At 39.9% G+C, this 115,343-nt stretch carries 87 protein-coding genes and 1 riboswitch (1 of these 88 only partly in view); of the genes, 15 read left to right on the top strand and 72 right to left on the bottom strand.

What is annotated here, in order from left to right; genetic code table 11:
* Positions 1-129 precede the first annotated feature (129 nt).
* Complete coding sequence (locus I7804_RS08250) at positions 130-1,668, top strand: GH39 family glycosyl hydrolase (protein ID WP_248405898.1); 1,539 nt, start codon at positions 130-132, stop codon at positions 1,666-1,668.
* A 140-nt stretch (positions 1,669-1,808) separates the two neighbouring features.
* On the opposite strand, the gene I7804_RS08245 is transcribed toward I7804_RS08250, so the two are convergent.
* The 4 genes from I7804_RS08245 to I7804_RS08230 all read right to left on the bottom strand — a co-directional run bounded on the left by I7804_RS08245 (position 1,809) and on the right by I7804_RS08230 (position 6,608).
* Positions 1,809-2,483 carry a hypothetical protein gene (locus I7804_RS08245; protein WP_248405897.1) on the bottom strand — a complete coding sequence of 225 codons (675 nt, stop codon included), beginning with the start codon at positions 2,481-2,483 and terminating at the stop codon, positions 1,809-1,811.
* A gap of 200 nt (positions 2,484-2,683) precedes the next feature.
* Entirely contained in the window at positions 2,684-3,208 is a 525-nt protein-coding gene (locus tag I7804_RS08240) for a DUF3592 domain-containing protein (protein ID WP_248405896.1), read from the bottom strand.
* Positions 3,209-3,508: 300 nt separating this feature from the next.
* Positions 3,509-4,993, bottom strand: coding sequence for a family 43 glycosylhydrolase (locus I7804_RS08235; RefSeq protein ID WP_248405895.1), 1,485 nt, complete (start codon positions 4,991-4,993; stop codon positions 3,509-3,511).
* Positions 4,994-5,405: 412 nt separating this feature from the next.
* Positions 5,406-6,608 carry a hypothetical protein gene (locus I7804_RS08230; RefSeq protein ID WP_248405894.1) on the bottom strand — a complete coding sequence of 401 codons (1,203 nt, stop codon included), beginning with the start codon at positions 6,606-6,608 and terminating at the stop codon, positions 5,406-5,408.
* A gap of 356 nt (positions 6,609-6,964) precedes the next feature.
* Here I7804_RS08230 and I7804_RS08225 point away from each other — a divergent pair, with 356 nt between their 5' ends.
* Positions 6,965-8,095 carry an alpha/beta hydrolase gene (locus I7804_RS08225; protein WP_248405893.1) on the top strand — a complete coding sequence of 377 codons (1,131 nt, stop codon included), beginning with the start codon at positions 6,965-6,967 and terminating at the stop codon, positions 8,093-8,095.
* Between the two features lie 324 nt (positions 8,096-8,419).
* Here I7804_RS08225 and yfcE read toward each other — a convergent pair whose 3' ends face one another.
* On the bottom strand, positions 8,420-8,983 hold the full coding sequence (gene yfcE / locus I7804_RS08220; RefSeq protein ID WP_027218442.1) for a phosphodiesterase: 564 nt from the start codon (positions 8,981-8,983) through the stop codon (positions 8,420-8,422).
* A gap of 316 nt (positions 8,984-9,299) precedes the next feature.
* Between yfcE and I7804_RS08215 the strand changes: the two genes are divergently transcribed.
* On the top strand, positions 9,300-13,940 hold the full coding sequence (locus I7804_RS08215; RefSeq protein WP_248405892.1) for a pectinesterase family protein: 4,641 nt from the start codon (positions 9,300-9,302) through the stop codon (positions 13,938-13,940).
* Positions 13,941-14,239: 299 nt separating this feature from the next.
* On the opposite strand, the gene I7804_RS08210 is transcribed toward I7804_RS08215, so the two are convergent.
* The 3 genes from I7804_RS08210 to I7804_RS08200 form a co-directional block, all read right to left on the bottom strand.
* Positions 14,240-15,868: an IS1182 family transposase gene (locus tag I7804_RS08210; RefSeq protein WP_248405891.1), complete on the bottom strand. Its 1,629-nt coding sequence runs from the start codon at positions 15,866-15,868 to the stop codon at positions 14,240-14,242.
* Positions 15,869-16,169: 301 nt separating this feature from the next.
* A complete protein-coding gene (locus I7804_RS08205; RefSeq protein WP_248405890.1) occupies positions 16,170-17,252 on the bottom strand; it encodes an alpha/beta hydrolase in 1,083 nt (360 codons plus the stop codon).
* 128 nt (positions 17,253-17,380) lie between these two features.
* Positions 17,381-17,866: a hypothetical protein gene (locus I7804_RS08200; protein WP_146204752.1), complete on the bottom strand. Its 486-nt coding sequence runs from the start codon at positions 17,864-17,866 to the stop codon at positions 17,381-17,383.
* A 549-nt stretch (positions 17,867-18,415) separates the two neighbouring features.
* On the opposite strand from I7804_RS08200, the gene I7804_RS08195 reads away from it, so the two are divergent.
* Both I7804_RS08195 and I7804_RS08190 read left to right on the top strand, forming a co-directional pair.
* Complete coding sequence (locus I7804_RS08195; protein WP_022755323.1) at positions 18,416-19,600, top strand: acetyl-CoA C-acetyltransferase; 1,185 nt, start codon at positions 18,416-18,418, stop codon at positions 19,598-19,600.
* 480 nt (positions 19,601-20,080) lie between these two features.
* Entirely contained in the window at positions 20,081-20,962 is an 882-nt protein-coding gene (locus tag I7804_RS08190) for a substrate-binding periplasmic protein (protein WP_022755325.1), read from the top strand.
* A gap of 122 nt (positions 20,963-21,084) precedes the next feature.
* Here I7804_RS08190 and I7804_RS08185 read toward each other — a convergent pair whose 3' ends face one another.
* The 5 genes from I7804_RS08185 to I7804_RS08165 all read right to left on the bottom strand — a co-directional run bounded on the left by I7804_RS08185 (position 21,085) and on the right by I7804_RS08165 (position 27,603).
* A complete protein-coding gene (locus I7804_RS08185) occupies positions 21,085-22,137 on the bottom strand; it encodes a M42 family metallopeptidase (RefSeq protein ID WP_248405889.1) in 1,053 nt (350 codons plus the stop codon).
* Positions 22,138-22,329: 192 nt separating this feature from the next.
* On the bottom strand, positions 22,330-22,824 hold the full coding sequence (locus I7804_RS08180; RefSeq protein WP_022757945.1) for a pyridoxamine 5'-phosphate oxidase family protein: 495 nt from the start codon (positions 22,822-22,824) through the stop codon (positions 22,330-22,332).
* Positions 22,825-22,918: 94 nt separating this feature from the next.
* A complete protein-coding gene (locus I7804_RS08175) occupies positions 22,919-24,766 on the bottom strand; it encodes an AAA family ATPase (protein ID WP_248405888.1) in 1,848 nt (615 codons plus the stop codon).
* Positions 24,767-24,938: 172 nt separating this feature from the next.
* Positions 24,939-25,835, bottom strand: a complete 897-nt coding sequence (locus I7804_RS08170; RefSeq protein ID WP_248405887.1) for an alpha/beta hydrolase — start codon at positions 25,833-25,835, stop codon at positions 24,939-24,941.
* A 397-nt stretch (positions 25,836-26,232) separates the two neighbouring features.
* On the bottom strand, positions 26,233-27,603 hold the full coding sequence (locus I7804_RS08165) for an MFS transporter (protein WP_092043577.1): 1,371 nt from the start codon (positions 27,601-27,603) through the stop codon (positions 26,233-26,235).
* Positions 27,604-27,995: 392 nt separating this feature from the next.
* On the opposite strand from I7804_RS08165, the gene I7804_RS08160 reads away from it, so the two are divergent.
* Positions 27,996-28,895: an AraC family transcriptional regulator gene (locus tag I7804_RS08160; protein ID WP_248405886.1), complete on the top strand. Its 900-nt coding sequence runs from the start codon at positions 27,996-27,998 to the stop codon at positions 28,893-28,895.
* Between the two features lie 12 nt (positions 28,896-28,907).
* Here the strand turns inward: I7804_RS08160 and I7804_RS08155 are convergent, their stop codons facing one another.
* The 18 genes from I7804_RS08155 to I7804_RS08070 form a co-directional block, all read right to left on the bottom strand.
* Complete coding sequence (locus I7804_RS08155) at positions 28,908-29,336, bottom strand: metal-sensing transcriptional repressor (RefSeq protein ID WP_248405885.1); 429 nt, start codon at positions 29,334-29,336, stop codon at positions 28,908-28,910.
* 433 nt (positions 29,337-29,769) lie between these two features.
* Positions 29,770-30,153, bottom strand: coding sequence for a DUF4342 domain-containing protein (locus I7804_RS08150; protein ID WP_027205119.1), 384 nt, complete (start codon positions 30,151-30,153; stop codon positions 29,770-29,772).
* Between the two features lie 4 nt (positions 30,154-30,157).
* Positions 30,158-30,394 carry a hypothetical protein gene (locus tag I7804_RS08145; protein WP_248405884.1) on the bottom strand — a complete coding sequence of 79 codons (237 nt, stop codon included), beginning with the start codon at positions 30,392-30,394 and terminating at the stop codon, positions 30,158-30,160.
* A 19-nt stretch (positions 30,395-30,413) separates the two neighbouring features.
* Positions 30,414-31,514, bottom strand: coding sequence for an ABC transporter substrate-binding protein (locus I7804_RS08140; protein ID WP_248405883.1), 1,101 nt, complete (start codon positions 31,512-31,514; stop codon positions 30,414-30,416).
* Between the two features lie 370 nt (positions 31,515-31,884).
* Positions 31,885-32,925: an ABC transporter permease subunit gene (locus I7804_RS08135; RefSeq protein WP_027205117.1), complete on the bottom strand. Its 1,041-nt coding sequence runs from the start codon at positions 32,923-32,925 to the stop codon at positions 31,885-31,887.
* Complete coding sequence (locus tag I7804_RS08130; RefSeq protein WP_110073983.1) at positions 32,922-34,016, bottom strand: ABC transporter permease; 1,095 nt, start codon at positions 34,014-34,016, stop codon at positions 32,922-32,924. The genes I7804_RS08135 and I7804_RS08130 overlap by 4 nt, the downstream gene beginning before the upstream one ends.
* Positions 34,009-35,526, bottom strand: coding sequence for a sugar ABC transporter ATP-binding protein (locus I7804_RS08125; protein ID WP_022757431.1), 1,518 nt, complete (start codon positions 35,524-35,526; stop codon positions 34,009-34,011). The genes I7804_RS08130 and I7804_RS08125 overlap by 8 nt, the downstream gene beginning before the upstream one ends.
* Positions 35,527-35,670: 144 nt before the next feature.
* Complete coding sequence (locus tag I7804_RS08120; RefSeq protein WP_248405882.1) at positions 35,671-36,810, bottom strand: ABC transporter substrate-binding protein; 1,140 nt, start codon at positions 36,808-36,810, stop codon at positions 35,671-35,673.
* A gap of 268 nt (positions 36,811-37,078) precedes the next feature.
* Positions 37,079-38,431, bottom strand: a complete 1,353-nt coding sequence (locus I7804_RS08115) for a sensor histidine kinase (RefSeq protein WP_022757429.1) — start codon at positions 38,429-38,431, stop codon at positions 37,079-37,081.
* A 27-nt stretch (positions 38,432-38,458) separates the two neighbouring features.
* Positions 38,459-40,093, bottom strand: coding sequence for a response regulator transcription factor (locus I7804_RS08110; RefSeq protein ID WP_027205552.1), 1,635 nt, complete (start codon positions 40,091-40,093; stop codon positions 38,459-38,461).
* A gap of 357 nt (positions 40,094-40,450) precedes the next feature.
* The gene (locus I7804_RS08105) at positions 40,451-40,996 is read right to left on the bottom strand and encodes a tetratricopeptide repeat protein (RefSeq protein ID WP_248405881.1); all 546 of its coding nucleotides are present in this window, start codon (positions 40,994-40,996) and stop codon (positions 40,451-40,453) included.
* Positions 40,997-41,150: 154 nt separating this feature from the next.
* Positions 41,151-42,839 (bottom strand): recombinase family protein, encoded by a 1,689-nt coding sequence (locus I7804_RS08100; protein ID WP_420314863.1) that lies wholly within the window; start codon positions 42,837-42,839, stop codon positions 41,151-41,153.
* A gap of 45 nt (positions 42,840-42,884) precedes the next feature.
* Complete coding sequence (locus tag I7804_RS08095) at positions 42,885-43,040, bottom strand: hypothetical protein (protein ID WP_248405879.1); 156 nt, start codon at positions 43,038-43,040, stop codon at positions 42,885-42,887.
* 129 nt (positions 43,041-43,169) lie between these two features.
* Complete coding sequence (locus I7804_RS08090; protein WP_331477875.1) at positions 43,170-44,120, bottom strand: ORF6N domain-containing protein; 951 nt, start codon at positions 44,118-44,120, stop codon at positions 43,170-43,172.
* 123 nt (positions 44,121-44,243) lie between these two features.
* A complete protein-coding gene (locus I7804_RS08085) occupies positions 44,244-45,491 on the bottom strand; it encodes a MobA/MobL family protein (protein ID WP_248405878.1) in 1,248 nt (415 codons plus the stop codon).
* A gap of 11 nt (positions 45,492-45,502) precedes the next feature.
* Positions 45,503-45,694 carry a hypothetical protein gene (locus tag I7804_RS08080; protein ID WP_248405877.1) on the bottom strand — a complete coding sequence of 64 codons (192 nt, stop codon included), beginning with the start codon at positions 45,692-45,694 and terminating at the stop codon, positions 45,503-45,505.
* Positions 45,695-45,818: 124 nt separating this feature from the next.
* The gene (locus I7804_RS08075; protein ID WP_248405876.1) at positions 45,819-47,417 is read right to left on the bottom strand and encodes an SHOCT domain-containing protein; all 1,599 of its coding nucleotides are present in this window, start codon (positions 47,415-47,417) and stop codon (positions 45,819-45,821) included.
* A 117-nt stretch (positions 47,418-47,534) separates the two neighbouring features.
* Positions 47,535-48,431: a DUF2971 domain-containing protein gene (locus I7804_RS08070; RefSeq protein ID WP_248405875.1), complete on the bottom strand. Its 897-nt coding sequence runs from the start codon at positions 48,429-48,431 to the stop codon at positions 47,535-47,537.
* Between the two features lie 961 nt (positions 48,432-49,392).
* Between I7804_RS08070 and I7804_RS08065 the strand changes: the two genes are divergently transcribed.
* Positions 49,393-50,949 carry an ABC-F family ATP-binding cassette domain-containing protein gene (locus tag I7804_RS08065; RefSeq protein ID WP_248405874.1) on the top strand — a complete coding sequence of 519 codons (1,557 nt, stop codon included), beginning with the start codon at positions 49,393-49,395 and terminating at the stop codon, positions 50,947-50,949.
* 57 nt (positions 50,950-51,006) lie between these two features.
* Here the strand turns inward: I7804_RS08065 and I7804_RS08060 are convergent, their stop codons facing one another.
* The 5 genes from I7804_RS08060 to I7804_RS08040 form a co-directional block, all read right to left on the bottom strand.
* Positions 51,007-51,405, bottom strand: a complete 399-nt coding sequence (locus tag I7804_RS08060) for a hypothetical protein (RefSeq protein ID WP_027215341.1) — start codon at positions 51,403-51,405, stop codon at positions 51,007-51,009.
* Positions 51,406-52,161: 756 nt separating this feature from the next.
* Positions 52,162-52,965 carry an ABC transporter ATP-binding protein gene (locus I7804_RS08055; RefSeq protein WP_022757419.1) on the bottom strand — a complete coding sequence of 268 codons (804 nt, stop codon included), beginning with the start codon at positions 52,963-52,965 and terminating at the stop codon, positions 52,162-52,164.
* On the bottom strand, positions 52,965-53,939 hold the full coding sequence (locus I7804_RS08050; RefSeq protein ID WP_248405873.1) for a FecCD family ABC transporter permease: 975 nt from the start codon (positions 53,937-53,939) through the stop codon (positions 52,965-52,967). The genes I7804_RS08055 and I7804_RS08050 overlap by 1 nt, the downstream gene beginning before the upstream one ends.
* Positions 53,940-53,998: 59 nt before the next feature.
* The gene (locus tag I7804_RS08045; protein ID WP_248405872.1) at positions 53,999-55,015 is read right to left on the bottom strand and encodes a FecCD family ABC transporter permease; all 1,017 of its coding nucleotides are present in this window, start codon (positions 55,013-55,015) and stop codon (positions 53,999-54,001) included.
* Positions 54,990-56,066, bottom strand: a complete 1,077-nt coding sequence (locus I7804_RS08040) for an ABC transporter substrate-binding protein (RefSeq protein WP_248405871.1) — start codon at positions 56,064-56,066, stop codon at positions 54,990-54,992. Before I7804_RS08040 ends, I7804_RS08045 begins: the two co-directional genes overlap by 26 nt.
* 354 nt (positions 56,067-56,420) lie before the next feature.
* Here I7804_RS08040 and I7804_RS08035 point away from each other — a divergent pair, with 354 nt between their 5' ends.
* Positions 56,421-57,206, top strand: coding sequence for an SDR family NAD(P)-dependent oxidoreductase (locus tag I7804_RS08035; protein ID WP_248405869.1), 786 nt, complete (start codon positions 56,421-56,423; stop codon positions 57,204-57,206).
* Between the two features lie 305 nt (positions 57,207-57,511).
* Here the strand turns inward: I7804_RS08035 and I7804_RS08030 are convergent, their stop codons facing one another.
* Complete coding sequence (locus tag I7804_RS08030) at positions 57,512-58,786, bottom strand: hypothetical protein (RefSeq protein ID WP_248405867.1); 1,275 nt, start codon at positions 58,784-58,786, stop codon at positions 57,512-57,514.
* Between the two features lie 395 nt (positions 58,787-59,181).
* On the opposite strand from I7804_RS08030, the gene I7804_RS08025 reads away from it, so the two are divergent.
* Complete coding sequence (locus I7804_RS08025; RefSeq protein ID WP_248405865.1) at positions 59,182-60,954, top strand: glycoside hydrolase family 13 protein; 1,773 nt, start codon at positions 59,182-59,184, stop codon at positions 60,952-60,954.
* A 150-nt stretch (positions 60,955-61,104) separates the two neighbouring features.
* Here the strand turns inward: I7804_RS08025 and I7804_RS08020 are convergent, their stop codons facing one another.
* Complete coding sequence (locus I7804_RS08020) at positions 61,105-62,064, bottom strand: FKBP-type peptidyl-prolyl cis-trans isomerase (protein WP_022756137.1); 960 nt, start codon at positions 62,062-62,064, stop codon at positions 61,105-61,107.
* Between the two features lie 496 nt (positions 62,065-62,560).
* Here I7804_RS08020 and I7804_RS08015 point away from each other — a divergent pair, with 496 nt between their 5' ends.
* A complete protein-coding gene (locus I7804_RS08015) occupies positions 62,561-63,811 on the top strand; it encodes a GGDEF domain-containing protein (protein ID WP_248405863.1) in 1,251 nt (416 codons plus the stop codon).
* On the opposite strand, the gene I7804_RS08010 is transcribed toward I7804_RS08015, so the two are convergent.
* A complete protein-coding gene (locus I7804_RS08010; protein WP_248405861.1) occupies positions 63,801-65,288 on the bottom strand; it encodes a Na+/H+ antiporter NhaC family protein in 1,488 nt (495 codons plus the stop codon). The two genes, I7804_RS08015 and I7804_RS08010, sit on opposite strands and share 11 nt — an antisense overlap.
* Before the next feature lie 262 nt (positions 65,289-65,550).
* On the opposite strand from I7804_RS08010, the gene I7804_RS08005 reads away from it, so the two are divergent.
* Both I7804_RS08005 and I7804_RS08000 read left to right on the top strand, forming a co-directional pair.
* A complete protein-coding gene (locus I7804_RS08005) occupies positions 65,551-65,958 on the top strand; it encodes a pyridoxamine 5'-phosphate oxidase family protein (protein WP_331477874.1) in 408 nt (135 codons plus the stop codon).
* The gene (locus tag I7804_RS08000; protein WP_110073995.1) at positions 65,958-66,740 is read left to right on the top strand and encodes a ZIP family metal transporter; all 783 of its coding nucleotides are present in this window, start codon (positions 65,958-65,960) and stop codon (positions 66,738-66,740) included. Before I7804_RS08005 ends, I7804_RS08000 begins: the two co-directional genes overlap by 1 nt.
* A 125-nt stretch (positions 66,741-66,865) precedes the next feature.
* On the opposite strand, the gene I7804_RS07995 is transcribed toward I7804_RS08000, so the two are convergent.
* From I7804_RS07995 to I7804_RS07960, 8 genes are all read right to left on the bottom strand, one after another.
* The gene (locus tag I7804_RS07995) at positions 66,866-69,586 is read right to left on the bottom strand and encodes a beta-mannosidase (protein ID WP_248405858.1); all 2,721 of its coding nucleotides are present in this window, start codon (positions 69,584-69,586) and stop codon (positions 66,866-66,868) included.
* A gap of 217 nt (positions 69,587-69,803) precedes the next feature.
* The gene (locus I7804_RS07990) at positions 69,804-70,871 is read right to left on the bottom strand and encodes a GGDEF domain-containing protein (RefSeq protein WP_248405856.1); all 1,068 of its coding nucleotides are present in this window, start codon (positions 70,869-70,871) and stop codon (positions 69,804-69,806) included.
* Between the two features lie 244 nt (positions 70,872-71,115).
* The gene (locus tag I7804_RS07985) at positions 71,116-72,663 is read right to left on the bottom strand and encodes a bifunctional metallophosphatase/5'-nucleotidase (protein WP_248405854.1); all 1,548 of its coding nucleotides are present in this window, start codon (positions 72,661-72,663) and stop codon (positions 71,116-71,118) included.
* A gap of 100 nt (positions 72,664-72,763) precedes the next feature.
* Positions 72,764-74,107, bottom strand: a complete 1,344-nt coding sequence (locus I7804_RS07980) for an MBL fold metallo-hydrolase (RefSeq protein WP_027204257.1) — start codon at positions 74,105-74,107, stop codon at positions 72,764-72,766.
* Between the two features lie 154 nt (positions 74,108-74,261).
* Positions 74,262-75,596, bottom strand: a complete 1,335-nt coding sequence (locus I7804_RS07975; RefSeq protein ID WP_022755751.1) for an ABC transporter substrate-binding protein — start codon at positions 75,594-75,596, stop codon at positions 74,262-74,264.
* A 162-nt stretch (positions 75,597-75,758) separates the two neighbouring features.
* Positions 75,759-76,622: a carbohydrate ABC transporter permease gene (locus I7804_RS07970; protein WP_022755752.1), complete on the bottom strand. Its 864-nt coding sequence runs from the start codon at positions 76,620-76,622 to the stop codon at positions 75,759-75,761.
* 13 nt (positions 76,623-76,635) lie between these two features.
* On the bottom strand, positions 76,636-77,508 hold the full coding sequence (locus tag I7804_RS07965) for a carbohydrate ABC transporter permease (protein WP_248405852.1): 873 nt from the start codon (positions 77,506-77,508) through the stop codon (positions 76,636-76,638).
* Between the two features lie 148 nt (positions 77,509-77,656).
* The gene (locus I7804_RS07960; protein WP_022755754.1) at positions 77,657-78,700 is read right to left on the bottom strand and encodes an ABC transporter ATP-binding protein; all 1,044 of its coding nucleotides are present in this window, start codon (positions 78,698-78,700) and stop codon (positions 77,657-77,659) included.
* A gap of 523 nt (positions 78,701-79,223) precedes the next feature.
* On the opposite strand from I7804_RS07960, the gene I7804_RS07955 reads away from it, so the two are divergent.
* Positions 79,224-79,913, top strand: a complete 690-nt coding sequence (locus I7804_RS07955; protein ID WP_248405842.1) for a putative ABC transporter permease — start codon at positions 79,224-79,226, stop codon at positions 79,911-79,913.
* Positions 79,914-80,145: 232 nt separating this feature from the next.
* On the opposite strand, the gene I7804_RS07950 is transcribed toward I7804_RS07955, so the two are convergent.
* The 25 genes from I7804_RS07950 to I7804_RS07830 form a co-directional block, all read right to left on the bottom strand.
* Positions 80,146-82,668, bottom strand: coding sequence for a glycoside hydrolase family 3 protein (locus tag I7804_RS07950; protein ID WP_248405840.1), 2,523 nt, complete (start codon positions 82,666-82,668; stop codon positions 80,146-80,148).
* Between the two features lie 262 nt (positions 82,669-82,930).
* The gene (locus I7804_RS07945) at positions 82,931-84,664 is read right to left on the bottom strand and encodes an HD domain-containing phosphohydrolase (protein WP_248405838.1); all 1,734 of its coding nucleotides are present in this window, start codon (positions 84,662-84,664) and stop codon (positions 82,931-82,933) included.
* Positions 84,665-86,449 (bottom strand): histidine kinase dimerization/phospho-acceptor domain-containing protein, encoded by a 1,785-nt coding sequence (locus I7804_RS07940; RefSeq protein ID WP_248405837.1) that lies wholly within the window; start codon positions 86,447-86,449, stop codon positions 84,665-84,667.
* A 334-nt stretch (positions 86,450-86,783) separates the two neighbouring features.
* On the bottom strand, positions 86,784-88,166 hold the full coding sequence (locus tag I7804_RS07935) for a TrpB-like pyridoxal phosphate-dependent enzyme (RefSeq protein WP_022755132.1): 1,383 nt from the start codon (positions 88,164-88,166) through the stop codon (positions 86,784-86,786).
* Between the two features lie 88 nt (positions 88,167-88,254).
* Positions 88,255-88,602, bottom strand: a complete 348-nt coding sequence (locus tag I7804_RS07930) for a DUF5071 domain-containing protein (RefSeq protein ID WP_248405836.1) — start codon at positions 88,600-88,602, stop codon at positions 88,255-88,257.
* 51 nt (positions 88,603-88,653) lie between these two features.
* Positions 88,654-89,481: a 2-amino-4-hydroxy-6-hydroxymethyldihydropteridine diphosphokinase gene (gene folK / locus I7804_RS07925; protein ID WP_248405835.1), complete on the bottom strand. Its 828-nt coding sequence runs from the start codon at positions 89,479-89,481 to the stop codon at positions 88,654-88,656.
* Complete coding sequence (folP, locus tag I7804_RS07920) at positions 89,462-90,316, bottom strand: dihydropteroate synthase (protein ID WP_248405834.1); 855 nt, start codon at positions 90,314-90,316, stop codon at positions 89,462-89,464. The genes folK and folP overlap by 20 nt, the downstream gene beginning before the upstream one ends.
* A gap of 69 nt (positions 90,317-90,385) precedes the next feature.
* A complete protein-coding gene (locus tag I7804_RS07915) occupies positions 90,386-91,048 on the bottom strand; it encodes an HD domain-containing protein (protein WP_248405833.1) in 663 nt (220 codons plus the stop codon).
* A gap of 67 nt (positions 91,049-91,115) precedes the next feature.
* Complete coding sequence (folE, locus tag I7804_RS07910; RefSeq protein ID WP_022755127.1) at positions 91,116-91,670, bottom strand: GTP cyclohydrolase I FolE; 555 nt, start codon at positions 91,668-91,670, stop codon at positions 91,116-91,118.
* Between the two features lie 126 nt (positions 91,671-91,796).
* Entirely contained in the window at positions 91,797-93,086 is a 1,290-nt protein-coding gene (locus I7804_RS07905; RefSeq protein WP_248405832.1) for a bifunctional folylpolyglutamate synthase/dihydrofolate synthase, read from the bottom strand.
* Between the two features lie 67 nt (positions 93,087-93,153).
* Positions 93,154-93,252, bottom strand: a riboswitch (THF riboswitch).
* Positions 93,253-93,431: 179 nt separating this feature from the next.
* Entirely contained in the window at positions 93,432-94,391 is a 960-nt protein-coding gene (locus I7804_RS07900; protein WP_248405831.1) for a hypothetical protein, read from the bottom strand.
* Between the two features lie 67 nt (positions 94,392-94,458).
* Positions 94,459-94,965 carry an HD domain-containing protein gene (locus tag I7804_RS07895; RefSeq protein ID WP_248405830.1) on the bottom strand — a complete coding sequence of 169 codons (507 nt, stop codon included), beginning with the start codon at positions 94,963-94,965 and terminating at the stop codon, positions 94,459-94,461.
* Positions 94,966-95,241: 276 nt separating this feature from the next.
* A complete protein-coding gene (locus I7804_RS07890; RefSeq protein ID WP_248405828.1) occupies positions 95,242-96,504 on the bottom strand; it encodes an ABC transporter permease in 1,263 nt (420 codons plus the stop codon).
* A 44-nt stretch (positions 96,505-96,548) separates the two neighbouring features.
* Positions 96,549-97,280 carry an ABC transporter ATP-binding protein gene (locus tag I7804_RS07885; protein WP_248405827.1) on the bottom strand — a complete coding sequence of 244 codons (732 nt, stop codon included), beginning with the start codon at positions 97,278-97,280 and terminating at the stop codon, positions 96,549-96,551.
* Positions 97,280-99,835 carry an HlyD family efflux transporter periplasmic adaptor subunit gene (locus tag I7804_RS07880; RefSeq protein ID WP_248405826.1) on the bottom strand — a complete coding sequence of 852 codons (2,556 nt, stop codon included), beginning with the start codon at positions 99,833-99,835 and terminating at the stop codon, positions 97,280-97,282. The genes I7804_RS07885 and I7804_RS07880 overlap by 1 nt, the downstream gene beginning before the upstream one ends.
* A gap of 91 nt (positions 99,836-99,926) precedes the next feature.
* Positions 99,927-101,600 carry an HD-GYP domain-containing protein gene (locus I7804_RS07875; RefSeq protein WP_248405825.1) on the bottom strand — a complete coding sequence of 558 codons (1,674 nt, stop codon included), beginning with the start codon at positions 101,598-101,600 and terminating at the stop codon, positions 99,927-99,929.
* Positions 101,601-102,046: 446 nt separating this feature from the next.
* Entirely contained in the window at positions 102,047-104,164 is a 2,118-nt protein-coding gene (locus I7804_RS07870; protein ID WP_248405824.1) for an HD-GYP domain-containing protein, read from the bottom strand.
* Positions 104,165-104,407: 243 nt separating this feature from the next.
* Positions 104,408-106,006: a hypothetical protein gene (locus tag I7804_RS07865; RefSeq protein WP_248405823.1), complete on the bottom strand. Its 1,599-nt coding sequence runs from the start codon at positions 106,004-106,006 to the stop codon at positions 104,408-104,410.
* Between the two features lie 557 nt (positions 106,007-106,563).
* Positions 106,564-107,436 carry a fumarylacetoacetate hydrolase family protein gene (locus I7804_RS07860; protein WP_248405822.1) on the bottom strand — a complete coding sequence of 291 codons (873 nt, stop codon included), beginning with the start codon at positions 107,434-107,436 and terminating at the stop codon, positions 106,564-106,566.
* A 25-nt stretch (positions 107,437-107,461) separates the two neighbouring features.
* Positions 107,462-108,055 carry a hypothetical protein gene (locus tag I7804_RS07855; protein WP_051211855.1) on the bottom strand — a complete coding sequence of 198 codons (594 nt, stop codon included), beginning with the start codon at positions 108,053-108,055 and terminating at the stop codon, positions 107,462-107,464.
* Positions 108,052-108,228 (bottom strand): hypothetical protein, encoded by a 177-nt coding sequence (locus I7804_RS07850; protein WP_248405821.1) that lies wholly within the window; start codon positions 108,226-108,228, stop codon positions 108,052-108,054. The genes I7804_RS07855 and I7804_RS07850 overlap by 4 nt, the downstream gene beginning before the upstream one ends.
* A 284-nt stretch (positions 108,229-108,512) precedes the next feature.
* Positions 108,513-109,154 carry a metal-dependent hydrolase gene (locus I7804_RS07845; RefSeq protein WP_248405820.1) on the bottom strand — a complete coding sequence of 214 codons (642 nt, stop codon included), beginning with the start codon at positions 109,152-109,154 and terminating at the stop codon, positions 108,513-108,515.
* A 271-nt stretch (positions 109,155-109,425) separates the two neighbouring features.
* Positions 109,426-109,857, bottom strand: a complete 432-nt coding sequence (locus I7804_RS07840; RefSeq protein WP_248405819.1) for a hypothetical protein — start codon at positions 109,855-109,857, stop codon at positions 109,426-109,428.
* 22 nt (positions 109,858-109,879) lie between these two features.
* Complete coding sequence (locus tag I7804_RS07835; protein WP_248405817.1) at positions 109,880-111,694, bottom strand: glycoside hydrolase family 27 protein; 1,815 nt, start codon at positions 111,692-111,694, stop codon at positions 109,880-109,882.
* Between the two features lie 219 nt (positions 111,695-111,913).
* Positions 111,914-112,834, bottom strand: coding sequence for a CorA family divalent cation transporter (locus tag I7804_RS07830; RefSeq protein ID WP_248405815.1), 921 nt, complete (start codon positions 112,832-112,834; stop codon positions 111,914-111,916).
* Between the two features lie 446 nt (positions 112,835-113,280).
* On the opposite strand from I7804_RS07830, the gene I7804_RS07825 reads away from it, so the two are divergent.
* Together I7804_RS07825 and I7804_RS07820 are read left to right on the top strand one after the other, a co-directional pair.
* Positions 113,281-114,594: an MFS transporter gene (locus I7804_RS07825; RefSeq protein ID WP_248405813.1), complete on the top strand. Its 1,314-nt coding sequence runs from the start codon at positions 113,281-113,283 to the stop codon at positions 114,592-114,594.
* Between the two features lie 154 nt (positions 114,595-114,748).
* Positions 114,749-115,343 carry the 5' portion of an ArsR/SmtB family transcription factor gene (locus tag I7804_RS07820; protein ID WP_248405811.1) on the top strand. The gene runs 461 nt beyond the window's last position, so only the first 595 of its 1,056 coding nucleotides appear in the window; the start codon lies at positions 114,749-114,751; its stop codon lies off the right edge, out of view.

Here is a 115,343-nt window from a genome sequence, read left to right as displayed (position 1 = left end):
AAATGAGAAAATTATAGCAATAATTCGATAGAATATAAGTTCAAAACTTGGTTAGATTATTTTTGTATGATGATCAGTTCTGCATTTGGTGCAGATTTTCAAGATTATATTAAATCTAAGGGGGATTATATGGAGAATCAGAAAACTATAAATAAGTCTATATCCGTAAAGGCTGCAGACTCAGCACCTTTTTACAACAATGTAGACTTCTGTGTGGGAACAGGTCGTTTCGGACTTGCTCTTACCAAAGAATATCTGGATGAGCTCGCTTTCGTACAGGAAGAGATTGGCTTTAAGCACATCCGTGGCCACGGCATATTCACAGATGATACAGCTATATACCATGAGTATGAAGAGGATGGAATTAATAAAGTCGAGTACAACTATACCTATCTTGACCGCATCATGGATGAGTATTTAAAGCTCAATATCCGTCCATTTATAGAGCTTGGATTTATGCCCAAGGATCTTGCAAGCGGTACTCAGACTGTCTTTTACTGGAAAGGAAATACTACTCCGCCCAAATCTTACGAAAGATGGTGCGACCTTGTAGTAGCTCTTCTGTCACATCTCATAGACAGATACGGTGAAAGTGATGTGACTACATGGCCTATTGAAGTCTGGAACGAGCCTAATCTTCCGGGATTCTGGGAGCATGCCGATGTGAAGGAATATTGCAAGCTCTTCAAAGAGACTTTCACAGCGATCAAAGATTTCAATCCATCATTCAAGGTCGGCGGTCCTGCAATCTGCGGCGTCAAGGATGCCGAGTGGATCAAGGGCTTCCTAGATTTTTGCAAAGAAAGTGGCTTAAAGCCTGACTTTATCACAAGGCACCACTACACAATAGAGTTCCCTGAAGCCGACGGTCACTACGACTACTCAGCTTTGATGGATGAAGAAGAAGGCTTTGCCAATCTTCAGTCCACAAGAGATATCATAGACTCTTATGACGAATACAAGGGACTTCCTATTCACATCACAGAATTCAGTTCCTCTTATACTCCAAAGGGTGTAATCCATGACACTAACTTAAACGCAGCGCTTATGGCGCGTCAGCTTTCACGTCTTGGAGATATGAACGAGTCTTATTCTTACTGGACTTTTGGTGACGTATTCGAAGAGACCGGCGTTCCATTTTCTCTTTTCCATGGAGGATTTGGACTTGTCGCAGCAGGAAGCATTCCAAAGCCTACATTCTGGACATTCAAGTTCTATACAGATCTTAAGAAGTTAGGAAAGGGCTGCGTATTTAAGAATGATAATGCTGTTATAGAAAAGACTGCAAAGGGATATGCCGGAGTCTTATTTAACGAAAGTTCCGATGATAGTCTTGATATAAAGCTTAGCCTTGAAGATATTGCTAAGGGCGAGGATGCTGATAATGAATACACTCTGATCATAAAGACAGTAAGTCCTAAGACTACTAACCCGCTTAAGCTCTGGCATGATCTAGGCGAGCCTGCAACACCGAATAGCGAGCAGACCAAGCTGATAAAATCTGCTGCTTTCCCGCAGGTAACATCAGACAGACTCACAGCAAGCGAAGGCAGTATCTCTTTTGACCAGACTTTAGATCCGGAAACAGTTGTTTATTTCGAGCTTTCTAAGTCTAAAGTTAAGTCCGACAGAGGTTATAGCTACGAAAGAACTATAACTACAAGATAAAGAAAGCCACTACCCATACAGATATGTCCCCCTCTTACAGGATGTCCGGTAAAAAGGTACATATCAAACCTGGATAGTGGCTTTTACTTTTATCTCTAAATATAATATTGTTTAGACATATCTCTTAATCCTATTGGCTATTATTGATTCTTATTTTTTCTCTCATTCTTATACTTTATCTGTCTGACATATAGAAACGCTTCGTCCATACCTATATTTGTCTTTTGGTTCAGGATATCCGACGCGAGTAGATACTCACCAGATGCAACCGTATCCATCACATCTGAGATGTCTACCTTACTATCTCCAAAACTCTGTATTTTTGAAGATTTATCGTAGATATATTTCGAATGCTTTCCCATATTGGTGTAGTAATATAAGGGACTATCCGAATACATACCAAGTATTCCGTGATCAACCATGTATTCTTTTAGTAACTCGTATCCTTTTAAATAAAATGGAATCTTTAGCTTTTTACGATCAGATAAAAGAATTATCAGCATGGAATTGGCATACTGACCACAACTACCCAGATATACCTTTTTTACATCCCCCCAACGATATACCAGTTCTTTCTTGGTTGGAAGGATATGTATGATTCCCTCAGAAGACACAATTATCTTTTCATTTACAAATACTAATGCAAAATAAATACTAGGAATGGTATATATGGCAAAAGCCAGGAGTACCCATTTTAAAATATTCAGGTCATATTTGAAATCGAAGAATACACATATCGGTAGCAAGAAATAAATTATTGCCCAAGGTAGTATGTTGTATATACTTCTTTTGGTAACTATTACTCTATAATCCATGCTATACTGTTCCTTGCCGAAACTAATTGTTATTTATAGTAATTGATCATTACATCATTCTCTTACTTCAACAATCTCACCATCATAACTGTACTAAGATCGTTTCTTCTTGCATAATCAACTCTTTTTCTTTATACTCACAGTAAAACCTCCCCACAATACGATAATAATTCACATTTTATGATCCAATCTGACACCGTTTATATTTTTAACAAAAAAGCCAAAAACATATAGCATCCCCCAGCAATAATGAAGATAGCCATTATTGTATTCATCAATGAGAATCTTTTTGTCATACAAACAGCAGGACGTTTCGGATCTATGTAAATGTAACACTTTTGGCCGATTTTATAATTCTTTTTTTCAAAAACTTTATTATCAAAATAGTCCAAGTTGTTCACAGGATGTCTGGTAAAGCTATAATTATCGTACTCATACTGGTATACAGGACTATATGCATATCTATATGTTTTTTTGTTTACATATTCCTTCTTTGGCTTGTAAGAGTAGCTACTATACTTTGAATATCTGGATTCATGAGGTACCGCAACACGTTGTGAACCATCTTCCGTTTTACTTATTTCCACATCAACAAGCACAGCTTCTATCTTATTCTTGCACCTAAATCCTAACAATACTTGGGTTATTAGAAACAACGCACCAAAAAGCACAATTCCTAAAAGAAAAACAATCACTATACCACTTATACATATTTTCATTTCCATTTAATAATATTCCTCTAACCTCACATAATTATGGTAAAAACGATCACTTATATCGCCGTTATTATACATGATATGCCGGCTCATATCTTAAATATCCGATGAAACACCATTTTTACTTGATGAAATGCATTTTATCGTAAAAAAAGAAGAAGGATGATCACAACTCCTTCTTCTTTAGCTTTATTGAAGCACCCAGGCAATTCCTCAAGCGCAGAATAGATATCACAGAAATGGTCCCTTAACCCCGGCCCTAGGGGGTCGAAAAGGTTCCTTAATCCCGCCCCCAGGAGTCATTTTGTATCAGCAAAAAGAAAATGCAGCGAACTGCAGATGTCCTGTTCCCTTAAATGTAAAGAACAGATCATGCACTCCGTCAGGAATCTCGATATCAGCCTTTGTTTCATGCCATTCATTGGCATAGCCTATCTCGAAGAATCCTATGACTTCTCCGTCCCACTTAGTACGGACTTCAAGCTCTCCTGTCGCATAACCTTTGGTACATACTGACATCTTCTTTACATTCTTGCAGTCAAAATACTTAAATCCGGCAGTAGCGCTATCTCTCATATTGGCTATATATGCATAATTAGTGCGGCGCCATGAACCGTGATCCTCTACTATAGGCTCAGAGCATATTGGAGCTTCCATACGGTCCTTGGGTATGATATCTCCGCCTTCCTGAGTGATCTTAGGGAATCGGTCATCCATCCAGCCTGACCATGGGATGTAGGTTACATCTGTATCTGTAAAAAGATTACATGCGATATATGTAGGATATGTACCCTCACTTCTTAATGGCTCCATACCACAGCATGATGTCATAGGTGCCTGCTCAAAGGTTCCGTCAGCCTTTTCTTTGAGCTTTTCAAAGCAGCCCTGCCTTGAGTAGTTGGTTCCATTGGTATGGCGGTGATAGAAGATATAATAGTCATCACCAATCTGAACCATGCTTCCGTGGTTGTTGGCACAGTAGAACATGGGCTTATCTGCTGGCTTATAGGTATCTATATTAAGATCACCGTTACTAACAAGCACGCCCTTATATTCAAATCCCTTAAGCGGATCATCACTTACAGCATAGCCAAGCTCATGGAAGAGCTGTGTTGAGAAGATAAAATAGTACTTGCCATCCTTCTTGCGGATAGAAGGACCTTCAAAGAATGCATGTCCGTCAAAAGATGTATCGTGGCTATATGGTTCACCCGGTGCTACAAATACAGGACCTTCTACTATAGTCAGCATATCAGGTCCTAAAACCGTACCCATAGCTCCATGTCTTGACTTATCTCCTACTCCGCAGAATCCTGTGTACAGATAGGTTCTGTCTCCTTCTGTAAGGACTGCCGGATCGAACTGAGGTTCGTCTCCATCTTTCTGACCAAGGTAGGTTCCATCTGCATGATGTACATAACCATAGAATTCATACTTGCCTGCAGGCTCATCGCATACAGCAACTGATACTACTCCCCAGGAGCTAAGTACATAATAAAGATAATATCTTCCATCAGGGCCAACAGTTACAGCAGGTGCATACAGATTGCCCTGAAGATCTTCATTGGCAGGATCCTGATCCTTGCGGTAGATAACGCCTTCATAGCGCCATGCACCAAGATCATCTACAGGCGCAGAATAGCACACATAATCAAGCATACAATATACATCTCCATTAAACTTATCATGAGATCCGTATACATATACCCTGTCTCCGAATACATAAGGTTCTCCGTCCGGAACATACTCCCATGACGGCATATATGGATTTAATTTCTGTTCAAGATTTTTCATACACCCCTCCTCAATCATATAGATATATAGCGACCTAAACTTCTTTTATATAGAACTGACAATACCGCTACAATACAACTACATATATAATAAAAATAATCTTACACGATTTCTTATTGATTTATGCGCAAAGTATATCATTATTTGCTCTTAGTCATATATTATCTGTCCACTACTAGCGCTGCTACAAGAGCTATCATACCTTTTTAATATGCAAGAATTGTTACTTAACTCAAACTCCCCCGGACAAAATTACGTTCAAGGATTATAAAATCACAAACTCATTATAATGAAAAGAAAAAAGTGATGATCACTGGATTGGATCACCACTTTTTACTAAAAATTATTATATGACATAAGGGTCAAAATTATCATACTAAGTCAAAGCATCTTCTGGTCTTGCTTTTATTATTTAATAAGGATATGACTTTATAAGCTCAAGCTTGCCACCATTGATAGCATATGTCTCAGGGAAGCTGAAGTTAGTTCCGCCTATACTGAGGGCACCGCAGGTACTTATAAATCCATTAGAGTCAACATAAGCATTTAAGAGCTTGCCAATGAATTTGGGTTTGCCGCTATGGAAGTCAATAACATAACTGTATCTATTGTAATCTGACTCTATAGCTGAGAGCATCACTACGCTGGTTCCATCACCGTACATACTGCTGGCCATTCCGTATACAATACTCATATCATAATCAGCCGGCGGCTCTACATAAGTTGCTACTCCATCTTCTGTTACAAACCAAAGATGAGCATTGGTGAAGCTTTCACAAGTAGCAAGATATTCTGTAGGATCATTGCCCTGAGGTATAGATACTGTAAGGGCAAGACCTTCCTTATCACCATCATTGTCGAAGTCGACTATGTATATTCCATACAGATAATCTGATGATTTCTGGCTGACCTTTTTCTTGAATATGTTATAAAGATCGCCATATCTGGTAACTACATTCTTGTTAAGCGTATTCTGAGTCTGTGCTGCAACTCCAAGATCTGCATATGATGAGAAAGTCTTAAGATCAACATCATAGGTTCCGTCAGGCTTAGTAACTTTGCCCATGCCGGTCTTTATAGATACTTCAAAGTCGACATTGACATTGGCAGGATTGCTGGCGCTTCCAAGAACAGTTGTATCTATTACAACAGCATGGATCTTGATCATATCTCCCACAGGCGCATTATAGTTCTCTATAGTAACCTGTGAAGCATAATCTGTAACAAACACATGACAATAAGTTGATACTGCGTTCTTGAATCCCTCTTCAGACATAAGTGTCCTTGTTCCATATTCCGGATCAGAGTTCTCATATGCAGGAAGAGCATAATTCTTGGGATCAAATGTTGTAGCTTCAACTGAAGGTGCTGAGGTTGAAGCTTCTATGCTGTCATCAAGAACTGATACTGCCTGATGGCCTGTCTCTTTGAGACCACGAAGGTCAGTTGCTGACTCACCGGGCTCAGTTCCTTCAAGAGTTCCCTCAGATGCGCTCTGTGCAGCCTGAACAGATGTATCAAGTCCGCTTTCTGATGCATCAACAGTCGATGTACATCCACTAAGTAACATAGCTGTAGCAAGTACACATACAGCTAAGAATTTATTCTTTATCATACTTTTTTCATATACTCCTTTTACTTCCAATCATGCAACAATGCATTATTTTAACACGAAGAAGTAAAATAATAACTCGATATAATTACTGAATTTACCAAAAACTTTTAACTTTTTTTGGACATATTCCCGCATGAGATTCCATTTTCTTTTGCAAAATGCATCATGTAAAGCCTTACTCAGAGTCTGCACTGTATCTGTTTATACCCAAAATTGTCACCTCATGCGAACTTATACCTAAGTGTTGCCATCTTGCTGCATATCAATTGTTTTTAAGCCATTTTGCTCTTACATTAGTAAGTATAGGTGCAAAAACGCGGCTAATTAAGTACATAACTTATCGGGGGGATCATGTTATGAAGAAAGCTATAGTTACTAAGAAAATGCCCGCTATACTTCTGGGACTTACGCTCATATCAGGGAGTCTGTCAGGATGTGCGGCAAAAGCAAAAAACAGTGAGGGTATGCAAATGAACAATTCAGCAAACGAAAGTATTACATCAACTAATGACGCTTCATCTACAGTAACCGATGAAGCTGTGGCCAAAAGCTCTGATGGCATCTCTGAAGCTATCGCCTTAGAGACATCAACCGTAGATACTTCTGCAGGCGAAGCTTCAGAAGAAGACTACGAAGATCGCACTCCTACTGCGGAGATTTCAGACGTAGTCCTTCCCAAGTATACAAATCTTAATACCAAGGAAGCAGGCACGATCGAGCGCATCACCTATACAGCTCATGACTATTATGGAGATGGCGCTCCTGTAGAAAAAGAAGCTAACGTATATCTTCCATATGGCTACGATGAGTCCAAACAGTACAATGTCCTCTATCTCATGCATGGTATAGGCGGCGATGAGGATGAATGGGGCATGACAGGTTCAACATCACGCGTCAAGATCATCATGGATAATCTTGCCTACTTTGGAGATATTGAGCCCTTTATAGTCGTAACTCCTAACGGAAGATCCGCTGCCAACCATTCAAGTGACGGATCTGACTTCAAATCTTTCTATAGCTTTGGATCAGAGCTTAGAAATGATCTCATTCCTTATATTGAGTCTCATTACAGCACTTATGCAGATTATGACGAGAATGGTTATGACATGTCTGCATCAAGGGCTCACCGCGCTATGGCAGGATTGTCAATGGGCGGCATGCAGACTATTAATATCGGTATCGGAGAATGCATAGATCTCTTTGGCTATTTTGGTGCCTTCTCTGCTGCACCTACCAGCAATACAGCGGGAGTTACTGCAAGTCTTCTTAAGGACAACACCTATCCTATATACTATTTCTACAATATCTGCGGTCTTCAGGACAATATAGCATATTCATCTCACTCAGCGGCAGTTAAGTCACTTCCTGCTCTGTGTGATCAGTTTGTAGACGGCGAAAACTATATGTGGCAGGAAGTAACAGGCAGCCACACCTTCGGCGTATGGTATCTGGGCTTCTATAACTTCGCTCAGCTGGCGTTCCAATAAAGTTTCAGGCTGCCAATCGGAAGAACCTGCATCACCAAAGCCTTTACAGGGGTGGGCAGTATATAGATCTTTGCCACACTTTTAATCGTTTCATAAATTCATGGCATGATATCTGGAGATTTTTATTCTGGGGTCCAAACTCGCTTCGCTCAAACATGTGGACCCCGGTCAGAATAAAAATTTCCATCTATCACGCTCATGAATTTTATAAAACGATTAAAAAGTGTAGCAATGATCTATATACTTCCCACCTCTGTAAAGCCTTTGGTGATGCAGGTTCTTCTGAGTAAGTAGTCTGCGTTAATATATCTATAATTCATACAATCAGTGGAGATTAATATCTTTTACTACATTGCCTTCAAAATCGTATATAATGAATACATTGTCATCTAAGACCGCATAGCTATTGGGATTGCCGCCTTTTGGTATAGAGACAGAGCCAGGGTTTAAGTGATAGAAGTATTCACCCTTATCATTTAATACAAGCTTCTCGCATACCGGCAGGTGTGTATGTCCATGTAGCAGGACATCACCTGCTGATAGCGGGGGCTTTTTGTTTTCATCATACAGATGTCCATGTGTAGCAAAAAATGTATGACCGCCCAGAGCCAGTATCGCATAATCAGCAAGGACAGGGAATTCCAGTACCATCTGATCAACTTCTGCTTCGCAGTTGCCGCGAACAGCCCATATACGGTCTTTGATAGAATTCATAAGTTCTATAACTTTCTTAGGTTCATAGTCTCTTGGAAGATCATTCCTAGGACCATGGTAGAGTATATCTCCAAGGCATATCATGCGCTCTGCACCTGAACCTGCAAATCTATCCATCATCTTATCAGCCCAATAATATGAACCGTGAATATCACTGGCAATAAAATATCTCATAGTTTCCTCCTTCTTCATGCCTTATAACATCAGTAATATAGCAGCCTTTACATGGTTGGCTGTTTATATGAATGAGATGTCAGCTTTTGTTTTGCACTTACATAATACTATATTTCAAAGGGATCAAAAATTTTTTGTTTGGAAACTCTAGTATTAGTGCGAGTTTCGCCGCATGAATGAAAGCTCTTACAAAAATAGTTAAAAATATGCTAATAATGATGATACCCTTTTTGATATTATGGCCATCGTGGCTTGTCCCCCCAATGTAAGGGCTTCCACAAATAAAAGGATTTACATCCGGAAAAGCAGGTTGTTTATGAAAAAGAATTCTAGCAGTAAGCGCGTTCAAAGTTTTATACTCGCAGCGCTTCTATCTATGACACTTCTTGGCGGCAATGTTGTAAAGAGCATGGCGCAGGAAAATGATCAGCAAACTGAAACTACAAATACACAAGCTGTGCCAGCAGATAATACTTCCGGCAATGTAACGGATTCAGAGGCTGAAAAAGGCTCCTCTTCTGATACAGGATCAGGCGAAAGCACTGCAGCTAACGATCAGACAGATAGCAATAAAGGATCTGATAATAGCGTTTCTAATGGCGATACAACAGCTACAGCAGATGATGCTGCAGGCGATGATACTTCTGATTCTAATAATGGCGAAGCTAATGCAGAATCTGAATCTGATAAATCCAGCGCTGATAAAGATAAGAGCGCTAACGGTTCAGAGAAAGAAGCAAAAGCTTCTGATAACACAGCAGATGATGCAGCTAATGAGATCCCTGTTGATGTTTCAAAAGCAGATTATACTTCATGGGATTTTTCTACTAATGGAATAAATCAGACAGTACAGTATGGTTCATCTGTAGATGTAGATCATCTTTTATATAATAACTTATATATAGATACCACTACAGCCGGCAAATACGCTCCTAATGGTGCATCATGGGGACAGTTCAACGCCGGAACAGTATTATATTTTGCAGTTCCTGCAAACTCTGTTATCACCATTCTTGCATATGAGAATAACTATAATCTTGAACTCAGCATAGCTGGCGACGGAGCAGATTCTGATATAACAAGTGCCGAGATAACAGGGGCTAATCATCAATTCACATACACCTATGAATATAGTGGTGATCAGGCTGCACTTGTAAAGCTTACAATAAATGCTGCAGATGACAATTCTACATATCTTCAGAGCCTTACAATATCCAAGAAGGAAGCTGAAGAACCCGAGGTCACAGAGCCGGAAGAAACAGACTATACTAAGTTCTTCTCATATCCTGTTAAGAATTATACCTGGGACTTCACAGAATATGACGCAGAATCATATGTCAAATACGAAGGTAAAACAGGAAGCTATAAGGAACTTTATATTGATGCATCTACAGGTAAGTTCGAGCCCAGAGATAATGATTCTAAGGATGACGCACTTGTCAATGACACAACTCTTATAGTAGTTCCTTTTAACAGAGCAGGAACTCTTAAGGTAACTTATTATGATAACGGTTCATCTTTCCTTGCAGATGGAGAGACCAAGCTCCTCTCAGGAGATACATACGAATACACAGGTAAGGGCTACGGCTATGTAACTCTTCTTGCAACAGGCAAGATCTATCTCTACAGCATCGAGATCGAATATCCCAAGTCAGCACTTGATGATAAAGGAAACGGCGATATATCCGTATGGGATTTTGGTGGTCAGGCATCAGGCATCGAAGGTGCCACAGACATGATCTCTACCAAAGACATCGAAAACATCAGTTCAATCGGTTCATACACTGACAGCAAGGGCAATACTAAGACATCCAGCGTAACTTCAAATACTTCTGTATCTTTTGGCGACCTTACTCTTTATATGGGCAAAGGCGACAGATTCTATACAGCAACAAGCATTGAAGGTAAGACCTATCAAGCAACTAATAAAAAAGGTATCTACTCATTTGATGACTACACATCATCAGGTTATTACTACGGTAATGGTAAGACTTCTATCAAGAAGGGAGCTCCTACTAGCAGATACATCACAATAGCAAACGTTGAGCAGGGCGATACTTTTACTCTTTATATGGGAGTTAAGTTCAGCTCTTCTGCCACAGCCACAACAGAGACAGCTCACTTCAAGTCAGCTGACGGTTCTCAGGATGAGACATTTACATTAAATGCGGGAAGTCCTGCATCCTATACATTCACTGCTACTACAAGCGGTACATACACAATCTATACAGAGAATACCAATGGCGGCAAGCCTGATTTTTACAGAATTGTAAAAGGAAATAAGAGCCAGAGCGTCCTTTCAGGAAACATCAGTTTCGAAGATGGACAGTCACTTTCTGATGATTATAAATTTCTTTTTACATGTACAGATGATGAAAGTGTAGGAAGCGTATACGCTGATATCGACTATAATAATGACAAATACGCAGTATACCTCAAAAACGGTCATAGCTACAGCATCAGCATCGTAGGACCTGTAGGATATGATGTAAGTGACAGCACTAATACAGTTGCTTCTGGTACATCAACTCATGACATCACTATAATCAAGGCATCTACAGTAGCTATAAGCGGCACTGTAACAGGAATTGACGAAGAATATATTGAGAAAAACAAGTCACAGATCACATTTACTGATTCTAAAAATAATAAAGTTTCAGTAACTCTTGCAAAAGACGGATCATATGAAGGCATTAACGTAGTACCTGGTATAGAATACACTGTATCTCTTACAGACTGCCCTGATTATGAGATCGCTGCAGATAACAAGATAACTGTTTCTGAAGATGATGAACTCTCTGGTTATGATTTTGTTGCAACACTTATTAACTCTTACAAGGTAACAGGTAAGTTCATAGGCCTTACTGCAGATGCAGATCTTGGAACACTTACATTTGTAAATACCAAGGATAAGGCTAAGTATGAGGCAACTGTTCTGGCTGATAACGCAGGATATGAAGTAAGTCTTAGAGACGGTACTTACAAAGTCAAGGTATCTAATACTAAATACACAACTTCTACTACAGTTACTGTAGCAGGCGAAGATACTACAAGAGACCTCTATTTTGGTAAAAAGAAATCTGACATCACAGTAGGCGATGCAGACAGAGTATACGTAGGATATACAGACGGCAGAGACTACAATTTCGATACAGTTCAGGAAGCTATCGATGCTATCACTAACACAAGAACCGGTGACCATCGCGTAGTAGTTCAGATAAATGCCGGAACATACAGAGAACAGATTGTTATAAACACACCTAATGTAACTCTTCTTGCAGACGGCGATGTTAAGCTTACATGGTACTATGGAATCGGCTATACCTATTATAGTGCCAAGAACGGATATTATGATGAAGAGGCAGCTTACAACCAGACTTCTAAGGGAACTGTTACTAAGTGGGGCGCTTCAACATATGTCAAGAAGAATGCAACAGGCTTCAAAGCAAGCGGTATCACTTTCGAGAACTCCTTCAACCTCTATATGACTGAAGAAGAGCTTGAAGACGGCGTAACACTTAACGCCGCAGCATATGGCGACTCAAAGACTTCTTTCGAAAGAAAAGAAGGCGCAGATGTAACATGCGTAGCAGCTACAGAGAGAGCTACCGCACTTGCTATAGAAGCTGCCGATGCAGAGTTCTATAACGTAACAGTTCTTGGAAGCCAGGATACACTTTATACAGGTCCTGGAACACGTGGCTACTTCATAGATAGTAAGATATCTGGTAATACTGACTATATCTTCGGATATGGCGACTGGGCATTCAAAAACTGCGAGCTTCACTTTGAAGGCTACTCAGATGGTGCCAAGAAGCACTCATATATCACAGCTGCAAGAGGCGAAGGTTCTACATACGGATACCTCTTTGAAGACTGCACTATTACTGGTCCTAATACTACTACAACTTCAGATGTTTCTGATCCATTTATAGCAGAGTCTAAAGTAGCTATTTCTAATAGCGGCAAAAAACTTGGCGCAAGCTATCTCGGAAGACCTTGGGATACCAAGACCATGGTTACATTTAGTAATACAACTATCTCAAGAGGTGTTACTATCCACAAGGACGGCTGGTTCAAGATGAGTGGCAGAGAGCCTTATACTGTAACATATAGAGAATTCAATACTTATGATTCAAACACACTTGAAGTCGTAAAGGAAAGAAAAACTGCTGATGGCACTAATAATATCAGTACTATTTATGAGAACATAGAAGATCTTGAAGAGCTTGGTCTTACCTTTGCAGGTTATACTAAGCTGCTTGGCTGGGAGCCTACTCTTACATCAGTTAGTATAGTTACTCCGGAGCCAAAGCCAGTAGTTGATCCTGAAAATGATCCTAGTGATGATCCTGCAAATGCTAATACAGGAGCTTCTAACGAAAGTTCAACAGGCTCTACTGAAGCTTCTAATGAAAGCTCAACAGGCTCTACTGAAGCTTCTAATGAAAGCTCAACTGGCTCCACTGAGGCTTCTAATGAAAGCTCAACAGGCTCTACTGAGGCTTCTAATGAAAGCTCTACCGGTTCTACTGAAGCTTCAGGATCAAACAGCTCTAACACAGCTGTAGCAGGTAATACTACTGCTTCCGGTAATGCTGCTAACACAGGAAGTGCATCCGCAACTCAGACAGCTTCTAATACAGCTTCTGAAGGAAGTGCTTCTGCTACTCAGAATAATAACGAGACATCTAATGTTGAAAGCAGCCCAGCATCAACAAACGAAAGCGCTGTACTTGGAGCTTCCAGAGATCAGGATACAGCTACTGTTAACACTTCAGTAACACCTTCCGAAGATGGAACATCTGCTTCAAATAGCGACAGCAGTATCTCAGGAAGAAGACTTGCTTCTACAGGTGATAGTTCCTCTATCGCAGCACACCTTGCAATCATCATGCTTGCATGCTGCATGGTAATATTCATCATCGAGATGCAGGAACGCGAAGAAAAAGCTTGAAGACTTCCATATACAAAACCAATTGATGTCGCAAGCTTCATCAATTGGAACCATTAGTAGCTCACTTTACTCGCGACATGAGATTAAAAAATTCATAATCATGAATCTCTGATTCAATAGATTGTAAAAGAGGGGCTGTCGCACTAGATGATTTGATCATCTGGGCGAGGCCCCTTTTTCATGCCTTAAAAACGGCTTTTTTACTATATATTTTTTATATACTCTGTCTTTGGGCGTACTTTAATAAGCCGATTGAATTATCGACGCTGATACAAATTTTTTATTTTAAAATTCAAAATTTATGACACTTTTTTCAGTTCAAATAGATGTGTTCCGGTTCGCTCAGACATAATCTTATGGTGGAGTTTGTTGATGTCAAAAGCTATTGCCAAAAGTGTACTCTGTGCCAGAACATTCTCACTTCCTTTATAAAGGTATCGTCTGAAATTCATATCTTCTTTCACGTTTGCAAACGAACCTTCTGCTTGTATGCTACGGTTCATTCGTAGCTGTGTTCCATAATCACTAGTTATTCGTTCAAGACATTCTGCACGTTTTTCTTCCATTTTTCTTGATACAGAAAGAACCTTTTTCCTATCTTCAAATGGAGTTTTACAGTTATTGCCTTTTATGCAGTCTTTCTTGAATGGGCATTCATGGCAACTTTCACACTCATATATTGTTACTTCACGTTGGTAACTGGTCGCTGTCTTTTGTTTTCTTTTGGATACAGCTAAGAGCTTTTTTCCATTCTTGCAAGTATAACTGTCAGTTTCAGAATCATAGTCCATGTTTTCTCGTTTACTGATATCTTTTTTGAACTTTCTTGTTTTTGACAGTTCATAATTCTGTGGTTTTATATATCCGGTCTGATCGTTGTTTTCAATGAAAACATAATTCTCTTCACTTTCATAACCGGCATCAGCAACTATGTTTTTATATTTGAAGGGAAGATGTTCTTCCATATCTTTTAGGAAAGGTATCAGAGTAAGAGTATCTGTTGGATTCGGGTAAATGCCGAGCCAGGTTACATATTCTGCATCAACACCATGCTGCAGGTTGTATGCAGGTTTAAGCTGACCATTAAGCATAGCGTCTTCTTTCATTCTCATGAAAGTGGCATCGTTATCCGTTTTAGAATAGCTATTTCGTCTGCCACATTTATAAAGCTTGTTTGTGTATTCTTTAAGCTTTTCTGTATATTCTTCAAGTTTTTCGATTGAGCGTTGAAGCATTGTTTTCCTTTTACCAATGCCATGTACAAACTCGATAGCCTCATCTTTTTTGATCTTGTAAAGCTTCTTTCTTAATCGTTTCAAAGTGCGAAGTGATATCTGGTCTTTATATACAACCTTAAAATCATAGAGTTCTTCGCATTCCGCACAGAACATACAGATTTTCTCTGCAAGTTTAGCCATGTTCTTGGTCACGGCTTTTTTCCATACAAAAGTATATTTGTTGGCAACAGATTCAATCTTTGTTCCATCGATAAATATATTCTCACCTGATATCTCTCCAAGATCCAGAAGTATAGTTCCAACCTGCGACATTACAGACTTTGAACATTGTGAGAGATGTAGGGAAATAAATCTTGCTAATGTAGAATGATCGGGTGCGGGTGCACCTTCAAGAAGATACATGAAATTGATATCTCTTTTGCAGGATGATTCAATATCACGACTGGAATAGATTCTGTTCATTGCTGCATAGATAACAATCTTAAGCATCTGACGCGGTGAGGCCTGACTCTTTCTGATTCTGTCATAAGTCTCATAAAGATCAGAAAGATTCATCTCCTCCACAAATGCACTAACCAGGCGTACCGGATCATCAGATGGAATAGATATTTCTATGTCTAGCGGAAGTTTGATTTGATGATACAAGGAAGATACTGTATAATCTCCTTGTAAGATTTGGTTTAGTCGCATAAACATATTTTACAGCAAAAACCAGGCTTTTCGAAGCCTGGTTTTTGTGTTTTGGGCATAAACAGGGAGCTGAGCACTAATTACTTAGTGCGACAGCCCCTTTTCAATGGATTATACCGTATTTGACACAAAATCCCATCGAATTTCAATTATAATTGTGTAATCATTCTTTGTAAGATTTTGCCGAACTGACAACAGAGGCAACAAAGATCATGAATGATTGCTACAAGCTATTTAAGATCTCCTGCCCTGCAGAGGTGTCGTTGAAACGTGGTTAGAAAAGTTGATCGGGAACTATAGTTTAAGACTTGCTCTTATCATAGGCGATCTGCTTGAAGAGATTGAAAAGACCGCTCTTGATAGCATTATTATCATGATCTGCGCCTGTAATCTCGTACCAGATGTGATCAGCGCCGTTAGCTTCTAAAAGCTCATGATACTGCTTTGGATATGTTCCAACTACTGAATCCCTGCTACCGCAGCAGACAATGAATACCTCCGGCTCTACTGCACCGTCAGCAAATTTCATCTCGCTCTCTTCTATCATTCCTTCGTGAGTCATGAATTTGTCTGTTGTAGGAACAATTCCCGGAGCTGCAGATATCGCACAGACATAGCCAAAAAGCTCAGGTCTTTGAAGGGTGATATAAATTGTCTCTCGACCGCCCATTGAAAAGCCTGCAAGATAAGTATTTTCCCTACCTGTAAGGACTGAATACTCGCTCTCAATGTGAGGCATAAGGTCATTGACAAGGTCGTTGATAAAGTTATCGTAAGGAAGAACGCTCTCGCTATCAAAACCAGGCTGCTGATTAGGATCAGATGTTGCGTACATGTTAGGGCACACAACGATTGTCTCTTCTATGAGCTCATCTGCCGCCATATTGCCTACGATCTCTTTAATTCTATTCTCTCCATCTGAGGAAAAAGAATACTCATTACCAAAGATACCATGTAAAAGGTATAAAACCGGATACTGCTTATCTTCGCTATAGTCTGCAGGAAGAAGTATGCTATAACCCCTCTCCAGTCCGCAGGTTTCAGAATAATAAGTTGCATGTGTGAACTCGCCGTATTCTACATCACCGCGCTTTGACTCGATTAGTAATGGACATCTTTCATCTATCTCATCGTTAAGAACGAACTCTGTGTCAGCACCTTCTGAGTCATCCTCTGTCTTTATTCCTGAAGCAAAAGAGCTTAAGTCTTCACTGCTGTTATCTGTAGCCACGCTGCTCTCTTCGCTACTATTTGCTACTTCCATGCTAATCTCTTCGTTACTGTTTTCTGCTCCCATACCTTTATCCTCCTGTGAATTTGCACCACATGCGCACAATGCGGTCATAACTGCTGCCAATAAAATCGAAATGCTTTTCTTTCTCATAACCGGCCCCTTTGAACTGCATTTTTCATATTCTAATATCATCATAATCATGTAAAAAGCCGCTCACAAGCTATATATTGCTATAATAATGCTATTGGCATTCATTAATTCGAGTTATTTCTTTCACGCTATTTTTTATGTTCCAAATACTCCTCAACTAGTTTTTTCATCTCTTCCTCATCAAAATGCGTATAGGAATGTGTTGTTTCAATACTTGATCGTAAAGACCAACTTATCAAAAACACTACCGTCATTAGCAAACTAAACCCAGCAGAAAATTTAAATTTTCTCCAGTTTATATCTGATTGGATTTCATGAACTCCTTCCGGATCATATATATAAATAAAGATATCATCTCCAGGTTCTAGACCTTTTTCACTGGTGCACACTTCTCCTTCCAGTGTCTTACCTTTATATTCATAGCTAACATTATATGTCTCATATATCTCACCACGCCTCCTATTTACTACAACAATCTTTGTCCCTCTACTATAAATGACCTTTCCTCTAAAATATTTGGATTTCTTATATCTTATTCCTTTAATCCAATATATAATTGTCAAAAACAAACATATCGGTATAATACAACCACTTGCAAAACAAACTGCTTCCACTGTAATCCAAAACCTTTCTACCTAAAAAGCGATCAATCTATATGGTCTACATTAAAGAATAATAATACACTATCTCCTACCACATAGTATTTTTCATTCTTGTGCAAATCATATAGATTCGAATAATAAAAATCGAATCTATATGATTTTTTTTTAAGTACTAGGAAACTTTATCTTAGCTATTTTAATCATGCTGTCTGTATCTACATCTGCACATGATGACGCTGGAATTGCTTATCAGATATATCTGCACAAACCGCAACCGCCAAGCGCTTTTGTCATTATACATACAATTAGAGCTTTGTAAATGACTTTCCGACAAATTGCACATTTCATTCGACGAATGACATTTTAATGAGACAAATGACATTTTCATGAAACGAATAACTCCCTGATAAAAACGCCACTTTACAACAATAAAAAACAAATCAAGGAAGAGGCGCTCTTAAGTTTAGTTTTGAAATCTCTCTACTTCAAGAATATAATATTTATTAGTAGTATTTTTTACAGATGTATACATCTGCAATACAAAACATATTGGAGGTATTTATGGGAAGAAAGGTTGTACTTGCCGGCGCGTGTCGTACGGCTATAGGAACAATGGGAGGAACTCTTTCTAATACACCTGCTCCTGAGCTTGGAACAGTTGTTATCAAAGAGGCACTAAAAAGAACAGGCATTAAGCCAGAGCAGGTTGATGAAGTCTACATGGGCTGTGTAATACAGGCAGGCCTTGGTCAGAATCCTGCAAGGCAGTCAGCTATCAATGCAGGTATACCTGTTGAGGTTCCTGCTACTACCATCAACGTACTGTGCGGTTCAGGTCTTCACTGTGTGAACCTTGCTGCCAAGCTCATCTCTATGGGCGATGCTGATATCATCGTAGCTGGTGGTATGGAGAACATGTCCATGGCTCCTTATCTTCTGCGTCAGGCTCGTTTTGGATATCGTATGGGACCGGCTACTATGGAAGATGCCATGATCACAGATGCTCTTACAGACGCATTCTATCACTATCACATGGGCATCACAGCTGAGAATATTGCTGAGCAGTGGCACCTTACAAGGCAGCAGCTTGACGAGTTCGCAGCATGGAGCCAGCAGAAGGCTCAGAAAGCCATCGCAGAAGGCAAGTTTAAGGATGAGATAGTTCCTGTAGAAGTTAAGAAGAAAAAAGAAACTATCCTCTTCGATACAGATGAAGGACCGCGTGCCGGTGTTACAGCAGAAAGCATCTCAGGTCTCAAGCCTGCATTTAAGAAGGACGGAGGCGTTGTAACTGCTGCCAATTCGTCAGGTATCAATGATGCAGCTGCTGCCATCATCGTTATGAGCGAAGAGAAAGCTAAAGAACTTGGCGTTAAGCCTATGGCAACATGGATCGGCGGCGAGCTTGCAGGCGTAGATCCTCAGATCATGGGAATCGGACCTGTTGCTGCTACAAGAAAAGTAATGGATAAGTGCGGTTACAAGATTGGTGACTTTGATCTTATCGAAGCTAACGAAGCTTTCGCAGCTCAGTCTGTTGCAGTAGGCCAGGATCTTGGATTTGATATGGACAAGCTCAATGTCAACGGCGGAGCTATCGCCCTGGGTCACCCTGTAGGATGTTCCGGCACCAGAATCCTCGTCACTCTCCTTCATGAGATGGAGAAAAGGGATGCCAAGAAAGGTCTTGCAACCTTGTGCGTAGGCGGCGGCATGGGCGCAGCTGCAATTGTAGAGCGCGAATAATACTTTCAGGCATAACAATAATAGTAGTTTGATTGAAATTAATATTTCACGCGAAAAACACATGGAACTTTGGTAGATTATCGCTAAAGCTCCATGTGTTATTATTTATATTCTAAAAATTTATCTATTTTCTCTTTCATTTTCTTATTCATTTTCTTGTTTATTTGCAGACTTCCCACTTGGTCAGTGTCATGCCAGGGAAGTTTATTATCTTATTTCTATTTCTTATTACTAAAACTTTTACCTTTAAATCTATGATTCTCGACATATTAAGGTCATATCTTCTATTCTTTTTCTAAACAAATGGATAATATCATCCGATAAGAATGTATATGGTATGGGTATTATTATTCTCAGCCTTGCAACACTTTATAAACGACCAAATGTAAGAGTAATAAAAGGGAATGGAGCTATAGAGCATATCGGTATTTTCTCAATCAATATCTATAAGCGTATGAAGCAGCAATCGAAAGGAGCACTATGAAAAAATCACTGTTATCTGCTATTTTAACTGTTTCATGTATCTTCACGATGTCATGCGGTAATAATGGAACAACTGCCACAGATTCCGGATCTACATCAGGCGAGCTGGCAGGAAGCCTTAGCTATGAATATGTCATTCACTATACCGATGGCACCGAGTCGGGCGTAGTCCGCTACGATGATCTGTCTACCATGCTCCTGGGACTGGACCGCGGTGATATTGATTATATTCCTCTGAGTAAGTCCGTAGCAGAATATATCGCTAATACTCAAGGAGATGGCAAGTATGTTGTAGAAACAGCTGATCCTTTGGAGAACTACTCTCTGGGCGTTGGCGAAGCCCATGTTGATCTCCTTCCTGCCTGCAACGACGCGATCATCGCTATGCAGGAAGATGGGACGCTATCAAGTCTTCAGGATGAATATATAACCAAGATAATAGAAGGCGGTCAGCCTGAAGCAGTCACTTTTGAAACTGTAGATGGAAGAGATACATTAAAGGTCGGAGTAACAGGCGATCTTCCTCCTATGGACTATGTATCAGAAGACGGAACTCCTATGGGATTCAATACGGCAATCCTTGCAGAGCTTGGCAAGAGACTTGATATGAATATTGAGCTTGTAACGATCAATTCCGGAAGCCGCGCTGCTGCTCTTGTATCCGGCAAGGTTGATATGATCTTCTGGGTTCTGTCTATGGATTTCTCAAATGCTCAGAATCCTGTAAGACTTGAAACTATCGACTACATCATGTTCAACGGAAGCAAGCTCTCGCCTACAGATACAGTTGCTACTGATTCTATATTTGCTGTTCCTGAAGGTGTATATATCAGTGAGTATTATTTCTCTGATAATGAAGCTATCTTAAGAAAAAAATAATAGTTCGTAAATCTGAATAATTGTAAAGATATAAAAACCACTGCCAATATCTTGTTTTTGTAATGATTGGCAGTGGTTTTACTATAGTAACCAAAAAGTATGCTTTTGATACTTATTAAATATCAATCTATATAGCCTATAAGAAGTTTAAGTGTATTCTCAGCTCCGTCTCTATGGCTTCTCTCATAACCGTGAGAAGCATATACTCCTGCGCCGATAAGACCATGCTTAACATCAAAGCCTGCACGAAGTGTAGCTTCTACGTCAGATCCGTAATGAGGATATACATCAACAGCATAGTCAGCGCCCATCTTCTTAGCAGCTTCTATAAGTCCCTTAACTACTGAATAAGCGTAGGGTCCGCCGCTATCCTTGGAACATATGGATACCTGACGCTCTGTACATGTAAGACCTTCGCCGACGCATCCCATATCAACTGAGATTGCTTCTGTTACGCCTTCAGGAACTGATGCACATCCGCCGTGACCTACTTCTTCGAATACAGTTACATGTACATATACTGCACGCTTTGGAGTGATCTTGTTATCCTTAAGATACTTGGCATATCCAAGAAGTATACCTACGCTGAACTTATCATCAAGGAATCTGCTCTTGATATAACCTGACTTTGTGATACGTGTACAAGGATCAAAGCATACGATATCGCCTACGCTTATACCAAGTTTTTCAACATCTTCTTTAGACTTAACATCTTCATCAAGGACAACTTCGCAGGTATCAAAAGTCCTCTTGATATCATTGTACTCACCATTAACATGGATTGATGCATTTACAAGCTGGAATGTTCCTTCATAATCTCCATCGAACTTAGTAACAATACGGACATTCTCTGTCTCAGCATTATTAGCATTCATTCCGCCAAGAGGTGTTACTACAAGGCGACCTGTTCCCTTAATAGAAGATACCATGCCGCCAAGAGTATCTGTATGGGCTTCAAGGAAGAGGCCATTTTTCTTATCCTTGCCACCAAGTTCTACAAGAACGCCGCCCTTACCTGTAAATGAAGCTTTAAAGCCAAGTGTTTCAAACTCCTTCTTGACCCAGGCTGCTGCATCATCTGTATAGCCTGTAGGAGAGTCAATTGACAGAAGCTCCTTACTCTTCTCCATGATAAAATCTGTGTAAACCTTAAAATCATTTTTCTTTCTAGCCATTTCTAACACCTTTATTCTTTCTTAAGTTGTTTTTTCAAAAATCTTTTTCAAATACACTATACCATTTTTAACAAAATTATGAATTATTGTCACTTCATTCAAGACGTCATAAATATCATTTGGCAGTCGTCTGTGTATTAGTTACTGTACAGCTTCTTCCATCTATTACGACATCGGCTGTATATAATTTAGCTATTTATCTTGAGCCGCCTTCATAGCCACAAGCTCTATAGCCTCTTTGCCTGTCAGGTGCTCTATACTAATTTCATACATCACAACATTGGCATATGATCTTCTCATGTCTTCCTGAACAGCTTCTTCAGGAGAGAACTTCCTGCCTATGGCAAGCGCGGCTTCTTTTCTCAAGTCTTCATCTTCTATTATCTTAACTCGTCCAAAAGCTACTACGCTTCTAAAGTAATTGGTAACCTTATCCGGAACGACTTCATCCTTGTCGATAACGCAGAAGGATACCTTATCACTTTTAAGCATGGCATCATACTTGTGACCTGCCTTGGCACCATGGATTATGATCTTACCGTCCCTATACAGATAGTTGATAGGAACTGTATACGGATAACCATCATCACCATTAACAGCAAGTACGCCTGTTTTGCCATTTTCAAGGATCTTGATTGCCTCTTCATCCGGTAGCTGCTGCCTGAATCTTCTCATTTTTCTGAACATAATTTCCTCCGATCTGTGCAAATTCATATTCGATTTCGAGCAAGCTCTAATCAAAATGACTTTTGCTCCTTACATCATATTATACTTAATGTTCTCATTTTCTTCCGATCACGCGACAATTCTTTTTGTAAAATGCCACTCCAATTTTATATATCTTTGCTTTCTTCATAGCATCTGCATAATGCATATCATCTATTTGATCTAAAGCCATTTGAGCTTCGTAGTCAAGTAGCTGTAACAAGTCATTTTCGGATATATTTTTTTTGACTTTTGATAGAGATTTTACTTCAATTATGTATCCTGTATTATCCTTGGCTTTCGGAATAAGCGCTATGTCATAGCGCCCATCACCGGCTTCTCTATTGGACTTAATCTCATAAAACCTATTCAATGAGGCACTTAGCCCCAGAAGCATACCATGGTAGAAACCTTCTGCAGACGCATCAAAATAGCTGATCGTCTCCTTTAGAAATTCAGTTAATCGTTTCTGCATTTCTTCATTATTCTTACTTAAAAGCGCGTGCTGGAAACCAATAGCATCTTCACCTGAGACTATATTCCCAGTTCTTGAAAGTATCTCCTGTTCAAAAACATGCATCACTTCTATATTGGGAATCCTGACTTCTCCTACAGTATTACCATCATACAGTGATTCCGCTGAATCAAGAGTAAGATACCCTCCCATAAGCAAAAAACTATAAACAGAAGAAAAGCTTTTCCCTATCTCCGGATATACTACAGATATATCAAGATATACACTTTTTTTGCCTCCTCCAAGAAGTTCTCTTATCTCCTCTATAAGTTCATTGGATCCGTTTGAGATAATCTCGCCTATGACATCATTACTTCCGGTAGATTGCCAATAGGTTTTGGTGATACAGTTTTGAGATACATAATTAAGTACCGACCATGGATTATATATTTGCGTATCACCAAAATGATATCCATTATACCACTCCTTGACCTTTGCAAATTGCTCAGATACGCCGTAGTCCTTTAGGAGTTTTTTTACTTCTGGTTCTGTAAATCCAAAGTACGAACTATAATTGTTATCTATAACAGAATTGACCATCAGATTGTTTAGTCCGCTGAATATGCTTTCCTTAGCGACTCTTAATATACCGGTCAGAAAAGCCATTGTCATATGCTTATTGTCCTTGAGCCCACCTGATAGAAAGTTTCTCATAAAGCCTATGACTTCATTATAAAATCCATACATATGTCCTTGCTGAATAGGTGTATCATATTCATCTATCATTATTATAGGGGCCTTGCCGCAGTACCTGTCCAGAATCTGCGTAAGCTTCCCCAATGTTCCCGACCACAGAGCTTCTTCTAATGTACCATTAATGACTTTATCAACATAGACTCTATCAAGCTCCGTTAGATTACTCTGCTCTATTTGAGATATAAGTCTTTCATACTCTGACTGAATAATTGCTTTTATATTTATAAGCATTTCAGACCATTTATCGAACTTCATATCTTTAAAATTAAAATACACAACAGGAAATTTGCCTTGATATTCTCTATACTCCCGTCCAGAAGACCATATTTTGGTTTTTTGAAAATATACACTTGTATCTTTTTCAGCTTTTTCAAAAAAGGTACGAAGCATATCCATATTCAATGTCTTACCAAAACGTCTGGGACGTAGAAAAAGAGAAACAAGCGGCCTGTTATCGATTAATTCTTTTATCAGCAAAGTCTTGTCTATATAGTAATAATCTGTAATAGCCTTGGCAAAATCAGAGACGCCAATGGGAAGTGGTTTGTTTGAAAATTTCCCATTTCCCATTTTTTCGATATAATCAAGTGGTATCATCCATCTATTGCCAACTTTTTTGGAACCGCTTATAGTTCCCTTCTGGCACATTGCATTTACCATTCTACGGGATATTCCAAGTTTTTCTGCAGCTTTTGCTGATGTGATATAATCCATGTTCCACCTCAAAGTTTTTATTATATTAATATAATAAAACGGGAAATGGGAAGTTTCAATAATATCATTTCCCGTTTTTCCACAAAAAGCCCCCTTCCAAGCAGTACAAGATTATATTATTTCTCTTGTTCGCATGGAAGGGGGTATTCAATACTTTAGAACTATTTTCTTTTTATATCAGCGATTTAAAGAACTGTGCTTCGTCGTCGTTGCACTGGACAGCTTCCGGAAGTCTCATGTTACAGTGGAATACATGTCCGAGTTCTCCATTTGGACTTGTATAGTACTTGCAGGTAAATGGTACAGAGTTTCTGATCATAACTTCTGCCATCTTGGGAAGCTCATCCTTGAGGAAGTCTCCTGTTGCAGACATAAGGAAGGATGGCGGATAAGCGTCTGTAATGTAGTTACCTGTATTCACAACTTCAAGATCATCATCTGTGACTTTTTTGCCAAAAAGATCGTCCATAAGTGATCCCATGTTGTCATCAGCTTCTTTTACAGACTTTATCTCAAATGCAGCGCAGTTGAATGCAATGCCTTTGAACCTGAACTTGTCGGATGCTGTGAAATCGAACTTGTCAGCATACTCCTTGTTGGTAAGGAAGGCTGCTGTAATACCTATAAGCGTACCACCTGCAGAATCGCCAACACCGAAGATATTATCAAGGTCAAAGCCGTATTTATCTGCATTATCTACGATCCAGTTAATAACAGCACAAGAATCTTCAAGGCTAGCTGGGAATGTATATTCAGGTGCAAGTCTGTATGAATAGCAAACTACTGCAAAGCCTCTCTGTGCAAGAGAAGCTGAGTAGTACTTGTATACTTCCTTGTCACCATATACCCATCCGCCGCCGTGGATGACTACGATCACCGGAAGTTTCTTATCTTCCTGAATATTGGCAGGTCTGTATACATCTAGAAGTTGCCACTGCGGATGCTGACCTTTATCACCATAAGCAATATCACTATATCTTTTTATATCTGCAGGAATCTCAAGGCCTGCATCTCTCATGGCATCGCCTTTTGAAAACATTTCTCTTATTGTGTCGCTTGTCTTTGACATATTTACTACCTCACTTCGTATATATATATCTTTTACCCAAAAATATTCTTTTTAATAATATTTTTTAACTATATTTTATTATATGACGTAAGGGTCAAAAGTCATTTCGATTCGAGCTTGCTCGAAATCGAATATGAATTTATGACCCGCCAAACATGAGCAAAGTAGCACGTAGTGCGGATTTGCGAATGTTTGAGGATTGTGAGAGTTTCGAAGAAACGGAACAATCCGGTAGTCATATGGTGTCAAAAGGAACTTTTGACACCTACCTCATTATATCAATTATAGTCTTATTACTACACTTGTTATTTAATAATGCGAATGAACCTAAAATCAGTTCATCCGCACTATTATTTAATTCCTATCCCCTATTTTGGTTGAAATGCCTTTATACCATTTAAGCCATAGATCTCTTAGCTTCAAGGTCTCTCTGAATCTGGTCGATGTGCTTGTCAATGTTCATGATGATGCACAGTGCAAGTACTACCAGTGACAGGATTGCTCCAAAGTATCCATATCCAAAACGGATTGATGCAAGCGCAGCTTCTGTCTGGACTTCTGCAGTTCCTACATATCCGCCGATTGCGATGATCCATGTGCAGATAGCTGATCCAAGGCCGATACCAACTTTCATACCAAAGCTTGTGCAGCTGTTAACAAGTCCTTCAGAACGAACTCCTGTCTTCCATTCACCATAGTCAACTACGTCAGCTGTTGTTGCGAAGATTCCTGACATGATAGGTCCTGTACCAAATCCCTTAACTATAAGTCCAAGTACTACAAGTGGAAGGTTAGAACCTGCTGCTCCGATGATGCATGAGCCTATAGCCATGATTGTTGCGCCTGTGATCATGAGTTTTCTTTTTCCAAACTTTGCAACAAGTCCCGGCATCATAAGATTTACGATCATAGCAGGTACAGTTCCGGCTACTGATGTCCATGAAAGGAATGCGATGTTTCCAAGTACGCTGTTGCAGAAATAGTAGGTCATAGAACCTGTTGTTACTACGTTGATGTACAGGAACATGAACATAAGTGCCTGAATGAAGAAATATTTGTTCTTAAAAAGTGCCGGAAGAGCCTTTGAAAGCGGAACTCTTTCTACTTTGACTGTTCCATCATCCTCAGCATCTACGTGCTCTCTTACTCCAAGGAAGCACAGAACGCACATAACACATGCAACAGTACCATAGATAGCTGATATTGATCTCCAGCCGACGCTTGCTATAAGGTTAGCTGTGATTACGTTTGTGATAAGTGATGTAACCTGAGTCATCACGAATCTGATAGAAGCTGTCTGAGCTCTGTCCTGTACATCAAGTGTCATACGGCTAAGAAGTGCGTTGTAAGGCAGGTTGTTAGCTGTATAGATGATGCAGTTCTGGAAGATATATGTAAGATAGATGTAGATAAGCTTACCAGTTGCACCAAGTGATGCCGGTACGTTGAATATCAAAAAGAGTGATATTCCCATAAGTGGTGCTGTCCACAAAAGCCACGGTCTTGCTTTACCATATTTTGACTTAGTCTTGTCAACAATTGCACCCATAATAAGATCAGTAATACCATCAAATACTCTGCATAGCAACATCATGGTTCCTATAGCAGCTGCAGCAACTCCTACAGTATCTGTATAATATCCTGTGAGAAAAGATGATGCCAGAGCAACTATTACATTGGCGCCGCAGTCACCAATTCCATAAGATAATTTCTCTGTGGTAGATAGACGTACTTTCTTGTCCTGACTTTGTTCGTATATAGCTTCCATATGTTTCCTCCCTTTATATAGGGTCCTCGATCCGGCTGTTACTATCCTTGCGTACCTCCTATGCTCTATTGGCTTATGCCGGTAATACAGATATGTAAGCCACCGGATCACTTTTCATCGCTGTTTTAATAGCTATTATAAAACCGGACCCTTAATTCCTTCTCTGGAAACTAATATATTAAAAATTGATAATTTGCTCTTTACATTTCTTGCCACAAAAATTACGTTTTCTTGACTTTTAATCTTCGTCTTATATAATTATCTCTGATACATATAACAGTATGTCTATATCAAGCTGTCTTTTAAAGCGCCTGATATCATATCTTAATTTTTTATACCTGATGCAATAAAAACTTTTTTGCCAAATATAATCTGACGTATAAGGGGAAAATATGCCGGAATCAACCACTCAAGATATCTCATATGAAGTAGTACACTACCATACAGAGATGCCTTTCAATATATTAAATGTGCATAAAAGGGATCTTTACAGAAACGGTAACCTTTCTACTGCCAGTGATGTTCTCGATCATTGGCACAACGAGCTTGAAATAGTCTACTCTTATTCAAATGACGGAATATACTATACAGATGGTGTACCTCACCATCTGGAAGCTGACCAGTTCATCATCGTTAACTCAAGAAGTATTCACAAGGTCATATCCAACAGGACAACTCCATATGATGACATGCCTGAGACACTGACTACCGTGCTTCAGATAAGTGATTCATTTCTTCGAAGCTTCATTCCAAACTTTGAAGACCTGTACTTCCTGCCGGTATTTAAAACAAGCGAAGAAAGACCCGCTCAGATAATGAAAGATCTTGCAAGATATGCTGATGGAAAAGCTTTGAATAAATACGAAAATATGCGCCTCATCGGCCTGGTACATGAGCTTTTATATTATATCTGCAGAGATGACCTGACTCTTAAAGACATGGAAATGCCTAAAAAAGACAGAAAAAATGCTGATATTTTAAGAAAGATAATCTCTTATACAGAAGATAACTACAGGCTGGATATAAATGAGATGTCTGCCGCACAGCACTTTGGATACTCTGCCAGCTATTTTTCCAGATTCTTCAGATCCAATATGGGAATAACCTATAAAGAATTCCTGACAAGAATGCGTATCAATTCTGCCAAGGATGCTCTTACAGGCTCTTCCAAGTCCGTTCTCGAAATAGCCATGGACTGCGGATTCTCAGATGCAAGAGGTCTGATAAATATGTTCAACAAATACGAGGGAATCACACCTCTAAAGTACAGAAAAAAGTACACCACCACCTAAAAGGTGTGAATCTTACTTCATAAAATAATCAATTGCTTTGTTCATCTTGTCTACAGACTCGGTATCATTTTGAGCTACCGCTTCTACTATGCAGTGATCAAGGTGCTCTTTGAGTAGTGCCTTGCCTGCATTATTGATCTCTGATTTAACTGCTGCTATCTGAACTAGAACATCAGCACAGTCTTCACCATTTTCAAGCATACGCTTGATGGATTCCATATGACCGATTGATTTGGAGATACGATTTATGATCTTTTTCATCTCCTTGGGGTCATGGGTATGTGAATGAGAGTGATGAGTATGAGTATGAGCATGATCATGGCCTTCATGTGTATTATTGTCATGAGCATGCACATGATCATGGTCTTCATGCGTATGGGTATACTCATGACCATTTTCATCTATATGCGTATGAGTTTTAATATCATCTCTTTTTTTCATCCTAACCTCTTCTTCGAAACTCTCACATCTACGTTCCACTCCGGTCGGCGCAAAGCAGACATCCCCGGATGTCTTGCACCCTCAAACATTCGCAAATCCGCACTACGTGCTACTTTGCTCATGTTTGGCGGGTCATAAATTCATATTCGATTTTGAGCAAGCTCGAATCGAAATGACTTTTGACCCTTACGTCATATTATAAGATTTGAGCACTTGCGCCGCAAGCTCAACCTTCCCGTTCACGGCGTGTAACATACCAAACCTGCGGGGCCGCTCATTTTGCCATCAACATGAAGTCATAAAACAAAAGCTGGTAAAACTTTACAGTCTTACCAGCTGCTCATACACATTGTCAAATTTAAGATCATATCCTGACTCAAATAGCCAGCGATCAATATGACTTTTGACTAAATTGTCATATTCTGTTATCAGCTCACTCTACCTTATCAACAGTTCCGTCTTTCTTAACGATCTCAACTGTGCATCCAAATCCGAATGCTGCGATAGCGCCTGCGATGAATGCCCACGGTGCTGCTGCCACACCTACAACGCCCCCGATAATTCCTACGTTGACAGGTAAGCTAAGGAGCACTTCATCCTTGCGGCGGATCTGAACTTTTGTAACATTGCCCTCTTCAACCCTGGCTTTGATCTTATCGATGATGTCCTGAACCTCAGTATTATCTTTCTCAGGAGTCAGATACTTGATAGCATCTTCAGGATTACCATCTGTCTCTTCAAGTGCCTTCTTTGCAGTCTTAAAATCTACGCCTGTAGCGTCAATTACCTTTTCTACTGCTTCAACTGTGATATCCATAATTTTATCTCCTTTCGTGGCCAATAAATTTTTCCATTGAAAATAAATAAGAAACATCTCCGGTCAGATCAGATACCGGATCATAAGCTTTGTGGCAACCACCGTCATCTGCGGCAGTCACTTCGTGCTTACAAGATAATTCTAACATTATTTTTCTAATAAAAAAGTGCAAAATCAGCGAATTAAGCAGGTTAATTTGCCATGCCAGTTCTAGTGTACTGACTCGTTCATATTTAATCAAATATGAATGAGCCAGCACACTAGTATACTCTCTGATCGATTATATCTTGTGACAGTATAGTTACCTTGTATGTATTTCCATCTATTCTTGTGGAATATACCGTTCTGTCCGCCGAGAACTGACTTTCAAGAACATAGCTTTCTTTTTGCAGATAGGTATTGTTTTCAAGGCAGGCGATAGTCTGTGTCAGGACAGGCCCGTACAAAGGGTTGCACTCTGTATCAACTGCTATCGTCCCATCGAGTGTAAGCTCCAGGCCCTCTCTTGTTGAGTCAAAAGAGATGATCATCACATCACCATTCTCAATATCACTTCCTATCTTGTAGCCGGCATCAGTCAATGCCTCTATAGCGCCGTAGGCCTCATTGTCATTCTCACAGTAGACTATGTCTATCTTGTAGCCATACTCTTCTATCATCTGCTCCATGACTTCCCGGCCTTTTGCTTTGACAAAATCTCCGCTTTCTGCTGCAAGCAAAGTCCAGTTATCATGGGTATCCACAGCATCTTCAAGTGCCTTACTCCTGCCTATCTGAGCAGACGCTCCAAGCGTTCCCTGAATATCTATTATGCCAATCTCACTTTCAATATTTTTTTTAGAAAGAAAGGCATCAAGCCATGCACAGGCTCTTGCTCCTTCAAGATAGAAATCAGCTCCGACCCAGGCGGTATATAATGAATCATCCTCTACGCTTACTCTTCTATCGACGATTATAACCGGAATCCCTGCTTCCTTAGCTTCAAGAAGGGCGCCTTCCCAACCGGTCTCAACGATAGGATCAAGGATTATATAATCAACATCCTGATCTATGAATTCTCTGATTGCTTTGAACTGATTCTCCTGTTTCTGCTGGGCGTCATCATATATGAGATTGTAGCCATTTTCTGCTGTAAATGCCGATACCACAGAATTGGTGCAGGCAAGCCTCCAGTCAGACTCGGCTCCTATCTGTGAAAAACCAACTGTGATGGTATCTCCTGTATTGACATATATCCCGGCTTCATCCAATGATTCCGACTCTGCTACATCATTAAAAGAAGTATCCGAAGCATTGGAGTCAGCTTCAGTTTCATTGACCATCTGTCCGTAATCCTGAAGATATGAACTGTTTTGATCCATACAGCCGCATATACATATTGATTGAATACTTATTATAGATAAAATAGATATAATCCTGCCAAGTCTTTTTTGCATATGTTGCGTAGCTCAAGCCCCTTCTCTGTCGATATTGAATTTAGTGTATTACATTTTGATCAAATCACTTGTCTGTGAATCTATCTACATCTTTATATAAATCTTGACAATCTTGCATACTGATATATATCAGATTTAATTTTATCATAGATACCCTCAAGTCGCGAGTAAAGCAAGTGCCTAATGGTTCAAATTGATGGAACTAACGTCTTCGATTTGGATTTGAAAACGCTTCATTTTCAAACTTATACCATTACGATACAATACCCCCGGCCACATAGCCGGGGGTTCATCATTACTTTGCTTTTCTTGTTCTAAGAGTTGCAGCTATGCTCTGAATTACGATGAATAGGAACAGAAGCGCTGCTGTAAGGATATTGGGCCAGGAGCTTGCAAGCTTACCATTGGTCTTAACTATTGAAGAGATCGTTCCATTTATAAGTACTCCGAAGAATGAACCTATAACGTTGCCAACACCTCCAGTCAGGAGTGTTCCACCTATGACCGCTGATGATATGGCATCCATCTCAAGTCCCAAAGCCTGCTGTACAGAACCTGACATAGTATTAAGACAGAAGCATATGCCTCCAATCGAGCACAAAAATGATGACAATATATAAGTCTTCATCTTGATAAGCTTGACATTAAGACCCATCATCGCGGCAGACTGTGCATTGCCGCCTACTGCGTACAAGCTTCTTCCAAATCTTGTATACCTTAGCATAAGGAATATCAGGATCAATACGCACAAAGCTATGATAACACCTACTCTCACATATGGAGCCATATACACTCCCTTACCATTGACATATCCTCCAAAGGGGAGCTTGATCTTGATGTTGGCTATATCATAGAACGCCTTGTTCATATCCTGTGTTATAGATACCTGCTCAGTACATATAACTGCAGTCATACCTCTGGTAAAAAACATACCGGCCATAGTTACTATAAATGGCTGTATCTCAAGGTATCCTATCAGATATCCCTGAACCGCGCCAAATATAAGTCCTATCACAAGTACCAGAACTATCATGGGAAATGCTCCGATTCCATTGCGCATACCTGTTGCAAGGAGCATACAGTCCATAGCTATAAGTCCGCCGACTGAGATATCAATTCCAGCTGTCAGCATGACACAGGTAAGCCCGCATGCTACGCAGATAAGTCCTGCATTAGTAATAAGGATATTCAAAAAAGTCTGAAGATGGGTAAAACCTTTACTTCCATATGCTATGCAGCCGCCTGCATACAATACTATAAATAGTATTATTGTTATTATCAGTAGGATGGTATGACTGTTTAGTGTCTTCTTTTTACTTTCTGTCTGCTTGCTCATACTCTAGCCACCTCCTTTGCTGCATTTCTTTTTCTAAGATATGCCTTGATAGGTGGTGACTGGATTGCAACTATTATGATAACGATGATTGCCTTAAATACAGGAGCCTGATCTGTTGATACGCCCAGAGCATACAGGGTTGTAGTTATAGCCTGGATCGTATATGCACCTACTATAGAACCTGCCAGTGAGAACTTACCGCCTCCAAGAGAGTTGCCGCCAAGTGCAACTGCAAGGATTGCATCCATCTCCAGATACAAGCCTATGTTATTGGAGTCCGCAGAAGTGATCCTGGATGAATTCACGATTCCTGCAATTCCTGCAAAAAGGCCGCAGATAACATATGTAAGGAAGATGATACGTCTTGAATTAAGTCCTGCTATGCGGCTTGCCTTTGAATTAATACCAACAGACTGAATATAAAGACCAAGGGCTGTTTTCTTAAGGACAATAGCCAGGATACATACACATACAGCTGTAATAATAACAGGTGTAGGAATCGGACCAAGAAAACTTCCGAATATACCATAAGAACCATTTCTTATATAAACGATAAGGTCGTTACATAGAAGTAGTCCTATAGCTCTTGCAGCAGAATACAGGATAAGCGTCGCAACCATCGGCTGTATATGAAGGTAAGCTACAAGGAAGCCGTTGAAGCATCCGCATACGCATCCCATCAAAAGACCGCCAAGGATTCCCACAAAGAGCGGAACTGCAAGCTCGGTGGTAGATGATACGCCGTAGCCTGCAAGGAGCATACAGCAAAATGATGCTGAAAGGCTCATTACAGAACCTACCGAGATATCAGTTCCCGCCGAGCTGGACACAACCAGCGTCATCCCTAGTGCCAGTATTGCAGCTTCGCTTCCCCTGTTTAGAATATCGATAATTCGACCATACAGAATCGTTCCGTTACTGGTCGTATTCTGAAGCTTTATTACAAAAAATCCCAACGGATTAGAACCAACAGCTGCGTCATGGATTATATTAACAGCCATTACCAGTATAAGTGCGACTATAGGAAGAAAAAGAGGTGATCGCCTTATTTTGGCAAAGAATGAATCTTTGCTTTTTTTCTCATTACTCATTTTCCTTACCTCCCGCAATGACTTTCATAACGTGATCTTCGGTCAGATCATCGTCTATCTCCCCGACTTTGGCCCCGTCTCTCATGATGACCATACGACTACAGGTTCTTATCATCTCTGATATCTCAGATGATATGAACATGATGCTCTTGCCCTCTTCTGCAAGCTTAAGCACAAGCTTCTGGATCTCTGTCTTGGTTCCTACATCAATACCTCTTGTAGGCTCGTCCAGGATCAGAAAATCAGGATCTGTCGCAAGCCATCTGGCAAGTATGACTTTCTGCTGATTACCACCTGAGAGCTGCTTGACAAGTGTATCCCTGCTTGGAGTCTTGATAGACAGGATATCGATATACTTATCTGCTATCGCATTTTGCTCAGAAGCTGACAGAAGCTTAAACATTCCGTTCTTGGCCTGAAGAGCAAGGATGATATTGTCTTTGACAGACATATCAGCTATGATACCTTCTGCTTTTCTGTCATCAGGAAGAAGTCCCATTCCCTTGTTCATAGCATCTATAGGCTGAGCTATCTTAACTTCCTGCCCCTTAACTTTAAGTGTTCCGGTATTGGCCTTATCAGCTCCGTATATGGTCCTTACAAGCTCACTACGGCCAGAACCCAGAAGTCCCCCAACTCCTACGACTTCGCCCTTGTGAACATCAAGGTCAAATGGCTTAACGGTACCGATATGACTAAGGCCTCTTGCACTTATAACAACTTCGTCATTTATCTTTTTGGATGTATCTGATTTAATCTTGGCAAGATCATCGAAATCCTTGCCCATCATAGCAGCTACAAGCTTAAGTCTTGGCAGATCTTCAACTTTGTACTCACCAACAAGTCTTCCGTTTCTAAGAACCGTGATCCTGTCACAGACAGCATATACCTGCTCTAAGAAATGTGTTACGAATATAATTCCAACGCCTTTATTTTTCAGCATTCTCATTAGACCAAAGAGCTTCTCAACCTCTTCATCGTCAAGAGATGATGTAGGCTCATCGAGGATGAGGACCTTACATTCCATATCGACAGCTCTTGCTATAGCGACCATCTGCTGAATTGCCAGCGAGTAATTTTCCAGGTTCTGAGTTACATCAACAGCTATTCCAAGGTCATCCATGAGCATTGCAGCTCTTTTGTAATAGGAACGTCTGTCGACAGTATGCAATTTGGTAAGTGGTTCTCTTCCAATAAAAAGATTCTCTGCTACAGAAAGATTGGGGCAGAGATTAACTTCCTGGTATACAGTTGATATACCTACTTCTTGTGCATCTTTTGTAGAATGATTACGTACCGGGCCTTGTATCCCGTCTATATGTATCTCACCGGCTTCAAAGTCATTGATACCTGTAAGGCATTTGATAAGCGTAGACTTGCCGGCTCCGTTCTCTCCCATCAGCGCGTGAATCTCTCCCTTTCGAAGAGTGAAATCTACGTCTTCGAGAGCCTTGACACCGGGGAAAGTCATACTGATTCCTCTGGCTGTCAGAACAACACTTTCTTCCATTCGCGCCTCCCTTGATCATAAACATCTTTTTGTAACAATGGCCAGGACCCGACAAGATCCTGGCCATTATTAGTATGTATTCTTTTAAAAGGATTTCTTAATCTTTTAATAAACTGTCTGTGGAAAAAATATTCCGTTTTTTAATTAATACTGAGCTTCGATAACAGCATCTGTAACTTCTGTCATCTCCTGAGCTTCGCCGTTGATTGAGAACTCAACGATAGCATCAGGAAGTGCATACCAGTGCTCAGGCATGTAAACTTCTGCTTCAGGTGTTCCGCCGTTTTTAAGAGTCTGGATAACTTCTTCTACTGTAGGAGCTGCAAGAGGGTTACACTCGAAATCTGCTGTGATCTTACGAGCCTTAACTTCCTCAAGACCTGCTGTACATGCGTCAAAAGAGATAAGGATAACATCGCCGTCAGGACCATATGTAACACCTGCATTGTCCATAGCTGTCATAGCGCCGAATGCCTCGTTATCATTCTGGCATACAACTACGTTGAACTTGCCTTCGTAGCTCTTGCAGTATGATTCCATAACTTCCTGTCCGCCGTCTTCTGTGAAGTCACCTGTCTGCTCATCAAGGATTGTCCATCCATACTTGTCAGCAACTTCCTTGAATCCGTCAGAACGTCCGATCTGTGCGGATGCGCCTGTTGTACCGGAGATAACGAGTGCGTTGATCTCTGAGATACCGTTAGCATCTGCGTATGCTTTGAGCCACTCACCAGCTGCAAGACCTTCCTGCTTGAAGTCAGATCCAACCCATGCTGCATACTTGTCAGAATCATCAATTGTACGGTCGATTACGATTACAGGGATTCCTGCATCTTCACATTCTGTAAGGACTGTATCCCAACCTGTAGATACGATAGGATCGATGATGATGTAATCAACGTCCTGCTCGATGAAAGATCTAACTGCTTCAAGCTGAGCTGCAGAATCGTTATCGCAGTCTACAAAGCTCAGGTTATAGCCATTAGCTTCTGAGAATACATCCTGGCAGGATTTGGTAGAAGCTGTACGCCAGTCAGACTCATGTCCAACCTGTGCAAAACCGATATTGATCAGTTCCCCATCTGAAGCCTCGGTATTTTCAGCTACTTCCTTCTCAGCCTCTTCTACATCAGTCGCTGTATCAGTACTGTTATCAGCAGCTTCTTCCTGGCCAGCGTCACCTGCAGGCTCTTGTGTAGTTTCTGCGCCGCCTGATGAACAGCCTGCCAGAAGACTTACAACCATTGCAGAAGACATTAATGCTCCAAGTACTCTCTTTTTCATTTGAACCCTCCTTTGGACCCTATCAGGGAAAAGAAAAAATGCCATCTGATAATCGCATTTTCTTTTATCTTGAATAGGGATCTGATAATTGTTGGTCTGTAACTGTTACCAATTGTATTGTATGAAGGGCGAGGTTTCGATACATTTTTTTCGCTTTTTAGTTATATTTTTTATTAACTTTTAAAAAGTTTGTTTTTTTACGGAAAAAATTTTGATTTTTTATTATGACAGATGTCATCAGATCCATCTGAAAGTCGTGAATTTCGCATTATTGCGCTTCCTTAGGGAACAATATTTTCACTATAGTTCCTTTGCCATATTCGCTTTCAATCTTCAGGCCATATTTATCACCATAGTTAAGGCGCATACGTTCGCCGACATTGGCCATTCCAAAGCCTGCATTATCCTCTCTCGCTTTCTCAAGGCCGTCTGCAAGACGCTGAAGATGAAGGGTGTCTTCCGGGCTCATACCCTTTCCATCATCTTCTACATCTATCTCAAGGTCGCTGTCGTGATAGTGCATGGATATCCTGATAGTTCCGCCGCCGCGTTTATTTTTGATCCCATGATACAGCGCATTCTCAACTACAGGCTGAAGTGTCATCTTGATGATCCTGTATTCAAGAAACTCCTGCGGTATATCAATTTCATAGTTCAATATGTCACGATATCTGAATCTCTGAATCTGCAGGTACGACTCTATGTGTGATATCTCCTGCCTGATAGTTATATAATCAAGTCCTCCGGACAAAGTAGTCCTAAAGAACCTTGAAAGAGACGTAACTATACCTGTTACATCGTCCTTGCGACCGCCCTCAGACAGCCATACTATATTGTCCAAAGTGTTGTACAAAAAATGCGGATTGATCTGGGACTGAAGGAGCTTTAATTCGAGGTTCCTTGAATTGATCTGCTCGCTCTTGACTTCGCCGACCAGTATGTCAACTTCATGAGTTATAGCTGAGGACAGATATATTACTAATAGAAGTACAAATATGAAAAAGATAATAAAGAACATACCAATAAAACGTATCACTCTGATACGCTCAGCATCCATTGCAGCCCTTATAACTTCCATGCTGCCTGCTTCATAATAGATGTATTCGGAGATTCTTTCTTGTATAAGCTCAGTGATTACGCGGATATCATTATCAAGAGCGCTCATGTTGACATCATATGACCCGCCTTCGATTATATTGTTATTGATATCATTACACCTGTCATCTAGTGTAGATAGGAGTTTAAGGACACTTTCCGCTATTTTTCTGGCATTGGGAGAGGTTGAACATGTCAGGAGGCTATCAAAACTCTGTCTGACACTGCTTGTCATATCATCCGGGTTGATCAGTCCGAGTTCTTCATTTATATGGTCTTTGGTAATTGATCTTGCTACCATCTGGTAGAGGACCGCATCGTACTTTTCCCTGAATTCAAGGTTGTACTGATTGGCAATCGCAACATTGGATACGACAAGATTATAAGAATTACCAAATCGATAGAGATTATATAATAAGAATACAGTGATCAATGTAAAGGGGATTAACATGACCATAACCATAACAGTCAGCTTTTTGCCCACAGAAAGACCACTGATTATATTCGCCTTCTGATCTTTAGCCATATGTGCCTCTATATCATTTGTAGTTTATTATACTTTATCCCGATACTGTCTGGGTGTGATGTTCTGCGTCTTCTTAAAGATATAACTGAAATAGTGCGGGTCTCTATAGCCAATTTTGTAGCCGATCTCCTGCGCTTTCAGATCTGTGGTTTCAAGGAGTTCTTTGGCTTTGTCCATTCGAACTCTTGTGAGAAATTCTATGAAGGTTTCTCCGGTTTCTTTCTTAAAGACAGAGCTGAAGTGGTTGGGACTTATATTGACGCTGGCAGCTACCTGATTAAGCGATATATCCTCGTCGCTGTAATGATCATAGATATAGCTTCTTGCGCTGTTTATCAACGAACTGTATCTTGAATCACATACCTTATCTCTCATCTCCAAGGCTTTGGAGAGTATATCGTGTATATAGTCTTTGGTCTTATCGGTATCTCCCTGTGAAGACTGCCCATCACCGATATTGCCAAGCTTTTCTGTTATCTCATCTCTTGAATAGCCTATAGATTCAAGGAATGAAACCACTGTAAAATACAGATCAACACTTATATATTGTCTGAATATAAGTGATTGAAAGTTGCCTTTTCCTGTATTGTCAACAAAGTCTTCTACAAAATGCAGAAGTTCTTCACTGCTTCCATTGTTTAGAAAACTTGTGACAATGCGTCTGTCAAGCTTGCCTATATCTATTTCATCCATATTTATAGGGGCAGACTCTGCAGCCTGATCTGTATTACGGTGGCCGTCAAAGACCCTGCTGGAATCATACAGGAATCTATGAGCGAAAGCTTTACTTGCAGACTCATAGCTTCTGCCCACTTCTCTGATCCTGTCTACAACACAGCCTGTGCCGGCATAATAGTTGATCCCCGACTTATCAGACATCATATCTTCAAGGTCGCCTAGAAGTCCATCCATACTATCAGCTGTCTCTTGCCTATCTCTTCCGAGGACAAGAAATACAAAAACTCCGCCAAGCTGCTCATAAACCTGTATGCCTTCTTTAGAATTGTACTTATCCCTGATAACAGAGGTGATCTTCTCGATGCTTTCACTATAGCTTTCTGTTATCTGCCCTTCGCCTCTGCTTTCATCACTTACTTTGATCTGGAACATAACGATGCCATAAGCTCCGGCAGCAAGATTTATGCCAAGTGCCTTGCCCTTATTCAGGATTTCAGGCATAGAAAGAGCTCCCGCAACAAGCTGCCTGAAAAGTACACGCTTTTCAAGGATGCGGTTTTCTTCACGTTCTTTTTTATACCTTTCCATAAATCTAAGCTGATCCTGCTCAGCTTTTATACCATCAGAAACCTTGCCGATGGCTTCTAGAAGCTGGGCGCCTGAAATAGGCTTTAGAAGGTAATCTGTAACACCTATGCTGATCGCTTCACGAGCATATTGAAAGTCATCATAACCACTTAAGATTATGATCCTTGTAGAGGGCAATTCCTTTTTGATAAGGCGGCTAAGTTCCAGGCCGTCCATAAATGGCATCCTTATATCTGTTATGACTATATCTGGCTTTAGATCCCTTATCATGGGATATGCAAGCTCTCCATCACCTGCTTCTCCGACGAACTTATAGCCCTCGGCAGACCAGTTAATGTTGCTCCTTATGCCCTCCCTCATAACAATTTCATCTTCTACCAAAAATACGCTGATCATGTAAAACTCCCCCAAAGCTCCCCTTTAGCTTATCGTTATCGTTTTTTCACTTGTAAAGCTCAGCCCCTGACAGAGACGATTGCACGGGCAGTTAATAAAGTCTTTTCGCATTCTTGAACGTGTTATAATTCAAGGCATGATATCTGCAGCTTTATATTCCGGGGTCCGAAACTCGCTTCGCTCAAACATGCGGACCCCAGGCAGAATATAAAGCTGCATCTATCACACTCTTGAATGTAATAACACGTTCAATAGAATGCGAAAAGACTTTATTAACTGCCCATGCAATCGCTCTCTGCCAGGGGCTGAGCTTTACAAGTGGAAAGATTTTGATAATATAAATCTTTATAGTTAAATTTAATCTTCAAGTAGCTCCATAACCTTTATGACTACTTCTGCTTTCTCGCAGCCTTGATCTGCTGCTTTATGGAGCCAGAACATACTTTCTTTCTGGCCTTCTTCTGTTTCAAGGCTATCATAGTACTGGGCCAGTCTGTAGGATGAAAGCCATAATCCCTTTTCAGAACAGCTTTTTAATATAGATAATCCCTTTTCCAGATCCTTGGCTGTGCCCCAGCCGTTCATATATAGGTCTGCAATCTCATTTTGGGCAAATATATCTCCTGAATCGGCAAGGTCTTTGATCTTATCAAATAAATCATTTATAGCCGCTGTAAATTCATGGGATTCTGGTTCAAAAGCATAGGCTGTATTGAGCCTTGCAAGTAAATCTCCGGCTTCGGCTCCTTTAGAAAGCAGCTTACCTGCCAGGACATCATCCGGAAAATCGATATCGCCAAGGCCCAGGGCATAATAGAGCGCAAGAAAGTACATCGCTCTCCCATCACCTTGCTGCGCCAGAGAAAGAAATATATTAAAAGCCTCTTTTAAGTTGCCTTTCATAAACATCTCTTCTGCGTTTGTCATATCCAAATTCTACCACATTCTTAATAGGCCTGCCATAAAATGTGTTATACCATGTTTGATGGAAATATAAGGGTGTGTTAGGTAGGTAGAATCATGCCTACCTAGCACGTAGAAGTTTTATAGAATTGTCTTACAAAGCTTTGGCAACAGAATTTGCCTCAGCTACCTCAGAAAGATTATAGGTTTTAGATTCATCTGTTGGACGGAAGTTGTAATGGATCTCCATAGAGATGTTCCTGTCTCCGTCCTCTGTAATTTCTTCATGAACAACGATCTGCTTAACCAGACGGTTAAGGGTGTCAGCATCAAGCTCGGTAATATCTGCATAGTCCTTGATAAGGTCTATCCATTTTCTTGCATTACCGCTCTCACTGTCGTTTGTAGAAAGGCGTTTCTCGTCTGCTGCAATCTGCTTTTCAAGATCTTCGGTCTCTGTCTTGGTCTTTTCAATCATGGATCCGAAAATACTCTCGGATATATTACCTGAAAGAAGATCCTCATACAACTTAGATGTCATGCGGTCTAAGGTCTCGATCCTGCTCTTAGCCTTGGCGATATTGCGCTCCAACAGTTCTTTCTGTTCTTCACGCTCCTGCTCATAGGCATCTGCAAGGCTTCTTGCTACCTCTTCTGCATCAACTGTCTGCTTTGCAAGGCTCTTGATCTCGTCAAAAACAATGTTGTAAAGAGTATCATACTCAACACGGTGCTGTGTACAGTGGTTCTTGCCATGTCTGTTGTAGGTCACACATGCATATATATCCTGCGGATATTTTGCATTGGTCTTGCGGATTGTGAGAGCCTTCCCACATTCTCCACACTTGATAAGTCCTGCAAACAGTAAATACGTACCATCACCACGGCTGCATTTCCTTGACTCGATCTTCTGTTGGATAATATCAAAAGAGTCCTGATCCACAATAGGCTCATGGGTATTCTCAACAATAATCCATTCCTCTGGCTTTTTCTCGTTAATTACCCCGACTTTGAACTTATAGTTCTTTTTCTGTGATGCTACTGCACCATAGTAAACAGGTTTTATTAACATATCGCCAATTACCGAGTCATCCCATACATACTTGCCGTTCTTAGGATCCTGGATCTCCCACTTCGTAAAGTGGTTACGGAAACCACGCTTTCTGTTCCACCATGTGGGGCAAAGTACTTTGTTAGTTTCAAGTCTACGCTTGATATAAGCTGTTCCATGCCCATCCAATGCCCAATCAAATATCTGCCTGACATAGGGAGCTGTTTCCTCATCAATCACAAGATGGTAGGTGTCCTCTGGATCTTTTAGATATCCGAAGGGCGGTACAACACCTGTGTATCTGCCTTTTTCAGCCTGATTCATATATGATGAGTGAACCTTCTTGGAAATATCCTTGGAGTACTGGGAATTGATAACCGCCTTGAACGGTGCATACTCGTACATGGTATCAATGTTATCGTTGATAGCAACATAGCGGCAATTATGCTTCGGAAACCATATCTCACGCAGTTTCTCAGTGAAAAGATTATCTCTTCCCAAACGGCTGTAGTCCTTGGTGACAACAACATTTATTCTTTTGTCCTCGATGTCCTTCAAAAGTCTCTGAAGATCCGGTCTATTCGAAGTTGTGCCTGAATAGCCATCATCAGTATAAACGTCCTCTACTTGCCATCCTTTCTTGCAGAACCCCTCTATGATCTCACGCTGATGGGATATACTCTGGCTCTCTCCCTCTCGGATATCATCATCCTCTTTGGAAAGCCTGCAATACACTCCCACTCTGTAAGTTGGTGCAAGGAGTTCCTCCATTTGTTCATTCGACATTCTCATACTCATTTACCCGCATAATCCAGATAGACTCGGATAAATTATTTCCTAAGTATTATCTTGATTATAGTTCTTTCCCTCTAGAATCTCTATATCGTTATCTATTTTTCTTCTTACCTTTGCTGCAATAGCGTCATTGAGGACTTCCTTGGCAGTCCTCGTGCCATCATAAAAAACCGTCACTTTAAAACTTGTCTTACACATGGAAATACCTTCTAACGTAAAAGAAATAAACAGTATGTTCTACTGTTCTTATCAGATTATCGTGTTATCAAGGCACAAAAAAAGCAGCAGACCGTTTTATTGATCTACTGCTCTATGCGCATTTAGCAATTATTTTATTTTTTTGAGCCTGTTGATAAGGTCATTTGCCATATCATTATCCTGTATCAATGTGATTCCGAAACACTTCTTACCGGCATCCTTTATTGAAGCACCGATGTGGTAAACGATCTTTCCATCAACAACAAGAAATCTGTCATGAAATGCATTAGTGTATTTCACTGTAAGATTTGGATATTGAGCATTGAAATTGGTTATATCTGTCTGGCTCAGCTTAGTCTTTGGAAAAGTATAAACATTGACGTTAACACCTTTCTTTTTCTTTGCCAGAATATTTAACGTCACAACATCAACATAGCCATCCACAAGATCAATTGTCTTACCAGCCTTCTTTATAAGCGAAACTATAAGGCTAAATGCATCATAAATCTGACCGTCATAGAAAATTTTCTGCTCTGATTCCGCATGATCCGCGATATACTCAAATACTTCATCAAGCTTCTCTTCGGTTTTCTTCTGAAACTCTAATTGCTTAAGTTCTACCGCACTTATCCTTTCAAAAAGCATAGCGTTATTTGCCATGAACCTTCGCATTTCAACAAATGCTTCCATGATTCGTATACTGACTTTAATTGCTACTTCACTATTCAAAACTGCTGAAAGCATAGCAATTCCCTGTTCTGTGAACACGTAAGGCAAATATCTACGTCCACCATACTCCTCACTTGAGGTCGCAAATTGCGACCTCAAGTTATCATATTCTTCTTTGGTCAGCTGAAAACAGAATGTCTCCGGAAATCTTTCAATATTCCTCTTAACACGCTCATTAAGACGCTTTGTCTCAATTTGATACATGTCTGCCAAATCGCTATCAAGCATTATCTGCTGATTCCTGACAGTATAGATCATGTTCTGAATGTCTGTGTTATTTTTCAGTTCAGTATTGTTGTTCTGAGTTGTAATAGCTGTATCTTTCTGTATTTTTGCCTTCTTAGCTGCCATCTAATGCATCTCCCAACTTTCATAAACTTGAGGTCGCAAATTGCGACCTCAAGTGGCTGCGACCTCAAGTCTATTAGACTATAACACAGTGAAAATACATTTACAATAATATAAAAAGCACAATCATCTTTCCTGATAACTGTGCTTTCTCTGTAGCTTGTGTGAGCGCTCCTGCTCTCTTTCCTTCTGCTTGACTTCATTCATATGCTCACGCTGTTCATTGTCACTGTTGTACCCAATGATTTCTGCATAAGCAAGATCATAGACTTCCCCGACCATTTTTTCCAAAATCGAATTCTGTCCATCAATGATCTTGTCTATTTCCTTTCGCCATGCATCAGGAGTAATCTTCTCACCCTTTGGAATCACCTTTCGGAATCTTTCATATTCCCTGGGCATGGCGTCCAGGGTTGTCCTGTTCTCCTTGTCAAACTTCAACCTGGCTAGACCTTTAAGGCTCTGGCTTTTGTTATAAACTTCCATGAAACCTTTATATCTCTCCCAAGCTGATATCTTGGCACTTAGAACGTCAACTTTCGCAGTACCCTTATCATGATCAGCCGCAAGTTTGTCATAGATTGTTCCGTGCTCATCAATATAGGACTGCAATTCATCAAAAGTGGTAATACCTTTTTTCTCCGCAAAGCCTTTCATGACATCCGGATCCTGAAGCTTTTCTCTATGAGAGACCTTCCTTAGATACTTACCGCTTATGATCGGTAGCTGCATGCGTCCATGACGTTTCACAACTTTATCAATAAGTTCAGTGATTTCATTTTTCACTGTTGCAGCCTGCCTCTTAGCAGTATCCTTGATAGAGTTAATTGTCGCTGACATGACATTGATATACTTGGCAACGCCTCTAAACTCCATGACCTTGCGGTTATAATCGCCACGCTCTGTATGGATGCCCTTATTTTCCAGTGCATTAGCTTCACTTCCAAGATGAATCGTAGGAAGGATATCAAGCCCAAGCTCTTTAAAAGACCTGTGCTCCCATTTCTCACCAACACCAATAGCCTCATTGGTCTGATTGATCAGGTCGCTAAGATTCTTTCTCCACTCCTTGGCTTTACTCTTGTCATCCCAATCGGTAACATGCTCCGTCTTGCATTTATAGTTCTTGCCCTGACGGATCTTGTTACCATGCTCATCAAGGATATAAACCTTACGCTGTTTGGGCAGCCATTTACCATATTCATCCATCGATCTCATAGTCATCAGACAATGGAAATGCAGATTTCGCTGTCCATGTTTATTGACTGAATCATGGATTGCCCAGTCACAACACATGCCTTTGGAAACAAAGTTCTCCATGACATATTTTCTGACAACTTCCACTGCAAGCTCATAAGTCCATTCATTTGGCAAAGAGGCTTTCATCATCCTGCAAAGCTGAAACACTCAGGGAAGTATTTGTGAACAACGCCACCCATCATATATTTGTGATGGTTCTCAATTTTCCTACGAGCATCGTTAGCTTTCTTCTCGGTAGTAAGCCTATGCTTAGCCTGCTCGAGATTCTTCTCGGCGTTCTCAACGCCCTTGTTGTTAGTTACAGTTGGATCTATCATTACAGATCACTCCTTTCCATGAATTTATTTTTTGTCCTGCAGAACAAAGAAAAAAGGACTATTCCGTTTGGAATAATCCTCTTTGCTTAACTCTCAGTTAAAACAGTAAAATAATATAAACTTTTTACTGATTAAGTAATTGTTCTTTTTTCTTATCGTACTCTTCTTGCGTGATAGCGCCAATGTCCAATAGTTCTTTGAATTTTTTTATCTCATCAGCAACAGAAAGTGTAGAAGTACTCTCCACATTTGTTTGTACATTTTTAGATAATGAATAGAATGTTTCCCTTTCCTCAGTAGTTTTTATTACAATTCCTTCATCAATCAACTTATTTACTGCTCTTGAAAGTTGCCCCATAGATAAGTATGATGTCCTACCGCCAAGACTCTTCAACTGCGATAACGTACTTTTACCATTTTCTTCTAATGTAACCTTTACTATTTCCCACTCTGGGACTATAAGGTATAATTTATCACTTCCTCTCTCTTCGATAAGAACGAGACCATCTTTTTTTAGTTGATTTAACAATGTTGCAACACGAGAGTTTCCTAACATTTTCACGATATTATCTTTTGTCAACAACTCATTTAACGTTATAGGAGCATTCTGTGCTAAAACATAATAAACACGACTTTTATCCCTTTCAAACAACTCAGTTGCCGTGTTCTCTTCCTCAATTGCCTCAGTATTATCCAATGCAGAAAAATATGTGGTTCCGTCTTCCCCTTTAAATTTTTTTATACGTCCTTCCTTTGCTAATAAATTAAGGTTAGCATTGACCATTTGATGAGAATATTCCCCATAACCTTTGATTTTAAAGAAAGAAGATGCTTTGCAATTCCCTATACCTGCTATATCTTTTAATATTTGTTCTCTACACTGTTCTGATAACCGACTAACATTCTGTCGATCTTGATCATTTTTCTCCTTTGCTATTTCTTTTTCTTTCATTATGGCCGTTTTCCCGCCATCAATTGCGACAAACGCTTCATCAACAGCAGCGTTAATGTCTCTTCTAAATTGACTATATAATTCTGCAACGTTGCTTCTTAGTCTTTCTGCCCGTTCTTCATTAAAGGTTCCCGTAATGTTTGCAGCAGCACCATGCTGATAACTTAACTGACGTTTTATTTCATTTGCATTCATTATGTCATAAAGCAAAGCTGACGCTACGCTGTTTGTTATCACACCAAAACCTAATCCACTCGCTTCACCAGATACATAATGCTTTTCAAAATAATCCGCTGCTATCCCCATAGATTTATTGTAATCATTCAATTCTTTCATGTATTTTGTATTAAAATCTTTACAAGGAATTGCTATTTCATTAAGAATCTCTTTTTGTTTAGTCTCAGGTTTTTTATCGATTACCGGTCCTAATCCGATAATAAAATAGCGCAAAATCAACTCGGGTCTAGTATTCATAGTAAGCCAATTTGCCAACTGACCATGCGCAATTGAAGCATTTTCCATCGTTGGAATATTTGAAACTGTCTCATGTTCCATATCTTGTCTTATTTGGTTAATTGCCTTTACTTCCGCTGCAGCATCGGCTGTTGTCGCATTACTGATTCCTCTCCTAAATGCACTTTCATATAATGCATCAAGATATCCCTTAGGCATAAAACGATAAATATATAGCCATCGTGGAAGCGCTTTATCAATTGCTGCCTGTACTCTACTTTCTGCTCCTAATCCTGCAATCCATTCAAACAGTCCCATTCTCATTGCCTCCTACATTTCTGCAAATATAAATAACTCCAAACCACACTAAATACTATTATTACTGTGCATAAATACTATACTTCCAATTTCGCAACATATGCCGTAACACTCTTGTCAGCTGGTGGATATGTATGGCTTAATGCCTTCATAGAAGAATTCATAATCATCTTTCTTTATGTAGCCTTCTTTTATCAACATATCCCATGATGCTTTTAAATTCTCTATATTTCTTTCAAATAACCCCATTTTAATGTTTAAGTCACTTTTTGATATATTCTTTGGCAGAATTCCCGAGATTTTCTCATCATAAGCAAACTTTTTAACGTCACTAATACTGTCACTCATTTCAGGTGCAATTCGTAAACGTAGCTTCGAAACTAAGGAATCCGGTATATTAATCTTAAGCTTCTGCGAATCTCGAGGCGGCTTCTTGGTTTTTATCACAATTCTGAATTCTTTCTCGTATTCCCAAGGATAATCTTTCACAAAAAGATTATCCTCACTAAAGAATTGATCACCATCTGATACTGAATACCATTTATTCCGAAACATTACCCTATTTGTTTTCTGTTCCCTGTAATATACCCATGCAGCACTTAGATCAAAATCTTTGTTCCTCAGATATTGAGCATTATCATTAACCCCTTGAACGTTTTCAATTGATCTTATAAATTCCAACATTACAGCTGGTGTAATTCCTATGCTTACTCCTCTTCCAGTTAATCCTGAATACAAATACCACATGGGTATTTTTTCTGATTTGCTATTGCAAAAGCACAAGGCATATATGCTGTTCGCCGTCATTTTATGATTATCTGCTTCAGCTTTATCATTCATTTTTGTCAAATTATTTACGTAAAAGCATTTATTTTTCAGAATTAGCTTTGCCGTTTCTAGGGTTGTGTAATACCAAAAAGTAGTGTCAGAAAAATCCTTTGCCAAACCATTAATATCAATTTGGTTACTCTCTATCATTTTTTTAGAAGTGATAACAATATCTTTACTTTTCATCAGTTTATACCAACCTAAAAATTTGTTTTCTTACCCACACATTTAAATATATCACACTAAGATTAACTACTATATTAAAAAATGTGTAAAATGATATTTAGCATTTTCTACGTTTCGCGTTTATAGAAATCATTTGCTCCCTAATTTGTTTTTTTCGATTATTTGTTATGCGTCTGGTTTTACGATAACTAACGTACTGTTTAGGCATAACATAGGTCTTGTCAATATCTGTTGCCTTTACACACCTATACACACTTGGGAACTCAGTAACTAACGAGTCAAGTTTTCGCATTACTGCTCTATCCCTTGTGTAGACAACTGCCTCTGTTTCAGCCACATTGAAGTTGATCACTGTCTCCTGTTCCGTCTTGGTCAATCTACTCAAATGTTTTTGCTCCTTTCTGACTGCCCTCCTGGTCTGTTATGTAGTTTTTGGCACGGAAAGAACGAAAAGAAGAGATAAGATAGGATGGATAGGATAAGATAGAATAGTAAATAGTGTATATCTTTATTCTCTTTTTCTTTGGTTCTTTCTTTTTCTCTTGTTTCTAGGGTAAGAAGAAAGAAAAGGGAAGGAGGGGAAGAAAAGAGGAGGAAAACTTCCCCTCGGTAAATGCCGTAACAATGCAAAATAAAAAAGTCTCAATGAAATCTTCTTCATTAAGACTTTTTCAAAGTTCGTTCTCACGGCAATTACTGTATGAACTTTTCAAAAATAGCTATTATTCTACCTTCTACGGCTATCTGGATTATGCTTGTCCTTTCGTATTTATTGTTCCAACAAACTTGGTATAACATGTGTTATCTCCCGGTTCTCTATCACATTCTTTTACATGCCGCATCTTAACTATGTTTTAGTTTTTTGTCCATCCTATATATTAGTCACAATATTCTTGCATAATATTCACAATTCCGATATTATAAACAAGCAGTTTTTTTAATAAAAGATTTGAGGATTATAATGAGTATTTTAAATGTTGAACACTTGTCACATGGTTTTGGTGACAGAGCTATATTTGAAGATGTATCATTTAGGCTATTAAAGGGCGAGCATATCGGCCTTGTAGGTGCCAATGGCGAAGGTAAGTCTACTTTCATGAATATCATCACAGGATCTCTTCAGCCTGATGAAGGTAAGGTTGAGTGGTCCAAGAATGTAAAAGCAGGTTACCTTGATCAGCATGCTGTTCTTGAAAACGGGATGACAATAGGAAGCGTTCTTAAAAGTGCTTTTGACCCTCTTTTCCAGACAGAGCAGCACATCCAGGAGCTATATGAGAAGATGGCAGAAGTTGATGAAGCCACTATGACAGAATATCTCGACGAAGCAGGTATGCTTCAGGAGTATCTTACCAATCACGATTTCTATATGATAGATTCCAAGGTTGAAGAGGTTGCAAGGGCTCTTGGTCTTCTGGATCTTGGCCTTGATAAGGATGTTACAGAGCTTTCAGGAGGTCAGAGAACAAAGGTTCTCCTTGGTAAGCTCCTTCTGGAAAAACCTGATATTCTGCTTCTGGACGAGCCTACCAACTATCTTGACGTAGAGCATATTAACTGGCTTCAGCGCTATCTTCAGGAATACGAGAATGCTTTTATCCTTATATCTCATGATATTCCATTTCTTAACAGTGTCATCAATATCATCTATCACATGGAAGGGTGCAAACTTTCCAGATATGTAGGTGACTATGACCACTTCCAGGAAGTATATGAGATGCAGAAAGCTCAGAATGAAGCTGCATACAAGAGACAGCAGCAAGAAATAGCCCAGCTCAAAGACTTCGTTGCAAGGAATAAAGCCCGCGTATCCACAAGGAACATGGCTATGTCAAGGCAGAAGAAGCTTGATAAGATGGAGCTTATCCAGAAAACTGCCGAAAAACCAAAGCCAGAATTTAACTTCCTTACCGCAAGAACTCCCAGTAAGTACCTCTTTAAAGCCAAGAATCTTATCATAGGATATGATTCACCACTTTCCAAAGAGCTAAATCTTGAAATGGAAAGAGGCGGCAAGATAGTACTGACAGGTGCCAATGGTATCGGTAAGTCAACTCTTCTAAAGAGTATACTTGGTATAATCAAGCCTCTGCAGGGAACTGTAGAACTTGGAGACTATCTTGAGATTGGATATTTCGAGCAGGAGACAGATCCTAATATCCAGACTACCTGCCTTGAAGAGATATGGAACGAATTCCCCGGATTCAATCAGTACGAGGTACGTTCCGCTCTTGCCAAGTGTGGCCTTACATCAGACCATATCGAAAGTAAAGTCAAGGTATTATCAGGAGGCGAGCAGGCCAAAGTCAGACTTTGCAAGCTCATAAACCATCCATCAAACCTTCTGTTACTGGACGAGCCTACAAACCATCTGGATGTCGATGCCAAAGACGAGCTAAGACGCGCCCTCAAAGAATATCCCGGCAGTATCCTTATGGTATGCCACGAACCGGACTTCTATAAATCCTTTGCAACGCAGGTTTGGAACTGCGCTGAATGGACAACCAAGACTATATAATAATAACAACCCAGGTCGCATAGACTTGGGTTGTTTTATTATACTGATCAGAGACTGTTATATCATCTTGTCAACCAAGAACAGTACGCCTCTTGACAATGCAAACATACAAGCAATCGTGCATACACTCATACCCCAGAACTTAACAGCGCTGTATCCAAAGCTTTTCCAGCACCCGGCAATCCTGAAAAGTGCAATAAGATAAAATGCCAGAAACGGCGTAGTAACCAGATATAATATCTGGAATGAAAAAAGAAAGAATATAAACATTCCCGTCATCGTACCTGCCCACAGTTTGAGCAGTGAATCCTTGGGATGCTTGTCTGTAATCTCAAGCGTCTTAAGCGCTATCTCATCTACGTCCATAAATATCTTCTTAAAATTGATGGTAAAACGTCCCTTATGATCCTTTATGGACATTGCTTCATAATCAACATCGTCTCCCCAGTTCCCCATATTTTTGCTCCTATCCTTTCTTGCAATTATTCATTAAGTATAGAACTCAAACTTCGCACTTGCCAAACATACGCCACCCTCTGAGGCAGAGCCGATGCGGCCCGTTTATAATACATTTTCGTATCTTGAAGGTGTTATAATTCAGGGCAAGATATCTGGATCTTTATATTCTAGGGTCCAAACTCGCTTCGCTCAGACAGGTGGACCCTAAGAAGAATATAAAGATCCAGATATCTCGCTCCTGAATTTAATAACACCTTCAAAAGATACGAAAATGTATTATAAACGGGCCGCATCGGCTCTGCCTCAGAGGGTGGCGTATGTTTGGCAAGTGCGAAGTTTGAATATAAAATTAGTATAACAGCTATACGCCAAGCAAATCCCCTCGATTATTGCTCTTAACTTACTATTTAGAACTTATTTTATTATATCTTCCCTATATGGCAGTACAGTATATTCAAAGGTTATGCAGGGGTACGTGAACCACGGGCGGGCAGAATATAGATAATTGCCACGCATTTTAACAATTTTATATAATTCATGAGCTTGATAGATGGAGTTTTTATTCTGCCAAGGGTCCACATGTCTGAGCGAAGCGAGTTTGGACCCTAGAATAAAAAGCTCCAGCTATCATGCCATGAATTTATAAAATGGTTAATGCGTGGCAATTATCTATATTCTGCCCGCCCGTGGTTCACGTACCCCTGCATGGCCTTTGAATATACTGTACTGCCCTATACGAGACGTTTGAGTCTTTTAGCTGGCTTTACTTCTTGGGATAACATAAGGATCTCCTGTTTCGGGATCTGTTATTATGGAACTTTCCATTCCGTATATTGTACGCATCAGATCAGGAGTTATTATGTCCTTAGGACTTCCCTGCGCGATAAGCTCACCTTTTTTCATGGCAAAAATATGATCAGCATACCTGATAGAAAGGTTGATATCGTGAAGTATCGCAACAATAGTAGTCTTTCTTAGTTTATTGAGCTTGGCAAGACAGTCAAGGATCTCTACCTGATATGCTATATCAAGATAAGTCGTTGGCTCATCAAGTAAGAGTATATCTGTATTTTGAGCAAGTACAAGAGCTATCCATACTCTCTGCCTCTGTCCTCCGGATAGAGAATCCACAGGCTTATTTGCAAGTTCCGATACTCCCATTGCTTCCATAGCACAGGCTATCGCTTCATAATCCGCTTTGGACAACTGTCCGAAGATGTTCTGATAAGGGAATCGTCCTCTGGCAACAAGGTCAGCTACTGTGATTCCTGCAGGTACAATAGGGCTTTGTGGAAGGAGACCTATCTGCTTGGCAAGGCAAGCTGTAGGGACTTCATATATGGATCTGCCGTCAAGAAGTACTGTTCCATCCTTTGGTTTAAGAAGTCTTGCAAAACTTTTTAAAAGTGTAGACTTGCCACAACCATTAGGACCTATAAGAACACTGAACTTTCCTGCAGGAATATCTATATTCATATCTTTTAAAATGAGTTTTTCCTCATAACCTGTGCTTATTCCTTTAGCTCCAAAGTCATGACTTATTGCTATATCACTCATTAGATCTTATCTCCCTTCTTATTAAGATTTAGAAGCAGCATAAGAAGATATGGTGCTCCCAAAAGTCCTGTCACTACTCCTACAGGATACTTAGCTTCAAACAGATTCTTGCCTATAAGTTCAGCTGCATATACAAGAAGTGTTCCAATAAGGCCTGATACTGCCATGGCATTACTTCCGTTTCTGGTGATCTTCCCTGCTATAGGCCCTGACAGGAATGCTACAGAAGCAATTGGTCCTGTAACAGCTGTTGCACCTGCGCTTAATATAAGAGCGCATACTATACAGCATATCCTGACTGCGCTAAGAGGAACTCCCAGAGTTGTTGCATACTCATCTCCAAGCTGCATCATCCTAAGATACCTGTTACACCAAAGAAGCAGTGCACTTCCCAGTATAGTCATAATAGCTATAGCCGGAACATCTGACATCTGGGCCGAGTTAAGGCTTCCTCGTAGCCATCTAAGTGCGGTAGCTACGTCATATTCAGAGCCTACAAGCAGCATCCAGGATATAAGCGCATTTAGGACTGCCTGCATTCCTATTCCTATGAGTATCATCCTGCTGCCAAAAGACTTGCCTCTTCCTGATAACAAGAAGATCATAACAGTAACTAAAAGGCCCGCTATTATGGAAAATATCGACGCTGCTATTCCGCTTATACCCAGTATCAAGATACAGAACACAGCTGCAGCAGATGATCCTGCTGTGATACCAATGATATCAGGAGATGCAAGAGGATTCCTAAGAAGGCTCTGAAATACAAATCCTGCTATACCAAAAGAGAATCCTGCCAGTCCTCCAACTATCAGTTTTGGGAGTCTTAAGCTTTTAATAGTATAGGCAGCGCCTTTTGTTTCATCACTAAATAGATATCCAAAAACTTCTGAGAGAGAATAATTGGTATTTCCGATAGTCATCATAAGGCATGCAAGAAATACGATGATACATATAAGTGCAAGAACGCACAGCATATTTTGCCTTTTTTGCCTTGTATATATATTTCTTAAATTCTTTTCTAAAATGTTGGCGTTCATATACTCCTAGCCTTGGTTTTATATACGATCCAGATAAAAACAGGTGCTCCAAGAAGCGCTGTTATTATGCCTACTTCAAGTTCTCCCGGGCTTCCCAGGACTCTTCCTATGACATCCGATAGAACAAGAAGTGCCGCACCTCCAAGTGCTGACATTGGAACTATAATCCTCATGTCACCGCCATAGATAAGCCTGATAATATGAGGCATCATAAGTCCTACAAAACCTATAGGTCCTGCAAGCGCTGTAACACTGGCACACAGAAGTACTCCTGCAAGTGCCGTGACAAAACGCAGATGCCCAACTTTAACTCCCAATGAGATTGCCATCTCATCTCCAAGTAAAAGAGCATTAAGACCCGGTGAACATATAAGTGCCAGCAGCACTCCTCCTGCAAAAAATGGGGTTAATAACTTAACATCTTCCCATGAAGCACCACCCACACTTCCAACCTGCCAGAAGCGATAAGCCTTCATGACATTGGAATCAGGAAGCATTATGGTATTGACCAAAGATCCCAGAGCCGTAGACACTGCAGCTCCAGCAAGTGCCAGCTTTATAGAACTTGCTCCGCCATAACCTACTGATGCAATGCCATAGACAAATAAAGCAGATAGAAGTGCTCCAATAAAAGACAGCCCTATAAGCTTCATTCCTGACGAAATATCAAGATATGCAATGCCTATGACTACCATAAGAGAAGCACCGGTATTTACGCCAAGGATACTTGGATCAGCTATTGGATTTCTGGTAATTGCCTGCATGAGTGCTCCGGATACTCCAAGCGCTGCACCCGCCAGAATCCCAAAGACCGTCCTTGGAATTCTGGCATCTATTACAGCAGCCTTGAATGCGTCAATATCCCTTCCTGTAAAATATCCAAATATATCAGCAAAAGGTATCTGCTTACTTCCATATGCAACGGATAGAAAAACACATACTATCAGCAATATTATCTCTATCGTAAAACCTATTATTAAGTTACTTTTATTTTGTTTTCTGAGCTGCTTCATTTAATGCTTCCAGATAATCCTCTATGCAATATGGTATTGAAAGAACTGTAGGTGTGCTTGCTGCTGCAAGGTTGTCATTAGAATCAAGAAGTACGAACGCACCATTTTGTACAGCCGGAATGTTGTCAAACCTTCCATCAGCCTTCATGGCTGTTACAAGTGTATCTGTTCCGTATGTGATAATGATATCTACATCTGTCAGAAGATCTGCATTCTCAGCGCTTACTGTTATTGAGAAGTCATCTGGATTCTCAATTAAAGCTGTTACACTATCAGGTGTTACAAATCCAAGATCTCCAAGAAATGCTGCTCTTGGGTCATTATTGGTATAAATATAAAATGTTCCAAGATCGTCTTCAGACAGCCAGAAGAATGCAACTTTTTTGCCCTCAAGGTCAGGATAGTTTGAAAGGCTATCATTTATAAGCTGCTGTGTCTCTTCTACAAGCGCTCTACCCTCTTCTTCAAGACCAAGGGCTTTGGCATCATTGATAGTCTCTTCCTGCCATGTTGTAGTCCATGGAATCTCAGGATATGCTACAACAGGTGCTATCTCTGAAAGTCTGTCATACTCTTCCTGGCTAAGTCCTGAATATGCAGCAAGTATCACATTAGGATTACAGTCTGAGATTGCTTCATAGTCCCATCCATCAGTGTCCTTGAATACATTGGGAGTTGCTCCAAGCTCCTCATAAGCCTGAGCCGTCCAAGGGAGAAGTCCATTCTCATCTCTTGGTCCAAAGTTAGCTTCGGATATACCAGCAGGTACTATTCCAAGTGCAAGCGGCACATCCGGATTGCCCCAGGAGATGGCAACGATGTTTTCAGGCTTATCTTCTATTACAGTCTCACCAAGCCCATGCTGAATTGTAATAGGGAAGGCTGCATCACTGTTTTCATCATTAGCAGAAGCTAACACATTGGCATCATTAGAAGATCCATTATCAGATGAAACTGAGCTGTCTGCAACATTAGAGCCTTCTACACCACAGGCAGTAGCACCAAGTCCCATTACAGCTGCAGTTATGATTGATACAATTTTTCTTTTCATAGTATTTCTCCTCGTGTGAAAATATGTTATGCTTTATTTAGTTAGCCAGAACTAACTTGCATATAATCTCATATAATTACTTTGGTGTCAATATAATATTGCAAAATTTATATTTTTATAATGGGACAGTTTATGTTTTGTTTACTAAAAATATATTGCATACAATTCATTGTAATGATATATTGTAATTAATTGATTGCACGCAACCATTCCACAAATTGATCATGCAGCTCAGTCAAACAAAGGAGTTATAGGATGTATTTCTATATCCGTTTACACGATGTAAACAGGATATGTTAAGAAATACAGAGATGTATTACTATATACCATTAAAATAAGGAAGGACGTGATTTTATGAACAACAATAACAACAATATTTTCGATCTTACAGGTAGAGTAGCACTTGTAACAGGCTGCTCCACAGGACTTGGAGTACAGATGGCCAAGGCGCTTGCCCGTCAGGGTGCCAGTATCGTAGCGCTTGCAAGAAGGCAGGAGCTCATCGATCAGGTAGCCAGGGATATTCACGAGCAATATGGGGTTGATACTCTGGCTGTAAGATGTGATATAACAGATACCAAAATGGTTGAAGATGCTGTAGACAAGGTTTTAGAGCACTTTGGCAAGATAGATATTCTTATCAACAATGCAGGAACAGGCGCTGTAGCACCTGCTGAAGATATCACCGACGAGCAGTTCTCCAATGAGCTTAATATAGACCTCTTTGGAACCTTTAGGGTTGCAAGAGCTGTTGCCAAGAAGGCTATGATCCCTGCCGGCTTTGGAAGGATCATCAATATCGCATCCATGTACGGACTTGTGGGCAACAAGATTGCACCTTCTTCACCATATCATGCAGCAAAGGGCGGCGTTGTCAATCTTACAAGAGCTCTTGCAAGTGAATGGGGCAAGCACGGCATTACAGTCAATTCCATATGCCCAGGCTATTTCTACACACCACTTACCCAAGAAACCTTGGATTCTGATTTCTTCAAGGAATATGCAAAATCAGCAATTCCTATGGAACGATACGGTGTAGAAGGCGAGCTTGATGCTGCTGCCTGCTTCCTGGCATCTCCTGCTGCAAGCTATGTAACCGGCATAGCACTTCCTGTTGACGGCGGATATACCAGCATGTAATTCTATACCGGTACTATAATTATCCACATAAAAAAATGTCCTTTTCTTAAGTAGTTTACTATAAATATCTGAGTGCTTTACCAACACATCCAAAGCGCCGGATATTTGAAAAGGACATTTTTATATTTTACTAAAACTTCATAGACCCTTGCATTGTCTTACCGGGGATTATATCCATTCTTCTTTTAACAAAGCTATTGGGAAGTTCAAAAAGTGCATATGCTATCAGTCGTTAGCAAAAAAGATTGTATAGCATATCTTCTAACTTAAATCAATTCAATTTATCACTCTAATACCTAAGCTAATTATGCATTAACTTTAGTATCAACAAACCTAAAGCCATAATACTTGGTTTCAGGTTCTTCTATTCTTGATTCGCCGAGTACTGTTCCATCAGATGCTACCTGTCTTGCAGGGATTACGATCTGCTCTTTTGAGTGACCATTCTTCGCATCGATATAGTTAACATTGATTGTAAGATCAGGTCGCTTATCAATCTCTTCGATGACGAAATCTGCAAAGCTTACATACTCACCTGCATCAATGTCTACTGTTGCACCATAAGCTGCCTCCCTGATAGCCTTTGCAGCGTCAAGGTTGAACTGATAGTAATCATTAACAGGTGCTACTGTAGATACCTCTGTTGAAGATTGTACGCCGCTTGCATCTACTACTGCAAGAACTGTTTCATTCTCGTTAGAAGAAGGCTCAACACCAGGCTGAACTGGCTCAACTACAACTTCTTTTTTAACTGCATCGTATTTTACCAGATAAATTGTACCATAGTTGTAATAAGATACAGGATAATCTGTGCCATTTATAGTTTTATAAGAATATGAACTTTTGAGTGTGATATTAATTGTCCATGTTCCATGCTCAGCATCGTATTTCAAAGCTACTTTATCAATAGCATCGAATGTACCAAGCTGAGGATCAACATATGCAACTGCGTTTGCAGGATCGTCACAGTCAGTAGCTACAGGAACTGTAACAGCCGCTTCAATATTCTTACCATCAAGAACTTCTGTATTAGTAGAATTTAAAGATACAAAATATATAGTAGCCTCAGCTGACTCCTCATCAGCTTCAAGCGGAATTTTATTGTCTGTAGTATTAGCTATTATCTCTGTTCTTCCCTGAAGAACATCTTCATCTTCAAGTGAAGAATCGGTGATTGTTATATGAGCATTCCCTTCTGCCAAAGGATCTATTGGTGCTTCTCCTTCTTCTCTGTCATCAGCATACTCTGTAGCCAGCTTCTGATTTTCGGGATCTACATAGCGCTCTCCCATTTCGATTTCCTCTGCTGTCTCTTTTGCAAATTCATCCATATCAGATTTAGTATATTCCTCATATATAGCTGTCTCTGATTCTGTCTGCTGCTCATCAGGATTTCCAAGTATTTCCTTTTCATTTTCTGTAGCTGCCTGCTCATCAACGGTTACTACAACTGTAGTCTGTTCATCACATGTGCATACTCCGCCTTCGGCAGCAAATGCTGTCATTGATCCCCCAAGGGTCATTGTCATTACTGTTGTAATGATCATAAGTTTTTTTAGAATTGATGTTCTTTTACTCATATTTTCCTCCCTAGAACGAAAAAATAGTTTAATGCCGGAATAATTCATATCATCCCAGGCACGAAAGTCATAATATCAGCTTAAATAAGGCTTGTGTGACTTTTGCGACGAATTGACAAAAATATGGGATGAAATGCATTCCTCCTATAAAAAAGCTGCTCATAGAAGAATACTCCCACAAAAAATAAGACCCTTAGGACTCTTTGCGGCTACCTGTTGCTGCATATATATGGATGTTAAAAAGTTCTGGTTGATTTTATTTACAGAGTAGTGTATATTGCTTTTAAGGAAAACGTTTTCCGTGATGCATGTTTTTATGTGTCTTTTTGATAACGGATTATTTTTCCCAGAAACACGTATCTGTTATAAGCAATACTTATATTAGGAGAATCAACATGAATTTAGGAGCAATATATCACCGTACATCAGATCAGTACTGTTACTGCCTCGATACAGACAGTCTTGTTATAAACATCAAGACCGGTTATGACATCGACCACGTTTATATTATCCATGGTGATCCCTATGAAGCCGGTATTATGGGCGGATGTGAGAGATGGAGCGGCAGACGTGAAGAAATCTGCTTTAAGAAAAGTCTTAAAGATCATATATGGTGGACTACAACTCTTTTCCCGGAATATAAAAGATGTAAATACTACTTCGAGCTGCACTGCGGCGATGAATGCATGTACTATTTCGAAGATGGCTTCTATACTGAAGATGAGATGAATCAGGATGGTAAGGCTCTCTCCTATTTCATAATGCCGTGGATGAATCCTTGTGATGTATTTGTTACTCCTTCCTGGGTCAATGATACTGTATGGTATCAGATATTCCCGGAGAGATTTTGTAATGGCGATCACTCTTTAGATCCTGATGGCGTACTTGACTGGGAATACAAAGAGACAGGATTTAGAGATTTCTACGGCGGCGATATAAAGGGCATCCGTGACAAGATTCCTTATCTTAAAGACCTTGGAATCACCGGAATATATCTAAATCCTGTATTTGAATCAAAATCAAATCATAAATACAATACCAGGGACTATAAGAAAGTCGATAGTCACTTTGGCACCAATGATGACCTTAGAGCACTTGTTGATGAGGCGCATGCTGCTGGTATCCGTGTCATGCTGGATGCAGTTTTTAATCATACAGGATCGGACCATCCTATGTGGATAGATGTCCTTGAAAATGGAGAGAAGTCCAGATATGCCAGCTGGTATATGGTCAATAAGTGGCCTGTTGATACCGGACGCGATACAAGAGATGGCCGTTTTTATTCTTTTGCCTTTGCAGAGCATATGCCAAAGCTCAACACCAGCAATCCCGAAGTTGTAGACTATCTTCTTGATATCATAAGATTCTGGATTGATACATTTGATATAGACGGTCTTAGATTTGATGTGGGCAATGAGGTATCGCACTCTTTTTTAAGAGCTGTACGATACATGACTAAGCGCATGAAAGATGACTTCTACCTTCTTGGCGAGATCTGGCATGATTCTGTAAACTGGCTTCGCGGAGATGAGTACGATGCAGTTATGAACTATCCTCTTGCCAGTGCCATATCAGATTTCTGGATCTATAAAGACAGAGACAGACGCAGCTTTGAATATGACATCAACAGATGCTTTACCATGTACTATTCACAGGTCAATGACGTACTTTTTAATCTTCTGGACTCGCATGATACTAACAGACTCCTTGATAAGGTGCACGGCGATATAGATGTATTCTATCAGCAACTGGCGATCCTGTTTACAATGCCCGGAAGTCCATGCATCTACTATGGCACCGAGGTTGCAATGGAGGGCGGATTTGACCCCGATTGCCGCAGATGTATGCCTTGGGATCAGATAGATAGCGGCCTTAGAGAGGCAGAACTTAGCACCATGAAAGCTCTTATAGCAATGAGAAAAAGTACTCCTGCCTGCAAGAGCAGAAACTTCCATTTTCCTAATGATATCAAAGAAAGTCGTGTCATTTCTTATCTTAAGATTGATGAATCTGGGACAATTGCTGTATACCTGAACTGCGAGAAAGATCCCGTAAGTATTCCTCTTCCTGAAGGATCTGAAGTACTGTTTGCACGCAAATGGGATGATGCTGACAGTGTTGATGCCGGAAAACTTGGTAGTAAGGGAGTGCTTGTTGTGAGAATATAGCAGGCTAAAGTGGGGCTGTCGCACTAGATGATTTGATCATCATCTGGGCGAGGCCCCTTTTCGCCTACGTTAAGCTAAAATTTACTTTATAACCTAAATCCTTTTTTCATATAAAAATGAGGCAGGTGTCATAAAAATATAATTGACTTATCAGTCCTCAATACTTACAAGTTCGATCTGGAAATTAAGTGCCTTGCCTGCAAGTTCGTGGTTGGCGTCAAGAGTGATAGTCTCTTCATCCTTGGCCTTAACAACTACAGGGAATGCTCTGCCTGCAGGATCCTGAAGGAATACCTTCTGTCCTATGTTAAGATTCTCAGATCCCGGAAGTTCTGTAATATTGAGTGTGAAGATGTTGGAAGCATCACGAACTCCGTAAGCTTCTTCAGGCTCAAGATGTACATTAACACTCTGGCCTACTTCCATATTAACTACAGCCTTATCAAATCCTTCGATCATCATACCTGTACCGCAGATGAAATCAAGTGTCTGACCTCTGTCATAAGATGAATCGAACTGTGTTCCGTCATCAAGTGTTCCTTTATAATGAACGCTTACCTTCTTGCCGGCATTAGGTCCCTCGAAGATAACAGGTCTTGGGCCACCGCAACCGCCGCAGCCACCACAGCCGCCTTCACTGCTGCCACATCCTCCGCAGCCCTCTTCTTCGTCACCGCATCCGCCGCAGCCTTCATCACTGCCACATCCGCCGCAACCAGACTCTTCGCCGCTTGCTTCGTCTTCATGATGACCACAGCTGTGCTCTTCTCCCTCTTCATGGTGATGATCACAGTTAACGCCCTTAGATTCAAGCTCTCCGTTAAGATATGCGTATACAGCAGCATCTGCATCGCCTTCTGCGCCGGATATAACTTCGATTCCAGCGCTTGTAAGTGCATCAAGTGCTCCCTGTCCAAGTCCTCCGCAGATAAGCTTCTCTACCTTCTGCTCAGCAAGAAGTCCTGCAAGAGACTCATGTCCAAGTCCCTCATTGCCAATAACTGTGCTGGCTACTACTTTATCATCCTCAATCTCATAGATCTTAAACTCTTCAGTTTTTCCAAAATGCTGAAAAATGTCGCCTCCGGCATATGTAACCGCTAACTTCATATATGTGATCTCCTATTCTATTATTCTGTTATTTATTCAAATACAGTGCATCTTTGCCATTTTACTATGAAAAAAGAAATATAGCAAATACCGTATTTATTCTTTTTTATGTTCACTTTAAGACAACCTATTGGCAAGGTTTCCTTATATATGGCAATGACCGGGGAAGAAGTTTTAACTTTTTTATAATATGACGTAAGGGTCAAAAGTCATTTCGATTCGAGCTTGCTCGAAATCGAATATGAATTTATGACCCGCCAAACATGAGCAAAGTAGCACGTAGTGCGGATTTGCGAATGTTTGAGGATTGTGAGAGTTTCGAAGAAACGGAACAATCCGGTAGTCATATGGTGTCAAAAGGAACTTTTGACACCTACCTCATAATATCCTCTTTTGGACCAATTTTTAACATGGTTAACAAATACACTTTTTTGGTCGAAAAATAATAATAGATCATGAATTATGAATCGTCAGATATTTGAACAGGAGATGTCCCATGAAGCTAAGATTCGATCCATTTTTTCATTATTTATTTAAGCATAAAAGCTCTGATATCATAGCATCTATCACAGCTCAGAACATATATTGCATAAGTCTTATCGCTATAGTCAATTTCTTTATTGAACTTTATTTTTCACTATGGAATTACAGTATCATGATACTCCATCCGGAGATTCCACACCTATATATCGTGATAAGGCTCAATTCTTGCGTTATGATGATGCTCATATCTGCAATAGTCTTCTTGTACCTTATCAGTTATAGAAATAAAGTCAGCGGCAATGTAAAAAAAATCTGCTTCGTCCTGCTTGTATATTCCATTATAGAGATAGCCTTTGGTATCTATATCTCTGTCTATGACCTTCTTCTTGGCGGCAACTCATATGTCTTTTTTATCATGACTCTTTGCGTCTTTGGAATACTGGTCATCAATCCATACGGATCCATAACTCTTAGTATCATCTCCCTTGTTTCTTTCTATCTGGTACTCATTCCGGTTTATGATGTAGAGTATTCGGACGTTCTAAATATGACGGAGTATTTCTTTTTTATAAATTTTATAAGTGTTATCAGGTACTACCTGACCTGTACCTGGTACGAGAATCATTTCGAACTAAAGAGAGTCAATGAAGAACTTACTCTGGCCAAAGAGCGGTTGGAAAAAAGCAATGAAATGCTTCATTCCATAAGTTTCTATGACGAACTAAGCTGTGTTAAGAACAGAAATGCTCTTAGGGCTGACTGGTCTGAATACAACGGACATATATTAAGCGTCATGATGATGGATATCGATGATTTCAAATACTTCAACGACACATTTGGACATACAGTCGGCGATAACGTCATCAAGGAAGTCGCCACACTTCTTATCAAATACTTTGGCGTTGAACATTGCTACAGAATAGGCGGCGATGAATTCCTCATCATATCAGGCTATGGCAAAAAAAGCTTTGAAGAAAAAATCTCCTTACTGAGAAAAGAGCTGACAAATTACCACATTGAAGAAGCAGATGTCTCACCAACGATCAGCTGCGGTATCTATAGAGGTGTCTGCGACTATGAGAATGATCTTAGGGTTCTAAAAGACATAGCTGACGAGCTTCTATACAAAATCAAAAAGACAGGAAAAAACGGCTTTATGTTCAAAGCCGATCCTCTCCTTCCAACAGGTGATATTGATATTGACGACAGTTCCATAAGCTTAAAAGGCGCAATGGAATCAAAGATCAATAACTCTATCTCTTGATTGCAAACTTATATATGCAGAATAGCTCCATCACAAGAACCAGCACTGCAACCGGAAAAGCTATAACAAAGCTTTTTGTAAAACCTGCAATAAGATATCCTACAGAAGATGCAACTATTACAGGTATCTGATACTGAATCTGTGAGCTAACATGATCTATATGATTACAGCCGGCGCCTGAACTTGACATTATAGTCGTATCAGAGATTGGAGATATATGATCTCCTGTTACGCCTCCTGCAAGGCAGGCCGCTATGCCTATAAGCAGCATCTGCTGATCAGATGATAGCATCGCTACAGTTACAGGCACCATGATGGCAAAAGTCCCCCAGCTGGTTCCTGATGAGAAGGACACGAATACAGATATAAGGAACAGGAATATCGGAATAAGAGGATATACGCTGCCGGCTCCCTGCATCACTGAGTTTATGAATACGTCTGCGCCAAGGCCTCCTATCATACCTTTTAAAGTCCAGGCAAGAACCAGTATTATCATAAATGGGACCATTAGAGTAGACCCTGTAGGGATGCAGTCCATATAATCTTTAAATGACATTACTTTTCTTGGAAGATAAAGAAAAGCACAAAATAATATAGTAAGAAGTGATGCAAATACAAGGCTTTTTGCAGATTCGCAGTTTGCAAAGCATTCTACAAGGCTTGTCCCTCCTGCAAGATATCCGGTGTAGATCATAGCAGATATTGCTGTAACTATAAGGAAAGCCATAGGAAGTACAAGGTCTATGACCGCACCTTTCATTCCGGCAGAATCTGCCGATTCACTGCTTCTTTTGCCTGCACTTATATCCGGCTGTCCACCTTCTACTGCTCTTTCATATTTTTGCATGATTCCATAGTCCAATCCTGCTATAGATGTCCCAAATACCATAATAAGGGTAAGAAGTGCATAGAAATTAAAAGGTATCGCTCTTACGAACATACTAAAACCATTAATAGGATATCCTTCCGGAATATATGAATTAATTGCCGCTGCCCATGACGATATAGGCGCCAGAATACACACAGGTGCAGCTGTTGCATCTATTATGTATGCAAGCTTGGCCCTTGAAACTTTAAACTTATCTGTAACAGGCATCATAACAGAACCTACTGTAAGGCAGTTAAATCCATCATCCATGAATATAAGGACTCCAAGAAGACTTGTAGCGATCAAAGATGACTTTTTATTCTTCAGATTCCTGTATGCCCATTCTCCGTATGCATTGGTTCCACCACTCATCTGCATGAGTCTTACGACTATACTGATAAGAATCAGGAATATTATGATGGTAAGATCTACATTTGAAACCATGGTATCAAGAAAAACTCCAAAAGCTTCCCATGGATGAGGACCTGCTATAAAAAAAGCCCCTGTCGTAACTCCTACAAACAGAGCAAGATAGGCCTGCTTGGTTATAAGTGCAAGTATTATAGCTATAATCGGTGGAAGAAGTGACACCCAGGTACCATAGAACATAATAGTCCTCCTTATGACCCAATGCGTAATATACGAACAACAGCTGCAGAATAGATATAGATTATCTGTATATTTAATTCTATTATATTGTGCTCAATTTTTCAATTGATATACACGTATTTTTGTAACATCTATGACTTTTTTTGATCATGTGTAATGATATATAATAAATACGGATAGCCTGTAACAGGCTATAGCAAAACCTTCCGATAGATACAGACTATAAACAGGCACAAATTTATATAACTAAGGAGGCTATAATATGTCAACAACACCAATCGAAGAAGTTAGAGATTTTCTTCACAGCGCTCAGACCTACTACCTTGCTACGGTAGATGGTGACCAGCCAAGAGTAAGACCTTTTGGAACCGCTGAGATATTCGAGGGCAAGCTTTATATCCAGACTGGTAAGAAAAAAGATGTCTTCAAACAGTTAGAGAAAAACCCAAAAGCCGAGATCTGCGCCTTTAAGGACGGACAATGGCTCAGAGTAGAAGGCAAGCTCGTCTACGACAACCGCATCGAAGCAGAAACAGATATGCTTGATAAAAATCCCGGTCTAAAGAATATGTACGCCCCGGGAGACGGCAATACTGCTGTTCTGTATTTTGATGGAGGAAAAGCTGCTTTCTCATCATTTACAGCGCCTGCGCGCACAGTTGAGTTCTGATGAACAATCAGCTATTAATAGGCGTACTGGTACCATTTTTAGGTACCGCACTTGGTTCTGCCATGGTCTTTTTCATGAAAAAAGAACTGAGTGAAAAATTAAATCATGCACTGGAAGGCTTTGCTGCCGGTGTCATGGTGGCTGCATCAATATGGAGTCTTATAATCCCTGCAATGGAGCAATCCGCTTCTATGGGTAAGCTGTCGTTCATACCCGCAGTTGCAGGCTTCTGGATCGGTATCCTGTTCTTACTATGTCTTGATGAGCTGATTCCTCATCTTCACATGAACAGTGATGAACCGGAAGGTATGAAAGCCAATTTCAAAAAGACAACCATGATGGTACTTGCAGTTACACTTCACAACATACCTGAAGGTATGGCTGTAGGTGTCGTATATGCAGGATGGCTTACAGGTACAAGCGGCATCACTGCTGCCGGTGCTCTTGCACTAGCTCTTGGTATTGCTATTCAGAACTTCCCTGAGGGCGCTATCATATCAATGCCACTTAGAAGTAAAGGCGAGTCCAGAACAAGGGCATTTGTAAGCGGCGTTCTCTCAGGTCTTGTAGAACCTATAGGGACTATCATCACTATCCTTCTTGCAGGACTTATAGTTCCGGTTCTTCCATATCTTCTGTGCTTTGCGGCAGGAGCTATGATGTATGTAGTAGTCGAGGAGCTGGTTCCGGAGATGGCATCCGGCAAGCATACTAATGTAAGTACAGTTATGTTCGCTTTGGGATTCACACTTATGATGACCCTGGATGTAGCACTAGGATAAAATAAAAGCTATCACCTGGCAGGCTTGTTCCTTCCTGGCGATAGCTTTTTTACACAAGTTTTCCTACTAGCAAACAGCTTCATAACCTTGGAGCTGTGCTTGGCAAGTGGGAAGTCTGAATTATTCTATTTTATGTCATAAACACTTCTAAGTCTTAAGTTATCGCAGCTTCCCGATATAACTTTGATCGTCTTTGTACCCTTATCCATATCAAAATAGTTATCAGACAAGATTATATCTTCATTGTCATTAAGTATTTCTACGCCTCTTGCATAGGCACTAGAGGTGATGGTGATGGTATCTGCGCTGGCCTCTAATTCAAGCTTTGGATCTTCGTACTTAAAGTATTTAGGAAGTGAGAAGATTACTGAGCCGCCTGAAATCTCTATACCATTTTCATCAAGAAGATGATAGCTCACATACTGGCTAAACTCGTCTACGCCTTCCATATCCACTTTATCAAGCCATACTGATGTAAGAGCAGGGACTGTGATCTTCTTAGTGCCTGAAACCGGGCATGATACTTCAGACTTTGAGACAGCTGTTCCATTGGCATTTCTAAGCTCCCAGATAGCTGTAACTACCCTGTCTTCCATGCTCTCGTTGGCAACATTTAGTCTTATGGACTTCTCAAAATCCTTTGGATACTCATTAACAGCTTTGCCGCAGTTTATGCGTCCGTTCTCTTCGCAGGATATCATGAGTGGTGCGAAAGCTCTTTTTTCTGCATAATGAAGAGCTTTGAGCCTTCCTGCATAGTCTATTGAAGACCAGGACGCAACAGGCCAGCAGTCATTGAGCTGCCATACTACTGCGCCCATACATTCTCCGCGGTAACGTCTGAAATGTTCTATTCCTAGTCTGATTCCATCTGCCTGGAGCATATGTGATGCATATAACAGAGTATCGAAATCGGATGGATAACGGTAAGTCTGCTGCATATAGTTCATGATCTTGCCATTAGCTGCGCCATTGCGCTGGTGTCTCTCCATCACATATGAAAAGATATTCCTGTCATTCTCATCATCTGTTATAAGGTCGATGGTCTTTCTAAGAGGGAAACTCTGGAATCCAAACTCTGACAGGAAACGGAACCTGAACTTTCTATATTCTGTAAATGGCTTATCTCCATGCCATACATCCCAGTAATGCTGGTCTCCTCTTGTCTCATTACCCGGATCATCGAAGGCTCCTCCTGATGACGGACTGGATGGCCAGTATGAAACCTGCGGAGCTATGTCTGTAAGCATGCTGGGAATTATGCGTTCATACATAATCGTATAGTCACGTACTTCTTCTTTGGAATGAACCCATACCCCTCTGTCTACGAACATCTCCATCTCATTATTGCCGCATATAAGGCCAAGAGATGCATGATGACGAAGTCTCCTTAAATTCTGCCTGAACTCTTCTTTTATATTATTTTCAAACTTCTCCGTCAGATGGTATACAGCGCAGGCGAACATCATATCCTGCCATACCAAAAGGCCAAGTTCATCACAGATATCATAGAACCAGTCTTCAGGATAGTAGCCGCCTCCCCATACACGTACGCAGTTGTGGTTTGCAAAAGCAGCTTTTTCTAATAGGGATCTGGTAGTAGCAGGATTTACTCTTCCAAGAAGGTGATCTTCCGGGATATAGTCTGCGCCCATGGCAAATATAGGCGTTCCATTTACTCTTATTGCAAAGTCTGCGGCTTTCCTTCCCTTTTTGAGATTAAGATCTACAGTTCTAAGTCCTATTCTCTTAGTCCATGAATCTATCTTCTGACCGTCTTCATATAAAGTCACTTCTACATCATACAGGGGCTGCTGGCCGTATCCTCTAGGCCACCAGATCTTGGCATCTTCTATAGTTATAGAAAGAGAATTCTCCAATGCCCTAACTCTTACACCTACAAGTCCGTCAGCGCTTTCAATTCCTGACATCTTAAGGGCAAAAGCATCTATGGCTGGCTTCTTATCAGAAGACTTATTCCTTCCTGATGACGGGAATAGCTTTGTTTCTTTACTCCTTACTTCTCTACCATCAGGATCTGTAATCTTGACATCATAGGTCAGCTTGGAAAGAGCTGATTCAAGATCGGACAGGTCAGTACTATTAATTAAAAGTTCCGGCTTAAAAGAAATTTTTACATTAGTAGATTCATTTATATTGTTTTTATTTGAAGTTTTAGTATTCCTGCCTGAGCTCTTTACAGCTTTCTTATCAGATACACTATTTTTGACTGTTATATGCTTCTGAAGTATCTGCACGCTTTCAAGTCTTACGCTTCCTGATCCTATCAGGTATACAGGTCTATATATTCCTGCATCGGGAAGGTGAGCTCCCCAGTCCCAGCCAAAGCTTGAATGCGTCTTCCTGATATGTGGAAATCCCGGCATAGCATCTGATGATCCGTCCACATAGTCTTTTTCTACAGCCTCTTTGATATATCTTGTAGGAGAATGAAATAAAACAGTAAGCTTATTGCCTTTCTCCTTAACTATGTCCTTAATATCAAATTCATACATCCGGTGCATATTTTCAGTACTTCCAAGCTTTTGGCCATTAAGGAATACATCCGTAACTGTATCAAGCCCATCAAAATGAAGTATCTGATCATAACATGACAAAAAATCTTTGGATACATTAAAGCTGGTCTCATACTCAAAATCATTGTCCATAAGCATAAGAGCTTTATCTTCATTATCTTTAAAGAATGGATCTTCCATAAGTCCTTCTCTAAGAAGATCTGTATATACACTTCCCGGAACTACAGCCTTGATCCACTTGCCTTTTGAATCTGATGATATAATTCTCATCTTCCATTTATCATTGTCACTAATAGAAATTCTGTTCAAATCAATACCTCCATAATACCTGTATAAAAGCCCTGTAAGCCTGAAAAAAATAAAAGAGGGCCATGCATTTATGATATCACATAACCCTCTTAGTTTAGTTTGATGTTATATGCTTAAATATTGATAATATCTGCTACAGGTCGAACATATCTCTTTAATCGCAAAACAGTCTGAAATCCAGAACAAGGAAAACGGGATAAAATAAAAAGACTGCACATCACTGCGCAGTCAATACATTTTTGCCATTTCGTTTGGAAGTATATAATAGTTCGTCTGCTGTTTTATACAGGGTCTTATATGTATAGTCGGTCTTACTGTCAAGGATTACTGCCCCCATAGAAAGGGTTATCTTCTGCTTGTAATTTCTAAAGAATCTCGTCCATCTAAGGCCGCTTTGAATTCTTTCGAATCTCCTCTGAATCATCTCTTCGCTAAAGACTCCCTGAGCAAAGCCTACAAACTCATCACCGCCGATTCTCATAAGGACATCTTTGTCACCGCTGGATTCTGTAAGTATCCCTGATATATCCTCAAGTACTTCATCACCTATATCATGACCGAATGAATCATTGACTTCCTTAAAGTTATCAACGTCTATCAGATAGAAAAATCCACTGCACCCTTCTTCTAAGTACTCTGAGATTCTCTTCTCTCCTCCTGCTCTGTTAAAAAGCCCTGTCATTCCGTCATGTTCAGACTGATATGAAAGCACTTCGCCTCTTCTGATATTCTCAATCTGTATGGTAAGTACATATCCGGAGATCACTATCGATACGATGGAAGCAACAGCTATATGCGAAGTAAAAGCTTCCATTACTGCCCCATCATTATAGAAGTCAAATATTACACCATATGTCACTGCAACTCCTATCATAAAAGACCAAAGTCTTCTTGGCTTGTCTATGATAAGGCATGGAATCACACATAGAAAAAGAAGCGATGTAAATCCCTCTTCTTCCGGATCGAAATATGAATCAACAGAAGCCGCAAATAAAAGTATCGGCACTACTACAAGATAAAAGATAATTGTCGAATTTTTAAATGGTCTGTCTTTACCACGAAAATTATAAACAACCCTAAGTATGGCAAAATAGATCATGATCATAGCTGATCCGAAACTTCCCTCAAGATCTCCCACTATCAAAAAGAATACTACAGCCATTATAGGAAGGGTGGCTCCCATCATGGAAAGCTTACCTATACGTTCGTAATTCAGTTCATTTATTCTATCTCGATAATCGCAAAAAACATCATCATCTTTGGTGAATAGCTTAAATATTTTCATAGGATTATTGTCCTTCTTTGCAAGCATCTATAACAGTATATCACTAAACACATGTACTGTATCCCGTTTCTTGAAAATATATTCGAAATAGTATCTGACAATGATCTTATTCAAGTACTATAGTAACTGATACTATAAACTGTCTTATATCAGTCATCCGCAATATATGAAATCTTATGACTGACATACTGCATGTTCCCAGGTCAATTACTATATTTTCACGGCATACGAATTATCTGAAACATCAATATATTACTTTTATTCTGTAATTCTTTATATCTCCAACAGGACTGTTTTTCTTAATAAATTCCTGTAACAGGTCTGGCATTTCCTCTGTACTATTCCTTAAAACTTTACTATCTCCAATCGCCTTATATCCACCTGTGCCTGTCGCTCTGTAATTACTGGTCACAAGTGTATACATTTTAGAATCAGAAAGCTCTGTTCCGTCAATACGAACCATTTTAACTACTCTGTCGCCAACAGGGCGTCTTAAGTCAAACTCATAATCAAGGCCTGCATAGAAGTCATAGTTATAATGTTCTATCTTGGGTTTTAAAAACTCTTCCGAAACCGCAGGCTTTCCATCTACCAGAGTGAAGTATGAAGCAACTCTTTCAAGAGATTCTTTGATAGTCTTCTTGGTAACTTCTACAACAAATACTGTATTAGAAAAAGGATAAACAGCACATATATCCCTAATCGTTATATTCTTTTTTAATCCCAAAGGATCATTACCAAGACTTGTGCAGGAAAAATCCGCTCCGCTCCATTCAAGCTGAGTCTGGTTAAAAATAGCTGCAAGCCTGCTTCCGTTAAGTGCTGCATCAAGTTTTTCTTCAGGTATGATAGGCTCATCTATTGATCCTATCGGTATATCAAGCCATCTTTGAACATCCTGCTCAAGTGGAAGCATCTTGTTATAAACTATATCTTCATGCTCAGATCCTGTACTTACAAGCTTAGAACTGATCTTAAGTTGTTCATCATCACCTTGCTGTGCACCCATTTCTACATGCATGGATATATACTTCTCTGCCTTGGCAGGCGGCTGAACTGCATAGGTTCCATCTATGACAAACTTCTCATTAGCTATATGCTGATGACCTGTCAGAAGGATATCCCAGTCCTGTTCATGAGCTATTCTGCATCCGATATTCTCGGTGGTATCAGACATCTTCTCGCCGGTCTTTGGATTTTCTTCTAAGCCTCCATGATATATAAGGACAGTTATATCGCATTGATCTTTAATCTCAGCAAGTGCCTTGGCTGCAGCGCTGAGAGGATCTGTGACCCTTGTCTTTGTGATGTTGTCTTCCTGTTCCCAGACATTGACCCAATCTGTTACAACTCCTGAAAGACCGATCCTAAGGCCATTATCAAGTGTTACTATGTCTGTCTTATATAGCTTTAACTCTCCGCCAAGATCTTCCACATTGGCACAAAGGCACTTTGCATTCATTGCATTAAGGTAGTCTCTGATAACTTCATAACCAAAATTAAAGTCATGGTTGCCAAGTGTAAAATAGTCAAGACCCATTGCATTAAAAGCTTCGGCTATAGGATGATATGAATACTTATCTGAGTTAGCCAGATAATACTGAGAAAGAGGGGTTCCCTGGAGTGAATCTCCTCCATCAAGAACAAGTGTATTTCCATCCTTGTCTATCTCATGTGCTATGTTCAAAAGGCTGCAGTTTGAGGACCCGTTCTTGGCATAATCTACAGGGTATACGTGGCCATGTGTATCTGATGTATATATGATATCTAATGATCTTGTGTTATTATTCATAAAACTTTGATTCAACTTTCTATAATCAGTCAGTTCTTTTTGTATTCTTATGTAAGTATAAACGTCCAAACTTAATCTAAAATTAAAAATCAATCATCAATTATCGTTTTGACAATTTTCCTTCCTGCATGGTATAGATATCTCCATACTCAGGCAGTATCCTGCAACCTGCTTTATCAGACATAACCTGCTCAGGTCTGAAGGAATGAAGCGGTATAAGCGTACCTGGTGCTATATTATCTATCATATAGCGAAGATAATATGGTCTTGAATGTCCGCCTGTTCCCTTGTGCTCGTAGTTTATGTTAAGCTGCTCCATAAAGTCATGGAGCTTTTTGTATGAAGGATCATAATCACCAAGCGGGCCACCATCCATATGAACATACAATGAAAGCACGGCTTTAAGATCTATAAGCTCATATATATGTTTATAATCCTGCTGAAGCACAAATCCTGAAGGATCATCAAGTATATCCTTCCTCGTAACCATCTTCCAGTCAGGAGATATTGCAAAGCTGCACTCATCAATATTCTGTGTATATACACTAATCTTATCTTCAGGATAGAAAGCTTTGATATACTCTGCCTGAATCGGCTCAAGTACGAGAGTTCGTCCTTCATTTTCGCATACAGATATAAGCCTGTGGATACGCTCTACATTCCTGTTATAATTGTTGATCACGATAAGACCACTTTCATTACGGATCCTATCCTTCATATACTCTTCTACTACTTCCTCGGAATTGCCCATATCTTCAGGCTCTTCAAGGCTTAGCATATCTATATCTTCAAAGCTTGCAGTAACACCTTCTGTTATCATAACATCTACGCCATGGCAGGTTCTTGCGAACTTCTCTGTAATATCCCTGTGAAAACCATGGAATCTGTAGTCACCTGTATAACAGATACTTCCATCAGCTGTAGTAATGATAAATCCGCAGGCGCCTGCTACATCATGATCTATCTGCACTACTTTGACTGTAATATCACCTACTGTGAAGCTGTCTTCATAATCAACTCCAATGCAGTTGGCGTGTTCTCTAACTTCTGCTTCACCGCATCTTGCAATTGCTCTGTAAAGCTTAAGTGAATCCATGCTCATATATACCGGAACATCAGGATCCAGCATACCAAGTCCGCCCATATGATCTATATGCATGTGAGAAATAATAAAGAAATTCTTTTTAGTATCTTCTGAAAATGACTTAAGCCCAAGCTTATGAGCAGTATTGTCATCATATATACCATCCATCGGTGTCAGAATACCGAGATTAACATAATAATACGCCATATCGCCAGGCGCGCAGCTGACTTTATTATCAATAATATCAGCATTGGCAAAACCAAAATCGAACATACATCTGGCAGTATCAGTCTCAACTACCACAAATGTCCCGCCTATTTCCTTTAGGCCATTATAAAATCCAAGTTTAGTCATACTCATAACTATTACTCCTTTCCTGTGAGAAAAAATCTCTAGAGCAAGATATCTATTTTATCACAATAGCGAGTATGTGCCAATATCATTATAATATCACCTAAAAAAGCCGGTGCATATGCACCGGCTTAAATATAGTTCTAAGTTAACTAATACTATATCAGAACTGAGCGTTGATCTCTTCTACAAGAGCATCAAGAGCATCCTGAGGAGCTGTCTCATCAAGAATGAGCTCTTCCATCTTAGCAGCAACAGCTGTTCTTACATCGTTAGAAGCATCATAAGATGCAAGAGATGTGAAGAAAGCATCAGACTGCTCGTAAGCTGCTGTAGCTGTTACATCAGAAGCCATGAAGTTCTGATAATCAGCAGACTCATAAGCAGATGTTCTTACAGGAAGGTAACCTGTTCCTGTAGCCCATGTTACAGTAGCTTCTTCAGATGTGAGCCACTTCATGTACTCCCAAGCTGCAAGCTGCTTGTTAGCATCCTGTGTGAACATTACAAGGTTTGTACCTGCGCAGTAAGCAGCGCTTTCCTTGTTTGAAGGAACAGGGCATACACCCATCTCCCAACCATCAACTGTGATGTATGAAGCACCTGTTGAAGATCCGATATAACCAAGCATAGACTGTGCAGAAAGAACGTTTGAGAAGTACTTGTCTTCACCAACAAGACGAGCATATCCGTTGTTGTAAAGGTCCATGATGTATGTCATAGTCTCAAGACCACCGTCTGTATTGAAAAGAGCACCTGTCTCATCAACATAACCCTCACCGTTCTGACGAAGAGAAGCCTCTACGAAACCTGCAAGGTCATCAACACCCCATGCCGGGTTGCCATACTTTTCAACATAAGCCTTACCAATTGTTGTAAGGTCATCCCATGTCTTAGGAGCTTCGAATCCAAGTTCATCAAGAACTGTCTTGTTATAGAACATTACGTATGTAGACTTATTGAAAGGAAGAGCGTGGATGAAACCAAACTCGCTGCACTCATTACGATAAGCCTCGACAATATCGTCATAGTTATCGAAATCTGTTTCTACGAAATTAGTAAGATCTACAACCTTATCAATGTAAGGATTGAGCCAGTTGTTATAAGCCTGAGCCATATCCGGAAGTCCGTCAGCTGCTGCAGCTGCCTGAAGCTTCTGTGAAAGATCGCCATATGAACCCTGGTTTACAAGTGTAACAGTGATTCCATACTCATTGTTAGAATTGAAATCGTTAGTAAGCTGAGTAAGAACCTCTTCCTGTGTGTTGGACATTCCGTGCCAGAACTCGATCTCGCAAGGCTCGATTGTCTTCTCTTCAGAAGTTGCCTGCTCTGTTGTAGTACCATCCTGTGTTGTCTCTTCCTTAGTTGTCTCCTGTGTAGCCTCGTCTTTAGAAGCTGCTGTATCTGCATTAGGATCTACCTTCTGAGCACAGCCTGCAAGAGCTCCTGCTGCCATCACTGCTGTAAGCAATGTTGCAACCATTTTCTTCTTCATAATACGTATCCTCCTTTTGTACCGTATAAACGGTAAGCACTAGTATAGTTAACTTGCCATAAGGCAATTTACTACCCCTTCAATCATACGACTGATCAATGATAGATGACAAACTGTTTTATTATGTCTTGAATATATTATCTAAATTATCTGTTTAAATGCTTATCCCTTAAGACCTGATCTTGTAACACCTTCGATGATGTACTTTCTAAGGAACAGGTAGATGATGATGATAGGCATAACCAGAATACATGAAGCAGCCATGATAAGCTGATAATCAGAACCTGCTTCAGACTGGAACTGAGTAAGTCCGTTGGACAATACTCTCATGCTTGGATCATTTGTTACAAGCAGTGGCCACATGAATGCATTCCAGCTGCTAATAAAATTAAGTATACCAATAGTAACAACAGCCTGTTTGTTCATAGGAAGCATTATCTTCCACATGAACTTCCAGTCGGAACATTTATCGACCTTAGCAGCCAGATATATGGCATCCGGAACCTGCATGAAGAACTGAGTCAGGAGATAAATATAGAAAACACTCGCAATCCACGGAAGTATCAGAGCGCCGTAAGAATCAATACCCATGATCCTGACACCGCCGATCTCAAGCTTCATGTGGAAAACAGTGATGTAGTTAGTGATAACAAGCATCTCTCCGGGGATCATAAGTGTAGCCATAAGAACAGAGAAGATGACCTTCTTGCCCGGGAAGTTAAGTCTTGAAAAAGCAAATGCTGAAAGAACTGTGGTGATAAGAACACCAATAGTACTACATACAGCAACTATGATAGTATTAACGAAATATCTAAGGAAAGGAGCTCTGCTCCAGGCTTCCTTATAATTCTCCCAACGAAATTCCTTAGGGAAAAATGTAGGCGGGATCGCAGTGATCTCTGATGCAGTCTTAAGTGAAGACAATATCATCCAGATAAAAGGCATCACAGTAATAGCTGCACCCAATATAAGAATTGCAAATTTAAGTATATCCAAAATAATATTGGAAATTTTAGTTGATTTCATAGTAATGCCCCTTTTATCGACTCATCAATTTGCGAACAAGTTTCTGAACCATTGTAAATGCCAAAATGATAAAGAACAGAATAACTGCTGCAGCGGCTGCTTCATCATATTTGAAGCTCTGATAGAACTTCTGCCAGATATAATAAACGACTGTAATAGCGCTGTTAGCAGGACCTGCCTTGCCACCATAAAGTGAATATACCTCGTTGTATACCTTAAATGCACTGATTATTCCCATGATGTAGGAATAAACGATCATAGGTGCAATACCCGGAACTGTGATACGAAGGAATACTCTCCATCTTGGAGTTGAGTCAACCTTGGCTGCATCATATACATCTTTTGGAATAGTCTGAAGACCTGCAAGGAATACCATGATATTGAAAGCCATACTCTTCCATACTGCAAAAATGATAAGTGCAGGAAGTGCATACTTCGGCTTGTTGAGCCACTGAATAGGCTCCATTCCAAAAAATCCCATGATGCTGTTCAAAAGACCATATCTACTGTTATAGATCCAGCTCCATACAATACCGATAGCGATAACACTGGTAACGTAAGGAAGGAAATATATAGTCTGAAAAAGACCTTTGGTCTTCTTAGTGCCATTGATCATGGCTGCAATTAAAAGTGAAAGAATAATAGAACAAGGAACAACTACAATAGAATAGATAGTTGTATTAAGCAAAGCCTTGTGAAATGTCTTATCAGTAAGAACCTTCTGATAAGCATCAAAGCCATACCCTGTAAAGGTATTGTGTACCATGTCATAATTAAGCATGATACTCATGCTAAATGCCTTTACAAGAGGATACAGTGTAAACACTGTAATTATAATTAAAGCCGGCAACAGATAAAGCCAACCCTTCATACTTTTCTTTTCCATAAATGATCTCCCAATCCGGATACGAATGTACTGACAAGCTCATGATCTTATTCATAGACGCACATGTCAGCTTCTTGTTTATTTCACTTTTTGAAGTGGTGACTCATTGACTCGCAGATCAATAAGTCACAGATTCAAAATATTATAATCAGAATTTACCTATAACCTTATCATCTGATCCAAACAAGATGATTGAAGATTCTCTTATTGAGAACTCAACTGTATCACCAGCGGAAATGGACTGACCTGAATGAGTAATAGCGCGAACATCTCCTCCTGCCATATCAAGATGAAGAAGAAGGTCTCTACCGATCATACGAACTGAATTAACGCTGTACTTGTGATCGTCTCCTCTGTGAGTGAATGACTCAGGACGGATACCTGCCTTATATGTTCCGTTCTTAACATCAACACCTGTTCTAAGTACTACATCGCCGCACCTTATAGCTCCGCCTGAAACTTCTACATCGATGATATTGATCTCAGGTGTTCCAAGGAATGTAGCAACAAATCTGTTGCAAGGATTAAGATACATATTCTGAGGTACATCAAACTGCTGAACAACACCAGTCTTCATAACAGCGATCTGATCAGAGATACTCATAGCCTCTTCCTGATCATGTGTAACGAAGATAGTTGTAATACCAACTTCCTGCTGAATACGTCTTATCTCTTCTCTTGTCTCTACACGAAGCTTTGCATCAAGGTTTGATAAAGGCTCATCAAGAAGAAGTACTTCAGGCTTTTTAACAAGAGCTCTGGCAATAGCAACACGCTGCTGCTGACCACCGGAAAGTTCACTTGGTTTACGCTTTAAGAGCTTTTCAATCTGTACAAGCTCAGCCATCTCATAAGCCATCTTTCTAGCTTCCTGCTTGTTAACCTTACGGTTGATCAAAGGAAACATGATATTGTCTTCAACTGTCATATGTGGATATAAGGCGTAGTTCTGGAATACAAGACCGATTCCACGATCTTCAGGAGCAACTTTTGTTACTTCCTTATCGCCAAAGAAAATTCGACCTGTAGTAGCCTGTGTAAGACCTGCTAACATAAAAAGAGTTGTAGACTTGCCACAACCTGATGGTCCAAGAAGTCCGACAAGCTGTCCGTCTCCTACCGTCAGATTCATGTTGTCTACAGCTTTGAAATCGCCGTAAGCCTTAGTAAGGTTCTCTATTCTGATATTCATTGAGTATATCTCCCCTGCATTTATTGCTTATTTATATTCAGAGCTATTAATTATTATATTAATGGGTACCTATTTTCAATATCTAGTATCCATTTTCAGCATATTTTACAATTATGATGCACGTTTTTATATGTAAATTAACGTTTTTTCGCTCTGTTACAGTGCTGCGCTATCACGGTGCAGTGTACTTGCCACTTATAATCCTTACAATTTATAAGGACATTATGAGACAGATGTTGAAAGTTCTTTTTGACCATTACAGTATATCAGACCGGCAGTTTTCAGGAAAACAGTTCATTTCATCTGCTATTTTTTACGTTTTATCAGAAAAATAACACATACTCCCGATATATATTATGATGTATGTGTCTAAAGCACTTTTAAAGGGCAAATTAACCATTTTCTATTACCTATAATATAATACCTGACTTACAGATTAGATATATACTATTTTTTTAATCTGTTTATCATGTATAATATACAGCGGTATATTTTTATCACGTTTTGATGAGGGAGTAACATTATGTTTGCAGCATTTGTAATTAAATTTGTAATATTCGGCTTCTGCGGATGGCTATGGGAATCAGTTCTGTATACAGTCTTATCCGGCAAATTCGATAACAGAGGCTTTCTGTATGGCCCATTGTGTCCCATATACGGATTTGGCGCCAATATCGCAGCAGCCTTGTTTGGGCCATTTATTGGTAGTCCATTTAAACTTTTCTTTGTATGTATGATAAGTTCTGCCATTCTCGAATACCTGACATCATTTGTATTAGAGAAATTCTTTGGCGCAAGATGGTGGGACTATTCTACAATACCGCTAAACATTCACGGAAGGATATGCTTGTCCTGTTCCATAGCTTTTGGACTGGCCGGAGTTATATTACTTCCGGGTGCTATTATTCCTATAATCAACTTTGTAGACTCAATACCTTCAGAACCTGCAACAGTGATCGCTATTTTCCTTGCAGGCTTCCTCGGAGGTGATACATTTCTTTCCATCAATAACATAACCGATCTTAATAAACTCATGGAAGATATCGAGCACGAAGCTATAGAACGCAAGAATGCTGCCGGCAGATACATTGAAGAGCACGGTGGCAATGCCATAAAAGAAGCTGTCATGAAAAGAGTTCCTAAGCTAAGCCCCAAACAGACTTATCTTATCAAAAATATCTACAGCTTCACTTCTGAAAACAAAGAAAAATAATAAGAATATTGAAAATATCTGTAGGATATCCGCTTGAATCAGTTGATACACAGACTGATGAAAAAGACATCTGAAACTGTATCAGGTGTGCTGATTTATCATAAAGAAGCGATGTAAAGTACACTAATAATAGGCATCCGAAGTTCAGAGTTATGCTCTGAATCCGGATGCCTTTTTTGTACTCAGTGTCAAAAAGTATACATTTTATACTGCTATACTGATCAGCTCTTTATTATTCGCATTTGGCTACAACGCCAAGTATGTTCAGTGCGCAGAACTGTACATCTCCAAGAGTGATCCTGCCATCTTCTACGCCCTTTATAATATCGTCAACATTCTGCTTACTTCCCGGCATCTGAACATCATTGCCGGCCTTGATACAATCAGGGCTTGATGCACAGTCATACTTAACATTGGCAGGAGCAAGTCCTATAGATCTTGCATCCTGACTTGAGAACCAGTCTGTCATTACAAAGCCCTTAAATCCCCACTCGTCACGAAGTGCTCCCTGAAGGAGGTCTTTGCTGTTGGCAGAATGTATACCATTTATAAGGTTATAGGATGTCATGACAGACAGGGGCTGTGAATCCTTAACAGCAATCTCAAATCCCTTGAGATAGATCTCGCGGAGGGTTCTTTCGGAAATATGTGCATTATTGTACATACGGTTGTCTTCCTGAGAGTTAGCTGCAAAGTGCTTTATAGTAGTTCCCTGACCGGCAAAGCTCTGAACACCCTTAGTATCAGCTGCTGCACATGATCCTGCAATAAGCGGATCTTCAGAATAATACTCGAAGTTACGTCCGCAAAGAGGATTCCTGTGGATATTCATACCGGGAGCAAGCCACAGATGCACATGGAACTGCTGCATCTCTATACCTACAATATGACCCATCTTCTCTATAAGTTCCATATCCCATGACTGTGCAAGAGTAGATGCAATCGGAATTGCTGTGCAGTACTGATAATAATCGATAGCATCAGCTGGTGTATCATCAGGGAACGGGTTACGGGACATTCCAAAAACTTCTCCGCCTGGCAGAACCTGACCATCAGCAGTTGTCTTAAAGTGAGGCTGTAGTCTAAGTCCTGCAGGTCCATCAGCATTAACTGTAGGTATGATCTTCCTGTCAGGTATTCCTATAGTCTCTCCTGCTGCGCCTACGACAGATCCTGATGCAGAACCTACTACATTACTTGCACTATGATCAAAGAGTCCTACGCAGAGATTTGCCATCTCTTCAAGCGTCAGCTGCGCTACAAGTTCCTTCAAGGTAGCATTGCCTGATTTTACATCATCCATTGTAAGCTTTTCGCCGCTGCGTTTATCTTCAAGAACAGGTCTGTCAATCTGATACTCGATCACGGATGTTGTAAACTTTGAGCTGTCTAATGCGATCTCCTTAAGACCACTTATGTCTTCTTTCTCCCTCTTTGGAGCCTTTATCTCTTCTACAGCTTCATCAAGTCCAAAAAGATTCCTGCACTTAACTGTCACAACGTCTCTATCAAGAGTAAGAACTGCTGCAGGTCTTGTATTATCACAGCTGTTGCCGACTCTTATGATGTACTGTCCCTTTTCAAGTACATAAGAAGCTCTGTTTATATCATAAGAAGCCATGCTGGCTGTATCAAAAGTTATAGTTACAGTTTCCTTTTGTGAAGGTCCAAGAAGACTTGTCTTAGCAAATCCTCTAAGTTCCTTGAAAGGCTTATCGATACCGCCTTCAGGAGAAGTTACATAAACCTGGATAACTTCACGTCCTGCATACTTTGATCCGGTATTAGTAACTGTTACAGATACATATACCTTCTTCTCATTAGCAATTACATCATCAACTTCATAAACAAAATCAGTATAGCCCTTACCATAACCAAATGAATAAGCGGGCTTTATACCAAAAGTATCAAAATATCTGTAGCCAACATATATACCTTCTGTATAATATTCATCATCTATATTGCCATTATTATGGCTGAAAGTAGCTGATGATGGATAATCGCTATAATTCTCAGCCCATGTATCTGTAAGCTTTCCGGAAGGAATCGACTTACCTGTAAGAACATCGCTGACGATATTGCCGCCGATATTACCCATCTGGCCTGCGATCATCACTGCATTTATTCCATCAGTATTTCTCAGAACCTTAGTATCTATAACACCACCTGTATTTAACAGTACGATGGTCTTTTTATAATTTGCTGCAAGAAACTGTATATTCTTGACCTCATTATCATCAAGCTCATAATCCTTCTTGACATCATATCTGTCAGCACCTTCTCCGGAATTACGGCTTATGACATATATAGCGATATCAGCATCTTTGACCTGTGTTATCAACTCTTCATCCGGAGCTACAAAAGGTGTAGAGAACATTATCATGATAGGCGGAACATGCTGTTTGGCTGCCTTTTCATTAATATCCGCCATGTACGCATTTGTAGCATCTTCAAGAGTTTTATCATATCTGTCAAGCCAGTCATCAGAAAGGATATTAAAGCCTTCAGCTTTAAGACCTTCATAGATATTAATAACCTCTCTTGAGTTAACATCTCCTGATCCGGTGCCGCCTTTTACTGTATTTCTTGCACCGCTACCATATAAAACTATGGTTCTTTCCTCTTTACCAAGCGGTAGTGCACCATCGTTTTCCAAAACAACCATGCATTCTCCGGCAAGTGATCTGACAAGAGCCTGATTCTCCTTTTCTAATGATGTAACTTCATCAGATGTAAGTGCATAAAACTTCCCCATATTGAAGTAACCTCCTGCATAAAAAATAATATCCTGTTTTTATAACGGTACACGTGTCCCGTTATTGCTATTAAGATTATCTCACACATGTTCTATAAATAAAAGGGGGAAATTATATTTTTATCTCAAACAATAAAAAAGCATGTATAGCCATAAACAGCTAACATGCTTTTTCGTATGAACAGGTATCAGATAATCCTCTCTGAACCTGCCTGTTATTAATATCCAAATGCCACATTGCAGATATATCGCAATAACACACTTAGCTAATCAGAAGCTTCTCATCGTGGGCATCGAGATCTTCCTGAATATCCATATAGTATTCTTCAAGTTCATGCCTGCAACCAAGGAAAACGCTCAACATATTGGGATCAAACTGACTTCCCATGCCTTCAACCATGATCTTGGCAGCTTCTTCGTACTTGAGAGCCTTTTTGTAATAACGCTGACTTACAAGAGCATCATATACATCTGCTATAGCCATAAGCCTTGCTTCCAGAGGTATCATCTCGCCTACAAGGCCTTCCGGATAGCCTCTTCCGTCCCACCTTTCATGATGATACCTGGCTACATTGTATGCAACGTCCACAAAATGCTTCTCTTCTACGCCCTTTAAGATAAGGTTAACGAATTCGCCACTCTTAACAGAATGCGTCTTCATGATATTAAACTCTTCTTTGGTAAGATCCCCGGGTTTACATAGAATAGAATTCTCAATAGTGATCTTGCCTATATCATGCATAGGTGCAGCTCTTACTATATCTTCCGCATACTGTTCGGATATACTGTATACACCCTGCCTTTTGGCTTCATTAACAACTATCTTGATAAGATCACTGGTTCTCTTAACATGACCTCCGGTATTGTTGTCTCGGTTCTCGACCATATTAGCAAGGCCAAGGACTACTTTTTCCTGAATATTCTTGATACTTTCAGTCTTAATCTTAACTTCCTTGTTAAGTGTCGTGTTATAGTCCTTCATGACCTGAAGAACCTTTTCTTCTTCTGTAACATCATCTATATCAAAAAGATATCCCTGCACTTTTCCGTCTTTTCTTATAGAAAACTCAGAAATCTCACACTGACATATCCTGCCGTCATGGTCGAATTTTTTAACATTTTTGAAATCTCTTCTGTAATCATCTATAAGACTGTAAAAAATGCTTCGAAGTTCACTATCAGGCGGAAGATTTTCATCAACTACCTGCTTTTTTAATTCCGGAACAAAATCATAGATTTTAGAATTACAGCTAAGAAAGTTCCTGTCAAGATCAAACGCAACATAGCCCTTAGTCCCGTGATATTTCTGCTGTTCAGAGATAAGACATGCTATATCATGTGTATGCGCGTGATCATAATTAAGTGCAATAAGTATATCTGCCGTAACATAAAGAGCCGGAAGGTTAGAAAAATCAACATCAAGAATTGACTCAATAATATATACAAGAATTCCAACTCCTGTAAGAAGTGAATAGAGGGTCAGTGTCCTTCTGGAATAAGTTCCTTTTCTCACAATAGCCATTATCATAAGGGCAATAATAATGCCAAGAACAAGGATCAAATAAATCCAGTGAACAATCTTCAAAGGACCATTAACCATCTTAGTAGCAGTACCAAGTCCTGTATCTATCAGCGTCACATTCTTATAATACAGATCGTTATCAAAACAAAGCCATATAATGAACAAATGCACAAAGCCGACTATATAAGCTACAAGCTTGATCCAGGATTTAACTGCGATTCCCATAAAACGCATGATATTAAAGATCACTGCAGTAAGTAAAACTGTACTGTCGATATAGATAAAACAAAAGCACAGCTTGGCCCCTTCTACTGTTGTAACTCTAGTCTTAAGCCAGTATCCAAGAACCACAACAGGAACCAGGATTACCAGAGTCCAGTAGTAGATATCAATGTTTTCATAGTTTTTCTGTGCCATGTATAGTATTACAAGCACAGATATTACCAGAAGTATACCAAAAAAGGAAGTAATCATTTACCAGGTTATCTCACTTTCTCTAAGGCTGTATTGTCCAATAGGGCTTCTTTCGACTATCTCCTGATCGATCTCAAAGTAATAGTCATTACCATCTCCATATGTATCTGAAACATTAAGAATAGCTCCCATAGCCTGCAAGAGGCCTTGTACAAGATCTATACTTATTTCATTTTCTTTTTCAGGAGGAAGTCCACCTTCAGATTGCATGTACTTCTGATAAGACCTTGTTTTTTCATCAATTCTACGCGAAGACTCTATCTCCTTGACCGATATTAGCAGATGAACTTTTCTTTCATCTGTAACTTTACCAAATATACCAAGTCTGATACCGCCTGTTTTATTACGACTTAAGGTATACATTATAAGTGTGATCAGTATCTGCATAAGTCTGACGCTGTCGCCATGCATCTTATCAGGAATAGTATCAGTTATATCTACCTGGAATTCTATTCCTTTATATTTGATCCTCGGCATTATCAGCTCATACATCTCATCAAGAAATCCTCTTAATGAATAATCTGCCGGGGTAAGTTCAAGTTCACCGGCTTCAAGATTTGAATAATCTATAACGCTGTTAACTTCTGCCATAAGGACTTTGCCGGAGCTTATAACAGATTTGGCATATGATCTGATAAGATCATCATTACTGCGATTCACAATAAGATCTGTAAGTTTGAGCATCACGGTTATAGGTGTTCTGATCTCTCTTGATATACCGGCAAGAAAAGCGCTCTTTACACGGCTCTTAGACTCAGCCTGCTCGACCTGACTTAAGATCCTGTCTATCTCTTTTTTCTCTTCATTAATCTGTTCTATCGTGAATAGAACCTTTTCTACAGGCCTGTCAGAACCTGTATCCATATTGATAAATCTGATTCTGCTCCAGCCAAACCTTTTACTTACATATTCAATTGATATACTGTTTCTGTTTTCCATCCTTTTGGGGAGGGTTTTAAGATTGCCAAATTCCATCAAAGGTTCTATGTAAGACTCAACAGCATCCAGCTTGTAGAGATTCTTGAACTGATCATTGGCGCCAAGGTTTCTGGGACGGATCTTATCAAGCCCTTCAGGGTAACTTACAGGTATGATCTTATCCTCAATAAGATCTACTATATAAATGATAGTATAAAGTCCTGACATGCTCGAAAGGCCGGACTTACGAAGTTCCATCTCCCTGTCAGCCTTTCTATATACATACATGGCTGTAAGATACATTCCAAATGCAAAGAACTCCCATACAAGAAGAAGACAGATAATAAGGAAAACAGGACCTTCAAAATAACTTCTACTGAAATAGTAATAAAAGGTGTAATCTGAAAGATCAATATTATCATCATAGTACATGATAAAGCCAACTACTGTCTCATCCCCTGATTTTATAGGCATCTCACGCATACTTTCCTCAGGATAGTAGACAAAATAATCACCTTCATCAAGTGGAATCAATAGATCAGACTCATTGATAATATAATCAAGTTTGATCTCCTTCTCGTCATAATTGGCAAGATTCAAAGTCTGGATTACTTCATCATCCCTGCCCACATGCTGGTGTATCTCTACATCACCATTCCAGAACTGATTAATATAACATGGCCCTTTGATATTAACTCTGAGCGTCCATGAGCTTATAACACTAGAAGATCCATTGTATACACGGACATCCGATATTATCCCATAGATATCCATGTCCCTTTTGATCCATGTAGAAGTATTATTTCCTCTATAATGGATGTCCATTGAAGTCTCATCAGACATCTCATCACTCATCCCTTTATCCATACTACTAAAAGTATGCTTGGTCGAATTAAAAGCAGTAATACTAAAATATTGAATTGTCATGCATAAAACCAATAGCATAAAGATCGCTATCAGTGCTGTGCGTATGCGTTTTTTGAACCCAACACTCATCCTTTACCTCACCCATTTGGGTCACACTTTCCCCTATATAAAGCGCTTATACCCACAACAAGCTCTCCGCCTATTAAGAAGCGGAGAGCTTATTACATATTGATATAATCATAACAACATAATAATTCATTATTAGTATACAAACAAGGAATTATTATTATTTCGTGTTTTTTCGCAAAAAGACAACATATGCTCAAATAAGCTTTTAGTCCATCTTAGGGAGCTTGGCAAAAGACTCGTTAAGCTCGGCATCAGTAGGAATGTAATCTTCCATAAGACCATCATGGAATTTCTCATAAGCTACCATATCAAAATATCCTGTTCCTGTAAGTCCGAATACGATAGTCTTCTCTTCGCCTGTTTCCTTACATTTTAAAGCTTCATCTATAGCAACTCTTATAGCATGTGAACTTTCAGGAGCAGGGAGGATACCCTCTACTCTTGCAAACTCTTCTGCAGCTTCAAATACTTTGGTCTGAGGAACAGATACAGCCTCCATAAGACCATCGTCATAAAGCTGAGACAATGTTGAACTCATACCATGATAGCGGAGACCACCTGCATGGTTAGGAGCAGGGATATAGTCATGTCCAAGTGTATACATCTTAGCAAGAGGGCATACCATTCCGGTATCACAGAAGTCATATGCATACTTGCCTCTTGTAAGTGAAGGACAGCTTGCGGGCTCAACAGCAATAATCCTGTAATCAGCTTCTCCTCGTAGCTTTTCACCCATGAAAGGAGAGATAAGACCGCCGAGGTTTGATCCACCACCTGCGCATCCTATTATGATATCAGCTTTGACACCAAGCTTATCAAGGGCAGCTTTGGTCTCAAGTCCTATTACCGACTGATGGAGAAGTACCTGATTGAGTACGCTTCCAAGTACATAGCGATATCCAGGCGTTGACGTAGCCTTTTCAACAGCTTCAGAGATGGCACATCCAAGGCTTCCTGTAGTCCCCGGGTGAGCAGCAAGGATCTTCTTGCCGATCTCTGTCTCCATAGAAGGTGAAGGTGTTACACTGGCGCCGTATGTCCTCATGACTTCACGGCGGAAAGGCTTCTGTTCATAAGAAACCTTGACCATGTAAACCTTACAGTCAAGATCAAAATAAGAACAAGCCATAGAAAGTGCTGTTCCCCACTGACCTGCACCTGTTTCTGTGGTAACACCTTTAAGCCCCTGCTTCTTGGCATAATATGCCTGAGCAATAGCAGAGTTAAGTTTATGTGATCCGGAAGTATTATTGCCTTCAAATTTGTAATATATCTTAGCCGGAGTCTGTAACTTCTCTTCAAGGAAATATGCTCTTATAAGTGGTGACGGACGATACATCTTGTAAAAATCAAGAATCTCTGAAGGAATATCAAAATAAGCTGTATCATTATCAAGTTCCTGCTTGATAAGCTCATCACAAAAAACAGGAGCCAGGTCTTCAGCTTTCATAACTTCATGTGTTGCAGGATTAAGAAGCGGTGCGGGCTTATTCTTCATATCCGCACGTACGTTGTACCAGCTCTTGGGAAGTTCGCTTTCATCAAGGTATGTCTTATAAGGGATGTTCTTATCTTGTTCAGTTTTCATACTGCTCTCCTCTCTATTTAGAACACATAAAATCCTATTTTGACAATTACTTTATCACAATACCACGTGAAAGCGCTCAAGTAAAGTACTAAGGAATATTTTTATAGTCTTTATCATACATATCTGTGTTCATGACTAGCTTTAATTCTTCTTGCAGCTTTGCTAGATATTCATCCGGAAAATATGCAACGAGATATGTAAGGATCCATTCCTTCCATTCCGGGTCCTGATTTTTTAGTACATCTCTGATGTATGGTATCAGGATCTGTTCGTGCTGATGTAATATCTCTAATATTCTTGTAGTGTCAGGCCAATTTGGATCTTGTGTCCAGTCCATGATCTGAGCTATTAGAAGCTGCGCATCCGGATCTGACATTAGATCTGCAAATTCCATATCTCCATTAAAAGATTCATCTGCAGGCATAAAACTATTCATAAATAAAATCCTTTCGGGTGTTATATGCGGTCTCCACTGCTCTATTGTTCACTACTTAAGCTCGCTCAGCATCTGTGCAACAGTCTTGCCATATACAGGGTGACGAAGCCAGGGTGCTATCTCAGCAAGAGGCTTTAAGACAAAGTCTCTAAGATGCATCTCGATATGAGGTATAGTCAGATCCTCGGTATCCATAACAAGATCATCGTATAGAAGTATATCAAGATCAAGGGTTCTTGGTCCCCAGCGGATGATCCTCTCACGTCCGGCTTCTCTCTCAATATCATGGAGCCTGTCCAGAAGCTCTGTTGGTGTCAGCATAGTTCTTATGGTCATGGCACTGTTAAGGAAGTCATCCTGCTCTACTCCGCCGTATGGCTTAGTCGTAATATAAGTTGCTACTTTGATGACCTTGGTATCCGGAAGCTGTCCAACCTTCTCTACAGCTTCATCAAGGAACTTTTTGCTATCACCCATATTACTTCCAAGTGCTATAGCTACGTCATGCCAGCCTCTGTGAATCTTAACACTTACTGTCTCAAGCGGAAGTCCTATAGGAGCTCCGGGCTTTTCTATCTCTACATCTATCTCATGAACCAGCGGATTGTTAATAAGGATATGTCTTGCAAGCTCTTCTGCAACCCTTTCTATAAGCTTATAGGTATTGGCTGTAAGGAAATCTGTTATCTGATGGCATACTGTTCCATAATTAACAGACAAGTCAAGATCATCAGATAATCCTGCAGCTCTTGTATCAACATACAATACCGCATTAACTACAAACTTCTGCCCCAGCCTGTTCTCTTCAGGATATACGCCGTGATTAGCGAATACCTCAAGTCCCTTTATTGTGATCTTATCATAAACACTTTTGCTCATTTAAAATTGCCCTCGTCATTTCTATAGCTCTTTTGTTCTCTTTAACATCATGCACTCTTACAAAAGAAGCGCCCTTCATAACTCCTAACACGGAAGTTGCAATAGTTCCTTCTACTCTCTCATCAGATGGAAGGTCAAGTGACAGACCTATCATGGACTTACGGGATGTTGCAAGAAGTATAGGATATCCAAGTCTTCCAAGCTCCTGAAGCCTGTTTGTGAGTATAAGGTTCTGTTCAAGATCTTTGGCAAAGCCAATACCCGGATCTACGATGATCTTGTCCTTATCAATGCCTACACTAAGTGCTATATCTACAGAATCTTGCAGGTCAGCAATAACATCTTCTATATAATCAGTATAGTCTCTATCGGGTCTGTTATGCATCAGACATACAGGTACGTCATACTTTTTGGTGATCTGAGCGATCCTTGGTATTTCTTCGCAGCCTTCATAGAACTTCTCGTACCTAAAGCCCCATACATCATTAACAAGATCGGCTCCGCTTTTTAGAGCCGCTTCAATAACATCTGCCTTATAGCTGTCAATAGAAACCGGTATGTCGAATTCCTTCTTTATCATCTCTATATAAGGAGTGACTCTCTCTATCTCCTCTTCTATAGATATCTGCTCATGCCCGGGTCTTGTGGACTCGCCGCCTACATCTATTATGTCGGCGCCCTCTTCTATCATTCCGGCAACGTGGTCTCTGGCTTTGCCTAGAGTATTCCACTTACCTCCGTCGGAAAAAGAGTCAGGTGTTACATTAAGTATACCCATTATATAACACTTATGATCAGCACTATTAACATCAAATTCTCTGTTACCTATCTTCATTTTGTCATCAAACCTTTCTGGTCGTAGTCATGTCTGTCCAAGTTGGGATTATAAGTTTTTTCTACATCATCATATATTAATCTCAAGATTACGCTTCTCCATGCTCCAGTTACACTCTTTTTGAGCGTTGCACTTGAAGCACTGGCGAGATAATTTATCAGCTTTGTAGATGATAGCTGAAAGTATATTTCGAGTATACTCTGTATGCTCTATATGCTCTGCGTCCTTATCGCTTTTATAGATATCGCCTTCATGTGCGCTACCGCGATGGCTTATTATAGCAGCTACAATCATGTTCTTTTCATCATCACTAAATCCGCAATCAGAAAGGATCTTGTCTGCGATTTCTGCTCCTGCCTTGTCATGAGGTGTTCCATCTTCGTACTGTCTTGCTCTTCCTATATCATGAAGCAGCGCTGCTGCATAGATAATCTCCTTAGAAAGCTTATATTCCTTCTCTAAATTCATGATATAAGCTATCCTCGCAACATCCATAAAATGTTCAAAGGTGTGCCTGCAAAAGATCCTGTCTGATTCATATCCGGCAATCTTAGCAAGCTCATTTTGATAAAGCGGATGATCATATATCAGCTGGCATATGGAAATATGTTCTATATGATTTATTTTTTCTAAATAATCTATTTTTCCAGTATTATTTATTGCTTCATTATTATTTACTGATTTTATATTATTTATTTTTTTAGTATAATTTTTGTTATCAATATGATTCATATGAGCCTCATGCCACGAATGAAAACGAGTGGCTATTAGTTAGAACATCCAGAGCTTATGACTAAATTTATCTTCCTATCATGCGATAGAAGGTGTCCTGAAGGTTCTTATCTGTAGCGAACGCGCCTCTTGTTACAACTGTAACTGTCTTAGATCCCGGCTTACGTATTCCGCGCATGGTCATGCACATATGCTCAGCTTCTACAAGTACCATAACTCCCTTGGGATGAAGTTCTGTCTCAAAGGCATCTGCTATCTGAGATGTAAGGCGTTCCTGAACCTGGAACCTCTTAGCAAATACGTCTACTGTACGTGCGATCTTGCTAAGACCTACAACCTCTCCATCCGGAATATATGCTACAGCTGCTGTCCCATAGAAAGGAAGCATATGATGCTCACAAAATGAATAAAGAGGAATATCCTTCTCAACAACTATATCTGAAGTATCCACATGAAAACGCTTGGCAAGGTGAGTTGCCGCATCCTCAGTATATCCTGCTGCCAGTTCATGATACATCCTTGCGATCCTGTCGGGTGTTTCAAGAAGTCCCTCCCTGTTTATATCTTCACCTATTCCTTCAAGAATAAGTCTTACACCTTCTTTAATCTTATTATCGTCCAAAGTACTGCCTCCTCGTTTATATAACCATAAATCTATAGATTCCCATTCTTCTAGGGAATAATAAAAAGCATCACTATACTGACACTTTTATAATGTGACTACTAAATCAATGTCTGATCACACCTTCTATACCGCTCCAAGGATCAGCTTCCTAATCTGGCCTATATAATAAAGTGATCCGAATGCACATATAACATCATCTTCTGCTGCCTCTTTTAGCGCACTATCAAGCGCCTCTTCTACACTGCCATGAGATACAGCCTCACTACCAAAGGATCTGAAAGTATCCGCAAGATCCTCAGCAGGAAGTGCTCTGTTATTGGGCGGTGTGATCGTGTGGAAGACCTTGCCAAGAGGCGCCACCATCTTCATCATGCTCTTGTAATCCTTATCAGCAAGAACTCCGGCTATAAATATGATCTTCTTATCAGGAAAAAGACGCTTCAAACTAGTACACAATACTCTGATACCATCAGGGTTATGAGCTCCGTCCACTATCACCTTAGGATCATCCTGCAAAAGTTCAAATCTGCCTTCCCATCTGGTATTAACAAGGCCCTGTCTTATAGCATCTTCTGTGATCTTGTCATAACCTTTGCTCTGCAATATACGAACAGCTGCCAGAGCAAGCGACGCATTACGGATCTGATAGTCTCCAAGAAGGCTTATGTGATATATCTCAGACTCATATTTAAAATACTGCCCAGTAAGATCATATTTTATTGCCTTATCTCCTTCAGGCATTCCTGATACGTAGAGTCTGCAACCGCGCTCCTTGGCTACATTTCTAAATACTTCCATAACTTCAGGAGCCTGGTCATATACAACTACGTCTCCGCCCTCTTTCATGATGCCGGCCTTCTCGCCTGCTATCTCAGGAAGGGTGTTACCAAGATACTGCATATGATCAAAGCTTATAGAAGCAATGACTGCAACTTCCGGACAGTTAATAACATTAGTAGAGTCCATCCTTCCGCCAAGACCTACTTCAAGTACTACAAAATCACACTTTTCATGCTTATAGTAAAGAAAAGCAATTGCATTGACCTGCTCGAACTCTGTAGGGACAGACAGTCCGTCTTGCTGCATGCTATCAGCAGCATCTTTGACCTTCTGTGTCAGCGCAGCCAGAACATCCCTGTCTATCTCCCTGCCATCAACCTGAATACGCTTAGTGAATCTGTCAAGAGACGGCGATATGTAGATACCTGTCTTGTAGCCTGCTGCCATGAGAATATTGGATATAAAAGCAACTGTAGAACCCTTACCATTAGTTCCTGCTACATGTACATATCTAAGCCCGTCTTGAGGATCTCCAAGGCGCCTAAGAAGCTCTCTCATCCTGTCAAGTCCTAGGTCTATGCCGAACTTCTCGATTGATTCAATGTAATTTAGTGCCTGTTCATAATTCATCATTTGCAATAAAAAACCTCCTTATGCTCGTCCTGACAACTACATAAGAAGGTATAATATCCTGGTATGTAGCAGCGGGATGCGACTCCAAAACCGCAAGACTTAACTTTTCGTCCAAGTGACAACTCCCTGTTCACCTAGCACTTAACGCTTTGAAATCTACTCTGCATTTTTATTCTGATTTAAAAGTTTTTGAACAAACGTTCTATGAATTTCTTCGTAGCTAATACTACTATGTTTCATCTGATAATTCAATATAAAAATATATAAAGCCTCCATTAAGTCATCCAGACATCACCCTAACAGGCTGTATATAAATAACATTATCAGGCGCGCACCTTTAAAGAGTTAAAAAAGATCAAGCGAACTGTCAAGATATATCTCTTCTCTTACCTTGAGCTGATAGGAAGGCTTGGTCATATAATATAGCAAGAACTCAAGGATTATAGCGCTTCCAAGACTACGACCTTCAATCTTAAAATTAGAAAATCCCATAGGAAGGTATATGTTTTGAATATCATCTATTCCTATAAAGCCCGGATTGTTCATGGCATCTGAGAAGCGATAACCCTTGTCTTTGTCAGGAGATACGCATATATGATCCTCTACCTTCTGTCCAAGGCACTTGAGACTGACATTTTCATAACATTTCTTCCTATCGTAACATCCAAAGAAGCAGCACTCGTTACAAAGAAACTCTACCTTATCCTTCTGAGCAGCAGTTAAGCAACTTAACTTATCAAATTCTTTGTTAAGTCTGAAATCCGGAACTACATAGTCAAAATCTTCCCTGTCAAGTTCCTTGCAAAGATCCTCAAAACCAGTCAGAACCTTGGTTGTGGATGAAACAAAATAATATCCCGGGTATTTCTTTTTAACATACTCAAGAAGCAGATCAGAATGTATTATTATGCCGTTCTTCTTTACATCTGAATCCTCAAAAGCTCCCGCAACGCCCTTTACGGCTTTTGGATAATCGCAGATCGCTACTGTATCCCTACCCTCAAACATGGCACATAGCTCATTGCACTTTGGGTCAGACAGATGCTCTTGTCTTAACATAGAATTACTGAAAGTAAGACGCATGGATATGTTATATGCTTCCATCAAAGACTTGACCTTAACAGGATCTGCATCTCCAAATCCTACTCTCCCGCCTCCCCAGAGACAGTCTCCAGGAGCACCGTATATAGAACCTATATCGCACCAGTCATAGAAATACTCCCTATGCTCCCTAAATATAGGCAAAAAAACTTTATAAAATTCATAAAACTCAAACAACCCCGGAAGGTGATAATATGCTTTCATAGATAACCTCATATGTATTATGCGAAAAAAAGCCGCCATTTTTACATGACGGCTAAAATAATATTCATCATAAAATAGCAGCTTCTACAAGCATCTGCCTATGATTCATAGGAATGAAATCTGTCATGGCGCTGTACTTATCAGCTACAGTTATTATAAATCCCTCAATAGTACGAGGACGTGTGGGAGTCACAGGCCACATGTGATTGCCTATGATATCTCTTGCGGTATCATCAAGTCCACCAAGAAGACTATCTGCTATATCAACTGAATCTACCGGATGTTTCATATAACACTCAGATTTACTTGCATACTTGAAGTGTCTGCCTATAATGCCAAGGTCATGCAAGAGGGCGCATACGATAAGAAGCTGCCAGTTAGTCCTTATCTTGAAGACAACATAAAGGAAATGACATATGCAAAAGCATACGCATGCAACTCTGAAGCTATGTCTTGCAACGGTGGTAACATGATGATGTGTCTGGAGATCTGCTTCCTGAAACTGTCTGGATGCCATGATCTTGGCTCCGACTAACTTAACTGTTTCCTGTGCTTCGTATCTTATCCTCAACATTAAAACCTTAATCCTTTAAAATACATATAACGAACAGATGTTTGTATTCTAATCTCAAATAATTGTTTTTGCAATAATTGTTTTTTGTTTTTATGATTTTTCTTATATTGTCGATGCAATATTTGATCATATTTAACACACCGATAATATCTCACTTGAGCAATCTGGTATACCTAGAGAAGCTACAGAATCGAACCGTGTATTAATCATTGCAAAAACTTCTTATTATTTTCAAATTTCCCACCCTAGCGGCGAGGGGCTTACAAAGTCGTAACCTCATTCATACCGCAGCGCTTCAATAGGATTGAGCTTTGCAGCCTTGCCTGCCGGATAATATCCAAAGAACACTCCGAATACTATAGAGAAAAGTAGACATGCAGCGATACCTGTTACTGACGGACTTCCCTGATAGTTCATAAGATTTGATGCAGCTATTCCAAATACAATACCCAGTATCACACCGATTATTCCGCCGATAAAGCATACAACTACTGCTTCTGTAATGAACTGAAGCCTTATATAACCATTGGTAGCTCCAAGAGCTTTTCTGGTGCCTATCTCTCTGGTTCTCTCTGTAATAGATACGATCATGATGTTCATAACACCGATTCCGCCTACCAGTAAAGATATGGCTCCAACTGCCATGAAGGCCATCTTCTGAGTATTAAGCATATTCTCCATCTCTTTAAGCTCAGCCTTCATGCTATAAGCATAGATTTCATAAGCATCATTGTTTTTATAGAAGTTCTCATTCATATAATCCATAAGATCAAAGGATAACTGTGTCGGATCTGCTCCAGCCTTGGTGATCACATCAAAGTTAGTAATATTAGCCTCTTCTCTAAGCTGCCTTGTTGCTGTCATGTATGGTATATAGGCGCCTGTCTGAATGTCCCTCTGGCTTGTTCCGCTACTGTATCCTGTATCATGATATTCGTATACTCCTACGATAGTATAGTTGTAGTATTTGCCGTTTATAACAACTTCGACATTCTGCCCAAGGGCGCCTTCATTATCACCACTGAACATATTCTGAACATATTTATCGCTCACAAGGATAACTTTTTTGCCATCTTCATAGTCTTTTGATACAAAACTTCTTCCTGCAAGCATTGTAAGATTGTTCTTTTTGATACCTGTAGCATTGCTTCCAATAAGGGTTATATTGGCATAGTTCTTCTTATCTGTAACTTTCACGCTGCCTACTTCTGCAGATATGGAGATGCCACTTATACTACTGCCAAAAGTCTTTCGGATGCCTTCAAGCATCTGGCTCGAAACGTAGTCCTTGTCTTTCATAGCGCGGACATTCTCATCGTATTCTCCGTTCTCATCAGCTTTCTGAGTGAGGAATACGCTAACTACATTGGCACCCATATCTCCCATGGAATTCATAGTAGACTTATTCATAGCATCACTTACTGTCATGATAGCTATCATAGAAGCGATACCTATCACTATTCCCAGCATCGTAAGACATGTTCTTAATTTATTGGCATAGAGAGCTGAAAGAGACAGCTTTATATTTTCTAATATCATTTCTATTTTTTTCCTTATTATGTATGAAAAAATAATCCAGCCGGTCAGAAGTTACTTGCTGCCTTAACATAGGAATTATGATTAGTTCCCTGTCTTTCGCCTATGATCATTCCATCTCGAAGTGTCAGGATTCTCCCTGTCTCTTCTGCCAGTTCATTAGAATGGGTTATAAAGACTATAGTGATTCCTTTTTCTTCATTTAATTTATGGAAAAGATCCATGACAGCCCTTCCGGTTGCACTATCCAAAGCTCCTGTTGGCTCATCGGCAAGAATTATGGCAGGATCATTGACAAGAGCTCTTGCTATAGCAACTCTCTGCTTCTGACCACCTGAAAGTTCATCAGGCTTATGATCTGTCCTTTCGCCCATTCCTACAAGTTCTAACAGTTCCATGGCCTTTTCTTTTCTCTCTCTTGCCTTAACTCCTGCATATAACATAGGAAGTTCCACGTTCTTAAGAGCACTTGTTCTGGGGATCAGGTTGTAAGTCTGGAATACAAAACCGATCTTTTGATTACGTATTGCACATAGCTGATTATCTTTGGCCTTGGCTATATCAATTCCGTCAAGTATATAGGATCCCTTCGTAGGCTTATCCAGTATACCTATTATATTCATAAGAGTAGATTTGCCGGATCCTGACTGACCTACTACGGATACAAACTCTCCTTTTCTGACCTTTAGATTCACTCCGTGTAGTATCTCAAGCTCATTTTCCTTACCAATATTAAATCTTTTAATGATGCCTCTTGCATCGATCATAATATCACTCATCAGTACATGCCTTCCGTAAAGTCTCCCGTATCCTCATAGCTGCCTGTATCAGTCATAAGATCAGGCATTTTAACTTCCATGCCTTCAGAGATTCCATCTCCTATTATCTGGACATAATAGTCTGTCTTAAGTCCGTATGATACTGATATATTCTGAGTTTCCATATTGCCATCAGCATCTGTTCCTGTCACTACTTCCACATATGGCTGACCGTTATCATCAATCTGAACAGATGACTCTGATACAGTTAGAGCATCTGTAACTTCCTGCTGGATGATAGTAAGCTTGGCAGTCATACCTATACGAAGTCTGTCACTTGGATTAGTGATGGTAACTTCTATAGGATAGTCTGTACTAGCGGATGTACCTGCAGATTCATTGGTAGAGGAAGATGCTGTTGTAGCCTTAGGAACAGGTGATACAAAAGTCAGGATTCCGTCCATAAGCTCATCCCCTGTTGTATCAGTCTTAATAGTAACCTTCATACCTTCATAGATATCACTTATGTCATACTGATCTACTGTAGCTGATACCTTGTATCCGCTATCATCCTGAAGAAGAGCCAGCTCTCCTCCTTTATAGGTATCTCCCTGTTTTACATCCAGGACTGTGATAACTCCGTCAAAAGGAGCAATGATCGTAGCCTTCTCAATCTGAGCTGTGATCTTGTCAACTTCCTGCTGAGCTGTAAGCTCAGAAGACTCTGCCGAAAGCTTACTACTAGTTACAGAATCAGCGCTGTCTGCAACGCTCTTATCACTGCTTCTCTTGGTATCTTCCTGATTCTCTTTGGCCTTATCAAGGCTTTCCTGATTGGTCTTAGTCTGAGACTTGGCAGTATCATACTTGGACTGAGCTTCTGACTGTTTACTCTTTGCTTCAGACTGAGCTGTCTGTGCTTCTGTCAGAGCTGACTGCTTACTTTCAAGGTCTCTTTGAGCATTCTTACTATCTGTCTGTGCGGTGTCATTGGCCTGTTCTGCTTTATTTTTGGCTTCAAGGGCTGCATCATATTTGGCCTGAGCATCTTTTAACTCCTGACTATTCTGAGCATTACTAAGCTCAGTTTTAGCACTGTCAAGAGTAGATGAAGCTGTATCATAGGCAGATGTCTTATCATCAAGCGTCTGCTTGGCTGTATCCATATCTGCCTTCTTAGTTGCAACATCGCTTTCTTTATTACTTATCTGTGTATCTATATCTTCCGGAGGATTCTCTGAATCTTTCTGAGATCTGAGATCTTCAAGTTCAGCTGCAGCTGTATCATAGGCACTCTTGGCAGTATCATAAGTACTCTGGGCAGCATTCTTGTCAGAAAGAGCTGTATCATATGCAGCCTGTGCTGTATCTACCTTGGTCTTGGCAGCATCTATAGCAGTCTGAGCATTGGCCTTGGCAGTATCAAGCTGCGCCTGGGCATCAGACAGAGCACTTACCGCATTGTCATACTCCTTCTGAGTCTTAGTAGCTGCATCTGACTTACTGTTTGCATTATTAGTAGCATTGGTAACATCATCTTTGGCACTTGTTACTGCAGCATCCTTACTCTGAGAGTCAGCCTTGGTGGTATCTACATCTTTACTTGCAGTATTCATGTCATTAGTAGACTTATTAAGTTCATCCTGCGCCTTATCTACATCATCCTTGGCTCTCTCATTCTGAGTAGAAGCTGACTCTGTGGCATTAGAATAGCTTCTCTTTGAAGCATCTACGTCAAGCTCATTTTTTTCCTTGGTAGTCTCAAGATTCTTGTTAGCAATTTCAAGGGATTTTTCTAAAGATGTAGTATCAAGAACTGCGATGACATCTCCTGCCTTGACCCTGTCACCAACAGACACATTGAGCTCACTAACCGTAACATCCGTCACTTCACTAGAAAGACTGTAACTTGCACTACTTGCAATAGTCCCGTTTACTGCTATGGACTTGGACAGATCCTGCTTGATGATCTGCTCTGTAGCTGCCGGAACAGCCTCCACTTCTTCCCCCTTAGCCTTGGCAAAAGACAACGCCGATACTCCCACAGCGCCGGCAAGACATACAGCAATTGCAGCAAAGACCATCTTCTTATGAGACTTAATACCATTGCCGCACTTTATAAGAACTGCTTTAGGGCTTATCTTAAGATCCTTCTTATTTGACAAAGCGGATTCACCAGACTCGTCATCTTCGAAAGCATCTTCTAAAGACTCATCTTCATAGGCAAAGTCTTCATCTAATAGATCTTCATTTGTAGAGTCATCATTTATAGAATCTTCACCCAATGACTCTTCATTGGTAGGATATTCATTGATTGTATCTTCATCCGCAAGCTCATCACTCAGCATATCATCATGGATATTATATTCGCCAATAAGATCCTCACCTATCATCTTCTCGTAGATCTTATCTTCGTCTATCAGATCTTTATTGCTACTATCCTCAAGAATGTCACCTTCTCCAATAATGCTCTCACTACTGGTATCTTCATTAGCAATATCTCCATCACCGTCAGCCACATTGCTATATACCCCGTTATTATCTATTGCCTGCTCATCTAATTCGTAATCCTTCATTATAGCCTCCGAAAAATAGTTCACGTTAATCTTCGAAGTACACTATAACGACCTATCTTTAAAGCAAGCTTTATTTAAACTTAAATGTAGCTTAAGACTTCCCGCTCTGCTTCTTGGCAGTCTCCATGGCTTCATCAGACACTGCAAAAAAAGCCTTGACTATATCAGGATCAAAGTGCGTTCCTGATTCTTCTTTTATGATATCCATCGCCTTTTCAAATGAAAAAGCCTTCTTATAGACCCTGTCAGATATAAGCGCATCAAAAACATCTGCAACAGCCATGATCCTTGCAGGAAGCGGAATCTCCTCACCCTTAAGACCCTCAGGGTATCCTGTACCATCCCATCTCTCATGATGATACAAAGCTATATCCCTTGCTATTTCAAGATAACTTGCCTGTGGAAGAGATTCTATCAGCTCATCAATAATAGCTCCGCCATATACAGAATGTTTTTTCATGATATCGAATTCTTCAGGTGTAAGTTTACCGGGTTTATTAAGAATCGCATCAGGAATCCTTATCTTACCTATATCATGGAGAGGGGCAGATTTATATACATTTTGTATATAGTCGTCGGTAAGCATGCCTGATTTTATACCCATTCGCCTCATCTGTCTCATGATAATAAGAGTATACATTGAAGTCTTTCTGATATGATCACCGGTTGACTCATCCCTGTTTTCAACCATATCAGCCAGTATGACTATAAGATCAGACTGCATTTTTTCTATATAATCTGTTTTCTGGACCATCTTGCTAAAACTCTTACTACTGTCCTTGGCAACCTGAACGAAGAAATTGTAGAGCCTCTCTATCTCATCGCCTGTACGGATCTCAAGTTTACTTAAAAGCGCAAGATTAGCCTTTTTGGCCTCTTCGCTGTCATATCTGAAATCTTTGAACATCATGACCATAGTATCAACAGGATATACAACTCTGTACTTAGATACCCATAGTCCTGTGATTATGATAACTACGATCATTCCTGAACACAGGATCAGAATACGTACTACGAAATTCCGCCTATATACGCCCAGATATTTCATAGATACATCGGCACACGCATAGCACACTGTCTCACCATCCGAGTTATATACCGGAATAAAAGAGGTAAGAAACCAGCCATAATACTCATTAGATATAAAAGGCTCGATTCTCTCTCCCTTTAGTAAAGCAGGGATATACTCATATAATGATGCATCAAACGGCACCAGTTCACCCGGATCTGCAGCTTTCATATCAGGAGTATCTATATCAAATACCGCGATGCATCCATCCTCAACTATCTTATAGACATAGATGTATTCTATGTCAGCAGACATCTTTTTGATATTTTCCAAAGCGCCTTTTATATCTTTATATTCCTGCGTGTTTCCTTTGCTCTGTATATAAAGATCAACCCTGTCCCCATCTATGATATTTGCAACCATGTGAGATGCTCCGACAGCAAGTCTTTCCCTTTGATCTTTTGTATGTTGTACGAAAAGAGAACTAGCTACAATTGCAACTACAACAAGCACTACAAGGCATGTGCTTATAAGAGATATTGCAAAGACAGTTCCTATCTTAGTCTTTCTGGTTTCTGTCTTACTGATCTGTTCAAGTTCACTATCTTTAACGGGTTTTTGAAGCCATCCAAATTCATTAAGAAGTTTTTTGATATCAGCAGGAACGATCCTTACTGCAATGTAGGTTATCATAAGACATATCACATGAGATATGATCGCAGTAGTAAATACTATGACAGACGACCTGGCAAGCATGCTCGCAGGCAGACTTCCCACCGCAGTCGAATAAGCATTGATCGTAAAAAGATCCTCACTTAGATGACCTGATTGAAGTTGGATAAGACTCGTAAGAATAGTATTGATTCCGGCAATAAAGATAAGATATGTAAATATACCGGACTTTTTTGAAATATCCTTTTTTATAATAATATGTTGTGATAATGACGCTTAGAACATTAACAAACCCATAGTATATGTACTCTTTTATAAACAATGAGACGATCAGTTCTGTCACAAACACAGCCCAGACTCCCAGAAAATATCCGGACATAACAGCAACAGACATAGAGCCTGCAATCCCCAGTGCCGGCATCAGGCCCATTCTGGTACACCCCAGACACAATATGCAGTTGAATAGTACTGCCAATAGAAATACGGCAATTACTCCAGACCATTTTTTCAATGAAACTTTGTTCATTTTATTATTTGTCCTTTTTCAGCATATCTGCAGCTGCTCTTACATCTTCCGGATCCAGCATAAAAGCCTTAACTACTTCCGGATCAAAATGTGTTCCTGACTCTTCCTGAATTATGCTCATGGCTTTTTCAAAAGGAAATGCCTTCTTATAAACTCTGTCTGAAATAAGTGCATCAAATACGTCTGCAACAGCCATGATCCTTGCACTAAGCGGGATCTCTTCGCCCTTGAGGCCGTACGGATAACCGGAGCCGTCCCATTTTTCATGATGATACATGGCTATATCTCTGGCCACTTCCAGGTAGCTTGCCTGAGTAAGTGATTCAAGGAGCTTTTCGATTATCTCACCACCATATAGAGCATGCTGCTTCATGACCTCAAATTCATCAGGCGTAAGCTTCCCCGGTTTATTAAGAATCGCATCTGTTATTCTGATCTTGCCTATATCATGAAGAGGGGCAGATTTATAGACATCATCTATATACTCATCTGTAAGGGCTTCAAGGTGTATACCCATTTTTCTCATATTCTTCATAATGATAAGGGTATACATGGATGTCTTCTTTATATGATCGCCTGTAGATTCATCCCTGTTCTCAACCATACCGGCTAGAATCACTATGAGATTGGCCTGAACCTTCTCGATGTAATCAGACTTCTGCTGCATCTTACTAAAACTCTTCATACTGTCTTTAGTAACCTGCAAAAAAGAGTTATAGAGTCTTTCTATCTCATCACCTGTACGGATATCCAGATCTTCTAGAAGTTCCACATTGCCTATTCTGGCTTCTTCACTGTCATATTTAAAGAATCTGGCTCTTTCTACCATAGAATTAACCGGATAGATGATCCTGTATTTGGCTATCCAAAGTCCTGTAATTATGATCACTATGATTATTCCTGAACACAGAATAAGGAGCCTGATAAAAAACTGTCTTGTATAATTGGACAGATACTTCATAGATATATCTGCGCCTGCATAGCATACAGTCTCACCTTTTGAATTATGGATAGGTGTATAAGAAGTAAGCAGCCATCCATAATAGTCATCAGATACAAATACATCTATATCGCCGCCCTCTAAAAGAGAGGGAACAAACTGTTCAAAAGTAGGATCAAAGGGCACTACCTCACCCGGATCTGCAGCTACAACATCTTCCGAATCAAGGTCAAAGACAACATGGCAGCCATCAGGCATTATCTTATAAACATATACGTATTCGATATCACCGGATATGCTTCGTATATTCTCAAGTGCTTTGTACATCTTCTCATACTCATAACCATATCCCCCACTTGCTATATACTCATCTATCCTGTCACCATCTATCACCTTGGCTACCATCTCAGATACGCCCTTAGCAAGCTTCTCATGCTCATCCTGAGTGTGCTCTATAAAGAGTCTGCTGCCAATAGAAGCAACTAATAATAGTACTGTAAGACATGTTGAGATAAGCGCGATTATAAACACAGTATTAGTCGTAATAACTCTGGTTCTGGTCCTGTTAAAAAGCTCAACTTCCTCATCATCGATCGGCTTTTGAAGCCAGCCAAAATTATGTAAGGTCTTCTTTATATCTTCAGGAATGATCCTGACTATAAAAAAAGCAATTACAAGGCCTATGATCTGAGCCGGAATAGCTATAAAAAAAATAACAACAGCAAACAAAAGTAGCAGTTCCATAGAAGATAGAGAGAATACATTAAAAGGCATTGAATCTCTCATTATCTCTGCATTGATCTCGCCAGTCTCTCCTACTATTACGCCGCTTAAAACTGCACTGATACAAGAAGTGATCAGTACATACCTGACAATCTTGGATCTGCGTTTAAAATAGCCTTTTTGAGAATAATAAGCTGTAATAATGACAATAAGAATATTGATGAGAGTATAGTACAAAAACTGATTGATAAAAATACCTGTGATGATATGAGTAAACATAACAACCCATACTGCAGGAAAATATCCCGCCATAATAGCTATAGCCATAGAACCTGCCAAGCCCAAAATAGGCGGTATACCAATTTTCATAGATATATAACTAAATAAACAATTTATGATAACGGCAATTATAAATATAATAGTTCCAAGGATCCATCCGCTTTTTATAAGTCTATTCATAAATATCCATCCGATGAAATATTTTAATAAACTAAAGATATGACATACGGTTCAAACATGAATCTGTATTTTTGAATTATAAAAGTCTACAAATTGTATATCGACATATATAAATTAAAATCAAGTTTTAATTTATACAAAAAAGCCTTAAAGCAGGTCACATCTCGTAAGATGATCATCGCTCTAAGGCTTTGCTGTTATATGTATCTAAAAATCTGAAATTGAATGCGTCCGGTGCGCCGTTTATCTTGTGAACTTAGAGATGAACTTCCATGCATTCTCACATGTATGCTGGCGGCATTCATGCTGCTGATGGCTCACACTTGCAAAAGCTGTGCGGCATACTCCGTCTTCGCTGTCATAATAGCGTATAGTAAGATCGCTGTTTCTTGAGTCGTCATGAACAACTTCTACGCGGTCAGCTTTCTTTCCATAAATCTTATCTTCCCAGTTAGCACGGTCTTCAAAGTCAAGATCTTCGAACCTTTCTTTACACTTATTGACACTTGCTGCATACTGAACTCTCTCAATGCACTGCGCTGCCTGGAAGGGGAGTTCCGGAAGAGGCGACTCTTCTCCGCCTGAATAGAAGATCGGAACAGGCACTGTCTTGTTGATCCTGTCACCAATATAGTCACCAAAGAGGTTATGATCTTTTGGAAAAAGAGCACTTGCCGGCATAAGTCCTGCAAATATCTCCGGATATTCCTGGAACATATCCCATGACTTACCGCTTCCCATAGAAAAGCCTGTTCCGTAGATCCTGTGCTCATCAATAGGATATCTAAGTTTAAGGCTCTCTATGAACTCTGCAACCTCTGTAGCTGATACTGCAAGATGGTTATCAATAGCAACATACAAAAAGCCATACTTGTGAGCAACTTCATACCAGCCTGATACAAAGGTCAGGAACATAGCTGTATCTCCGCCTCCATGGAAGCCCAGTACCAGCGGTACCTTGGATCCGTCCATGATGTCCTTATTATAATAAGCAAAATAACCTATCTTGTGCTCCTTGGTATCCTTGAATATGCCCTTATTATCAGGAGATGTCTTAACAGTTATAACTCCGACATCTTCATTCATGGAAAGTGCTTCAAAATCAGGCTCTATCTGGAGATCTCCGCACCATCTCTTATACTTTTTGACAAATGAGTCAAAGTCCTTCTCATAGTCAGCAGCATCTGTGACAAGAAGGTGTTCACAGTCCTTGAATGCATCGTTGACTTTTGAAGAATTGGCTACGCTTACAATAGCTATATCTTTCCTCTCTACGTTAGGAACTACACTAAGTCTCTCCATAGAGCATACAGAAGGTGTGATCTCGCCAGGTCCCCAGAGATACTGGCCGTCAGTTGTTTTTAACAGGTTCCTTGCAACATAGTCTGCAGACTTGCCATAACTATAGATATCAGCTCTAAAGATAGCGCCTCTTATATAGAAGCCCATGTATCTCTTACTGATGAAATCGCTCCATTCTACAAGGCCGTCTTCATATACAGGATACATCTTGACTGATGCGATGACTTCTTTATAAAGCTCATCTGTGGCACTATCCCATGCTCCGTCACATGTAGGATATACGAACAGGACGCTGGAGTCATATCTTGCTGCTATCTTCTCAAGGCCGCTCTCTTTGGCAAAAGAGATGGCGTCTTCTTTGCTGCGTCTGTCTTCTTCGAAGATAAGAAGGAGCGGTGCTCTGAATGTGTAGTCATTGGCCTGGCTGTCAATGTCATTAACAGGCACATAGGCCTTTAAATAAAAGTGTTCGAATTCATGTTCCCAATACTTGCCGCCGTCACTTAAAGTCTCGACAACGGGTCTTTCCATCATTCCCATATTGCTATCCTCCGTTTTGTAGCTGACAAAACATCGCGCCCTGGCAGCGCTTCATTCTCAAAGATTTTGCAGGAGTGCGTGACCCTCAGGCATACAGTATATAAATCATTGCCACGCTGCTAATTGTTTTATAAATTCATGGCATGCTATCTGGCGCTTTTCATTCTGGGGGCTGAAACTCGCTTCGCTCAAACATGCAGCCCCGGGCAGAATGAAAAACTCCAGCTATCACGCTCATGAATTTTATAAAACAATTAGAAAGCATGGCAATGATTTATATACTGTATGCCTGAGGATCACGCACTCCTGCAAAATCTTTGAGAATGAAGCGCCGCCAGGGTGAAAGTTAAGTCAAGAAATAAGTAACTTTCCCATATAATTACTATAAAGCGGATGGATACTGAATTCTTATTATTTTATGACAATATTTTCTTAATTATTGTTATCTTTGTTTTGCTTTATGCTGTACATTACCAAACGATTGGCTGCTTATTTTTTCTTCTAGTACAACTTTTCAAACTTTGCTTCATCCTTGAAAGCATCGCCCAACAAATCACTCATTCGCCAACTTTGTTCTCAAGTTCACCGATATTCTCAATGCAGCATCTTACAACATCGCCTTTTTTAAGGAACTTGGGTGTTTTCATGCCCATGGCTACGCCTCCGGGAGTGCCGGTGGCGATTATGGTTCCTGCTTTTAGGGTCATGCCCTGAGAGAGTTCAGAGATAGCTTCTTCTACTGTTGTTATCATGTATGAGGTGTTGCTGTTTTGTCTTTTCTCATCATTGACATAACATTCTATCGCAAGATTATGGGCATCGCCTATTTCGTCTGCTGTTACGATGCAAGGTCCCATTGGAGTATAGCCATCTAGGCTCTTACCTCTGTACCATTGTTTGTGCTTTAGCTGTATGTTCCTTGCACTTACGTCATTGATGATAGTGTAGCCGAGTATATACTTATCAGCTTCGGATACAGATATTCCGAATGCATCCTCTTTGAGGACAACTCCAAGCTCGACTTCATAATCCAGGCTGTCAACATGGTCATATACAGGGATGCTTCCGCCAGGATCATTACTTCTGTTAACTCTTTTGGAAAAATAGACTGCATCTGTCTTATCAGTAAAGTCAGCAAGGGGAGCTGTCTCTTTGATATGCTCGCTATAATTAACTCCAAGGCAGATCACATCCTGAATGGGAACAGGGATAGGAGCAAGTAACCTGTACTCATCTGTTGATAAGCTTTTAGCTGCATATTCTTCAAGAGATTTTTTTATCTTAGGTTCAAGCTCTGTGAATCTTGTGATCAGCTCATTCATATCTTTAACGCATATACCAATGGAGTCAAGGAGTATCAGATCCTGACTCTGTCCTTGTGCTACTGCTACACATTCTTTTCCATTAACTTCAATTGTGTATAATCTCATACCTTTTCACCTTCCTATAAATAACTCAAACAGGCGCATCCATGAATTCATCGATAGCTTTAAGTACCGGCTCAGCGTACTCCTTTTCGCCAAAAAGCCACTGCTCATGCTGCATATCAAACTCTCTTATCTCTGGATCATGGAAATACTTCTTGTAACGCTTTAAGTACTTCTCTCCCATTTTGTTTGCATATATAAAATGAGCCTTTGTATGCTCGACGCTAATATCATCCTTAAGATGAGTCAGAAGATCTGTGTAGTACTCATTCCTGATTGATATAGGATCAAATTTAGAGAAGCAGTTCATGAACTTCTCTGCTGTCTCTTCGCTCATCTGGAAGAAGCTCTTTAGCTTTTCTTTGGTCTTATTTCTCTTCTTCTGGCCTTTGGTGAAGCTTGTAAGAAGCGGAACTACAAGCATAGATTGAAGCTTTGCTGCTACCTTGCCACTTTGGTCAAGGTCAGGGCTTCCAAATATCGCATGATCGATATGGACATTTTCTCTTTGAACCAGTTGTCCTACAAAGCTTGAGCCAAGAGATGATCCTATGGCGCCGTCCAGTCTTCCATTATGATTATCTTTTATATATTTTTCAATCTTTTTAGTAACAGTTATCATATCCGGAAAAATAGAACCGCTTCCATCAAAACCGTCATAGTTGACGCAGATAAGGTGATACTTTTTGATAATTCATCCAGAACTGTGCCAAAATTGGTCTGATAATCGCAGCAGGTACCCGGTAACAGCATCAGTGTTTTTCCTGACATATTTCCTAATTCTTCGAATTGCATATTACGCCTCCTCGGTCTCCTATAAGTACACCAATTCATAATAGCACTTACTGTTAGTTTTGGCTAACTATTTTTATGATATACTCACCGATAGGAAGTTTTGGATAATTAAATATATTATTATTACAAGCCAGATTATTGAAAACATGGGGGGACGATATATAATCTATTTGTTGTCAGTTTTTTAAAAGGAGAGAAATCATGAAAAAGGTATTCAAAAAGTTTTAGTACCAATGATGATGGGAGTGCTCCTATTATCAGGTTGTGGGAGTATATCCGAGGAACTAATTCAGCTTTAGTACTGCCAGCATAGTTGCATATGCCTCCTGCACATATGGAAGTGTCGAAATGTAGATTGCTGATATAAATATTCCGGCAGCCATCATCAATTTATTTACATAACCTTTGGATGAGCAGAGGTTGAAGCTATATCCTTTTTTCATGGGCCAGAGTATCTTTTCATGCTTCCTGTTTAGAAGGTCTATTATCAGATGTGATGCATATCCGATCGCAAAGTACGGCGCCACCTCCGGGAATATTATCCCTACACATGATGAAAATAAAAAAAGTGCCAGCAGCGAATGCATAAATGACCTGTGAGGTTGCCTCATTCCAAATACACATAGCAAAAGAAAAGCGGCGCTTCCTGTTATGATCCGATAGATGTTACTATCAGCAAGTAATCTTCTGTATATACCAATATGGAAGTTGTACTCTATTATGATCACTGCTCCCAAGGCAAGTGTAGCCGCCATAACTATCTTGTCAGCTTCCTTATGAGCTGTGGATGTTCCGGAATCGATGTCACTTATGACGCCGCCTATTGCTGCAGCTCCTGTTCCTGCTACTACAACAGGCAGTGACTCAGGTCTTAAGGTTATAAGCGCAGCCGCCATTCCTACAAAAAAATGTGTTCTTCCAAGCATAGATGTGCCTCCTTCTGTTAATACCTTTAGTAGACGACTAAAATACATGTAGATCATCAAATGTCATATATGACATTTGATGACTAACAAAGTGCATTTTCTTAATTCGTTTACTATTGTTGTCTATACACAATTATGCTTTATGTCTTATTGCAGCCAGATTGTAGAATCTGTGCGATAATGACACCAGCTTCACCATTCTACCAAATGATCATAAAAAAATGAAGCGACTTGTTTGTTTTATAAAGCATCGCTTCATTTACATTTGCATTTACTTTGACCTATTCCATATTTTAGATAATATCTGATTCATTTCTTCATGCTCAATTCCGGAGTTCATATCGAAGATTTCAAATGTTTTGCCGGAAGACTTATCAGTGATCGTCTTTGATCCCATGATTTTTTTACAATAAACCTGCGCTATATGAAGGACACAGGTTCTGCAGTCATAGAGGTCTACAAGGACGTTTGCAGGTCGTATATCACTTACATCTATTTCATCTAAAAGATATAGTAGTGTATGATGTATGATTCTGGCTGCTGCCTTCCTTGTAATGTAATCATCCGGATGAAGATAATCCTGATTGTCGATGACATTCATTGTATAAGCCTCTCTAAAAAGCTCATCATCTGTCATCATCTCGCCGCCGATATGATCATCTCTCATTATGGCAAGAGTAAATTCTCTGACCGTTGCTTTCATGTCATAAATACCTGTTTTGAAATCATCTGATTGGTGATACGCGAAGTGTCACATTGTCATGAGCTTTAAGTCCATCTACTGAAACATTTTCTCCTAAAAGACTATTCTCTTCACCTGTCCAGAGGTCTTTGATCTTATATGACTGTGCGCCTTTGAAGATCTCAGGATCTGCCATCTTGCCCTCAATAGCGTTTACTATATTATCAAGGCTGATTTCTATCTTATTAGTATTGTCTTCGCCGGACAGATTTATAAATGATACTGCGATATCGCCGCTAGCAAGGGGCTTTGCAAGGATATCTACCCTGTCATGATCCATAAGGTATACCTTATCAGCATCCTTGTCTGCAAGGCTTGACCACACTCTCTTAGCCTGAACGCCCAGCTCATCCTGATTGAGGGCTATGATATCTTGGTTGGTTATTATGTTCCAGATATAGTCACCTTTTTCGACCTTTCTAAGATCCATGCCAAGCATAAGTGGTGAGTTCATCATAGACCACATGGCAAAATGAGTTTTGGCCATAGTTTCATCAACATCTCCCATTCCAATAACCATCATATCCGGGTCGTTCCAGCCTCTTTCAAGACTGGCGAATTCATCCATTATTACGCATTTATCATACTGTGATGTGATACTACAGGTTCCGTCTGCTTCCCAGTATCCTCTTCCAGGGTCCCCGTCTCTTCCTACCTGGAATGTTATATCATTAAGGATTCTCCAGGAATCACCCACTTTGTATCCCCAATCGCCAGGCATTGTCTTGCCCCATTCGCAGATTGAAAGGAGTATGTCCTTATTAGGATCAGCTTCTTTCAAGGAGTTGTACATTGCTGCATAAGAGCACAGTGTATTTTCCTGACGTCTGTGATTCATAAGTCTAAGAACTGTATCGCCGCCTTTTACAGCTATATCGCACACATAGTTTTCCTTAAAGTCTTCCGGTCCCTTAGTACTTTCTACAAGGTTATCAAAAAAGAAATCTGACATGCTTCCATCTGATACAGCAACCTGGAGCCACTCGCCAACGCCGGCTTCTTTTCCTGTAGCATAGGTTACATACAGTTTGTAAGAACCTTCTGTTACATTCTTTAGATCAAAGGTAAGCTCGCTGCTCTGGTCTCCAACCGGTGTGTTACCTATATTAGTTCCATCAAAAGTACCTATATTAGTAACATAGGATTCTTCGATCCTAGCATGTCTTCCTGTTATCACGCCATCAGTTACTGCATTATATGTATATTCGCTTCCATCACGGCTTACAAGCTTTACTGCCTTAATCCTTGGAGCATAAGTATATCTTGCATTCTCACCATTTGAGAATGTTGCATTATCCCAGAGATAGTAGCAGTTATCTACTTTAAGAAAATCAATATCCCAATCTGTATAGCTTACTGCATCGACATCTTCAAAGCCACAGGTTCCAACTGCTGATCCTGCGCAGAGGTTGGTTCCTATATCGTTGTACATTCCAAACTTAAGGCCTTTAGCATGGATATAATCTGCAAGTGCCTTAAATCCGCTTGGGAACTTAAGTGGCTCATTAGTAAGCTTTCCATCTACTCTTTCTGAGTTATAACAGCCATCATCAAGAACAAGGTATTCATAACCTGCCTTATCAAGTTCCAGTTCTATGAATCTGTCAGCCATAGCTTTGGTAAGAGCTTCTGTATTGCCGCTTCCAAATGCATTCCAGCTGTTCCACCCCATAGCAGGGAGTCTTTTCTTTTTGCCCTCAAAAGTCTTTCCATTATTAAAAGAATCATATCTGTAATCTTTACTGCTAATTACCTGAGGTTGTTCTCTTGATGTTCTAGTGATCTTATCTGAAGCCATGTTATGTCCTTTCCATACATACTTTGTTGCCAATTGCCCAAGGTACTGTACCAATAATGTTATGTGATCTGTACTATGTACCAATGCATATTTTCTAATATCTATGGCCTTAAAACAATGTCACTCTGTGCTATTATCTGCCCAATTATTACCATAAAAAATAGCGCAGTTTCTATGTTTACTGCGCCATTATAGAAAGGCAATGTAATTATGTGACTTTTACAGAAGTTTCTTTTTCTTAAAGAAGGTTATGCATACTACTACAATTAGTATACATATGATGCCTGTCACAGGATATGCCCACTTCTCGTCAAGTTCAGGCATGTATTTAAAGTTCATGCCATACCATCCTACGATAAGAGTAAGAGGCATGAAAATACTTGATATTACAGTAAGATAAGCAAGGTTACTATTCTGCTTCTCATCAGTCTTGGACTGACAGAACTCGCGCAGCTGAATAGTGAATTCTACAAGGGATGTTACTCTTTCATACAGTCTCTGGATTCTCTGGTTAACAAGATGGAAGTATCTTTCATTGCTGGCCATGAAGAATTCATTCTCATTCTCTTCAAACTCCTGACATACATCCATAAGCTCCAGATAATGAATCTTAAGATCTCGCAGCTGATTTCTCATATCAGCTATTTTTTTAAGTACATTATCTGTATGCCCTGCAAATATCTTCTTCTCTATCTCATCAAGAGTTCTGTCATAGGATGCAAGAAGATCTGCATCGTTATAGATTATCTGCTCCAGGAAATCATAAAGGAATCTTTCAAGACATGGATTAAACAGTTTTTTGGAAGAAGAAATCCTGTCTATGATCTCTCCTGCAAGTCCCTGATCGTCTACGAAGATTATACCTTTTTCATCAAGTGAGAAAGAAAACTCACCTGCTTTCTCCGGCATGTTCTGCCTATCCAGTATAGAGAACTTACCTGTTATGGAATCGTAGTTGACTTCAGCTCTGGTACCACTTCCGGATCTTGAATATATATCCCATTCAATACCCATATCAAAATCCGTACTTCTATCTTTCCATTCATCGCTTGTCATGACTATGACATACTGGAAATCAAGATTTTTATATGTTTTAAGCTCTATATGCTCTAACTTTTCACTTATCTTATAACATCTCATAAACTACTCCTCGTATATTATCCATAAAATCACGCTACAATTCATTTTACCACGTACAAAAAAACTCCTGCCACTATTGTTTGTATACCAATCTTCATCAAGCCACCAGTTATTTAAATTGCCATTTTCATCAAAAACTGTATTGAAATTCTCTTTAGACCACATTCAAAATGCTCATTTTGATCAACTATTTTGGGATACATAAAATCTAGAATCGCTTGAATCATGTATTGTCTCCTTGATCTTTTTTATTCTGCATCATAGTGATATTATCATCATCTAACTAGATACTTGCCATGCATCTAATATCAATGTATTATACTGATCAAGGAGATATTAGATATTCATCTAACTTTCAAAATGACAAACATCAAATATCGCCTCATCTAAGCTATATGAACAGCTTTAACAGATAGGCTCAACCAGTTCTCACAGGAGGATCAATCATGAGTTTTAAGTATGGCAAGCTATTCAGAAATCCAAACTATCGCAAAAATCTCGCATCAACCATCGTCAATCGTTTCGGAGACTCCGTAGATGCTATCGCATCTTCATGGATAGTATATGAACTTACCGGTCAGGCATCCTGGTCTGCCATCATCTATGCTATCAACCGTCTCCCCACCATCATCGTGACTCCTCTTGTAGGACCATGGGTTGAGAATCACAGTAAGAAAAACATCATGGTTGTAACCGACCTTATCCGCGCAATATGCGTAGGTGTCATGGCTACCGGCCTTTTGATGGGCTTTTTAAGTGCTCCGCTTATAGCACTTTTAAATCTCATCATCTCTACTGCAGAAGCTTTCCGCGGTCCTGCTTCATCAGCTTTTTTCCCTATGGTTGTAGATAAGGACTCCTACAATGAAGCTATATCTCTTAACAGCTCAGTATCATCCATCACAGAGCTTATAGGTACCGGTCTTGCCGCTGCCATCATCGCTCTTATAGGAAGCTCCGGAGCTATATATCTTGATATGGCAACTTTTGTAATCTCAGCACTTCTTATATCATGGATGAAGATACCTGCAGAAACTCTTAATACTAAGGTATCTGCCAGCGCTGGTGCATATCTTAAGGAGTTAAAAGATGGATTTGTATACTGTAAAGGAAAAAAGATCCTTGTAGTGTTTGCTTACGTCGCACTATTTCTAAATGGTATACTTGTTCCTATCAACTCTCTTCAGACACCTATAGTCACAGAAGTACTTAAGGGAGGACCTGAACTTTTATCTATCTTCGGAATTGCTGTTACAGTATCAATGCTTCTGGGATCACTGCTTTTCCCGGTATTTAGAAAGTTTTTGAATGGCAAGAAGACTATAATAATGATGATAGCTCTTATCATAACCTTCTATCTCGGTCTTGTAGGCGCAGCGCCACTGTATGAGACAAGATACGGAGCTGCTATCACACTATTACTCCTGTCTACAGCACTTGGCTTTGGTATATCTCTTGGCAATATGTATATAAATGTTGAGATGTTCAATGTTATTGACAGATCTTACCTTGCAAGAGTTTCAGGCATAGGAAGTGCCATTTCTGTTGGAATTACACCCGTAACTGCTTTTATTATAAGTATTGTGGTAAAATTAACTTCTACAAAGGTTATACTGGTTATGGCAGGTGTTGTTGCTTTCCTTTTTGGCATGTACATGCTCACATCAGGAACAAAGGCTATTGTAGAAGCAGAAAGAGAAAACGAAGAGTCTTCTGCTCTGGCTGATGAAAAAAGCTGTGCAGATGAAATAACAGCTTAAGATCGCCGGAATCGCCAAAGGGGAGAGGTTTTCCGCCTACGAAAATGAAAGGATTCTATTTATGAACAATTATTCTTATAAAATACATTATGTATACGAAAGTCTATCCCTTTTAAATGTATTGGTGGAACCAGCTCCATATTTTAAGCCGCATATGGACAAAAGTGCTGTCGATTATGACATCATCCCGGGGCCAAGGGAAGAAAAGTTTGTAGAACTGCTCCAGCGTATAGAAGACGATGCAAGAGAAGAATTTGCACAAGATATTGACGATATAAGGAGCTATTATGCCCTTGAAGATAAGATCAGCTATTCATTTGCAAGTATGCTCCTACTCCACGATAGCGTATGTCCTGCTATGAATGATATTCCAGAGAACATATCTATCAAAGATTATCAAAAGTATATTAAAGATATACCAAAAGAAAGCTACAATAAGTATTTCTATCAGCTTATAAGAAGAGCCGGCAAAAATGCTTCTGACAATGATGATGCAGAATATGCCGGTATCTGTGATATTATCGATGCCATCTATGAAATGGATATAGCTGACAGTGACAAATTAAAACTTCAGCAGCTCTATATACACCGCAGTGAGCATATACCAAAGCTCTTAACTATCATAAGCCGCGCAGCTAAAGTTCTTAAAAGATATGAAAAAAAGCTCGAAGAGTTCGGTAAAGATACCATCGATTATGCCAAAAAAGATGCCAAAGATGAACCATATGTAGATTATGTCATGAAGAAAA

Source organism: Butyrivibrio fibrisolvens (genome assembly GCF_023206215.1).
Lineage (GTDB): Bacteria > Bacillota > Clostridia > Lachnospirales > Lachnospiraceae > Butyrivibrio > Butyrivibrio fibrisolvens_C.
The sequence above is the reverse complement of the archived record's forward strand: the minus strand, read 5'-3'. Positions and strand labels throughout refer to the sequence as shown.

What these genes read in the sequence shown, in the direction of transcription:
- I7804_RS08250 (WP_248405898.1), top strand. Translation starts at nt 130, where the DNA reads ATGGAGAATCAGAAAACTATAAATAAGTCTATATCCGTAAAGGCTGCA.
- I7804_RS08245 (WP_248405897.1), bottom strand. Translation starts at nt 2,483, where the DNA reads ATGGATTATAGAGTAATAGTTACCAAAAGAAGTATATACAACATACTA.
- I7804_RS08240 (WP_248405896.1), bottom strand. Translation starts at nt 3,208, where the DNA reads ATGGAAATGAAAATATGTATAAGTGGTATAGTGATTGTTTTTCTTTTA.
- I7804_RS08235 (WP_248405895.1), bottom strand. Translation starts at nt 4,993, where the DNA reads ATGAAAAATCTTGAACAGAAATTAAATCCATATATGCCGTCATGGGAG.
- I7804_RS08230 (WP_248405894.1), bottom strand. Translation starts at nt 6,608, where the DNA reads ATGATAAAGAATAAATTCTTAGCTGTATGTGTACTTGCTACAGCTATG.
- I7804_RS08225 (WP_248405893.1), top strand. Translation starts at nt 6,965, where the DNA reads ATGAAGAAAGCTATAGTTACTAAGAAAATGCCCGCTATACTTCTGGGA.
- yfcE (WP_027218442.1), bottom strand. Translation starts at nt 8,983, where the DNA reads ATGAGATATTTTATTGCCAGTGATATTCACGGTTCATATTATTGGGCT.
- I7804_RS08215 (WP_248405892.1), top strand. Translation starts at nt 9,300, where the DNA reads ATGAAAAAGAATTCTAGCAGTAAGCGCGTTCAAAGTTTTATACTCGCA.
- I7804_RS08210 (WP_248405891.1), bottom strand. Translation starts at nt 15,868, where the DNA reads ATGCGACTAAACCAAATCTTACAAGGAGATTATACAGTATCTTCCTTG.
- I7804_RS08205 (WP_248405890.1), bottom strand. Translation starts at nt 17,252, where the DNA reads ATGAGAAAGAAAAGCATTTCGATTTTATTGGCAGCAGTTATGACCGCA.
- I7804_RS08195 (WP_022755323.1), top strand. Translation starts at nt 18,416, where the DNA reads ATGGGAAGAAAGGTTGTACTTGCCGGCGCGTGTCGTACGGCTATAGGA.
- I7804_RS08190 (WP_022755325.1), top strand. Translation starts at nt 20,081, where the DNA reads ATGAAAAAATCACTGTTATCTGCTATTTTAACTGTTTCATGTATCTTC.
- I7804_RS08185 (WP_248405889.1), bottom strand. Translation starts at nt 22,137, where the DNA reads ATGGCTAGAAAGAAAAATGATTTTAAGGTTTACACAGATTTTATCATG.
- I7804_RS08180 (WP_022757945.1), bottom strand. Translation starts at nt 22,824, where the DNA reads ATGTTCAGAAAAATGAGAAGATTCAGGCAGCAGCTACCGGATGAAGAG.
- I7804_RS08175 (WP_248405888.1), bottom strand. Translation starts at nt 24,766, where the DNA reads ATGGATTATATCACATCAGCAAAAGCTGCAGAAAAACTTGGAATATCC.
- I7804_RS08170 (WP_248405887.1), bottom strand. Translation starts at nt 25,835, where the DNA reads ATGTCAAAGACAAGCGACACAATAAGAGAAATGTTTTCAAAAGGCGAT.
- I7804_RS08165 (WP_092043577.1), bottom strand. Translation starts at nt 27,603, where the DNA reads ATGGAAGCTATATACGAACAAAGTCAGGACAAGAAAGTACGTCTATCT.
- I7804_RS08160 (WP_248405886.1), top strand. Translation starts at nt 27,996, where the DNA reads ATGCCGGAATCAACCACTCAAGATATCTCATATGAAGTAGTACACTAC.
- I7804_RS08155 (WP_248405885.1), bottom strand. Translation starts at nt 29,336, where the DNA reads ATGAAAAAAAGAGATGATATTAAAACTCATACGCATATAGATGAAAAT.
- I7804_RS08150 (WP_027205119.1), bottom strand. Translation starts at nt 30,153, where the DNA reads ATGGATATCACAGTTGAAGCAGTAGAAAAGGTAATTGACGCTACAGGC.
- I7804_RS08140 (WP_248405883.1), bottom strand. Translation starts at nt 31,514, where the DNA reads ATGGATCAAAACAGTTCATATCTTCAGGATTACGGACAGATGGTCAAT.
- I7804_RS08135 (WP_027205117.1), bottom strand. Translation starts at nt 32,925, where the DNA reads ATGAGCAAGCAGACAGAAAGTAAAAAGAAGACACTAAACAGTCATACC.
- I7804_RS08130 (WP_110073983.1), bottom strand. Translation starts at nt 34,016, where the DNA reads ATGAGTAATGAGAAAAAAAGCAAAGATTCATTCTTTGCCAAAATAAGG.
- I7804_RS08125 (WP_022757431.1), bottom strand. Translation starts at nt 35,526, where the DNA reads ATGGAAGAAAGTGTTGTTCTGACAGCCAGAGGAATCAGTATGACTTTC.
- I7804_RS08120 (WP_248405882.1), bottom strand. Translation starts at nt 36,810, where the DNA reads ATGAAAAAGAGAGTACTTGGAGCATTAATGTCTTCTGCAATGGTTGTA.
- I7804_RS08115 (WP_022757429.1), bottom strand. Translation starts at nt 38,431, where the DNA reads ATGGCTAAAGATCAGAAGGCGAATATAATCAGTGGTCTTTCTGTGGGC.
- I7804_RS08110 (WP_027205552.1), bottom strand. Translation starts at nt 40,093, where the DNA reads ATGATCAGCGTATTTTTGGTAGAAGATGAAATTGTTATGAGGGAGGGC.
- I7804_RS08105 (WP_248405881.1), bottom strand. Translation starts at nt 40,996, where the DNA reads ATGAAAGGCAACTTAAAAGAGGCTTTTAATATATTTCTTTCTCTGGCG.
- I7804_RS08100 (WP_420314863.1), bottom strand. Translation starts at nt 42,839, where the DNA reads ATGAGAATGTCGAATGAACAAATGGAGGAACTCCTTGCACCAACTTAC.
- I7804_RS08095 (WP_248405879.1), bottom strand. Translation starts at nt 43,040, where the DNA reads ATGTGTAAGACAAGTTTTAAAGTGACGGTTTTTTATGATGGCACGAGG.
- I7804_RS08090 (WP_331477875.1), bottom strand. Translation starts at nt 44,120, where the DNA reads ATGGCAGCTAAGAAGGCAAAAATACAGAAAGATACAGCTATTACAACT.
- I7804_RS08080 (WP_248405877.1), bottom strand. Translation starts at nt 45,694, where the DNA reads ATGATAGATCCAACTGTAACTAACAACAAGGGCGTTGAGAACGCCGAG.
- I7804_RS08075 (WP_248405876.1), bottom strand. Translation starts at nt 47,417, where the DNA reads ATGGGACTGTTTGAATGGATTGCAGGATTAGGAGCAGAAAGTAGAGTA.
- I7804_RS08070 (WP_248405875.1), bottom strand. Translation starts at nt 48,431, where the DNA reads ATGAAAAGTAAAGATATTGTTATCACTTCTAAAAAAATGATAGAGAGT.
- I7804_RS08065 (WP_248405874.1), top strand. Translation starts at nt 49,393, where the DNA reads ATGAGTATTTTAAATGTTGAACACTTGTCACATGGTTTTGGTGACAGA.
- I7804_RS08060 (WP_027215341.1), bottom strand. Translation starts at nt 51,405, where the DNA reads ATGGGGAACTGGGGAGACGATGTTGATTATGAAGCAATGTCCATAAAG.
- I7804_RS08055 (WP_022757419.1), bottom strand. Translation starts at nt 52,965, where the DNA reads ATGAGTGATATAGCAATAAGTCATGACTTTGGAGCTAAAGGAATAAGC.
- I7804_RS08050 (WP_248405873.1), bottom strand. Translation starts at nt 53,939, where the DNA reads ATGCTGTGCGTTCTTGCACTTATATGTATCATCGTATTTCTTGCATGC.
- I7804_RS08045 (WP_248405872.1), bottom strand. Translation starts at nt 55,015, where the DNA reads ATGAAGCAGCTCAGAAAACAAAATAAAAGTAACTTAATAATAGGTTTT.
- I7804_RS08040 (WP_248405871.1), bottom strand. Translation starts at nt 56,066, where the DNA reads ATGAAAAGAAAAATTGTATCAATCATAACTGCAGCTGTAATGGGACTT.
- I7804_RS08035 (WP_248405869.1), top strand. Translation starts at nt 56,421, where the DNA reads ATGAACAACAATAACAACAATATTTTCGATCTTACAGGTAGAGTAGCA.
- I7804_RS08030 (WP_248405867.1), bottom strand. Translation starts at nt 58,786, where the DNA reads ATGAGTAAAAGAACATCAATTCTAAAAAAACTTATGATCATTACAACA.
- I7804_RS08025 (WP_248405865.1), top strand. Translation starts at nt 59,182, where the DNA reads ATGAATTTAGGAGCAATATATCACCGTACATCAGATCAGTACTGTTAC.
- I7804_RS08020 (WP_022756137.1), bottom strand. Translation starts at nt 62,064, where the DNA reads ATGAAGTTAGCGGTTACATATGCCGGAGGCGACATTTTTCAGCATTTT.
- I7804_RS08015 (WP_248405863.1), top strand. Translation starts at nt 62,561, where the DNA reads ATGAAGCTAAGATTCGATCCATTTTTTCATTATTTATTTAAGCATAAA.
- I7804_RS08010 (WP_248405861.1), bottom strand. Translation starts at nt 65,288, where the DNA reads ATGTTCTATGGTACCTGGGTGTCACTTCTTCCACCGATTATAGCTATA.
- I7804_RS08005 (WP_331477874.1), top strand. Translation starts at nt 65,551, where the DNA reads ATGTCAACAACACCAATCGAAGAAGTTAGAGATTTTCTTCACAGCGCT.
- I7804_RS08000 (WP_110073995.1), top strand. Translation starts at nt 65,958, where the DNA reads ATGAACAATCAGCTATTAATAGGCGTACTGGTACCATTTTTAGGTACC.
- I7804_RS07990 (WP_248405856.1), bottom strand. Translation starts at nt 70,871, where the DNA reads ATGAAAATATTTAAGCTATTCACCAAAGATGATGATGTTTTTTGCGAT.
- I7804_RS07985 (WP_248405854.1), bottom strand. Translation starts at nt 72,663, where the DNA reads ATGAATAATAACACAAGATCATTAGATATCATATATACATCAGATACA.
- I7804_RS07980 (WP_027204257.1), bottom strand. Translation starts at nt 74,107, where the DNA reads ATGAGTATGACTAAACTTGGATTTTATAATGGCCTAAAGGAAATAGGC.
- I7804_RS07975 (WP_022755751.1), bottom strand. Translation starts at nt 75,596, where the DNA reads ATGAAGAAGAAAATGGTTGCAACATTGCTTACAGCAGTGATGGCAGCA.
- I7804_RS07970 (WP_022755752.1), bottom strand. Translation starts at nt 76,622, where the DNA reads ATGAAATCAACTAAAATTTCCAATATTATTTTGGATATACTTAAATTT.
- I7804_RS07965 (WP_248405852.1), bottom strand. Translation starts at nt 77,508, where the DNA reads ATGGAAAAGAAAAGTATGAAGGGTTGGCTTTATCTGTTGCCGGCTTTA.
- I7804_RS07960 (WP_022755754.1), bottom strand. Translation starts at nt 78,700, where the DNA reads ATGAATATCAGAATAGAGAACCTTACTAAGGCTTACGGCGATTTCAAA.
- I7804_RS07955 (WP_248405842.1), top strand. Translation starts at nt 79,224, where the DNA reads ATGTTTGCAGCATTTGTAATTAAATTTGTAATATTCGGCTTCTGCGGA.
- I7804_RS07950 (WP_248405840.1), bottom strand. Translation starts at nt 82,668, where the DNA reads ATGGGGAAGTTTTATGCACTTACATCTGATGAAGTTACATCATTAGAA.
- I7804_RS07945 (WP_248405838.1), bottom strand. Translation starts at nt 84,664, where the DNA reads ATGATTACTTCCTTTTTTGGTATACTTCTGGTAATATCTGTGCTTGTA.
- I7804_RS07940 (WP_248405837.1), bottom strand. Translation starts at nt 86,449, where the DNA reads ATGGATAAAGGGATGAGTGATGAGATGTCTGATGAGACTTCAATGGAC.
- I7804_RS07935 (WP_022755132.1), bottom strand. Translation starts at nt 88,166, where the DNA reads ATGAAAACTGAACAAGATAAGAACATCCCTTATAAGACATACCTTGAT.
- I7804_RS07930 (WP_248405836.1), bottom strand. Translation starts at nt 88,602, where the DNA reads ATGAATAGTTTTATGCCTGCAGATGAATCTTTTAATGGAGATATGGAA.
- folK (WP_248405835.1), bottom strand. Translation starts at nt 89,481, where the DNA reads ATGAGCAAAAGTGTTTATGATAAGATCACAATAAAGGGACTTGAGGTA.
- folP (WP_248405834.1), bottom strand. Translation starts at nt 90,316, where the DNA reads ATGAAGATAGGTAACAGAGAATTTGATGTTAATAGTGCTGATCATAAG.
- I7804_RS07915 (WP_248405833.1), bottom strand. Translation starts at nt 91,048, where the DNA reads ATGAATCATATTGATAACAAAAATTATACTAAAAAAATAAATAATATA.
- I7804_RS07905 (WP_248405832.1), bottom strand. Translation starts at nt 93,086, where the DNA reads ATGATGAATTATGAACAGGCACTAAATTACATTGAATCAATCGAGAAG.
- I7804_RS07900 (WP_248405831.1), bottom strand. Translation starts at nt 94,391, where the DNA reads ATGAAAGCATATTATCACCTTCCGGGGTTGTTTGAGTTTTATGAATTT.
- I7804_RS07895 (WP_248405830.1), bottom strand. Translation starts at nt 94,965, where the DNA reads ATGTTGAGGATAAGATACGAAGCACAGGAAACAGTTAAGTTAGTCGGA.
- I7804_RS07890 (WP_248405828.1), bottom strand. Translation starts at nt 96,504, where the DNA reads ATGATATTAGAAAATATAAAGCTGTCTCTTTCAGCTCTCTATGCCAAT.
- I7804_RS07885 (WP_248405827.1), bottom strand. Translation starts at nt 97,280, where the DNA reads ATGAGTGATATTATGATCGATGCAAGAGGCATCATTAAAAGATTTAAT.
- I7804_RS07880 (WP_248405826.1), bottom strand. Translation starts at nt 99,835, where the DNA reads ATGAAGGATTACGAATTAGATGAGCAGGCAATAGATAATAACGGGGTA.
- I7804_RS07875 (WP_248405825.1), bottom strand. Translation starts at nt 101,600, where the DNA reads ATGCTTGCCAGGTCGTCTGTCATAGTATTTACTACTGCGATCATATCT.
- I7804_RS07870 (WP_248405824.1), bottom strand. Translation starts at nt 104,164, where the DNA reads ATGAATAGACTTATAAAAAGCGGATGGATCCTTGGAACTATTATATTT.
- I7804_RS07865 (WP_248405823.1), bottom strand. Translation starts at nt 106,006, where the DNA reads ATGGGAATGATGGAAAGACCCGTTGTCGAGACTTTAAGTGACGGCGGC.
- I7804_RS07860 (WP_248405822.1), bottom strand. Translation starts at nt 107,436, where the DNA reads ATGAGATTATACACAATTGAAGTTAATGGAAAAGAATGTGTAGCAGTA.
- I7804_RS07855 (WP_051211855.1), bottom strand. Translation starts at nt 108,055, where the DNA reads ATGATAACTGTTACTAAAAAGATTGAAAAATATATAAAAGATAATCAT.
- I7804_RS07850 (WP_248405821.1), bottom strand. Translation starts at nt 108,228, where the DNA reads ATGCAATTCGAAGAATTAGGAAATATGTCAGGAAAAACACTGATGCTG.
- I7804_RS07845 (WP_248405820.1), bottom strand. Translation starts at nt 109,154, where the DNA reads ATGCTTGGAAGAACACATTTTTTTGTAGGAATGGCGGCTGCGCTTATA.
- I7804_RS07840 (WP_248405819.1), bottom strand. Translation starts at nt 109,857, where the DNA reads ATGAAAGCAACGGTCAGAGAATTTACTCTTGCCATAATGAGAGATGAT.
- I7804_RS07835 (WP_248405817.1), bottom strand. Translation starts at nt 111,694, where the DNA reads ATGGCTTCAGATAAGATCACTAGAACATCAAGAGAACAACCTCAGGTA.
- I7804_RS07830 (WP_248405815.1), bottom strand. Translation starts at nt 112,834, where the DNA reads ATGAGATGTTATAAGATAAGTGAAAAGTTAGAGCATATAGAGCTTAAA.
- I7804_RS07825 (WP_248405813.1), top strand. Translation starts at nt 113,281, where the DNA reads ATGAGTTTTAAGTATGGCAAGCTATTCAGAAATCCAAACTATCGCAAA.